Consider the following 115343-nt stretch of genomic DNA (forward strand, 5'->3'; position numbering starts at 1 on the left):
GCCGCAAGCATGGCCTCAGCCAGGGTACGTTCTACAAGTACAAATCGAAGTTTGGCGGCATGGAAGTATCTGACGTGGCGAAGCTGAGGGCGATGGAAGACGAGAATGCCAGGCTTAAGCGCCTGCTGGCTGACACCATGTTGGACAATGCTGTTCTGAAGGATCTCTTGGGAAAGAGCTGACGACGCCGAATGAGCGGCGAGAGGTAGCGCTGATGGCGATGCTGGAACGCAAGGGGATGATCATGAACCACAAGAAGCTGTATCGGCTGTACACCGAGGAGAAGCTGGGCGTCAGGCGACGACGGGGCTGGAAACGGGCGCGAGGCTCACGAACACCAATGCCAGGGGCTCTGAGGCCGGGCGAGCGCTGGTCCTTGGACTTCCTGTCCGACACATTCGGGGCATCACGCAGGTTCCGCATCTTGGCGGTGAACGACGACTGTTGCCGCGAGAACCTGTGCCTGATGGCCGATACCAGCATCTCAGGTGCACGGGTGGCGCGGGAGCTTGATGCGCTCGTCCGGCTCTATGGCAAACCGGCCAGCATTGTCAGTGACAACGGGACAGAGTTTACCAGCCAGGCGATCCTGAAATGGGCGAACGACAACGGCGTGGATTGGCACTACATCGATCCGGGCAAACCGCAGCAGAATGCCTTCATCGGGTCATTCAACGGCAGCCTGCGCGACGAGCTCTTGAACGAGGAGATGTTTGACAGTCTGGACGATGCACGCCGAAAGCTGGCGCTCTGGCGATACGACTACAACAACATCAGGCCGCACTCATCGCTAGGAAACCAGACACCCACACAAGCGCGTCGGACGCTTGAGCAATTTGAGGGCTCCGCGCCCGACGCGCTTGCCCAAACCAACGACGACGAATATGAAAACCAGACCCGCAGACTCTCGTTATGAATGAGGGAGCCTCGGGGGGCAGGTCAGATGCACAATATCACAGGATTGCTGCAATGCATTCGAGGTCGGCTTAGAGCCCACTCCGGACATGCGATGAGCCTCAACAAGATCGCCTAGCGCGACCCGACTCCGCGCCATTTATGTGGCGCCACGAGTCGTTGTTCCACACTGGCAACCGCCCCCAACATTGATGCCATGCACGCCTCGCGCCTGGTCAAAGCTCCCTTGGCCTCCACCCTCACGGCGCCGCAAGCGCAGGAGCCTGAAGGGATCGTGAGATGCCCCATTTATTTCGCTGGAGCCATGGTCGGCTTTAAACTGTTTAGGCCGTTTAGGAACGTTTAAGCGCGATTTAGGACCGGCTTCAGGACGCTTAAGCGCGACTCGGGCAGGTTGGGGTCAACGAAACGAACCCAACCCGGAGACACTGCCATGACCACCTTCACCACCAACACTGACCTGAACGCCCGCGGCCTCCGCATTCTCGAGACCCGCAGGGAGGCGGAGACCCGTGCCTGGCGCCTGATCGACCCTCTGCTCTCGCTTTTCATGCGCCGTCCGGCCGATCCCGCCGAGGCCGTGGCCCGGGCCGAGCGCCGCGAAACCGCCCGTCGCGCTGTCGACAACCTCTTGCGCTAATCGGGCAGCCCAACGCCGCGGTAGGCGTCGATCATCAGTTGCCGCTGATCTGGTTGGCGATAGGGAGAGCTTTCGAGGGCCGCGGACAGTGTCACGTCCGGAACGATGTGGCGGAGTTCCCCGGCCATGCGCTGCGCGTCTTCGGTTCGACCCGCCGCCCAATAGGCGAAAAGCAGGAACAACACACCCGTGCCGTAGGACGGAAGCTCGCCGACCACCTGCTCCATGATTGCAACGCCGGTATCGACCCGCCCCGCCATGACATGGCAAAAGCCCGCCCCCATCCGGCAATAGATGGCCATGTCGCCCAACGGATCGAGCCGGACGCCCGCATCGAATGCCTCGATCGCCTCGTCATAGGCGCCGATATAGCTGAGCGGCCATCCCGCCGAGAGGTTCACCAGCGCCGAATTGGGGCACAAGCGCCGCGCCCGCCGCACGGCCTCGGCCCCTTCCTGCTGGCCCCATCCGGAAAAGGCGTGAAACTGTCCCGAGAACACCAGAACGAGAGGATCGTCGCCCGCCTCGGCCAGCAGGGCCTGCGCCATGGGCGCAACTTCGAGGTTTTCCTCCCACGAGATCATCCGCGCACCGCGTGCGATCAGGTAGGCGCGTATCTTCCACGCCCTGGCCATCTTGTAGCCCGGGTCGCGTGCGATGGCCTGGTCGAGAAGGGCCACGCCCTTGCGGAAATCCTCCAGCGTCCGGACCCCGTAGACATGCGGCAGGGCGCGGAGCACGAGGTCGTAGGCGCCGAGGTCCTCGGTCGGCTTGGCTTGCGCGATCCCGGCCTCAGCAAACATCAGCTTGGGCTCTACCGCGCCGGCAACCCGCGCAGCGATCTCGTCCTGCAGTTCGAAGACGTCGCCGGTCGCGCCGGTAAAGCGCTCTGACCAGATGGTGCGCCCGGTCTCCGCCTCGAGCAGTTGAACCGTGACGCGCAGCATCTCGCCCGCTTGCTGCACAGAGCCTTCGACGGCGTAGCGCACCCCGAGCTGATGCCCGAGATCGGACAGGTCTACTGGCTGGCCCTTGAAGCGGAAACTCGTCGAGGCCGCGACCACGAACAGCGCCGACAGCCGCGACAGGCTTGCGATGATGTCGGTGACGAGGCCATCGACGAGATACGCGTTCTCCGCAGTGCCGGAGATGTTGGCAAAGGGCAGCACCACGAGCGAGGGCTTGTCGAGCAGGGCGGGCCCGGTCGGCAGCGGCCGGGCGGTGCCGATCGCCAGCTTGTAGCCTACGCCCGGCACCGTCGCGATGGCCTTGGCCCCCAAGACCTTGCGCAGGGCGCTGATCTGAACGGTGAGGTTGCCCTCTTCCACGGCCAGCCCGCCCCAGACCTGTTCGAGCAGCTCGGCCTTGGAGACCACACGCTCGCCATGAGCCTCGAGATACGCCAGCACGTCGAAGGCGCGCGCCCCGAGCGCCGCGGGCTTGCCATCGACCACCACCTGCCGCGCGGCGGCGTCAAGTTTGAAACCCTTCACCGTTCAGCCCTCCGGAATGCCGCTCGCGCGCTGCGCATCTTCGAAGAGCTTCAGGAACGGCGGGTGTTTGAAGGGCGACGACGCAGTATTCCCGCGGACCGTAATCTTCGGGTTGATGCGCATAAGTTCCGCCGCCATCCGATTTGCATCCTCCGTCCGCCCCAGAAGCCAATAGCCGTGAAGAAGAATATACAGCGTCGATCCATAGGTCGGCGCCTCATGGTAGGACCGCTCCACCATCTCCACGGCCTCCTCGACCCGCCCCAATCCCAGCAGGATCGGCCCCATGGCGCTGCGGACGAAGCCGGTGTTGGCATCGAGCGGATTCAGCCGCAGCGCGCGTTCGATGTCCGCAAGGGCCGCCTCGAATTTTCCGAGGTAGGCATGAATCCATCCCGAAGAGCACAGAACGGGAACCGAGTTCGGGTTCAAGGTCTTAGCCTTGCGAATGGCGCTCAGGGCCTGCTCGGCCCCGTGATCGAGATAGGCGATGCTGTCCGCCGCGTAGGCCAGGACGAGCGCATCGTTCGTGCCGCTGTCGAGGATTGCGTAGGCGTCGGGCAGCACGGGCGCGGCGTCCGATATCGGGATGAAGCGTCCCCCGGCGGCCATCGCATAGGCCCTGACCCGCATGGCGCGGGCCATGTCATAGTCCGGGTCCCGCGCGACCGCCTCGTTCAGGATTGCGATGGCGCGGCTGAGATCTTCGGGTTTGGAGGTGAAGCGCATCAGCGGCTCGGCCTGCAAGCAAAGGTCGTAGGCGCGCAAGTCGTTTTGCGGCTTGTCGCGGCTGCGGATCGCTTCAGCCGCGCGCAGGGTCGGTTCGATGGCCGCAGCGACGCTTTCGGTGAGACGGTTCTGAAGATCGAAGATTTCGTCGAGCGTGCCGCTGAAGCGCTCCGACCAGATCGACCGACCCGTCGCGGCCTCCACCAGTTGCACCGAGATCCGCAGCATCGCGCCGGCCTGTTGAATCGAGCCTTCAAGCACGTAACGGACCCCGAGCTCCTGCCCTACTTCGGAAAGGAGCACGGTGCGACCCTTGTAGGCGAAGCTCGAGGTGGCGGCGATAGTGAACAGGCCGGAGATCTTGGTCAGCGCTCCGATCAATTCGGTCACAATGCCATCGACCAGATAGTCCTGCGTCGGCTGACCGGTGAGGTTGGTGAAGGGAAGAACGGCAAGCGAAGGAATGTCGGGAAGGTCAGGCCCCGCCTGCGCCCGCGCCGGCTCCGGCCCGGTCGCAAGCTTGTATCCGACTCCCGGCACCGTCGCGATGGCGCGTGATCCGAGAACCTTGCGAAGGGTGCTGATCTGAACGGTGAGGTTGCCCTCTTCCACGGCCAGCCCGCCCCAGACGGTTTCCAGCAACTCCTTCTTCGAGACAATCCGATCCGAGTGGGCTTGAAGATGGACGAGAACATCGAACGCCCGCGCGCCAATTGTGACCGGCCTGCCATCGATCAGCACGTCGCGGCTGTCGTGGCGCAGAGTAAACGAAGGCTGCGCCACCAATCAGCCCTCCGGGACGCCCGCTGCCCGCAACCCGGCGGCCATACGCATGCGGAAATCCTCCTCCCTGAAAGGTGTCGTGCGGAGATAGTAAGCGATCGTATTGCTGGGGTTGGCCTTCACGTAGCGGGCGATCACGCGCTGTGCCTCAATCGGACGGCCTGCCAGTTCATAGGCGGCGCCAAGGGCCTGTTCTGTCGTTCCGAACCCCGGATCGTCGGCCAGCGCCTTCTCGAGCAGCGATACGGCGCCCTCGTAATCCTTCAGCCCGAACAGGCAGAAGCCATGCCCGCTACGGCAATGGCCGAGGTTCGGGTCCAGGGGATTGATCCGGTAGGCATGCTCAAAATCGGCAATCGCCTCGGGATACCGGCCAGTATAGGCATTGATCCAGCCCGAGGATACACGCACCAGGACCGAGTTCGGATTGAGCGACTTGGCCGTCTCGAGCGCATGGATCCCCATCGCGGGTTCATCGCCGAGATACGCCATCATGTGCCCGGCATAAGCGAGCACCAGCGGATCGCTCTGATGGGCATCCAGCAGTTGCCGGGCAAGCGGGATTGCCGCGGCCCCTTCCGCGTGGCTGATCGCCCGGCTGCCCGCCGCCATGACATGGGCGCGCACCTTGAGCGCCTTGGCCAGCGCATAGTCGGGATCAAGCGCAAGAGCTCGGTCGAGGATCTCGACGGCCTGCCGGAAATCCGCGAGGCTCGAAACCCGAAGCACCAGCGGTGCGGCCTGCAATGTCAGGTCGTAGGCCTGAAGGCTCTCAGTCGGCTTGGCGCGCGCACGGCGGCTTTCCTCAAACAAGAGGCTCGGCTCGATCGCCGCGACGGTTTTCTCCGAGATGATGTCCTGGAGGTCGAAGATGTCCGCAGTCGTTCCGGTGAAGCGATCCGACCAAATCGTTCGGCTGCTTTCCGCCTCCGAGAGTTGCACCGTTATGCGGAGCGTTTCCCCGGCCTGCTGGATCGAGCCTTCGAGGATGTAGCGGACGCCGAGGTTCACGCCGACATCCGAAAGCGAGACCACCCGGCCCTTGTAGGCGAAGCTCGAGGTCGTTGAGACCACGAAGATGCCCGAGACCCGGCTCAACGAGCTTGCAAGGTCCGCGACGATGCCATCGATCAGGTAGTCCCGGTCCGGTCGTCCCGTCAGGTTGGCGAAGGGTAGCACGGCGAGCGAGGGTTTTGCGGGAAGGGGAGGGCCTGCCTGTGTCGGCCGATGCTCCGGCTCTGACCCGATGGCAAGCTTGTAGCCGACCCCGGGCACGGTGGCGATGGCCTTGGCACCCAGCAGTTTTCTCAGGGTGCTGATCTGCACCGAAAGGTTGCCTTCTTCCACGGCCAGACCGCCCCAGACAGTGTCCAGCAATTCCTGCTTGGAGACAACCCGATCCGAATGGGCCTGAAGATGAACCAGAACGTCGAACGCACGCGCGCCAATCGCCACCAACGCACCGTTGACCCGCAATTCGCGGGAGACGGGGTCGATGTCCAGCAAGGGGATCTCAAGCAAATCTCACTCCTGTCCGCGCCCGCAAAGACAACTGACGATCGAGTCAGGCCACTGAGCAAACAGCATAATGCCGTGTGACGACCCTTCGCGAGCCATTATTAGCTTTTTCAGACCGACATGGAAGCCAGTAACGCCACTGGGTTCCGCCCGACCGGGTGGCTTTGGCAGCAGCGCCTTCCTTGAGCCGCCTTCTTTCCTTGAACCGCCTTCTAATGTCTGCAAAGTCCGCGATGTGTGCGTTCGTCGTCGGCTTGATTTCGCGCTTGCAGCGAACGGCTGGTTCGACGGGCCGCACCGCAGAAACAGGATCGCGGAGCCGGTGTCCGGTATGGGCCGGTCCCGACGCTACACCATGCATGTTGGCACTGACTTTGCAAAGGGCGCTTCCTGCGCATTGCTGTCGTCCGTACCAGGATCGGCATTCGACGCCCTGGGCTCCAGGCCGTCATCGAATGCTTGCTGGCAGACCATCCCTCTTGCGGCGTGGCGGGGGGGGGGACTGGACACCGAAAAACCCCGGCCGTTGGAGGCCGGGGTTTTCCAGATGGGCCTGACGAAGGGATCAGGCGGGAACGGCACCTTTCGGGGCGGGGGCGAAGTGCTTGCGGGCCAGCATCCACACCAGGACGATCATCGCGATCTGCAGCGCAACGGCGATGCCCGAGATGGCCCAGTAGGCAACCGAGTATTTCGCGACGATGCCAGCGGCGACCAGACCCTTGTTCAGCCAGAAGTGGGTCATGACCGAAAGGGCCACACCGGGGCAGACCAGCGCGTAGGACCCGGCGGAGGTCTCGGACCCGGTCACGAAGCGGGCGACGTAGCCGACGCGGGACAGGACGGCGAGACCGAAGAGGGCGAAGATCACCTCGACAGACAGAAGCCGGGTCAGCAGCATCAGCGTGTCGGCAGCGGTGCCGTGAGCCTCGAAGGTGGTGTGCAGCCCGTGGTTCTGGCGCAGCAGGGCGATGCCGATCACGGTCATCAGCGGGATCACCACCATCAGGGTGGGGGCTGCCTCGACATTGACGCCATGTTCCAGCATCGACCGCACGCTCATGACCAGCACGATCAGCGCAAGGAGGATGGCGGTGGTGATGAAGAAGGTGGACAGCACCAGGCTGACACCCACGGTCAGGGTGGCACCGGACATGGCGGCCGGGGCGGCAAGGCCCACGCCGATCATTGCCAGGGCAAAGGCGGGCAGCATCTGGGCAAAGCTGTTATTGGCGGAACAGTCGAAGCCGCCGGAATGCAGGCGTTCCTTGATGAAGTGACCCAGTTCCTTGAAGGCGATCCAGCCGATGGCCAGGAAGGCTGCCAGCGCGGCGGGGAAGAGGTATTCGACGATATTCCACAGGCCGGGCACGAAGGTCAGGCCCAGGATGAACATCGCGTTCACAGACATTGCCAGCGCCAGCGGCATCGCCAGAACCTGGCTGCCTGCATTGGACCGCGCAAAGGCTTCATAGGCGTCCGAGCGGCGGAATTCGGCGAAACGGCGCAGGTTGAAGGCCAGAAGCTTGAGGTTGAGGAAGCCGAACACGGCGATCCCGGCCCATGCCGCGAGAATCATCGCCTGTTGCAGCAGGGTGCCGCCGGTCAGCAAAGGCCAGGCATCTTCAAAGATCGGAACCGGGCGGCCGGTATGGGGAACCCAGAACATCAGGTACATGAAGAAGGTGACAGTAAGGCCGCCCGCGCCAAGCGAGGCGAGGAAATAAAGCGGCGAATAGCGGTTGGCGGCGACGGTCATCTCCGGCACTCCTTTAATTGACACTGGTAACTAAATACCCGGCCGGGAGGCGAGTCGCAACAGTAAAGTTGACATTGTTAACTACCAAGGTGTCGCACCCTGTTTACCCGATGTTAACCATCTTGGCCGAAACCTGAGCGCATGCGGATACCACCCTTTCTCCTGCTCGTCCTGCTAGCCGCCTGTGACAGCCCTGCCCCGGCGATGATGGGGACCGATGCCACCTGGATCACAATCGACGCCGTTCAGTTTTCCATCCGTATCAGGGGTGACCGGGCCGAGGCGATCCGCACCAACATGATGCCCAACCCCTCTATCGGGGCGGTCTATCCACGGGCGCTGCAAGCCATGGAAGCGGTGAGCGGTTGCCGCGTGATCGAGGACAGCCTGCGGGGGGACGTGGCCGTGATGCGCGCCGATCTGGACTGTGGTTAGGCGGTAAAACGCATATATCTTGTGGATAATGCGCCGAAACCCGCCATATCATGGGGCTCAACGTTGACTCACGCGCGCTGACTGCCGGACACTGCCCTTATACGGGAATCAACAAGAACAGGCAGGCACGTGCGGTTTTCGCGGCTCAGGCTCAACGGTTTCAAAAGCTTTGTCGATCCGACCGATCTGATCATCGCGGATGGGCTGACCGGCGTCGTGGGGCCCAATGGCTGCGGCAAATCCAACCTGTTGGAGGCGCTTCGTTGGGTGATGGGCGAAAACCGCCCCACGGCAATGCGCGGCTCTGGCATGGAAGATGTGATCTTCGCAGGCGCCTCCACCCGCCCCGCCCGGAATTTTGCCGAGGTGGCGCTGACCATCGACAACACCGAGCGGCTGGCGCCCGCCAGTTTCAACGACACCGACACTCTAGAGATCATCCGCCGGATCACCCGCGATGCCGGGTCCGCCTTCAAGACCAACGGCAAGGATGTACGCGCGCGGGACGTGCAGATGCTGTTTGCCGATGCCTCCACCGGGGCGCATTCGCCCGCGCTGGTGCGGCAGGGGCAGATCTCGGAACTGATCAATGCCAAGCCCAAGGCGCGGCGGCGTATTCTGGAAGAGGCGGCGGGGATTTCCGGGCTCTACCAGCGGCGGCATGAGGCCGAGTTGAAGCTGAGGGGCGCGGAAACCAATCTGGCGCGGGTCGAAGATGTGCTCGATCAGTTGAACGGCCAATTGGGGGCGCTGGCCCGTCAGGCCAAACAGGCCGCGCGCTACCGCGAGATTGGCGGGGAGTTGCGACAGGCCGAGGGGCTGTTGCTCTATCGCCGCTGGAAAGAGGCCGATGATGCGCGGGCCGAGGCCGAAGCCGCCCTGCGCGATGCGATCACCGCCGCCGCCCGCGCCGAAACCGCCGCGCGTGAGGCCGCCAAAGCCCGCGAAACGGCGGAGGAGGCCGTGCCGCCCCTGCGCGAGGAAGAGGCCATCGCCGCCGCGCTGCTGCAACGCGTCACTGTCGAGCGCAACGCGCTGAACGAGGAGGAGGCCCGCGCCCGTCGCGCGATTGAGACCCTGACCAACCGCATCGCGCAGCTGGCCAAGGACCTTGCGCGTGAGGGCAGCCTGAACGCCGATGCGGGCAACACCATCGAAACGCTGGAGCGCGAGGCCGAGGATCTGCGCACCGCGGGTGACGGTCACGAGGACGCCCTGAGCGCGGCTCTGGAAGCGGTCGACGCCGCGACCGCGGCGCTTGCCGAGCAGGAAACCGTCCATTCCAGCCTAACGGAAGAGGCCGCCCGCCTTGCCGCTCGCCACCAATCTGCGCAACGGCTGGTCGATGACAGCGCCCGAGCTGCCGACCGCCACGGGACCGAGGCCGAGAAAGCCCGCGCCGAAGCCGATCAGGCCGAGGCACGGCTGGCAACCCTGGCGCAGGAGCATGATGAGGCCGAGGCCGCCCTGGCCCGCGCCACCGATCTGTCCGCCCGGGCCGAAGAGACGCTGACCGAGGCCGAAGCCGCCCGGTCCGACGCACAAACGCACGAGGCTGAAGCGCGGTCGATTCTGGCGGAAGCAGAGGGCGAGTGGAACACGCTCGACGCCGAAGTGCGGGCGATGTCGAAACTGCTGGAACGCGAACGCGGCGGGCGCAATCAGCTGCTCGACCGGGTGCGCGTGGCGCCGGGATACGAGGCCGCCGTTGGCGCGGCGCTGGCCGATGACCTGAAAGCCCCCGAGGCCGAGGAGGGCACCGGCTGGACCGCCCTGCCGCAATACGATGCGCCGCAGCCTTTGCCTGCGGGTGTCGTGTCGCTCGCAGAATATGTGGATGCGCCGCCGGTTCTGGCGCGTCGTCTGCGCCAGGTTGGCGTGTTGCAGAACGGCGAGGGTCCGCGCCTGCAACCGCAGTTGTTGCCCGGTCAGCGGCTGGTCACACGCTCTGGCGATCTGTGGAGATGGGATGGCTTCGCGCTCGCCGCCGCGGACAGCTCTTCCTCCGCCGCGCGCAGGCTGGAACAGGTCAACAAGCTCAATGACATGTCGGCGGAACTGGAACGCGCCGCCATTGCCGTGGATCGCGCCCGGACCAGCCATCGGGCCAATGCCGACCGGCTCGCCGCGCTGACCGAGGCCGACAAGCAGGCCCGCGCCGCCCGCCGTGCGGCAGACCAGCAGATGGCCGATGCCAGCCGCGCCTTTTCGCGGACCGAAGCCGACCGCAATATCCTCGAAGGTCGCCTCGAAACCCTGCGTCAGGCCGCTGAACGCCACGGGGAAGAGGCCGCCGCCGCGCGTCAAACGCTTGCTGACGCCACCCGCGCCCGGTCCGAGCTGGACGATCTGGACACCGCCCGCGCCCGCGTCGAAGACGCCCGCGCCGAGGTGGACACCGCCCGCTCCGCCCTGCTGGCCGCCCGCACCGCCCATGGCGAACTGAAACGCGCGGGCGAGGCGCGCGACAGCCGCCTGACCCGGATTTCGGAAGAGGTCTCGACTTGGCAAAAGCGGCTCGACAATGCCGCGACCCGGATCAAGGAGCTGGAGAACCGCAAGGGCTTCGCCGAGGTGGAGCTTGAAGCGGCGCAGAAGGCCCCGGATCAGATCGTCGCCCGCAAGGAGCAACTGGCCGACACGATCGAAACCGCCGAGACCCGCCGCAAGGCCGCCGCCGATGCACTGGCGCTTGGCGAAACCCGGCTGAGAGAGGCGGTGCAGACGGAACGCGATGCCGAACGCGCAGCCTCTGACGCCCGCGAATCCCGCGCCCGCGCCGAAGCCCGCCGCGACAGCGCCACTGAGGTGCTGGAGGCCGCCGCCGACCGGATCGAGGAAGAGATGGAGGTGGGTCCTGCAAAACTGCTGGAGCAACTCGGCGCAGATCCCGAGCGGATGCCCACGGTCGACAGCATAGAGGCCGACGTGATGCGCCTGCGCCGTCAGCGCGACGCGCTTGGCGCGGTGAACCTGCGGGCCGAGGAAGATGCCCGCGAGGTCACCGAGGAACGCGACACGCTGGCCGCCGAGAAAGTGGATCTGGAAGAAGCCATCCGCAAGCTGCGCGGCGGTATCCAGAGCCTCAACCGCGAAGGGCGCGAACGGCTGCTGGCCGCGTTCGAAGAGGTGAACAGCAATTTCGCCATGCTCTTCACCCATCTTTTCGGCGGCGGTGAGGCCAAGCTGGTGCTGGTGGAAAGCGACGATCCGCTGGAGGCCGGGCTGGAGATCCTCTGCCAGCCGCCGGGCAAGAAACTGTCGACGCTGTCGCTTCTGTCGGGCGGCGAACAGACCCTGACCGCACTGGCTCTGATCTTCGCCGTCTTCCTCGCCAACCCCGCGCCCATCTGCGTGCTGGACGAGGTTGATGCGCCGCTCGATGATGCGAACGTCACCCGCTTCTGCGACCTTCTGGATGAGATGACCCGCCAGACCGACACCCGCTTCCTGATCATCACCCACCATGCGGTGACGATGAGCCGGATGGACCGCCTCTTTGGGGTGACCATGGCCGAGCAGGGCGTTAGTCAACTTGTGTCGGTGGACCTCAAGAAGGCCGAGCAGATGGTGGCCTGAGCCTCAGGGGCACCGCGCCAGAATGAACGGCGTCCCACCGACCGAATCGATCACGATGATATCTTCGCCCTGCATTCGCACCTGCGCATGACCGTGGTTCATTGGACTGGCAATGGCCGACATCCAGACGGACGGGCCCAGGGTGTCCAGGTCCAAGTTCGGGAACAGCTCTCTGAACAATCCTTCCAGATCGGTCGTTCTGCTGAAGGTAGAGCCACCAACGAAGGAATAGGTGGTGACGATGTCGGTCGGCTCGCCGCTGCGAAGTCGGGTCATAGTGAACCCGAACCGCCCCGTTGGGTCGATCCTCAGAGACACAGCCCGTTCACAGCTGTCGGCAAGTCGGTCTTCGGTGAAATTGCCCTCAGGAAACAGTAGATGAGCGGGGGCCCAGACCCCGGCAAGATGCGGCACAATCGCCAGGCCGGATGTAAGAACCTCCATCGAGTTGCCCGCGCCATCGGGAAAGTAGGTTTCAAAGGCGGTTCCGAACTCAGCCTCGATATCTGTCGCGTCTTGCGCAGCCACGGACAAGGGCAGGCAAGTGAGTATGAGTATTGTCAAAAACCGTTTCATGGCATTTTCCTGACACTGATTGATCTGACGGGTCTGATACTACCCTGAACATGTCGACAGATCCCCGACTGATCACACCCTTTCTCTTGGTCCAACAACGCCCCGGGGTTTGGGGCGGCGCCCTGTGTAGCCCTGTGAGGTCTCCCACGCGGTGGGGATCTCAAAAAGCTGCCCCGGATCGACTGCGAAGGCGGCAAAACCCCTGTCAAAGTCTGCGCAGTAGTTCCGCCGTGGGCCATGCATCCGCCGGCATCCCAAGACGCTGCTGTTCCGCCTGAACGGCGGCCCGGGTACGGGCGCCCAGAATGCCGTCGATCCCGCCCACGTCATGGCCCAAGGCCGTCAGGCGCTGCTGCAATTGCCGCATCTGATTCTGATCAAGGCCGGGATCGGGGTTGCCCGCGTTATAGACCGGAGCACCTTCCAGCCGCGTGGCGAAATAGGCGGCCGTGGTCACGTAGACAAAGCTCTGGTTCCACTCGAACAGCACGGAGTAATTCGGATAGGCCATGAAGAGCGGGCCGTTGCGCCCCTGCGGCGCCAGGATCGAGGCTTGAAGCCCCGTGTTCGTCAGTGCGCCGTTGCGCCCGCGAATGCCCATCTGCTGCCATTGCGACACGCGGCGCGTGGTCTCCAGCCCGGATTGCGACCAGTCGAAATTCGACGGCACCTCGATCTCCACCAGCCAGGGCTGGTTCGCCTGCCAGCCGAGGCTGCGCAGCATGTTCGCGCCAGACATCAGCGCATCGGGGGCAGAGTTCTGCAAATCCACATGCCCGTCGCCATCGCCGTCGATGCCCCGGTCGCGGATATCCTCGGGCAGCATCTGCACCATGCCGATCTCACCGGCCCAGGCCCCCGTGGTGCGGCGTGGGTCCAGATCGCCGGATTCGAACAGGTCGAGCGCCGCAAAGACCTGCGGGCGGAACAGCTCTGGCCTGCGGCAGTCATGGGCCAGCGTGACCAGCGAATTCACCGTGTTGTAATCGCCCTGGAAGGCGCCGAAATCGGTCTCGAAGGCCCAGAAGGCCAGCAGCACGCCACGGCTTACGCCCAGTTCCCGCTCCATCCGATCAAAGACGCTGCGATAGCGTTCGGCATTGGTACGACCATTGTTGATCCGGTTCTGGCTGATCAGACGGCGCGAGAATTCCACGAAGGGGGTCGAAAAGATGCCCTGTCGTCGATCGGCATTCAGGGTCGCCTGATCCTGGCTAACGCCATTGAAGAACGCATTGACGCTTTGCGCGGAGTGGCCGTTCCGCAGGGCCTCCTGCCGCAGCCCGTCGACGAAGGCGGAAAAACTGCCCCCGCATTGCTGCGCATGGGCGGCGGTGGTCAGGGCGAGGGTAAGAAGGGTCGCTGAAATCAGTCGCATGGGAAAATCCTGTGGCTGTTGTTGCCCAGAGACTAGCAGGCGCTCAGAACAGGGCAAGCACGAGTGTTAACGCAGCGAACGCCGCCCAGACCCGCCAGAGCACCAAGATGGCGGCCTCGACCTCCGCCACGCCGATGTCGCGATTGCCGCTGCCATTCACCCAAGGGTAATCTCGCGTTTCCCCGTGGTAGCTGCGCGGGCCGGACAGGGCCACGTCCAGCACCCCCGCCATAGCCGCCTCAGGCCAGCCTGCATTCGGCGACCGGTGCAGCCGCGCATCCTGCCGGATCACATCCACCGAGCGCGACGACCAGAAGGCCAGCGCGATCAGCCCCGTCGTGATTCGCGCGGGGATCCAGTTCAGCACATCATCGAGCCGCGCCGCCGCCCATCCGAAGTCTTCATGCCGCGGCGTGCGATAGCCGATCATGGAATCCGCCGTGTTCACCACCTTGTAGATCAGGATGCCCGGCAGCCCGCCGACCAGATACCAGAAGGCGGGCGCGATGATTCCATCCGAGAAATTCTCGGCGGCACTTTCAATCGCGGCCCGCGCCACGGCGGGCTCATCCATGCCACTGGTGTCCCGGCCCACGATCATGGCAACCGCCCGCCGCCCCTCACCCACGCCATAGCGCAACCCGTCGGCCACGGCCTGCACGTGCTGAACGAGGCTCTTCTGTGCCAGCAGGATCGCCGCCCCGATCAGGGACCAAAGCCACCCCAAGGGCAGCGCCTCGATCACCGCGCCCAAAAGGCCTGCCCCGGCGACAAGCGCCATCACCACCAGGACGCCATTGTGCCATTGGGGAAAGACATTGAACCGGGCGTCACACCAGCCGATCACCCGCCCCATCAGCACGGCGGGATGCGGCACCCGCGACCAGAGCCAGCGCGGCTCTCCCATCACGGCATCTAGCGCCATGGCCCCAAGCAGCAGCCAGGCGGTCATGACAGGGCCTCTTCAAGTCGTTCCCAATGGGCGTCCGGTCCCGGCAGGCCGAGCCGTAGCCAGCGGTCGGAATAGGGGAAAATCCGGCTCCAGATTTGGTGCTGCGCCAGCCGGTCCTGCCAGGCCGCCGCGTCACCAACATCGTAAAGGCGGAAGAGCGTTGTGCCGCCCACAACCGTAGACCCCGCGCCTGTCATCATCCCGTCCAGCCGGTCCGCGTCGCGCACCAGCCGCGCGCGGGTCGCCTCCGCCCAGTCCTGATCGCGCAGCGCCGCTGCCCCCGTCACCAGCCCAGGACCTGACACCGCCCATGGCCCGATCATCTCGGCCAGCCGGTCAATCGTCTCGGGCCGCGCAATGGCAAAGCCGAGCCGCAGCCCCGCCAGCCCCCAGAACTTGCCGAAGCTCTTCAGAACGATCACGCCGGGCTTTTCCGCCAGGTGGACAAGGCTTGCCTCAGGCATGACGTCGCCAAAGCTTTCGTCGATCACCCTCAGGGGGCGGTCCCCCTCCAATTCCGCCGCGCTCCAGACCCGGCCATCGGGGTTATTGGGATGCACCACGACAATCGCGCCGCCGTCACCGGCCTGCCAACCATGGGCGCGGAAGGCGGCCCAGTGCTCGTTATAGGTGGGTGCGGGGATGTGAACGCGGCCTGCAGCTGCAAGCGCCGGAATGCGGGCGATCAGCGCCGACGCGCCGGGCGCGGCGAGGATGCCAGCGCCGCCAGGAACGTCCCAGAACGCCCGCGCCGCCGCATAAAGCGCATCGAATGCCCCCCGGTCGGGCAGCGCCGTCCAGGCATCGGCAGGAAAGTCAGGCACTGGGTAGGGCAGGGGGTTGATCCCTGTCGACAGGTCGATCCAGTCCGCCCGCGCGCCGCCATAGCGGGCAACCGCGCCGTCCACCCCGCCGCCATGATCGCGTTTGCTTTCGATCCCGGTCATCGCCGTCCCCTGTTCGCCGGGGACGGTTCAACCCGATTTTCAGGCTGCCCGCAATGCCTCTCGCCCATGCGGGGTGTCCCAGTCGATCTGGGGACCGATGGGAATGATCCGATGCGGATTGATGCTGTCGTGGCTGTAATGGTAGTGGCGGATGAAATGGTCGAACCGCACCACGTCCCGGATACCGGGCCATTGGTAAAGCTCCCGCGCCCATCCCCACAGATTCGGATAGTCGATGATCCGCGCCCGGTTGCATTTGAAATGCAGGTGATAGACCGCGTCGAACCGGGCAATCGTGGGGAACAGCCGCCAATCGGCCTCGGTGATCCGGTCGCCCGTCAGATAGCGGTTCCGCGACAGGATATCCTCGATCCAGTCCAGCGCGTCAAAGAGCGTGTGAACGGCCGTGTCATAAGCCTGCTGCGACGTGGCGAAGCCCGACTTGTAGACCCCGTTATTCACCGCGTCATAGATGCGCGCGTTCAGGGCGTCGATCTGATCTTGCAGAGCGTCCGGGTAGAAATCCTGCGTATCCCCGGTGATGCCGTTGAAGGCCGTGTTGAACATGCGGATGATCTCAGCGCTTTCGTTCGACACGATGGTATCGCGGTCCTTGTCCCACAGGATCGGCACGGTCACGCGACCCGTCATGTCAGGCTTGGCGCGCAGGTAGATGTCGCGGGCGAAATCCGAGCCGAACAGCCGGTCACCCGTCGCACCGGGAAAGTCATCGGAAAAGGTCCAGCCGTCAGACAGCATGTCGGGATGCACGACAGATACATCTATATGATCGGTCAGCCCCTTCAGACTGCGGAAAATCATCGTGCGATTGGCCCAGGGGCAGGCATGGCTGACATAGAGATGGTAGCGCCCGCTTTCGGCCTTGAAGCCACCCTCGCCCGAGGGTCCGGGCGCACCATCGGCGGTTATCCAGTTGCGAAACTGCGCCTCGCTGCGCTTGAACGCGCCGCCCGTGGATTTGGTGTCGTACCACTTGTCCACCCAGTGTCCGTCGACCAGCATACCCATTCGTGCGCTCCTTTCGATTGCTTGTCTGCAACCTAGTCGCCACGGCAGCGCAGGCCACCTTCAACAGCGCAGAGCTTCCCTGCCCCAGTGCACAGATCCCGCCTTCTCCTTGTGAAAATACTCCGGGGAGCGCGAGGGGCAGCGCCCCTCGCACGGGTCGACGCCGAAGGCGGCGAAATCAGTTGGATCAGGCCGCGTGCCGTTGCCGCGCGCGGAAGCTTTCAGCCTTGGCGCGGTTGCCGCAGCGCGACATCGAACACCAGCGCCGCCCGACGCCACGGCCCTTGTCTATGAACAGATGGGTGCAGCGGCGGCATTCGCGCAGCCGCCCGAACTGGTCGGATCGCAGCAGGTCGTCCATCGACAGCACCAGCTGTTCATAGACGCGGCCAAGCGGGCTTGCGGCAACTGTCAGGCCGTGGCCACCAATGCCAATTTCAGCCTCCTGATAGACGGCCTTCAACGCCTCGGTCAGATACAGCCCGTCTTCCCGCCCCGGCGCGCGCCCTGCCGCGATGGCGGAAAAGGCGGCGTAGGCTGTTTCCCGCAAGGTCAGGATATTGCGAAGCTGCATCGGCGTGACCGGCTCGGACGGGGCGGCAAAGCCCTCTTCCTCCAGCAATCGCACCAGCACAGTTGCGTTCTGAAAGCTGTTGATCTGCCGTGTTTTGCCATCATCGGCCACGGTATTCAGAAAGGACAGGAACGGATGGCCCGCGCCCGGTTCAGAGCGTGAAGTCGCATTGGTCATTGGGTCTGCACTGCCTCGGCATATTCTTGTCTTTTTGATTGCATTATGGTGCCGCAGGATGGGGGGCAAGTAAAGCGTTCCCCCGAAATGATGGCGACAAGCCGCCAATCGCACCTACCAGGGTGCCAACAACTGGGCTTCCCATTTTTTCAGCAGCGGACGTGCGGCGCACAGGCCTGCGGCAGGCATCTCTGCCAGTTCCGGAAACAGGTTGAACAGTTCATGCCGGCTGTCGTCAGACAGGCTCGCGAGTGTCTGGGGCCCCGGCCGGAAGCTCTCGGCTTCCAGACCGTCCGCAAAGACGATTTCGTGCCGCTCAAACATGAAGTGAAAATAGGTAATGCCGCTGGGGGGCATGATTGCCGAAACGGCCTCGTTATCAACAAGGTCCTTGGCCGCGACCAATACTTCGGTTTCCGCGAAGAGCAGGGTGATCTGCGAGCCTGACAGCAGCAGCCGGTGTTGAGGGGACAGCAGCATGGTACGCGAAGGTTGGCCTGGGCCAAACGCCCCGGCGCGAATACGGATGGGGCGCAGGGACGGGTCAGCCGCGAGCTGGCTCCGGCTCAGCGAAACGCTGCCAATCCAGCGAACTGGCTGATAACCGTTGTCCCGCGTGCGGACGAGATCGTCCACAGAAAGACATTCAACCGGCAAAAGACCGTTGTGGGTTTCAATCTTTGTACCCTTGGTAAAACACGGGATGACCAGGTCGCCTGCATCAATGGGCGCCTGTCCTGAACTGCCGGGACCCTCGCTTGCACTGATAACTGTTAGAGCCTCACCAATCGGTGGCCATCCCTGAGGCGGACCCACGAAGGTGATACCTTCATTTGTTGCATAGGCCGGACTGGAGTTGCGAATGTTGACGGCGATGATTTCGTAGGTATTGCCTTGGGAGTCCTCGACGATGATGCTGTATTCAGCTTCAATCTGCGTACCGCTGGAATAGGTCGTCCCGTCGATTGTTTGGGTGCCGTCGAGCCGTTGATTGCCGTCGTTATCGTCAAATCTGGAATCGGACCCGGCATCGGTGATGTCGACCTGAAGCCAACTGTTGGAGGTGAGCGTGATGGTTTCGCCCAATAGGTGGCTGCCATCACCCTGCGTTATCCCGTCAAGAGATTGCCCGCCGCTGATCGCAACGTTGGATTCCTCCAGTATCCAGATGGAGTAGTTGGACATTGCCCTGCTCGTCGTCCCTCAAACCCGCGTCGCGTCTTGTGCACGATCTGCGTCATCGAGTCAGAGTACAGGATAATCGGGAATGAAGGAAGTTTTGCCTGAGTTGAGTGCGAAATGGGCATTGCCAGGGAGCCACGGAATTCGCGTGATTGAGGGCTGCTGCGTCCTGCCGTGAGCGATGCCCGGCGGCCGATCAGAAATCAATCTTCTGAAACTGTGGCCCGAATGCGACGTGCTGCGATGCGGCGGGGCTCCGGCCTTGTCCGAATCTGTCTGCGGCCCAATTTGTCTCAGGGAAGCTCCAAGGATCCGTGCGATGTCAGATTTTCTGCCCAAGGAAGTGATGGACGGCCTGCGCGCCGCTCAGAAGAAGGCCGAGCGCAAGCGCAGCCGCCGGTCCGTGCATGTGGGTGATGACGTCTATCCGATCCTGCAATTCGCGGAAGAGGGCTTTGCGCTGGATGCCGAATACGCCCCGCATTTGCGGGGATTGGTCGATATCTACGAGGGGCCGAAGCACCTGTATCAGGCCCTGATCGTGGCCTCGGAAATCAAGGGCGACCTGATGCGCTATGAATTCAAGCGCAACACGGTTGCTTCCGATCATGCACCGCGCGACTTCTATCAGGAACAGGACGCACCTATCGCGCTGCTGGACTGGTCGAAACCCTGAATTTGGCCTTTGCATCGGATAGCTGTCCCGCTGTAAGCGATCTGAAACGCACCGTGATACGCTCTCCAATTCTGCTTGCCGAGGTTCCCGATGATCCAGACTCCTTACCTGTTGTTCCTGGGCGACGCGCCCGATCAGCTTGCCGCCAAGGTGGCGCAAGGCATTCGGGACTGGCGGCCTGACAATGCCGTGGGCCAGTTCCGGATGGAGGGCTGTGGCGCCGATGTGAAACTGCCCGACATGGACCTTGCCGCCGCGAAAGAGGCCGGTGCCAAGACGCTGGTCGTCGGTGTCGCCAACCGGGGCGGCGTGATCAGTCAGGAATGGAAGAAGGTGCTGGTGATGGCGCTGGAGGAAGGGTTCGACCTCGCCTCTGGCCTGCACAACCTGCTGCGGGACGAAGCCGACCTTGTCGCCGTCGCAGAGGCCACGGGCCGCAAGCTGCATGACGTGCGGGTGCCCGACGTCAAATACCCGATCGCCAATGGCATCAAACGGTCCGGCAAGCGCTGCCTTGCCGTGGGCACCGACTGTTCCGTCGGCAAGATGTACACCTCTCTGGCCATGGACCTTGAGATGAAGAAGCGCGGGCTGAAATCGAGCTTCCGCGCCACCGGCCAGACCGGCATTCTGGTCACCGGCAACGGCGTGCCGCTTGATGCCGTCATCGCCGATTTCATGGCAGGCTCCGTCGAATGGCTGACCCCCGACAACGATGACGATCACTGGGATCACATTGAAGGACAAGGCAGCCTGTTCCACGTGTCCTATTCCGGCGTGACCATGGCGCTGATCCATGGCGGCCAGCCCGACGCGCTGATCCTCAGCCACGAACCCACCCGCGCCCATATGCGTGGCCTGCCGGGTTATGACCTGCCCTCGCTGGAGGCCCTGCGCGACATGGCGCTGCCGCTGGCGCGCATCGCCAACCCTGCCTGTCAGGTGGTGGGCATTTCGGTCAACACCTCGAACATGGGCGAGGACGAGGCGCTGTCCTATCTCGAAGCGACCGAGAAGCGGATGGGCCTGCCCGCCGTCGACCCGTTCCGCCAGGGCGCGGGCCGTCTGGTGGATGCGCTCGACGCGATCTGATGCTGTCCGTTACCGCCGATACCTTCCGGCTGGCGCAGGTCTTCACCATCGCCCGCGGCAGCCGGACCGAAGCTCATGTCCTGACCGTGCGCGCCTTCGCCGATGGTGTTGTGGGGCAGGGCGAATGCGTGCCCTATGCCCGCTACGGCGAAACGCTGGAGAGTGTGACTGAGCAGATCGAGGGGCTGCCGGAGGGCGTTTCCCGACAGGACCTGCAGGACGCCCTGCCCGCTGGGGCCGCCCGCAATGCCGTGGATTGCGCCCTGTGGGATCTGGCGGCCAAGCAGACCGGCGCGCCGGTGTGGCAACTGGCGGGCCTGTCCGCGCCGAAGCCGCTGATCACCGCCTATACGCTGTCGCTGGATACGCCCGAGAACATGCGGGCAGAGGCCGCGAAACACGCGCATCGGCCGCTGCTGAAGATCAAACTCGGCACCCCCGACGACATGGCGCGGCTGGAGGCGGTTCGCGAAGGCGCGCCCAAATCGCCCATCATCGTCGACGCGAACGAGGGCTGGACGGCAGAGGTCTATGCCGACCTCGCCCCCCACCTCCTGCGCCTTGGCGTGCAGATGGTGGAACAGCCCCTGCCCGCCGGTCAGGACGACATGCTGGCGGAAATCGAGCGGCCCCTTCCCGTCTGCGCCGATGAAAGCTGCCACGACCGCGCCAGCCTGCCGGGGCTGAAGGGCAAATACGACATGGTCAACATCAAGCTGGACAAGACCGGCGGTCTGACCGAAGCACTCGCCCTGCGCGACGCCGCCCGCGCCGAGGGCTATCAGGTCATGGTCGGCTGCATGGTGGGATCATCGCTCGCCATGGCCCCCGCCGTTCTGGTGGCGCAGGGGGCAGAGGTGGTGGACCTCGACGGGCCGCTCCTGCTGGCCGAGGACCGCGACGCACCGCTGGTCTACGACGCGGCAGGGGTGCATCCGGCGAGTGCGGAGTTGTGGGGGTGAGGGGTTTGGCGGTGGGCAAACTGCCCACCCTACAATCGTTGCGCCTGACGATTGATTGCGCAGGACGCCGTCGATGCGGGTTAGACGCTTCCTACAGGATTCCAGCAAACATAAGAGCAGAACTAACGACGTAGTGGGTGGCAAAAAACACTACCGAAAACAGGAACATAAGTAGCATCGACATCGGTCCATGATCCAGATATCCGCGGAAACTGAACGCCAGTGGCATCAAGAATAGCAGTTTTGCGAACGATCCAGGATCTTCATGTAGATATTTTGCTGAGTATCTCGTCGTGAAAGGATAGCAAGCGGCAAGGCCGGTGCACACGCATACTAAGAAAACCAGTTTGTCCATACTTGGCGCTCCTCGGGTCTACATTGGTGCAGAGAACACTGTCTTAAAAGCCTAAACAGGGCATCTGTAGTGAAGCAGGTTATCCCGGAAAGACTGTCTAACTTGGGCAGTGCATAGGCTACGGTCCGAAGAGAATTCGTAGGATTTGCAGTTTTGCCAACCATCCCACGCGAATAGCGCCGGAGGCGCAGCGCGATCGCCAGACCGCCATACCGGGCTCGTGATTGGCAGACTCCGCTTGGCAATGATGGGCTAGCGTGCACTTGGTATGTGCGGAGTAGCAGGTGGTGAGTGAACGAGTCACATTCTGGCCCACCCGTCCAGTGGTACTTTTCGTGCGGGCGCGAAGCGAAGTTTCGTGATGCGCACTTGTCATGTGCTGAGAGCCGTGAAAACTCTTTGGTCAATGGTGATACGCTGAAGGGTTGGATTTGGCGCCCGTGTGCCAAGAGAAACCAAACAAGATAAAAGGCTGGAAAATGGCAGAAACTAGCACGCAAGAAAAGTACAACGGCCTAATTGAAGATCGGGTCAAAGGTAAAACCTTTGCCGATGTGGGTGGGTTATGGGGCACGAAGAACGAGCGCATATCGACAGCCGTAAAAGCGGGCGCAACTTCTGCAACCATGATTGATGCAATGCCGGAGGACTCCGACTGGTGGACACTCTTCCACAAAAGAATGGATTCTTTCGGGTTGACCGGCACCTATAACAGCATGCGCGGAAACTTGGATGACACGAGTCTCCCTGAACGTTCGGGCGTGTTTGATTTCGTCCACTGTTCAGGAATTATTTACCACGTACCAAGCCCGTTCCACACACTTGTGCGACTTCGCAGTTTGACCCGAGAGTTCTTGTTGCTTGGATCAATGACGGTACCTGAACGAATCGAAACAGATCTCGGTGAGATAGATATGCGCGATGGAAACTCGTACTTCATTCCAGCCTTGCGTGGTGAAAAGAAAAGGATCTTTAAGAGCCACTTTGATGCCACGGGCGTTACTGTCCACAATATCAACTCGGAAGAGCATCACCCTTGGAACTTTGGAGTCGGCTTGCCAAACTATGGACCGTGGTGGTGGCTATGGACTGCGGAAACTCTCGCCCTGATCGCTGAAACGGCTGGATTCAAGCTGCTGCACACAATGGAGACGTGGCCCGGAAAAGCGCATATCCTTCTGCTAGAAGCGAAATAACGTGTCTTGAATGGGAAGGGCTGTCCGCTCGCACCTGCAGCAGCTTCTTCCTGCCGTTGATCCACCCAATTTCCCCTTTCCCCATATGGCCCTCCCCTTATCTTTGCGCTAAGCAATCCCCGCTCGACAGGAGGACCGACATGCCCAGATACCGTTCCCGCACGACCACCCATGGCCGCAACATGGCCGGCGCCCGTGGCCTTTGGCGCGCCACCGGCATGACCGATGGCGATTGGGACAAGCCCATCATCGCCATCGTCAACAGCTTTACCCAGTTCGTGCCGGGGCATGTGCATCTGAAAGACCTCGGCCAGATGGTCGCGCGCGAGGTCGAGGCGGCGGGCGGGGTCGCCAAGGAATTCAACACCATCGCGGTCGATGACGGCATCGCCATGGGCCATGACGGGATGCTGTATAGCCTGCCGAGCCGCGAAGTGATTGCCGACAGCGTCGAATACATGGTCAACGCCCATTGCGCCGATGCGATGGTCTGCATCTCGAACTGCGACAAGATCACGCCCGGCATGCTGATGGCGGCGATGCGGCTGAATATCCCGGCGATTTTCGTCTCTGGCGGGCCGATGGAGGCGGGCAAGATCGACATCGAAGATCTGGAGATGACCAAAATCGACCTTGTCGATGCGATGGTTGCTGCCGCGAACGATGCCTTCACCGACGAACAAGTGCAGCATATCGAGGAAAACGCCTGCCCGACCTGCGGGTCGTGCTCCGGCATGTTCACCGCGAATTCCATGAACTGTCTGGCAGAGGCACTTGGTCTGGCGCTGCCCGGCAACGGCTCCACGCTGGCCACGCATTCTGACCGCAAGGGCCTGTTCCTTGAGGCGGGCCGCAAGATCGTCGAGATCGCCAAGCGTCACTATGAGGGCGAGGAAAAGGGCCTGCTGCCACGCGAGATCGCGACGTTTGAGGCGTTCGAGAACGCGATGAGCCTCGATATCGCCATGGGCGGGTCCACCAACACCGTTCTGCACCTGCTGGCGATTGCCCATGAGGGCGAGGTGGATTTCACCATGACCGACATGGACCGGCTCAGCCGCAAGGTGCCGTGCCTGTGCAAGGTCGCGCCCAATACGGCGAATGTTCATATGGAGGACGTCCACCGCGCCGGGGGCATCTTCTCGATCCTGGGTGAACTGAGCCGCGCGGGCCTGCTGCATAACGAGTGTCACACCGTACATTCCAGCACCATGGGTGAGGCGATTGCCAAGTGGGATATCGCGGTGGCGAACAACCCCGAGGCGGAGAGCCTGTTCAAGGCGGCCCCCGGCGGTGTGCGCACGACGCAGGCCTTCAGCCAGTCGAACCGCTACAAGGAACTGGACACCGACCGCACGAACGGGGTGATCCGCGACAAGGAAAACGCCTTCAGCCAGGATGGGGGCCTTGCGGTCCTGTTCGGCAATATCGCCGAGGATGGCTGCATCGTGAAAACCGCGGGCGTCGATACCTCGATCCTGCAATTCACCGGCACCGCCCATGTCTGCGAAAGCCAGGATGAGGCCGTCAGCAACATTCTGACCGGCAAGGTCAAGGAAGGCGACGTGGTTGTCATCCGCTACGAGGGGCCGCGCGGCGGGCCGGGGATGCAGGAAATGCTCTACCCCACCTCCTACCTCAAGTCGAAAGGGCTTGGGAAAGCCTGCGCACTGCTGACCGACGGGCGGTTCTCTGGCGGCACTTCGGGGCTGTCCATCGGGCACGTGTCGCCCGAGGCGGCGGAAGGCGGGGCGATTGGCCTTGTGCAGAATGGCGACCGGATCGAGATCGACATTCCGAACCGCACCATCAACCTTGCCGTGTCGGACGAGGAACTGGCCACGCGCCGTGCCGCGCAGGAGGCTGCCGGCTGGAAACCTGCCAAGCCGCGCGCCCGCAAGGTGACGACCGCGCTCAAGGCCTATGCGGCCCTCACCACCAGCGCCGCCAAGGGCGCCGTTCGCCAAGTCTGAGAAGGAAACAAGAATGACCCGCACCGTCTATGTGAACGGCGAGTATCTGCCAGAGAATGAAGCGAAGGTCTCGATCTTCGACCGGGGGTTTCTTTTTGCCGATGGTGTCTATGAGGTGACCTCCGTGCTCGGCGGCAAGCTCATCGACTTCGCCGGTCACGCCAAGCGGCTGGAACGCTCGCTGAATGAGCTGGAGATGGCAAACCCGATCAGCACCGACGATTTGCTGGAGGTGCATCGCCAGTTGGTCGAGCGGAACGGGATCACTGACGGGTTGATCTACCTGCAGATCACCCGTGGCGCGCCTGATGACCGCGACTTCGCCTTCCCGCCCGCAGACACCGCGCCGACCATCGTTCTGTTCACCCAGAACAAGCCGGGGTTGGCAGATGCGCCGCAGGCCAAGACCGGCATGAAGGTGATCTCGGTCGAAGACCTCCGGTGGGGCCGCCGCGACATCAAGACGGTGCAACTGCTCTATCCCTCGCTCGGCAAGATGGCGGCGAAGAAGGCGGGCTGCGACGATGCCTGGATGGTTGAAGATGGTTTCGTGACCGAGGGCACCTCGAACAACGCCTATATCGTGACCAAGGACGGCACCATCGTCACCCGGCAGCTGTCGAACGACATCCTGCACGGGATCACCCGCGCCGCCGTGCTGCGTTTTGCCCGCGAGGCGCAGATGAAGGTGGAGGAGCGCCCCTTCACCATCGAAGAGGCGCAGAATGCGGCAGAGGCTTTCGTGACCTCCGCCTCCGCCTTCGTGATGCCTGTGGTCGAAATCGACGGCGCGCCCGTGGGCACCGGCAAGGTCGGCGACATCGCCCCGCGCATCCGCGAGATCTATCTTGAGGAAATGCGCAAGGCGGCGATCTGATCTGACGCCATTGCAAAGACAGAAAAGGGGCCGCGCGATGCGGCCCCTTTTTTATTGATTAGGCGGCAGGTGAGCGGCGTTGTTTGTTGCGGCGGGCCTGACGGGGCTTGGCCGGGGCCTGAGCCTGTCCACCGCCGCCCCCTTGCGGACGACGACGACGCTGGCCACCACCGCCACCACCGCCACCGCGCTTGGGCTTGTCGACCTTGACCTCTTCGGGTTTGCGGCCGCTGCCAACGGGAATACTGACCTTCATGACTTTCTCGATCTGGTTCAGCAGCCCGACCTCTTCGGCGCAACAAAAGGCAATCGCCTCGCCATCACGGCCCGCCCGCGCGGTACGGCCGATGCGGTGAACGTAGTTGTCGGGCACTTCCGGCAGGTCATAGTTATACACGGTGCGCACGTCGGGAATGTCGATGCCCCGCGCGGCCACATCCGTGGCGACGAGGATCTTCACCTGACCGTCCTTGAAGGCCTTGATGGCGCGGTCGCGCTGGCCCTGGCTCTTGTTGCCATGAATGGATGCGGCGTCGAACCCGTCGGCCACCAGCCCTTTCATCAGCTTTTCCGCGCCATGTTTGGTGCGCGAAAACACAAGGCTCAGCGTGTCGGGATGACGGCGCAGCAGTTCGCGCAGCTTGAGGGGCTTTTCACCCTTGGGCATGAAATGCACGCTCTGCGTGACCTTGTCGGCGGCCTTGCCCGGCGGCGAGACCTGCACCTTGCGCGGATTGGTCAGATAGGTGCGCGACAGCTCCTCCATCTGCTTGGGCATGGTGGCCGAAAACAGCATGGTCTGACGGGGGGTGCCCAGTTCCGGTGCGATCCGGCGCAGTGCGTGGATAAAGCCGAGGTCCAGCATCTGGTCGGCCTCGTCCAGCACCAGGAACTGCGCAAGGTCCAGCCGCACGGCGCGGCGGTCCATAAGATCCATCAAGCGACCGGGGGTGGCGACCAGAATATCGGTGCCACGTTCCAGAAAGCGAATCTGCACATTGATGGACTGACCGCCCACAACAGTGCCAACCCGCAGGTGAGAGCCCTTGGTGTACACGCGCAGATGCTCTGCAATCTGGTTGGTCAGCTCGCGCGTCGGCGCAAGGATCAGCGCCTTGACGGATTTGGGTTCGCGCTTGCCTTGATGGGTCAGCAGATGCTCCACCAGCGGCAGGCCGAAGGCCGCCGTCTTGCCGGTGCCGGTCTGGGCCAGGCCCATGATGTCGTGACCGGCCAGCGCCAGCGGGATCGCCTGGTTCTGGATCGGGGTGGGGGTGTCGTAGCCAGCGGATTTGACCGCAGCCAGCAGTGTCGGCGAGAGGCCGAGCATATCGAAATCGAACACGTTTTTCCTTTCCGGCGCGATGTCGCGCTCGGGTGAATACAGATCATCGTTCCCGAGACTCGGGAACAGCGAGGGTGCGGTCAGGCGCTCTGCGAAACGGGCGGATCCCATTGAACCGGCCGGACCGTCAGACCCTGCGTGATGGGGACTGGGAAGATAGGGTTGCCCTGAGCCTTTGGCGCATCTGCGCAGGCTTCACTGCTCACGCGGCAGAAAGGCATGGGTGTCACATGTTCGCAATTGCAGCATAAGTCAAGCCTGATGCCCCTTTTGATTCCCGTGCCCATGCGATATGTGCGCCGCTGTTCCCAACCAAGAGGACAAGATCATGGGCTATAGAGTTGCCGTTGTCGGCGCCACGGGTAACGTGGGCCGCGAAATGCTGAACATCCTGGCCGAGCGCCAGTTCCCGGTGGATGAGCTTGCCGCGCTGGCGTCGCGTCGTTCCCTTGGGACCGAGTGCAGCTTTGGCGACAAGACAGTCAAAACCCAGGATCTGGACACGTTCGATTTCACCGGATGGGATATCGCGCTGTTCGCCATCGGGTCGGACGCGACCAAGATCTATGCGCCCAAAGCCGCCAAGGCCGGATGCGTGGTGATCGATAACAGCTCGCTCTACCGCTACGACCCGGACATTCCGCTGGTCGTGCCAGAGGTGAATCCCGAGGCGGTCGATCGCTACGCCAAGAAGATGATCATCGCGAATCCGAACTGTTCCACCGCACAGATGGTCGTGGCGCTGAAGCCGCTGCATGACCGCGCCAAGATCAAGCGGGTTGTGGTCAGCACCTATCAATCCGTGTCCGGCACCGGCAAGGATGCGATTGACGAGCTGTGGAACCAGACCAAGGGCATGTATGTGCCGGGTCAGGAAGTGCCCCCGTCGGTCTACCCCAAGCAGATCGCCTTCAACGTGATTCCGCATATCGACGTCTTCATGGAAGACGGCTCGACCAAGGAAGAATGGAAGATGGTGGCCGAAACCAAGAAGATCGTGGACCCCTCGATCAAGGTCACCGCAACCTGCGTGCGGGTGCCGGTCTTCGTCGGCCATTCCGAAGCGATCAACATCGAGTTCGAAGAGTTCATCGACGAGGATGAAGTTCGCGACATCCTGCGCGAGGCACCGGGCATTCTGGTGGTCGACAAGCGCGAGGCCGGTGGCTACGTGACCCCGGTGGAATGCGTTGGCGATTACGCCACCTTCATCAGCCGCATCCGCCAGGACAGCACCATCGAGAACGGCATCAACTTGTGGTGCGTGTCCGACAACCTGCGCAAGGGCGCGGCGCTGAACGCGGTCCAGATCGCCGAAACGCTCGGCAGACGGGTGCTGAAAAAGGGCTGAGCCGAAAGGCTGCTTGACGATTCGACGAAGAAGATGAACCCTCCTTGCACAACCTGCTTGGAGGGTTTTTCAATGAGATTTCATACATTTGCCATTGGCGTATTCGCGGCGGGCATGGCCCATGCCGACAACATTCCCGTGCGCGCCGACGTAACCCACGCCACGATCTATGGCGGCGCGGCCGAGGTGACACGGCAAGCGACGGTGACAGTGCCCGCGGGCGCGCACCGGTTGCTGGTGCCGGTGCCGCCCTACATGCAGGATGCCGGTGTCGTCAGCGCCGCGCTGTCCGATGGCACCCCATTGGGGCCGGTGCGGATCGAGCTGTCGCCGGGTTTTGAAGACGGCCAGTTCGACACCCAAGCCCAAGCCAGCCAGCGCGCGCGGATCGAGACACTGGAGGCCGAAATCGAAGCGGCGGAAGATGAGCTTGCCCGTCTCGAAGCGGGGCTCGGCACGCTGGCCCTTCAACGGCGCTATCTTGAAAGCTATGCCGCCAGCGGGTCCGGCGAGGTGACATCCCCGGACGACATCGGCGCCGTGATGGCCATGCTTGGCCAGCAGATGCAGGGGCTGGTGTCGGACTTGCTCGCAGCAGAGCATGCACGGGATGAACAGCTTGCGACGATAGCCGATTTGCAGATGGACCTGAGCGAGGCAGAAGCAGCGTTGCGGGCGCTCTATCCGCTTGGCGCAAACAGCATCGCGTTGGCGATCCCGATTGAGGTGACCGAGGACTCCGATCTACCGCTTGTCCTGACCCATACGCTCGGCAGTTTTGGCTGGACCATGGCCTACACCGCGCGCCTGTCTACCATGGATGGTACGCTGACGCTGGACCGCACCGCGCGGGTAGAAAGCTATCTGCCCGACAGGTGGGACGCGGTTGCCCTGACCCTGTCTGGCGAGGAATGGGGCCAGGATCTGGATATGAGCGGTGTCTGGCCTTCTCTCGCGAGGATCGAGGAAGAGCGCCCGCAGGAAATCTTCGATGGACGCCTCGCCGGGGCAGGCTTCGTGGAACCGGCGATGGAGCCAGTGATCGTCATGGAGGACAGGGCCTCGTTCGAAAGCTTCGGCCTGTCTTTCAATGCCTCCGTTGCCGATCCTCAAACACTGAGCCAGGGCGCGGAGACACTGGTTCCCTTCGACGCGCTTACCCTTGATCCCGAGATCACCATCGAGGCCAACCCACGCCACGACGACACCGCCTTCCTGATTGCGCGGGCAGAGAACACCACGGGCCAGCCGCTAATCCCCGGCGACATGGCCGTCTACCGCGATGCGGCGTTCCTGGCGGATGAGTACATGGACACGATCCCGCCCGGCGGTGAGATTGAACTGCCCTTCGGGTCCGTCGATCACCTGCAACTCTTTTGGCGGGATCTGTCGCGGAATGAAGGCGACGAGGGGTTCTTCAACCGGTCCAACGTGCAGCGGCAGGTGGTGGAATTTGGCGTCACCAATGTCTCGGACCAGCCAGAGGATGTGCGCATCCTCTACGCGGTGCCATACACGGAACAGGACGATCTGGAGCTTGATCTGACCCTTTCCATCGCGCCAAGCGTTGAAAATCTTGACGGCCAGCGGGGCATCCATGCCTGGGATCTGACTGTCGGTCCGGGGGAAACCCGCACGATCCGGATGGAGGCTGATATGTCCTGGCCCGAGGGCTACGACCTTTTCTGGCGCCCCTAAGCGACAGGGCCGGGCGTCAGAACCGCTCGGCCCGCAGCACCTCGCAATCGGTGACGCTGACCACGCCGATATGACGTTCTACAACCGCGAAGGCGGCGTCCAGCAACGCATCCAGCCGATCGGGTTTGATGATGCAGACCACAGCCAGCATCCCGCCCGCCCGGCTGACTTGGCCCGCGCGGCTCCATTCCCCGGACCGGCCCGAGCCGCCCTTGACGGGCAGGATGGTGTAACCCGTCACATCGGCCTTGCGCAGCGCCTCGGTCAGGCGGCGTTCCATCATCGATTCGATGATGATCTCGACACGTTTTGCCTTGTGGGTCTGCATGGGTCAGCCTCCGGTCACGGTGCGGGCAATGGCAAGGTAGATCGGAATGCCCAGGGTCAGGTTGAAGGGGAAGGTGACGCCGAGTGAGAGCGTCAGGTAGATGGACGGATTCGCCTCTGGCAGGGCCACGCGCATGGCCGCCGGCACCGCGATATAGGAGGCCGAGGCCGACAGGACCATAAAGAGCGCCACGCCCCCCGCCGACAGGCCAATCAGCATCCCGGCGGCAAGGCCAAAGAGACTGCCCACCAGCGGCATGACGATCCCGAAGGCCAGCAGGCCGGGCCGCAGAACCCCCGCTGCGCTGCGCAGGCCACGGCCCGCAACCAGCCCCATATCCAGCAGGAACAGGCAGAGCACGCCTTGGAAGGGCGCGACGATGAAGCTCTCGATCCGGGCCAGCCCGTCCGCTCCGGTGATCGCGCCGATCAGGAACGACCCGATCAGCAGCACGATGGAGCCATTGAGAAGGATTTCCCGCAACAGCTCGCCATCCATCTCTTCGCTGTTCGATTTGTCGCCGTAGCGCGCAATCAGCCACAGCGCGGCGAGTATGGCGGGCGCCTCCATCGCGGCGGCGACGGCGACCATGAAGCCCTCGCCCGCCAGCCCCGCAGAATCGAGCACCGAGGTGCCCGCCACGAAGGTCACGATAGAGATTGACCCGTAATGCGCGGCGACGGCGGCGGCGTTGGTGACGTCCAGCCCCGACATGACGCGCAGCAAGGCGAAGGCGACCAACGGCAGAACGAAGGACAACGCCACGCCCGCCACCAGAGACAGGATCAGCGTCGTGTCCACCCCGTGCGACGCCACGCTGGCCCCGCCTTTGAACCCGATGGCAAACAGCAGATAGAGCGACATGGCCTTGGCCACGGCCTCTGGCACCGTCAGGTCGGATTTCGCATAGGCGGCAGCGAATCCAAGCACGAAAAAGAGGATGATGGGCGACAGCAGGTTCTCTGCTGCCAGCGAAAGTATCTGGTCCATGTCGTCCCCACATTCCGACGGGCTGTTCAGAGGCCGCAGAACGGTTCCGAAATTCCCTACACTTTTACAAAGGATTTAGACTCTGGTTCATACATTTCCAAGGCCCCGGACGCGATTTCGTTCCAGAGGCCGTGCAGGCTGAGCCGACCGGCTTCGACCGACTCGGACACGAAGGGGAAGGTCATCAGGTTGGCCAGCGACACAAGAACCGACTGCTTTTCCAACGCTTGCTGGCGTTCATCTTGATCGTTGATGCTGGCGGTTTCCTCGCAGGCGGGGCGCAGGATATCCATCCAGCGGCCTACGAAGCTTGTGGGTTTCTCCAGTTCCGGTGCGTTGCCCGACACCATCTGGATGCAGCCATTGACGCCACCGCAATTGGAATGGCCAAGCACCATGATGTTGGCGACCTTCAGCGCCGTGACGGCATATTCGACCGCTGCCGATGTGCCGTGGTGATCGCCATCGGGCGCATAGGGGGGCACCAGATTGGCGATGTTGCGGTGAATGAAGAACTCGCCCGATTCAGCCCCGAAGATCGACGTGACATGCACCCGGCTGTCGCAGCAGGAAATCACCATGGCGCGCGGGCGCTGCCCCTCTTCCGCCAGGCGACGGAACCAGGCCTGGTTCTCGGCGTACTCCGTCGCCTTCCAGCTATGGTAGCGCCGTGTCAGGTAGGTCGGCAGGGGGGAGACGTAGTCCATGGATGTTCCTCAGTCTTCGCGTCGCCCCTGATAGGCTGCATTCCCCGAAAGTTCGAGCTTTTTTTGGTCGCGGGCCTAACGGTTTCTTCAGCAAGCCGGGGCAGAGTCCCCCTATCCGTGGGGGCGGAAGTGGAGTGAGTGATGGAGCAGGACGTAAGCAGGCTGCGGCCGGAAGAGCCCGCGCGGTTCAATCCCGAACGGCTGGAACACCTTTGTGACGAAATCGGAGAAATCCGCGCAGAGCATGAGGTTGCCAGCGCGTTGCAGGCGATCAATCTGCATCTTCAGACGATCCGGCGCCTGCATCCGGTCGGGGCCGACTTGCTGCGCCCGGTCCGCAATCTGGCCGCAGCCTCGGACCGGATCGGCATGGCAACACTGGCGCGGGTGGCCCGCGATGTGCTGGCCTGTATCGGCAGCGGCGATCAGGTGGCCCTGGCCGCCACCCATGCCCGATTGCTGCGGGTCGGCGAAAGATCCATCCATGCAATCTGGGATCTGGAGGATGTAACCGGCTGATCAACCTTGCAGACACAGCCCGTCACGTTAGGTTGTCGCCAGCCCTTTTTGTGACGGATGACCATGGACAGACGTTTTTCCCCCGCCGATCCCGGCGCGATCCCGGTAACCTGTATCGACCCCGATGCGCTGGATGACTCGCTTGCGGCACTGCCCGCCGCACACTCCGCCTGGGCGCAGTCGACCGGCTTTACCGCCGGGCTTGGCGAAACCTGTCTGCTGCCGGATGCGGATGGCGGTATCGCTTGTGTGCTGCTTGGACGCGGCACCGCCGACGCACGGGCCCGCAAGCGCTTTGCACTCGGGGCGGCGCTGGCCACCTTGCCTGAGGGAACCTACCAGATGCCAGAGGGGTTGCCCGAGGCGGAACAGGAAGAGGCCGCGCTTGGCTGGCTTCTGTCCGGCTACCGCTTTGGCAGGTACAAGAACGCCCCCGCGCCAAAGGCCGCGCTGGTCGCGCCGGAGGGGCTGGACGCCTCGGCACTGGAAAACATCGCGGCGGGAGAGGCGCTGACCCGCGACCTCATCAACACCCCCGCAAACGACATGGGCCCGGATCAGCTGGAGACTGCGGTGCGGGCGCTGGCAGACGGGTTCGGCGCGTCGATCTCTGTCACCAAGGGCGACGACCTGCTGACCGCCAATTTCCCGATGATCCACGCTGTCGGCCGCGCCGCCGCACAGGAACCGCGTCTGATCGAGATGACCTGGGGCAGCACCGGCCCGCTTGTCACGCTGGTCGGCAAGGGCGTCTGTTTCGACACCGGCGGGCTGAACCTGAAGCCCGGTGCCTCCATGGGCCTGATGAAGAAGGACATGGGCGGATCGGCCACCGTCCTTGGCCTCGCGCGGATGATCATGGGGGCGGGGATGGAACTGCGCCTGCGCGTCCTGATCCCGGCGGTGGAAAACGCGGTGGCGGGCAATGCCTTCCGCCCCGGTGACATCCTGACCGCGCGCAACGGCCTGACCGTCGAGATCAACAACACCGATGCCGAGGGGCGCCTCGTGCTGGCCGATGCGCTGACTCTGGCCAGTGAAACACCCCCCGATCTGCTGATCTGCATGGCCACCCTGACCGGGGCGGCACGGATCGCGGTCGGGCCGGATATCGCACCGTTCTACACCGATGACGATGGCCTTGCGGGGGCGCTGTCCACGGCCGCTGCCCGCGTCGCGGATCCGGTCTGGCGGATGCCGTTTCACGCCCCCTACGAGGCGATGATCGAACCCGGCATTGCCGATCTGGACAATGCCCCGAAGGGGGGCTTTGCAGGGTCAATCACCGCCGCGCTGTTCCTGCGGCGCTTCGCCGGGGACGTGCCGCGCTTCTGTCATTTCGATATCTACGGCTGGCAGCCCTCTGACGCGCCCGCCCGGCCCAAGGGCGGCGTCGGCCAGGCTGCGCGGGCGATCCTTGCCGCCCTGCCCGAGGTTCTCAGCAATGACTGATCCGCGCATCACCCCGACCAATGGCCGCGTGGCGCATGTCAGCCTTGAAGGGCAGGTCGAGGCCGAGAAATTCGTGCAAGGCAGACGCATGATGGTGATGCAGCCCATGGCCAACATCACCGACGAACCGCGCGGCAAGCGGGTCAGCCAGTTGCTGTTCGGCGAGGTCTTTCACGTTCTCGAAACCGATGACGGCTTCGCCTTCGGGCAGGCCGAACGGGACGGGCAGGTGGGCTACATGCTGTCCGGCGCGCTGGCCTCGCCCGAGCAGCCGACCCACTGGATCACCGCCCCCGCCACGCATCTCTACCCCAAGCCCGATCTCAAGGCCCCGCCCGAGGTTGCCATTTTCTTCGGCTCTCAGGTCAAGGTGGTAGGGGAACGCGACGACTACGTCCGCATCCACACCGGCCATTTCATCCCGCGCCCGCATCTGCAACCGATCCGCGCCCGGTTCGGCGATCCGGTCGGCGTGGCGGACCTGTTCCTTGGGTCGCCCTACCTGTGGGGCGGGTCCAGCCGGTGGGGCATCGACTGCTCCGGTCTGGTGCAGATGGCCCTGCTGGCCTGCGGCGTCGATTGCCCGCGCGATTCCGATCAGCAGATGGTGTTGGGGCGCGAATTGCATCAGGGCGAGCCCTTCGTGCGGGGCGATCTGGTGTTCTGGCAAGGGCATGTGGGCTTCATGGCGAATGAGCGGATGCTGCTGCACGCCAATGCCACCCATATGGCGGTGGCCTATGAGCCGTTGAAAGACGCCGCCGCTAGAATCGAAGACAAGGGCGAGGGTCCGATCGCGGCGCGGCGCAGGTTTCTGAAACCCGGCGGTTGAGGCCTTATTCGACCACCCGGATCAGCTTGCGTTCCAGCACCCGCAGCACAATCTTCAGATCATGCCCGCGTTTCAGAATGCGCCCGTCCATGCCGATGACGGCATACTGCCCCTGCCGGTCGCGCAGCTTCGGGCGTTTTTCGATCCGGTAGATGGGATGTTCCGCTGTGCGGCGGAAGACGGAAAAGACCGCCACCTCTCTCAGGCAGGATATCCCGTAGTCGCGCCATTCACCGGCAGCGACCATGCGCCCGTAAAGGCCCAGGATAGCGCCAAGCTCCGTCCGGTGAAACGCCACCTGCTCCGGCTGTGGGGGGACCGGGCCCCTGGGCTGAATTTGCATGTCCATGATGCAAGCTTGGCCCTCATGTCGCGACTTATCAAGACCTGCCCTGCAATTGCCATGAAAGAGCCGCCGGAATTTCCCGCGCCCTCCCTCAATTCGCCCTGCCTCGACGCCAAACCTGTCCTTGTAGTGACGAGCATTGTCTCGCCCCCGGCGGATCGGTTTTCTTGCCCCCACCCAGTCCGGTCCGCCGGGGGACTACACCAAACAGAAAAGGCCCCGCGCGAGAATGCCGGGGCCTTTTTGCGTGATGCCAGTCTCAAAAACTCACCGACAAGACTTCATTCAGATGATCCTTTGGTAGAGAGGGCTCTATGCACGTCGATCAAGGTCCACTGGTCAGAGCACGGTGGAGCTACGCAGGTGATCACACCCTCTCAATCAGGGCAATTTCAAAGCTGTTTCGGGTCGGAACAGACGGTTTGTGCCGAAGGGTGGAGTGACATCGGGGCTCAGGCCCGCCGTTCACATCAATTTCTGGTTCATATCGACTTCTTAACCGCCCCCTCTGCGTCTGCACGCCCGGTGTACAGGGGGTGTACAGGGGGTGTACGGGGGGCACCCCCCTCTTTCGGGGCGGGTTCCGAAGCCGCCCGGTAGGGATTGCGTGTGCCTCCCGGCGGGCCTAGAACGCGGGGGAGCGTTGTGAAAAAGGGGTCTCTCATGGCCGTGCCCAAACCTGTCGTCCTGTGCATTCTCGATGGTTGGGGTCTGGCACCAGATGGGCCGGGAAATGCCCCCTCCCTCGCTGCAACCCCTTGTTTTGACAGGCTTATGGCGACCTGCCCGAACGCCACGCTGATCACCTACGGGCCTGATGTGGGCCTGCCCACGGGGCAGATGGGCAACTCCGAAGTGGGCCACACCAATATCGGTGCGGGGCGTGTCGTGGCGATGGATCTGGGGCAGATTGACCTTGCGATCGAGGATGGCAGCTACAGAGAGCGCCCCGCTTTGTTGCAATTCATTGAAAAGATGAAGAAAACCGGCGGTGTTGCGCATGTCTCCGGCCTCACCAGCCCCGGCGGTGTGCACAGCCACGAGAGCCACATCCTGGAAACCGTCCGCGCCCTGACAGATGCCGGAATTCCCGTTCAAATTCATGCGATTACAGATGGTCGCGACGTCGCCCCACGGTCCGCAATCGAGACCGTCGCAGCCTTTGACGCCGCTTTGCCCGATGGCGCCCTTATCGGCAGTCTGATCGGTCGCTACTACGCCATGGACCGCGACAACCGGTGGGAGCGGGTGCAGCAGGGCTATGACCTTGTTATTGAAGGGAAAGGCCACGAAGCCGCCAGTGCCGAGGCCGCCATTCAGGCCGCCTATGAACGGGGCGAGAACGACGAATTCATCACCGCGACGCGGATTGCTGGCTACCAGCAGCCCAAGAACGGCGACGGCCTTCTGTTCCTCAACTTCCGCGCCGATCGCGCGCGGGAAATCCTTGCCGCGCTGGCCGATCCGACATTCGTTGAATTCGACATTTCCACCCGCCCCAACTGGGCTGCGACCTGCGGGATGGTGGAATATTCCGATCGGCACAACGCCTATCTCGACGTGATCTTTCCCAAGCAGGATATCGTCAACACTCTGGCTGAATGGGTCGCCAGCCATGGCCGCACCCAGTTCCATATCGCGGAAACCGAGAAATATCCGCATGTCACCTTCTTCCTCAATGGCGGCAAGGAAGACCCGGTCGAAGGCGAAGACCGCTACATGCCGAAATCGCCAAAGGTCGCGACCTATGATCTGCAGCCGGAGATGTCGGCGGGCGAGGTGACAGCGCATCTCGTGGACGCAATCGAGAAGCAATACGATCTGATCGTCGTGAATTTCGCCAATCCCGACATGGTGGGGCATACCGGCATCATCCCCGCTGCCGTGAAGGCTTGTGAAGCGGTTGACCAGGGGCTCAGTGCGGCGGTTGCGGCGCTGGAGAAGGTGGGTGGCGCGATGATCGTCACGGCGGATCATGGCAATTGCGACATGATGATCGACCCGGAAACCGGCGGGCCGCACACCGCGCATACGCTGAACCCGGTGCCGGTGATCCTGTTTGGCGGGCCGGAGGGCGTGACCATGCAGGACGGGCGGCTGGCCGATCTGGCACCCACTGTGCTGAAGCTGATGCAGCTCGACCCCCCTGCCGAAATGACTGGAAAGTGCCTGTTTGCATGAGGCTGATGGCGCTGATCACGGCGCTTTGTGCCTATGGTTCTGCAGCATTCGCGCAGACGAACGACCCTGCCTTGACCGCGCAACGTGCGGCGCAGATGCTGGAACGCGCGGCCCTGACCATGGCCGAGGCCGACGACGCCCGCGACCGGGTCGATGCGCTGACGGAAACGATCCGTGCCTATGAGGAAGGCCTGTCGGCCCTGCGCGAAGGCATGCGGCGGGCGGCGATCCGGGAACAGTCGATCACGGTCGTGTTCGAGGCAGAACAGGAACGGTTGGGCCGACTTCTGGGGGTTCTGCAATCCATGCAGGCCGCGCCCGCGCCGCTTTTGCTGATCCATCCGGGTGGCCCCGTGGGCACCGCGCGGTCCGGCATGATCGTGTCAGAGGTCACCCCGGCCGTTGCCGCCGAAGCCATGGAACTACGCCGCCAGTTGGAGGAACTGGCCCTGCTGCGCGCGGTTCAGGAAACCGCCGAAGACCAACTGTCCGCCGGGCTGACTGGCGTGCAGGAAGCCCGTGTTGCGCTCAGCCAGGCGATGGCCGAACGGCGTACTTTGCCGCCGCGGTTTACCTCTGACACGGATGCGCTGCTGGAACTGACCCAAAGCGCCGAAACTCTGGATAGTTTCGCAACGGCCATTCGCGCGCTTGACGTGATGGCCGACGCCAGCACCCGGCTGCCCTCTTTCAACGATCAGCGCGGCCAGCTTCCTCTGCCCCTTCAAGGGCGAATTCTGCGCGGCTTCAACCAGTCAGATGCGGCGGGTGTGACCCGGCCCGGTCTGATCCTTGCAGCCGAATCCCGGGCGCTTGTTTCGGCCCCGTGGCACGCGACGGTGCGCTATGCGGGGCCGCTTCTGGACTATGGCAATGTCATCATCCTTGAACCGCAAGGGGACCATCTGCTGATTCTCGCAGGGCTGGGAGAGCTGTTCGTAAGGGCCGGGGACCTGCTGGCATCGGGTGATCCCGTCGGTTTGATGGGCGGTGAAGCGCCAAACCGCGAAGAATTGATCGTTTCTGACCCGCTTGCGTCTGGTGGAGAGCTGTCGGAAACGCTTTATATGGAACTGAGAGAGGCCGGAGAGCCCGTGGACCCGACCGCGTGGTTTGCGACACAAGACCAGTGAGGATTTGAGAAAATGAGAAAGTTCATGATGGCGGCCCTCGGCGGCACCGCGGCGGGTATTCTGCTGACCACCCAAGTCGCCGGCCCCCTGATCGCCCAGGAGAACATTCGCAACTCGACCGTTTACGAACAGCTCGACCTGTTCGGCGATGTGTTCGAGCGGATCCGCACCTACTATGTCGAAGACGTGGACGAGGCGGAACTGATCGAGGCCGCGATCAACGGCATGCTGATGTCGCTTGACCCGCACAGCTCTTACCTGCCGCCGAGCGACTATGAATCCATGCAGACCCATACGCGGGGCGAATTCGGCGGCCTTGGCATCGAGGTGACGCAGGAAGAGGGCTTCGTCAGGGTCATCACCCCGATGGATGACACCCCCGCCATGGAAGCGGGCGTCGAGGCCGGTGATTTCATCACCCATGTGGACGGGGTCACGCTGCTTGGCCTGACCCTGGAAGATGCCGTCGACATGATGCGCGGTGAAATCGGATCTGAAATCGTGCTGACCATCGTGCGTGAAGGCGAGGATGAACCCTTCGACATCACCATCGTGCGCGACCGAATCCGCCTGACCGCCGTGCGTCACCGTCTGGAAGGCAACACCGCCATTCTTCGGATCGCCAGCTTTACCGAACAGACCTATCCGAACCTGCGCGACGGGCTGGAAGAGATGATCGCAGAGGTCGGCGGGATCGAGAACCTGGAAGGCGTGGTTCTGGACCTGCGCAACAACCCCGGCGGGCTGCTGACCCAGGCCATTCGCGTCTCGGACGCGTTCCTTGACCAGGGCGAGATCGTGTCGACCCGAGGCCGCAATCCCGAAGACGGCGAGCGCTATAACGCAACGCCGGGCGACCTCATTGACGGCCTGCCGATGGTGGTGCTGATCAATGGCGGCTCTGCCTCGGCCTCCGAGATCGTGGCCGGTGCACTTCAGGATCACCGCCGGGCGGTTGTCGTGGGCACCAACAGCTTCGGCAAGGGCTCGGTCCAGTCGGTGATGCCGGTGCAGGGCGATGGCGCGATGCGTCTGACCACGTCGCTCTATTTCACCCCATCGGGCCGGTCGATCCAGGCGCTTGGCGTGGCCCCCGATATCCTCGTGGAACAGCGCGAAGTGGGTGAGGTCGAGGATAATGGCCGTCCGCAGCGTACCGAGGCCGGACTGCGCGGGGCCCTGTCCAACGCGACCCTGACCGAGGATGAAATCCGCCAGTTGGAGGAAGAACAGGAACAGGCCCGCGCCACCGCCGAACTGCGCGCGCAGGACTATCAGCTGGCCTATGCCATCGACATCCTGCACGGCCTGAACGCCCTGCGTCCCCGCTAAGGGGGCGCGGGTCCAATGACTCCCGAAAACCTGGCAAAGCTGCCCTATCGGCCCTGCGTCGGCGTGGTTCTGATCAACCGCGCCGGGCAGGTTTTTGCCGGACAGCGCGCCGATATGGATGTGCCCGCGTGGCAGATGCCTCAAGGCGGCGTCGACAAGGGCGAGGAGCCAGAGGCCGCCGCCCGGCGCGAGTTGCTGGAGGAGACCGGCGTTTCGTCTGACCATGTGACGCTGGTGGCGCGGACCGCCGACTGGCTGCCCTATGATTTCCCGTCCGAGATTGCCGGGAAGAGGTGGGGCGGCAAGTTTCGCGGCCAGAAACAGATGTGGTTTCTGATGCGGCTGGATGCGCCCGATGAGGTGATCGACCTGTCCTACAAGGATATCGAGTTCTCCGACTGGCGCTGGATGGACCCCACTGCGCTGCTGGAAACCATCGTGGAATTCAAGCGCCCGATCTATCAGGCGGTCCTGTCGGAGTTCGGGCTGGTGTGAACACGGCCCCGCTCGTGCTATCCTGACCGCCCCTTGCCGGAGGCCGCCATGATCCACCGCCTGCTTCTGACCCTTGCCATCCTCGCTGCAACAACCGGCCCCGCGCTGTCCCTGTCCTGCGCCTATCTCGACGCCGCCGCGATGTACCAGCAGGCCGCCGAGGCCAGCACGCGCTATGTGATCGTGCACGGGGCCTTCCTGCGCAATGGGCCGGATGTGCCTTTGCCGCCCGATACCGACGACCCGGACACACCGCCGCCCTACAGCGTCGAGATGCTGTTCTACGGCGATCTCGGCAGCCGTGTCGGCTTTCGCACGCCGGTGGAACTGGAGGTGACAGTGCGGGTGAACTGCGTGCTCAGCTGGTGTGGTTCCCCGCCCGAAGAGGGGCGCGAGGTGCTGGCCTTCCTGAGGGTGGATGAGGACCGTCAGTACCACCTCGGCATCGGCCCCTGTCCGGGTTGGGTGATTTACAACCCGTCACAGCAGGACCTCGACCAGATCACCGCCTGCATGCGGGGCGAGACCTGCGAGGCCGGGCGGTAGGAAGGCCTTTCGAAAGGCCTTTGCCGCGCGCCGGTGATGTTGGCCCGATCCTCATATGGAACGGCACATGAAGAGCCCGTCGTTGCAGGTACTCCAAATGAGAACAAAAGGTGAATATACTACCCAACACCATGGGATTCGCAGAGCTCTCCATCACCTCCAACTTCACCTTCCTGACGGGAGGATCGCACCCCGAGGAGTATGCGCGCCGCGCGGCCCTGCTGGGGCTGGAGGCCATTGCGATTGCCGATGAAAACTCGGTCGCCGGGATCGTGCGCGCCTGGTCCGAGCTGAAGGAGATCAAACGCCAGATCGCCGAGCGGCAAGCGGCGGACAAAGATCCGATCGGTCCCCCGAAACCGGCCCATCTGCCCGATCCGCCCCGCGCGCCGATCTTCCATCTGCCCCGCCTTCTGCCTGCTGCAAGGCTGGTTCTGCGAGAGGGGCTGACGCTCACCGCCCTGCCCCGGGACCGGCGCGGATGGGCGAACCTCTGCCGGATGCTGTCGGCGGGCCGGTTGCGGACCGGGAAAGGCTCTTGCGATCTGGGCCTTCCCGACCTCTGGCAATTCGCCGACGGGTTGGAACTGCTCCTCCACGGCCCGGCCCACATCCTGACCCATCCGCGCGGCGCGGGCGATTGGTGGGCGCAGGCGAAACAGGTCACGCGCCGCCTTGGCCCCGCCTGTCACCTGCTGATGGCCCCCGCCTATGACGGGCATGACCGGCTGCGCTTTGAGCGGCTGACCCGGCTGGCGGGGCAGTTGCGCATCCCCACCGTCGCCTCTGCCGCACCGATCATGCATCACGGGGCGCGGCGCAGGCTGACCGATGTGCTGACCTGTATTCGCCTCGGCATCCGGGTGGAGGATCTGGGCACGAAAGCGCAGGCCAATGCCGAGCAGCGCCTGCGCGGCGAGGGAGAGACACGCCGGATTTTCGCAGGGTTCGAGGATGCCGTGGACCGGACCACCGAGATCGCCGCGCGCTGCCGTTTCGACATCGGGTCGCTGCGCTATGAATACCCGTCCGAGATCAGCGGCGGGGAAACCGCGTCGGAACGGCTGGAACGGCTGGCGCGGGCCGGGCTGAAATGGCGCTACCCCTCCGGCGCGCCGGATCGCGCGGTGAAGATGCTGGAGCATGAGCTGCGGCTGATCGCCAAGCTTGGGTATGAGCCCTATTTCCTGACCGTCCACGATATCGTCGCCTTCGCCCGGTCGCGCGGCATCCTGTGCCAGGGGCGCGGGTCTGCGGCCAATTCCATCACCTGTTATTGCCTCGGCGTGACTTCGGTTTCCCCTGAGGTGGGCACCATGGTCTTCGAACGTTTCGTTTCCGAAGCCCGCGACGAACCCCCCGATATCGACGTGGATTTCGAACATGAACGGCGCGAGGAGGTGATCCAGCATATCTACGAACGCTACGGCCGCCACCGCGCCGGGCTCTGCGCGACGGTGATCCATTATCGCGGCAAGCGGGCGGTGCGCGAGGTGGGCCGCGCCATGGGGCTGAGCGAAGACATCCTCGGCGCGCTGTCGTCGCAAATCTGGGGCTGGGGCAGCAGCCGCGACATGGCCGATCAACGGATGCGCGAACTTGGCCTCGACCCCACCGAACCGCGCCTGCGCCAGACCATGGCCTTGGTGCGCGAAATTCAGGGGTTTCCCCGGCATCTCAGCCAACATGTTGGCGGTTTCATCGTGACCGAGGGGCGGCTTGATGAACTGGTGCCCATTGAAAACGCCACGATGGAGGATCGCACCGTCATCTGCTGGGACAAGGACGATATCGACGCTTTGGGCATCCTCAAGGTCGATGTGCTGGCGCTTGGCATGCTGACCTGCATCCGCAAGGCCTTTGATCTGATCGAGCGTCACCACCAGACCGACTATACCCTCGCCACCCTGCCGCCCGAGGATCCGGCGGTCTATGACATGCTGTGCAAGGCGGACTCGCTTGGCGTCTTCCAGGTCGAATCCCGCGCGCAGATGAATTTCCTGCCCCGGATGCGGCCGCGCTGTTTCTATGACCTCGTCATTCAGGTCGCCATCATCCGCCCCGGCCCCATTCAGGGCGATATGGTGCACCCGTTCATCCGGCGCCGGAACGGGGAAGAGCAGGTCAGTTTCCCCTCGGACGAGTTGGGCGCGGTTCTGGGCAAGACGCTTGGCGTGCCGCTTTTCCAGGAACAGGCGATGCAGATCGCCATCATCGGCGCAGGCTTCACCCCCGATCAGGCGGACCGGCTGCGGCGGTCTCTGGCCACGTTCAAGAAGCATGGCAATGTCAGCGATTTCCGCACGCTCTTCATGAAAGGTATGCGCGAACGCGGCTATGACGAGGATTTCGCCGCGCGCTGCTTTTCGCAGATCGAGGGGTTCGGCAGTTACGGCTTCCCCGAAAGCCACGCCGCCAGCTTCGCCCTGCTGGTCTATGCCTCCAGCTGGATCAAGCGCCACCATCCCGGCATCTTCGCCTGCGCGCTGCTGAACTCGCAGCCCATGGGGTTTTACGCGCCCGCGCAGATCGTCCGCGATGCCCGCGAACATGGGGTGCAGATCCGCCCCGTCGATATCAACAAAAGCTACTGGGACAATGTGATGGAACCCGACGGGCGCGGCGGGTTGGCGCTCAGGCTCGGGTTCAGGCAGATCCGCTCGATGCGAGAGGAGGACGCCCGCTGGCTCGCTGCAGCGCGCGGCAATGGTTACCCGGCGGTCGAGGATGTCTGGCGCCGCGCCGGTCTGTCCGCCCGCGCCTTGGCAGTGCTGGCCGAGGCCGATGCCTTCGCCGGGATTGGCCTTTCGCGGCGAGAGGCGCTTTGGGCCGCCAAGGCGCTGCTGCCCGCCGAGCCGCTACCGCTTTTCACCGGTGACATGGATGGCGAGGCGATCGAGGAACCGGAGGTCATGCTGCCCGAGATGACCGAGGGCGAACAGGTGGTGGAGGATTACGTATCCATGCGCCTGACCCTGCGGTCCCATCCGGTGGCGCTGATCCGGCATCTGCTGAGCCCGGGGCTAAGCCCGGACGCGCTGCGGAAAAGTTCGCAACCTGAAAGGGAAATGATCTAGAGTTCCCACACGCATTTGGTGCGAAAGGGGGAACCATGTCCATTCATCTCATTGCTCTGTCACTTCTGATGGGGGCGATCATCTCGATCTACCTGCCGATGATCACCCAAACGGCGCGCATTCTTGGGTCTGGCCCGATGGCCAACGTACCGTTCTTCGCCATCGCCCTGATCTCCTCGGTCATCATCGCCATCGCCAATGGCAGCCGCATGGAGCAGTTTCGCAGTATCGGCACCCTGCCGCTGTGGCTGCTCACTGCGGGCGTGATGAGCGCGGGCATGATCATCGGGTCCAGCTTCCTGATCCCGCGCATCGGCATCGGGGCGTTCTTCGTGCTGCTGGTGTCGGGGCAGGTCCTGGCCGGGCTGGTTTTCGGCTATTTCGGGCTGTTCGGAGTGCCCGCAAGCGACCTGACACTTGGTAAGGTTCTTGGGGCAGCGCTGGTCATTGGCGGCGTCTACCTCGTGACATTCCGCTGATTGGGAAGGACAGGATGCACTATCATCACCTTTACGCATCAGACGATGGTGAAAGCCATTGGCGCACGGTAGACGTGCCGCTGCAGGAACGGAGCTTCGCCCCGCCCGCGCAGGCCATTTTCGTCTCGGAGGCAGAGCCTGCGGTCGCCACCGTCTTCCTTCGGCTCGATCCGGGCTGGGACGAGCCCATTCACCCCACACCCAAGCGGCAGACGCTGTTCTGCCTTGGCGGCGCCGTCCGGGTCACTGCAAGTGACGGCGAAGCGCGGGTGATCGGCAAGGGCGATGTCTGGCGGATGGAGGATACCCACGGCAAAGGGCACCATACCGAGGTGATCAGCAAAGACGCGTTTGAGGCGGCGGTGGTGCAGTTCGACTGATCAGACCCTAAAGCCCGTATTTCCCACGGTTCTGACCGACCTGTTTCATCACGCGCACCAGTTCGAAACTGATGCCGGGTTCCGACAGGGCATGGCCCGCCGCGCGGACCATGTGCAGCCGACCCGACCGCCATCCCTGAGCCAGATCATGGGCGGATCGGGGCGGGCAGATCATGTCATAGCGGCCCTGCACGATGACGCCGGGGATATGGACGATCTTGTGCAGGTCGCGCAGGATCTGGCCGTCTTCCTGCAAAAAGCCCTTGTTGACGAAATAGTGGTTTTCCAGCCGGGCGAAGGCGCGGGCGTAGTCCGCAGGGGCCTCGCCTGGATTGCCATCGCTTTCCACCGAGGCCAGCGCGTTTTCCCAGGCCGACCAGGCGCGGGCGTGGCGGGTTTCGATCATCAGATCGCCGGAGAAGAGCCGCCGGTTATAGGCCGCGATCATGTCGCCGCGTTCCTCTTCCGGGATCAGCGCCGAAAACCGCGCCCATTGTTCCGGCCAGAACTGCCCCGCGCCGCCGCCATAGAACCAGTCGAGCTCGCGCTGCGTAGACAGGAAGATGCCGCGCAGGGCCAGAAAGGCCGCCGCTTCCGGGTGGGTTTCGGCATATACCAAGGCAAGGGTGGCACCCCAGCTTCCGCCAAAGACGGCCCATCTGTCGATGCCGAGCGTTGCCCGGATGCGCTCGATATCCGCCACCAGATGCCAGGTCGTGTTGTCCCTCGTCGAGGCGTGGGGCCGCGACCGGCCACAGCCGCGCTGATCAAACAGGATCACCCGGAACACCTCGGGGTCGAAATAGCGCCGCATCGCCGGGCTGCACCCGCCACCGGGCCCGCCATGAAGCACCACAACCGGCGCGCCATCGGGATTGCCGCATTGTTCCACATAGATCTGATGCCCGTCGCCCACATCCAGCATCCGCTGATCGAACGGGTCGATCGGCGGGTAGAGATAGGCGCCTGCGCGCTTTTGGCCGGAGAATTTGTCCATGTTTCCCCTATATAGACCGATGGGGTGGGTCTGCTATGCCTGCCACGATGACAAGATCGGAAGGGGATGTCCATGAACAGCGCCACGAATACTGTTGATGACGCTGAAATCGCCAAGTTCGAGGCCATGGCGGCGGAATGGTGGGATCCCAAGGGCAAGTTCGCACCCCTGCACATGATGAACCCGATCCGGCTGGACTACATCACCGCCCAGATCGCCGCCGAATTTGGGCGCGATTTGCGGGATGAAAAGCCGTTCTACGGGTTGCGCCTGCTGGATATCGGCTGCGGTGGCGGGCTGTTGTCGGAACCCATGGCGCGGCTTGGGGCCACCGTGGTGGGGGCCGATGCGGCAGAGCGAAACATCCCCGTCGCGCAGGTGCATGCCGAACAGTCGGGGCTGGAGATCGACTATCGCCACACGACAGCCGAGGCGCTGGCAGAGGCGGGCGAACAGTTCGACGTGGTCCTTAACATGGAAGTGGTCGAACACGTCGCCGACCCGCAGGCCTACCTGACCGCCTGCCGGCAACTGCTGAAACCGGGCGGGCTGATGATCTGTTCTACGATCAACCGGAACCCGAAAAGCTTTGCGCTCGCCATTGTCGGCGCGGAATACGTGATGCGCTGGCTGCCCAAGGGCACGCATGAATGGCACAAGTTCATCACGCCCGAGGAGCTGTTTGCCCTGATCGAAACGGCAGGGTTGGACCCGGTGGACCGCAAGGGCTTCGTCTTCAACCCCATCAGCTGGCGCTGGTCGATCTCGGACCGCGACCTGAGCGTGAACTATGTGACGGCGAGCGTGAAGCGGTAGGTTGTCGTGCTTAATTTGAGATTTAGCGCTTGGACTTCAGGAGTGGGCCAACGTTTAACACAGCTAGACCGCGTCTGCCGTGCTTTACTGATGCTGCCATGTTGCCTAATTTATCAAATACGCTAGGGTGGCTGAATGGAATCTAACTATCTGGTGCAACATGTGGGGATTTTTGCGTTCATTTTGGCGTAGCCACAAATCCAAGATTGCGCTCACCGTTTTTTGCATAGCTGTTGCGCTGTTTGATACGTTCTGGACAACGCTCTCACCAATTGCTGCAGGGGCATTAGCTATTGCTATTGTTCCGTGGGTGGTAGGTATTATCGAGAGAATCAATGCTCCCGGTGGTTTTGAGATTGTTTTTGCTAAGGTCGAAGGCCAACTGAATGCGTCAAAATCTACGCCGGACCAGGATGATATAGACGCCTTTAGTTACTTCGAAGATAGCGACCCAAATTTAGCCATAGCTTTGCTACGTGTGCAGATTGAACGTCGCTTGCGCCAGATAGCAGAGGAGGTACAGCTGAAACCTAATTTACGAGGAAGACCTAGGTCCCTGAGGTCGCTTGCAGAAGACCTTGAAAAGGAAGGAGCCATTCCGAATGAGGCTGTGACTCTTTTGATGGATCTCAATCCTGTTCTTAATGAAGCTGTTCATGGCTTGGAACTTCAGGCAAACGCTTCAGAATTTGCGCGCAACTACGGACCGAAGATACTCTCCCTTTTGAAATCAAAGACGAGATAGATCATTCTTTTAATTTGATGTGAACCGTCTAGTGGGCAGTTTTGAGATGCCCCCTCAATCCTTCTGCGCGACTTCCAGTTCGATCCGCATTTCGCGGATGACGGGCAGGGTGGCGCGCATGTGGGCGGCGGCGCGTTTCCCGGGTGTGCGGCTACGGCACCTTCCGGCCACCATGCCTCGCACTTAGCTCCCTTACGCGCACCTTGCCCCGTTGCTCAACCTGATGCAGACTTTCTACCGGAGGAGGGATGTCTCCACCATCACTGGATCCGTTGGCATGAGCTCATCCCGGCCCCTTGCTTTGGGAGGAGTGTGCCATGACATCCGAGACCACAGAGGCCCCGCCGCAGAACCATCAGACCCCACGCCAGCGGGCAACCCTCACCATCAATAGGGTGACGGCAGAGGACATCCGGGCGTCGCTCAAGGCTGGCTTTGCAGACTTTCTGGCGCGCCCGGTCATGAGCGGCTTTTTCGGCCTGTTCTACGCCTTGTTCGGTATTCTTTTCATCTGGGCGCTCGTCTGGCTCGGCAAGATCTGGATGGTCATCCCTGCCGCCGTGGGCTTTCCGCTGGTCGCACCCTTCGCGGCGGCGGGGCTTTATGAGATGTCCCGCCGGATGCAGAGGGGCGAACGCTTCGGCTGGTCGGACATCCTCACGGTCATGGCCAATCAGCGCAATCGGGAACTGGGCTGGATGGCCTTCACCACCCTGTTCATCTTCTGGGTGTGGGTCTACCAGATCCGGCTCTGGCTCGCGATCATCCTGCAAGATGCGTCCTTCTCGGATGTCGACGGGTTCCTGAGCATCGTGTTCTTCACGCCAGAGGGCTGGACCTTCCTCGCCATCGGAACGGTCGTCGGTGCGGGCCTGTCGGCGGTCCTGTTTTCCGTGACCGTCATTGCCATGCCCATGCTGCTGGACCGGGAGCTTGATTTCGTGACCGCCATGCTCACCTCCATCCGCGTCGTGGTTGAAAACAAGGGCGTCATGCTGACCTGGGCCGCGATCATCGCGGTCACCATAGTGCTGTCGCTGGTTCCCGCGTTCCTGGGCCTGATCTTCACCCTGCCGATCCTCGGCCACACCACATGGCATCTCTATCAGCGGGCCGTGGCACCGGTGGAGGCGTGATCGGCACCGGCCACGCATGAATTGCGATGAACAGCCCCTCGCAGGAGCTGTCTTCGCTGATCGTAGGGCGAGGCTCGATCCGGTGGACCGCAAGGTTTTCGTCTTCAACCCCATCAGCTGGCGCTGGTCGATCTCGGACCGCGACCTGAGCGTGAATGACGTGACGGCGAACGTGAAGCGGTAGGTTTTTCAAGGTCGTCTGAGAAGCCATTCGGCTGCAAACGGGCGTCTGGTATGCGGGACAATTCTTGCGTTTTTGGGATTGCGCCTCGACGGTGCGTTAGGCCCATACCGAACCTCCGTCCAGTGTGGATTGAACGCGGGGGACCAGCAAGGATCGTCTATCCAACCCTTCCGCAGTGAAAGATCTGAACAGAGTTTTCTTCCTCGTCTTCACCGTCCATCCAGACAGATGAGTAGATGCGCGTCGCAAGACCTTCGCCCCACATCTCAAAATGCGCGTGGACGTTCAAACCGTCGGCGTCCTGCCCAGAATATCTATAGGTGTAGAAGTCTTCAGCCTCTATGACAGTGTTCGAATACTGTTCCCGTACGCCATCGATGTATTCAATGGTCATCGCCGCGGTCTCACTGTCAAAATCCAGTCGAAACGCCTCGTCGCAGGCCTCCTCGGAATCCCACCAGTAGTTGGCCAACCGTTCTGGCAATGGCGTGTTCCAACGGTTGTCAAAAAGATCAGTGGTGCTCTGAAGCACCGCGCCCGCGATGAACAATCCGACAACGATCAGTATGCCGATCGTTGATTTGCTTTGGTTAAGATTCACAAGAGGACCCGCTCCGAGAGTTGTTATCGTAGGTCTGATGTCTAGCCTTAGAGAGCCATAGTTCAACAAGCAAAGGACCTTGATCGAAGCGGCTCGCGTTGCGGCCCATGATTTGTCCTAGACCCTCCCGAATCCGGGATGGGACAATTCTATACGAGGACGGAACGATTCTATCCCTGTTGGTGGACCACTTATCAGCCCCACCTGAGTGGTCCGATTTGACTGATAGTACATCATCGGCCTTTGGTCCATCTGGGCGACGGTTCCCGCTCATCGCAACGAATGATGCGCCGGACACCAAGGTCCGGGTAGGGCTCAAAGCAGCCAATAGGGGCGCGAGACGAGCCCAACCCCTCAATCCTTCTGCGCCACTTCCAGTTCGATTCGCATTTCGCGGATGACGGGCAGGGCGGCTCTCACGCGGTCGGCTCCGACCTCCTGAACGGTGCGGCTGAGGATGGGGGCGATGGTCTGCAGGGCGGCGTCGCGGGCGGCGCGGCCTGAGGGGCTGATCGCTACGAATTTGCGGCGGGCGTCGTCCCAGTCGGGGCGGATATGCACGTGGCCCGCGATCTCCAGCCGGTTGAGCGTATTGGTCATCGCCCCGCGCGTGACGTGGAAGAGCCGCGCCAGTTGCGCCGGGCTGCGTTCCTCGTTCGACCGGGCCAGGTGGTTCAGAACCGAAAAGTGGCTCAGCTCCATCCCCTTGGGCAGCGCCTTGCTCAGCAGGGACCGCGCCAGTTGATCGGCCATGAACAGTTCAGAGAACAGGGCAATGGCGAGGGGATCGTCGTTTGTCTTCATGTCACCAGGGTATAGGGCCGGTCATGTCGGATCGAGGGCACACGCCCCCGAGCCTTGTCCACCTCTTTGACGTCCACGTCAATGATATGCAGCCCCGGTTCGGTGCCCGCATCCAGCAGAACCTCACCCCACGGCGCCACGACAAGGCTGTGGCCGTGGGTCTGGCGGGGTTTGCCGGTGCTCACCTTGTGATCGCCCGTTTGCGCGGGCGCGATGACGAAACAGCCCGTTTCGATGGCCCGCGCGCGCAGCAGGGTTTCCCAATGGGCCTTGCCGGTGACGGGGGAGAAGGCGGCAGGCACGGTCAGCACCTGCGCGCCTGCTTTGGCGAGGTCGCGGTAGAGATAGGCGAAGCGCATGTCGTAACAGATCGACAGGCCGAAAGTGGCCAGCGGCGTCTGCACCACCACCGCGCGGTCGCCGGGGCGGTAGCCGTCGGATTCGCGGAAGGTTTCCGTCTCCGTCACGTTCACGTCGAACATGTGGATCTTGTCGTACCAGCCGGCGATCGCGCCCTTGTTCGAGATCATGAACGACCGGTTTGCAAAACGTCCATCCGGGTCACCCGACTGCACCCCGAGCGAGCCGAGCAGCACCCAGAGGCCAGCATCGCGCGCGGCGTCACGCACCGCGGCAAGGGTCGGGTCCGTGTCCTGCGCATGCAGCACTGCCGCCTGATGGCTGCGGCTTTGCGAGACACAATTGGTGACCTCGGGCGTCAGCAGAATATCTGCCCCCGCGGCCTTCGCCTCTGCCAGCGCGGTCAGAACCGTTTCGGTATTCTCCTCCGGATCGTCCGAGGAGCACATCTGCAAAATCGCGGCGCGCATTCAGCCCTGCAACAATGGGTCCAGCTTCCCCGCCCGATCGAGCGCGGCCATGTCATCGTAACCGCCCACATGGGTCTCGCCCACGAAAATCTGCGGCACGGTGTGGCGGCCATTGGCACGGGACAGCATTTCCTGCCGCTTGTCCGGCGCACGGGCCACGTCGTATTCGGAAAAGCTGATGCCCTTGTCGGTCAGCAGCCGCTTGGCCGCATGACAATAGCCACAGAAGGGTGAGGTGTAGATTTCGACAGTCTGCATAGGTCTGGTCCCGAAAATTCGTCCTGTTCGGCCCCCTAGTTAGGCATCCTTGGCCACGCGCGCCAGTGCCATCACGCGAACGTTCTCTGCGCCAGCCTCATGGCAGGCTTGCGCGGCGGCGGCAAAGGTGGCGCCAGAGGTCATCACGTCGTCGACCAGCAGGATATCGCGGCCCACCAGAATATGGCCCCGCTTGGGATGCGGATGGATCGAATCGCGCAGGTTCTCGAACCGCTCTTCCCGGCCCTTGCCGTCCTGGCTGGCGGTCTTGCGAATGCGCTTCAACGCGTCCGGGGCAAAGAAGGCCTGTGTTTCATTGGCCAGCGCCTGCGCCAGCAACGCCGACTGGTTCACCTTGCGCCGGAACAGACGCCACCAGTGCAGGGGGATGGGCACAATCACGGTATTGTCGGTCATCAATGGCCCAACCTTCGCCGCCATCCATTTGCCCGCCGCGCGCGCAATCGCGGGCTGGTCGCCATGTTTCAGGCGCAGAACCATCTTTCGCCCGTTGCCGGAATATGTGAAGACAGTGCGCCCCTTGTCCCAGGGCCGCGCGATGGTCAGGCAATCGTCGCAGCGCAGGCCTGGTTCCGGGTCAGATCCGGGCAGGGGCGTGCCGCATTGGTCGCAGGAAGGGCCGGTAATGAAGGGCGTATCGCTCCAGCAATTTGCGCAGAGTCCGAACTCCGTCTCGACCGGCGCACCGCAACAGACGCAATCGGGCGGAAACACCGCATTCACAGCCGTTTGCAATTTCATCCCGGCCCCCTAGGTTGCTGCGACATGACCGCCAAGACTGACATGACCCGGCCCGAGCTGATTGATCAAGAGGCCTTGACCCGCCACCGCGCCCGCGCGCGGCTGGATCGGGCGGGTTTTCTGCATGACGAGGCGCGGTTCGAGCTGCAGGAAAGACTGCTCGACGTTAACAGGACGTTTACATCGCCTGCGATCGTGACATCTTTTCCAGACCAGTGGGCCGATTTCCTGCCCGATGCTGTCATTGTGCCCGATGAAGATGTTCTGGCGCTCGACCCCGGCGCGCATGATCTGGTGATCCATGTGATGGGCCTGCACTGGGCAGAAGACCCGGTGGGGCAACTTGTGCAATGCCGCCGCGCCCTGCGGCCCGACGGGCTGCTGATGGTGGCGATGCTGGGGGGCGAGACCCTGAACGAGCTGCGTACCGCGCTGGCACAGGCCGAAAGCGAAGTCATGGGCGGCTTGTCCCCCCGCGTGGCCCCCATGGGCGAGATCCGCGACCTTGGCGGGCTTCTGGGCCGGGCTGGCCTGTCGTTGCCCGTTGCCGACCGCCTGCCGCAGCGGGTGACCTATCAGACACTGTTCCACCTGCTGCGCGACCTGCGCGATATGGGGGAAACCAACGCGCTCGCCGCGCGACACAAGGCCACCCCGCCCCGCGCGCTCTTCGCCCGCGCCGCACAGATCTACGCGGAACGCTATCCGGCGGAAGATGGCCGCATCACCGCGACATTTGAACTGGTGTTCCTGACGGGCTGGAGCCCGCATGACAGCCAGCAGAAACCGCTTCGCCCCGGATCCGCCGCCGCAAGGCTGGCCGAGGCGCTGGACACAACCGAGTTCGACGAATCCGCCCGGCCCGTGCCGGCACCCAACACAAGAGGCCAGGAATGACCCAAGCTCTGCCGCACGCCCCCGCCGATCATCCCCCCGTCAAGTTCGGGAAAATCGGCGTTCTGCTCGCCAATCTCGGCACGCCTGACGATTACAGCTACTGGCCCATGCGCCGCTATCTGAACGAGTTCCTGTCGGACAAGCGCGTGATCGACTACCCGGCCTGGAAATGGCAGCCGATCCTGCAGGCGATCATCCTGACGAAGCGGCCCTTCAGTTCCGGCGCGGCCTACAAGTCGATCTGGAACCACGACAAGGGCGAAAGCCCGCTGATGACGATCACCAAGGATCAGACCGCCAAGATGGTCGCCGAGATGCAGGCGCGCCACGGCGACACCGTGATGGTTGATTTCTGCATGCGCTACGGCAATCCCTCGACCAAGTCCAAGGTGAGGGCGATGGTCGAGGCGGGCTGCGACAAGATCCTGTTTGTGCCGCTCTACCCGCAATATGCCGGTGCGACCTCGGCCACCGCGAATGACCAGTTCTTCCGCGCATTGATGGAGGAAGCGTGGCAGCCCTCCGTCCGCACCCTGCCCGCCTATTTCAACCACCCGTCCTATGTGGATGCGCTGGCCGGATCGGTGGAGCGCGCCTATGCGGCCATGGACAGCAAGCCAGACATTTTGGTTGCCTCCTATCACGGGATGCCGGAACGCTATCTGATGCAGGGCGATCCCTACCATTGCCAGTGTCAGAAGACGACGCGCCTGCTGCGCGAGCGGTTAGGCTGGGACAAGAGCCAGATCGTCACCACCTTCCAGTCGAAATTCGGCCCCGAGGAGTGGCTGAAACCCTATACGGTGGAAGAGGTCGCACGGCTGGCAGAGGCGGGAAAGAAGCGCATCGCCGTCATCGCACCTGCCTTCTCAGCCGATTGCATCGAGACGCTGGAAGAGATCAACGAAGAGATCAAGGAAAGCTTCGAAGAGGCGGGCGGGGAAGAGTTTACCTATATCCCATGTCTGAACGACGAAGCGGCCCACATCTCTGCCTTGGCGGATGTGATCGACGTCAATCTGTCTGGCTGGATCTAAGCGGCAACCACCGGGCGGCCGGCAAATTCGGTCTGGCCGACCCGCACGACTATGAACCCGTTGGCGAGCGTCTTAACGAAAGTGCCTTGCACGGAAACGCAGGAACCGAGAACGATAGTCTTGATCATGTTTCTCTTCCGAAGCTGAACAAGCTTGGTAGTTTAGGCATCCTTGACGGCATGTCACCACTGGAAAGGCTATCCTTGCGGATACTTCGCAGGCGCAAACAGCCACTCAGAGCCAATCGCGCAGGATCGGGATCAGGGGAATGTCTGCTGGAGGCATCGGGTAGTCGCGCAATTGATTCGCCCGAACCCAAGCCAATTGCTGCCCTTCCTGCGCGGTCACGATGCCCTGCCATTTGCGGCAGGCGAAGAGCGGCATCAGCAGGTGGAAGTCGTCATATGTGTGGCTGGCGAAGGTCAGCGGGGCCAGGCAGCTTTCCCATGTGTCGATGCCCAGTTCCTCGTGCAGCTCGCGGATCAGCGCCGCCTCGGGTGTTTCTCCGGGCTCGACCTTGCCGCCCGGAAACTCCCACAGGCCCGCCATCGACTTGCCCTCGGGGCGCTGTGCCAGAAGCACGCGCCCGTCAGGGTCGATCAGCGCAACGGCGGACACCAGAACGGTTTTCACGACCGGTAATCCGCGTTGATGGTGATGTATTGATGGGTCAGGTCGCATGTCCAGACCGTCGCCTCGCTGCTGCCAAGGCCCATATCCACAGCGATCACCAGTTCGTCCCGCTTCATGTAATCCGCGCCCGCCTCTTCCGTGTAGCTTTCCGCGACCCAGCCTTTTTCGGCCACGAGGATATCGCCAAAGCGGATGTTCAGCAGGTCCCGATCCGCCGCCGCCCCTGATTTACCCACGGCCATGACGATCCGGCCCCAGTTGGGGTCTTCGCCCGCAATCGCCGTTTTCACCAACGGCGAATTGGCAATTGCCCGCGCGACCTTGTCGGCATCGCGGGCGGATTTCGCGCCGGTCACGCGGACCTCGACCAGTTTCGTCGCGCCCTCGCCATCGCGCACAATCTGCAGCGCGAGATCCTGCAAAACCTCGGTCAGACCGGCGGCAAAGGCACGACCTGCCTCGGTCCGGGCGGATGTGATCGGGCTATTGCCAGCCATGCCGGTGGCAGCAACCAGAACCGTGTCAGATGTCGAGGTGTCGCTATCGACCGTAACCGCGTTGAAGCTGACATTGGTGCCGGATTTCAGCATCGCCTGAAGCGCGGGCTGGGTCACGGCGGCATCGGTAAAGACATATCCCAGCATCGTCGCCATATCCGGCGCGATCATGCCTGATCCCTTGGCGAATCCCGCGATCGTCACGGTCTGGCCGTCCAGCTCCACCTGACGCACCGCACCCTTTGGGAAAGTGTCGGTCGTCATGATGGCGCGCGCGGCGTCTTCCCAGTTGCCCTCGGCAAGCCCGTCGCGCAGGTCGGTCAGCGCATGGGTGATCTTCTCGGGCGGCAGAGGTTGCCCAATCACGCCGGTAGAGGATGAAAACACGTGCCCCTTGGGCAGGTTCATCAGCTGCGCCAGCGATCCGGTCACCTCGTCCACGGTCTGCTGCCCGGCATGGCCGGTGAAGGCGTTGGAATTGCCCGCGTTGACGATAAAGGCAAAGCCTTTGGCCGCGCCGGGTTTCAGCGCCGCAAGCTTGGCCTCGCAATCCAGCACCGGCGCGGACCGGGTGGACGACTTGGTAAACACGCCTGCAATGGTGGTGCCGGGGGTCAGTTCCGCCAGCATCACATCCTTTCGGCCCTTGTATTTCACGCCAGCGGCAACAGCCGACAGGCGCAGGCCCTCGATGGGGGGGATCGACGGAAACCCGTCTTTCGGCGCCAGCGGGGATACCGCGGGCGCCGGTGTTGTCGCGGGCTGGCTGGCCTCTGCGCCCTCTCGCTCGGCCTTGAGCTTCTTGCGCAGTTTGTTCAGCTTGCGTTTCAGCTCGGCCACCTCTCCGGTTGCCTTGCCGTGTTTCGCCTTCTTGTCTTTTTTGGCCATGCCCGCCCCTTGTGGCAAATCAGTTGTCCAGCAGATCGAGATTGCGGATCAGAGCCGGGTCAATGTCAAGCTCCGGACGGTCGATTTCGGCCGCTGCGGTCAGGGATTCGATATGCGCATCGACGCGGGCCTGGCGCAGACCCTCTTCCAGCTGTTCCCGTACCTCTTCCAGAGCCGGGGCGGCTTGGTCGCGGCTGTCATTCAGGATGACGACATGCCAGCCGAAGCGGGTCTCGACGGGGGGCGAGACCTCGCCAACTTCCAGCGCAAAGACCGCTTCCTCGAAAGACGGCACCATCATGCCGGCGGTGAACCAGCCAAGCTGCCCGCCATTGGGGCCGGAGGGGCCGGTGGAATGCTCACGCGCCAGTTCCGCGAAGTCCGCGCCGCCTTCAAGTTCCTCGACCAGAGCCTGTGCCTCTTCCGCGGTCGCCACGAGGATATGCGAGGCGTTGTACTCGGTGACCGCTTCCATTTCGCCGAACTCGGCGTCATAGGCGGCCTGCAATTCTTCTGCCGGAATCTCGGCCAAAGCGATCTCGTCCAGCGTCAGGGCTGCGACATAGGCGCGTTCTTCGTTTTCCAGTCCAAGGCGCATGGCGGCGGACAGGTCGTCCCGCGCGGCGGTGGCCACGATTTCCTGCTGAATCAGCTGTTCCAGAATACCGGTCAGCAATACGTCATCGGGCAGCGCCTGATACTGCTCGGGCAGTTGCGAATGCGCCACGATGATATGGCCAAGCGTGATGTTCTGACCGTTGATCGTTGCAAGCACCGTTTCTGCGTCCTGAGCAAATGCAGGCGTGATCATAAGCGCGGACAGGGCCGCACCGGCAAGAATTCGTTTCGTCATTCAAGATATTCCCATGTTGGATGGCCGGGAAGGACTCCCGGCCGCGTTGACACATTTCCAGCAGCCCCTTATGTCCCTTTCTGGTTTGGCATCGGGGCCTAGCCTGACTTGGGGTCGTTTTAGACGCCTGCAACCAGCCGAACAACCCGATGACCTCAGGTTTGACAGATTGTGGCTGCAAATCGCGGCACAATGGTGCGGAAGGCGGAAAACATATGCTTGGTCTTGGAACACTCGCGAAGAAGGTCTTCGGGTCCCCGAATGATCGCAAGGTCAAGGCCTCTCGCCCCATTGTGGAGAAGATCAACGCGCTGGAGCCGGAATTCGAGAAACTGACCGATACCGGCATCGTCGAGAAAACCGCCGAACTGCGCAACCGCGCCCAGAACGGCGAAAGCCTGGATGACCTGCTGCCCGAAGCTTTCGCGAACTGTCGTGAAGCCGCGCGCCGTGCTCTTGGTCTGCGCGCCTTCGATGTGCAGTTGATGGGCGGGCTTTTCCTGCACCAGGGCAACATTTCCGAGATGAAGACCGGTGAAGGCAAGACGCTGGTCGCCACCTTCCCGGCCTATCTGAACGCGCTGACCGGCAAGGGCGTGCATATCGTCACCGTCAACGACTACCTCGCCAAGCGCGACGCAGAATGGATGAGCAAGGTCTACACCGCGCTCGGCATGACCACCGGCGTTGTCTACCCGCGCCAGCCCGATGCCGAAAAGCGCGAGGCCTACAAGGCCGACATCACCTATGCCACCAACAACGAGCTCGGCTTCGACTACCTGCGCGACAACATGCGCGCCAACCTGTCCGACATGGCGCAGCGCGGTCACAATTTCGCGATTGTCGACGAGGTGGACTCGATCCTGATCGACGAGGCGCGGACACCGTTGATCATTTCTGGCCCGTCCGATGACCGGTCCGACCTCTACACCCGGATGAACGAGGTCATGCCGTTCATTCAGGATGAGCATTACACCCATGACGAAAAGACCCGTCAGGTGACCTATACCGACGAGGGCAACGATTTTCTGGAACAAAAACTGCTGGAGGTCGGCATCCTGCCCGAGGGGCAGAGCCTCTATGACCCTGAGTCCACCACAATCGTGCACCACGCCACGAACGCCCTGCGCGCGCACAAGACTTTTGCCAAGGACAAGGAATATATCGTCCGTGGTGGCGAGGTCGTGCTGATCGACGAATTCACCGGTCGCATGATGGCGGGTCGCCGCCTGTCCGACGGCCTGCACCAGGCGATCGAGGCCAAGGAAGGCGTCAGCATTCAGCCCGAAAACGTGACGCTCGCCAGCGTGACCTTCCAGAACTACTTCCGCCTCTATGACAAGCTCGGCGGCATGACCGGCACCGCCGCGACCGAGGCTGAGGAATTCATGTCGATCTACGGGCTTGGCGTGGTCGAAGTGCCCACCAACCGCCCCGTCGCCCGGATCGACGAGGACGACAAGGTCTACCGCACCGGACGCGAGAAATACGAAGCCATCGTCGAAGAAATCCGCGCCGCCCATGAAAAGGGCCAGCCGGTTCTGGTCGGCACCACGTCCATCGAGAAATCGGAAATGCTGGGCCAGATGCTGACCCAGGCCAAGCTGCCCCACAACATCCTGAACGCGCGCCAGCACGAACAGGAAGCGCAGATCGTCGCCGACGCGGGCAAACTGGGGGCCGTCACCATCGCCACCAACATGGCGGGGCGCGGGACCGACATCAAACTGGGCGGCAATGTCGAGTTCAAGATCATGGAGGCCATCGCCGCCGATCCCGACAGCCACCCCGATGAGATCCGCGCGCGGATCGAAGCGGAACACACTGCCGATGAACAGGCTGTCAAGGACGCGGGCGGGCTGTATGTTCTGGCCACCGAACGCCACGAAAGCCGCCGCATCGACAACCAGCTGCGCGGCCGGTCAGGCCGTCAGGGCGACCCGGGCCGGTCCAGCTTCTTCCTGTCGCTGGAAGATGACCTGATGCGCATCTTCGGGTCCGAACGGCTCGACAAGATGCTGTCCACGCTCGGGCTTCAGGAGGGCGAGGCCATCGTTCACCCCTGGGTAAACAAGTCGCTGGAACGCGCTCAGGCCAAGGTCGAGGGCCGCAACTTCGACATTCGGAAACAGTTGCTGAAATTCGACGACGTGATGAACGACCAGCGGAAGGCCATCTTCGGCCAGCGTCTGGAGATCATGGCCGCCGAGGACATCAACGAAATCACTCGCGACATGCGCCATCAGGTGATCGACGATATCATCGAAACCTACATGCCGCCGCGATCCTATGCAGATCAGTGGGACACGGACGGGCTGCATGAGGCCATCAAGAAAGCCATGGCGCTGGATCTGCCGGTGCAGGCCTGGGCAGACGAAGAAGGCGTTGATGATGACGTGATGCGCGAACGCATCGCACAGGCCTCGGACGAGCAAATGGCGAAGAAGGCCGTCGATTTCGGCCCGGAAAACATGCGTCAGATCGAGAAGCAGCTGTTGTTGCAGACCATCGACACCAAATGGCGCGAGCACCTGCTGACGCTGGAACATCTGCGCTCGGTCGTGGGCTTCCGGGGCTATGCGCAGCGCGATCCGCTGAACGAATACAAGACAGAGGGCTTCCAGCTGTTCGAGATGATGCTCGATGGCCTGCGCGCCGACGTGACCGAGAAGCTGAGCCGCATTCAGCCTCTATCGCCGGAGCAACAGCAGGAGATCATGCGCCAGATGCAGGAACGCCAGGCCGCGACCCAGGCTGCCGCTCTGGGTGCTGCCGACGCTGCCTCTGCCGCCGCTGCGGGGCCCGACCCGGACTCGAACGCCGCGCCCGGATTCGACGAGAACAATCCCGATACCTGGGGCAATCCCGGCCGCAACGATGCCTGCCCCTGTGGGTCGGGCAAGAAGTTCAAGCACTGTCACGGCCGCCTGTGACAGGGGCAAGACAGGCAGGCTGACATGGCGGAGCTGTTCGAGCGGACCCGTGGCAGCCTGACTTTCCTGGCGGTCCATCCGGTTCTGGACCAGATGGCGCGCGATATCCTGAACGGGTTACCGGATGCGGCCTGTGACGGGCCGCCCACCACGGTCTATTGCGGTGTTCATCAGGAGTTCGGCGATGCCTGGTCCCGCCCCGGCTTTCGCATCGCCATCCAGACCGAACAGCTCTATGACGCGGGCGGCACCGCGCTGTGGCCGTCCCGTAAACGGTCCAACCTGCAACGCATCCTCAAGGCGGTGCGCCGGTCGCATCGGGTTTTGGACCTGTCAGCCTATAATGCCACCTTCTATGACGCAGAGCTTGGGCTGCCGAAGAACCGCCGCAAGCTGAGCTTTGGCCCGCATATCTTCCCCGCCACCCCTCAACCCTACACGCCGCCCACTCGGGACGAGATCCTGTTCTTCGGATGGACCGGCGGCAAGCGGCGCAAGGGCATGTTGCAGGGCATCGACCGGTTCAAGGTGACGATTGTCGATGATGGCACCTTCTTTGACGATCTGGATCAGATGATCCGTGCCCATAGCGCCGTTCTCAATATCCATTTCGAGGACGGCATCTATACCGAAGCCCCCCGCCTTCTCAGCGCTTATGTCTGTGGCAAGCCGGTGATCTCGGAACCGCTCGATCCGGGGTTCGAGGCCGGGCAGCACTATCATCTGCTTGGCTCTGACACGCCCTTCGATCCGCAGGCAGTGTTCGAGGCGTTCTCGACCCATGTCACCGGTCAGTTCAGTTTTGCCGCCTATCTGGACAGCCTGGGCGACCGCAGCACCTGATTCCCCTGCATTTCCCCCGCATCTCCGCAATATCGCCCCAATTGAGCGGGATTGTTTCCGGGTAGTGAGCCCGGAGACCGTCATGCATATCTCGCCCCGTATTATTGCCATTGCGACCATCGGATTGGGTGCCCTCACCTTCGGTGCCCTGATGAGCGAGGCGCGCTCGTCCAACATTCGTCCCCTGAGCTTGTCCGCCATGCGGGATCTGATCCAGAGCGATGTGGATGTGGAGCCGGTCGAAACGGTCTTCATGTCTTCCAGCACCGGATCGTCGGGGCAGGCCGTCCCGATTGAGGTTTCCGCAACGGAGGTTGTCCTGCCGGTGGAGGCGCCACAGGCGCCCGCCCTGCCGCAGCCCGAGCGACTGGCTCAGGCTACGGAAGCGACGACCACCATGACAGACCAGCCGCTCAGCCCCTTTGGCCTGCCCTGCGGCCTGTCCGTCAGCACGATGGCCAGCGAAGGCGCAATGGTGGCACTGGATATCATGGACCCCTGCCAGCCCCATTCGCGGGTGATCATCGAGCATTCCGGGCTGAACCTGACGGGCCGGACCGATGTGATGGGTCTGCTGACCATGGATGTGCCGGTCTTTGAAAGCCCGGCCTTCTTCACCGTGCGCATGCCCGATGGTGCCAGCGACTCCTCCCTCGCGATGGTGCCGGATCTGGACAGCTACTATCGCGTTGGCCTGCAATGGAACGAAAACCGGTCGTTGGAACTGCACGCGATGGAATTCGGGGCCACCTATGGCGATCCCGGCCATATCTGGCTGGACCATGCCGGCAGCGTGGACCGTGCCGTAGCCGGAGAAGGCGGGTTTGTCATGCAGGTAGGCAATGCCGACGTCGAAAACCCGATGCTGGCGCAGATCTATTCCTTCCCGCGCGACACGCTGGACGGGAACGGCAATGTGCGCCTGTCCATCGAGGCCCCGGTGACCGAAGCAAATTGCGGGCAGGATACGCTGGCCCGGACCCTGGAACTGGAAGAAGACGGGCGCGTTGCCGTCATCGAGCTGACCTTCACCCTGCCCGATTGTGACGCTGTGGGCGACTATCTGGTGTTGCAAAATCTGCTGCATGACCTGAGAGTTGCCTCAAACTGATCTTCACCGGCACCACGCTTCATGATTGTTCATGTCAGGGCGGCCGTTTTGGCCGCTCTTTCCATTTTGATGACGACCTACTTCGCCTCCGCCCAGGATGTGGAGCTTCGTTCGCTCGACGGATCGGTGGAATTGTCGGGCACTCTCATAGGCTTCGACGGCGAATATTACCGGATCGACTCGATCTTCGGCCCGTTGACCGTCGATGCGCAGGGCGTCACCTGCCGTGGGCCCGGTTGCCCTGATCTGGAAAACTACGTTGCCGAGTTGCGCTTCATGGGCGCCCCGGTGATTGCCGAGCAATTGTTCCCTGCACTGATCGAACGCTTCGCTGCTGCGCGCGATCTGACCGTCCGGCGGCAGATCCTTGCCGAGAACCGCTCTCTCTTCGCCCTTGTGCGTGGCGAGGATGAAACCCTCGCCGCCCGCTTCTACGTGACGTCCACCACCACCGATGCCGGATTTCAGGCACTGTTGGATCGCGACACCGACGTCGCGCTGGCGCTGCGTGAACCGGACCAGACCGAAACAGACGCCGCAGAGGCCGCCGATCAGGGCGATCTGTCGATGGTGGCCCGCAGCCGGGTTCTGGCGCTTGATGCTTTGGTGCCTCTGGTGGCGGTGACCAATCCCGTCGATGCGCTGTCGATGGAAGAGCTGGCCCGGATCATGGCAGGCGAGATCAGCAACTGGCAGGCCCTTGGCGGGCCGGACGCCCCCATTGCGCTGCATCTGATGAACCCGGAAACTGGCCATGCGCAGGACGTGGCGGCGCGGATCATGGGGCCTTTCGATCTGGAGCTCGGCAGTGTTGCCACCTTCCATACCGATACCACCGATCTGGCGGATGCCGTCGCCCGCGACCCCTATGCTATTGGAGTCGGTCGTTATTCCCGATCTGGAAACGCCCGTCAGGTCCCCTTGCGCGGGGCCTGCGGCTTCGTGCAGCACGCCACGGCCAGCAGTCTGAAATCCGAGGACTACCCCCTGACCGCGCCCTTGCTGATGTATCTGCCCGCTCGGCGGATGCCGCAACTGGTGCGCGACTTCATGCGGTTTTTTGAAAGCCAGGACGCTGACCGGGTGATCCGCCGCCTCGGCTTCGTCAATCAGGGGATCACCCTGCAACCGCTTGCGACGCAGGGCGAACGGTTGGCGAATGCCGTGACCGCAGCGGGTGAGGAGATTTCGCTGGAGGATCTACAGGGCCTCGTCACCGCCATGGCCGGGGCAGAACGCCTGTCGACGACGCTGCGTTTCGAGGAGGGAACGACAGAGCTTGATCCGCAGTCTCTGTCTGCAGTGTCGCGGCTGGCGCGCGCGATTGAACGGGGGGCCTTTGACGGGCGCGAGCTGGTTTTCGTGGGCTTTTCCGACGGGCAGGGCAGTGCCGGGGCCAATCTGCGCCTGTCGCGCGGGCGGGCCGAAGCGGTGCGGCTGGCGGTTATCGCAGCAGCGGAAGAGGGCGACCTGAACCGCGTCACCTTGCGGGTCGCGGGGTTTGGCGAAGCGCTGCCCATGGCCTGCGACGACAGCGAGGCGGGGCGCGCGGTGAACCGGCGCGTCGAGGTCTGGCTGCGCTGATCGCTATTCTGCGGCAGACAGCGGTTGCTTCAGCACCTGCTGCGGGGGCCGTCCAAACCGGCGCGAAAATTCACGGCTGAACTGAGCGGGGCTTTCATAGCCTACGGCGAAGCCCACCTGCGTGACCGATTGCGTGCCCTCTTCCAACAGGCGGAGCGCCTCTGACAGGCGCACATCCTTCTGGAACTGCAAGGGTGTGGTTCCCGTCAGCGCCTTGAAATGCTGATGGAAGGCCGATTGTCCCATCCCCGCCTCACGCGCCAGATCAGGCAGGCGCTGGGGGTGTGCATAGTTGCGCCGGATCAGGGACGCGACACGCGCAATCCGGCTTTCCTGACTGGTGGGCGACAGCAGCCGGCGCAGCATCCCCCCGGCGGGCGACATGAGCAGGCGATAGTGCAGTTCGGTCAACAGCAGGGGTGTCAGGACCTTGTCATCGGCAGATCCCGGTTCCAGTGCAAGCAGCCGTTCAAGCGTCTGCAACAGGGCCTTGTCTGCAACGGCAGATCGCATGACCCCGGTTCCGGTGGGATCCGGCGAAGGAAGTTCCGGCAGGCTGTCCGCAAGCGACCGGATCCGCGTCAGGTCAATGGGCATGATCAGTGCCAGATACGGCACCTGTATGATCCGGGCCGTTACCGGCGTATCATGGGACACGACCAGCATGTCCCCTTCCGCAAGATGTACGGTGCCCCTGTGGCTTGTCGTTTCTTTCGACCCTTGAAGGATCAGGCAAATGACTGGGTTGTAGACACTAGCCTCGATGAGCCGTGGTTGCGACTCTTTCACGGGGAAAACACCCCCCGGGAACGCCCGTTTGTCTGCGCCTTTTAGCCTCTGAATAAGGGAATCGATCCCTGTCTCTCGCATTGTGCAACCTCCTCGTCTCATAATGACAGACAATCCGGCGCCTTGGTGGAAAATCTACGACCTTCGCAGGATTTGACAAATCGTTTGGATTATCAGGCAAGCACGGTTTTCAACGGGCCCATAAGGTCAGCTCAACAAAGAGGAGACCTGATATGACACCCCTCCAGTCACGCTTTGCACTTGGTGACATCCACATACCCGCCGTCGGCTTTGGCACATACCTGATTGCCGACGATGACGCGGCGGGCGTTGTTGCCGATGCGATATCTGTCGGCTTCCGCCATATCGACACGGCAGCCGGTTATCACAACGAGGCCGGAGTCGGGGCCGGGATTGCGGACGGGATCGCCCGCGCCGGTCTGTCTCGCGACGACCTGTTCGTGACAACCAAACTGTGGCCCGGGAATGCCGCCTGGGGAGATCCGCCAAAGGGATATGACGAGACGCGCGCGGCCTTCGAGGCCAGCCGCACGGCGCTCGGCCTGGATGTGATCGACCTCTACCTGATCCACGCGCCCTCTGGTGCGGACAAGCGGGTGGAACAATGGCAGGCACTGTGCGACCTGAAGACCGAGGGGATGGTGCGGGCCATTGGTGTCAGCAACTATACCGAGGCACATATCGAAGAAATCCGCGCCGCCGGTCTGCCAATGCCCGAGGCGAACCAGATCGAACTGCACCCGTGGTCGCAGAAGCCCGATCTTGTTGCCTTCCTGCGGGCCGAGGGCATCTTGCCGATCGCCTATAGCTCTCTGGTGCCGCTGTCGACCTGGCGGGCAGAGCCGGGGCAAAGCTCTGCCAAGACGGAAGAGATGAAGGCCGACAGCCAAAGCGCAGAGTCGCCCTTCAAGACGATGGCTGCCCGCTACGGCGTCTCTGAAGCGCAATTGTTGCTGCGATGGGGCGTGCAAAGCGGGTTCCCCGTTTTGCCAAAAAGCACGAACGCGGATCGCATGAAACAGAACCTCGATCTGTTCAGCTTCGAGATTTCGCGGCAAGACATGGACATGATGGCCGCGATGGACCGGGGTGACGGGGTGGCTTGGGCGACGGGCGATCCGCGCGACATGGGGTAGGCGCGGGGGCTCTGCCCCCCGCTGTGATGCAGCCGGGCCATTCAGGTCCGGCAGAAAGACCTCAGATGAAATAGACCGCGTTGTTGCGGATCAGGATTTCTGCGGCAAAAAGGCCGAGGATCACGATCAGCGGTGCAAGGTCGAGCCCACCCATGGCGGGCAGCATCCGGCGGATCGGGCCGTAGATTGGTTCCAGCAACTGGTTCAACCCGCGCCAGATCTGCGCCACCAGCGGCTGGTGCATGTTCAGGACGCCGAAATTGATCAGCCAGCTCATGATGATATGGGCGATGATGATGAACTTGGCGACGCTGATCAACATCAGCAGGATCTGGATGATCGACAGCATGGCGGGCGCTTTCCTTTGCTCGAAACCAGCCCACAGGTAAGGGGGCAGGTCGGCATTGGCAAGGGCATGACGCAACGGCGCATGTTGACGCCGGCGACGCAGGGGGGTCTGTGGCGCTGGCTCGTCTGATTGCAAGGTTTCGCCGATGTACCCCGTTGCCCGCATGTTTTATCAGCTGGCGGTGATCCGTACCGCACCGCCCCTGCCGATTACCGGCACCCATGTCAGCCATCACCGATGCTGGCCATGGGATATCGACCTGTGGATGGAACTGAACAACGGGCGCACGCTGACCTTCTATGACCTTGGCCGGATCCCTCTGGCCCGCCGCACCGGGTTGATCGACGTGCTGCGGAAACAGCGCTGGGGGATGACGATGGCGGGGGCCTCGGTGCGTTATCGTGCGCGGATCAGAACGTTTGAGCGGGTCGAGATGCAAAGTCGCGTGGTCGGCTGGGATGACCGCTTCCTCTATCTGGAACAGAGCATGTGGAAGGGGCAGACCTGCTGCAACCAGATCGTCTATCGCTCTGCCGTGACCGACGGGAACGGGATCGTCCCAATGCACCGGGTGACAGAGGCGCTGGGGATCGATCCGAGATCGCCCCCCATGCCGGCTTGGGTGCAGGCCTGGATCGACGCGGATGCGGTTCGGCCTTGGCCGCCTTCAAGGTAATCTGCCTTTTTCATTGCCAAACTCCCCCAATGTCTGAATTCTGCCTGCACGGGACATGAGGGGCGGGACATGGCGGACGTTACACTGAAAAAACGCATCTGGGGCTGGTACTTCTTCGACTGGGCCAGCCAGCCGTATAACACGCTGATGCTGACCTTCATCTTTGGCCCCTATTTCGGCCAGACCGCCGCCGAGGCCTTCATGGCCAATGGCATGGGCGAGCAGGCGGCCGAGGCGCAGGCGCAGGCATTGTGGGGCTACGGTCTGACCATTGCCGGATTGATGATCGCGCTGCTGGCCCCGATCCTGGGCAGCGTCGCGGACACGTCGGGGCGGCGGATGCCGTGGATCTGGATTTTCTCGGCGCTTTATGTCGTCGGGGCCTGGGGCTGTTGGTATACCGCGCCTGAGGATTTCTCGGCCACTTGGGCGCTGGTGTTCTTCGGCATGGGCCTGATCGGGATGGAATTCGCCACGATCTTCACCAATGCCTATCTGCCGACCATGGGCCCGAAAGAGGAACTGGGCCGGATTTCCGGGTCGGGCTGGGGCTTCGGCTATGTCGGCGGCGTGGTGGCTCTGGCGATCATGCTGGTGTTCTTTCAGGCGGGCGACGAAGGCCGCACGATGCTGGGGTTGGAGCCTCTGTTGGGCCTCGATCCCGCGACCGGGGCCGATACCCGCGTCGTGGGGCCGCTGACGGCGCTGTGGTATGCGGTGTTCATGATCCCCTTCTTCCTGTGGGTGAAGGAAGCCCCCCCGCATGAGGGCGCCCATTACCGGATCGGTGAGGGGTTGCGCGACCTGTGGCAGACCATCAAGGGGCTGCCTCGCCATCCCAGCCTGTTGGCCTATCTCGGCAGCTCGATGTTCTACCGCGATGCGCTCAACGGGATGTATACGTTCGGCGGCATCTATGCGCTTGGCGTGCTGGACTGGTCGATCATGGAGGTTGGCATCTTCGGTATCCTCGCCGCCATCTCGGGTGCGGTCTTTGCGTGGATCGGCGGGCTGGCCGACCGCAGGTTCGGACCGATGCCGGTGATCGTGGTCTGCTGCGTGGTACTGATCTTCACCGCCTGCCTGATCGTGGGCCTGTCGCCCGAGGCGGTGTTCGGCATGCCCGTCGCGGAAGGGTCTTCGCTGCCCGACGTGCTGTTCTATGTGGCCGGTCTGCTGATCGGTGCTGCGGGCGGGGCTGTGCAGTCGGCCAGCCGCAACATGCTGACCAAGCAGGCCAATCCGGAACGCATGACCGAGGCATTCGGGCTGTATGCCCTGTCGGGGAAGGCCACGACCTTCCTCGCACCGTGGATGATTGCAGTGACCACGGATATCACCAATAATCAAAGGCTTGGGATCACCCCGCTGATTGCGCTATTCTGCATTGGATTGATCATGCTGATTTGGGTGAAACCCAACGGAGAAAGCGCCTGATGCTACGACGCGCCCTGTTTGCCGGATTTTGTGCGATTGCCTTGTCCTCCTGTGCCGGGGACAGCCCGGACCCGCCGCTGAACCAGGAACAGCGGGTGACGCTCAGCACCATGAGCGCGACCCCGGCGCGGCGACTGTTCGGTCACCTGCTGGATTCATCCGATGGGCAGGCGCGAGTCTATGGCGGCTATGCGCGGGGCTGTATCCAGGGGGCGGAGGAACTGCCCGAAACCGGCCCGACATGGCAGGCCATGCGGCTCAGCCGCAACCGCAACTGGGCGCATCCCGAAATGCTCGACTTCGTGCAGGACCTGTCCCGCTTCGCGGCGACCCTGCCGGGGTGGGAGGGGCTTTATGTGGGCGACATGGCGCAGCCGCGTGGCGGGCCGATGCTGACCGGGCACGCCAGCCACCAGTCCGGGCTGGACGCCGATATCTGGATGCTGCCGCCCGCCCGGCTGGACCTGACCGAGGCAGAGCGAGAAAGCCTGTCGTCGATTTCCACCCGCCGCGCGCGCGGGGCCTATGTGGGCGAGAACTGGACCGCGCAGCACTGGCACCTGCTGCGAGAGGCAGCGAGCGATCCGCGCGTGGCGCGTATTTTCGTCTTTCCCGGCGCCAAGGTCTGGATGTGTGACAACGAAACCGGCGACCGCTCTTATCTGCGCCAGATCCGGCCCCTGCACGGGCATCACTATCATTTCCATGTGCGCCTACACTGCCCCGACGGATCGCCCGATTGCGTCGAACAGGTTGCGCCGCCGCCGGGCGACGGCTGTGACGAGGCGCGGGCCTGGCAGCGCAATATCCTCAATCCGCCGCCCCCGCAGCCCGATCCGAACCGTCCACCCCCAGTGCGCGGGGAAATCATGCTGAGCGATTTGCCGAACCAATGCAGCCGCGTTCTGGTCAGCTCGCCCTGACGGCGGCCCTGGCCGCGGGGATCACCCTTACCGCCTTTGCGCAGGAACCGGGTCTGCTCGGGGCCTTCTCGATCCGATCGGCACACCCGATGGTCGGCGGGCTGTCAGCGGTGGAAATCACCGATGGTGGTGCCGGACTCGTTGCGCTGTCGGATCGCGGCGCGCTGATCCGGGGGCAGATCACCCGCAACGGGGCCGGGCGCGTGGTGGCGCTGGCCCTGGCCGAGCCGGAACTGTTGAATGCGAGGGACGGCTATCGCGGGGGTCGGGCGGCACGGGACAGCGAGGGGCTGGCGATTGCGGAAGATGGCCGGATGTTCCTGTCGTTTGAAGGCGATCACCGCGTAACGCTGCATCACGCCCATGGCGACACGATTCTGCCCGCCGCAGAGGGGTTTGCCGCGTTGCAGCCCAATGCCTCGCTGGAGGCACTGGCGGTAGATGCCGAAGGGATGCTCTATACCCTGCCGGAACGGTCGGGCGATTGGGATGCGGATTTCCCGCTGTTTCGCTACGCCAACGGGGCGTGGGACGAGAGCTGGACCATCCCGCGCGTGGGGCGGTTCCTGCCCGTCGGGGCGGATTTCGATGACCGGAGCCGGTTCTACCTGCTGGAGCGGGATTTCAGCCTGCTCTTTGGATTCGCCAATCACATCCGCCGCTTCGAGGTGACGGCGGAGGGCATGGCCGGGGGCGAGGTGATCTGGCAATCACCCCATGGCGGGTTCTCTAATCTCGAAGGGCTGAGCGTCTGGCGCGACGGGCAGGGCAGGCTGGTGGCCAGCATGGTGTCGGACGACAATTTCAGCCCGATCCTGCCAACGGAACTGGTTGAAATCATTCTGGAGTGACGCCGCCGGTGGCCAGAAGGCTTGCCAACGCCGGGTGCGGGAACTGGCGCGGCACGGTGACAGCGTAGAAGGGCTCTGCAATGCCGAGGTCGAAGGGGGCCGTGGCGATGCGGCCACTGGCGATCTCATCGGCAAGAACCACTGCGGGGGCGACGGCCAGCCCCACACCCTCGCGCGCCAGCAGGCGGACCATGGCCATGTCATCCACCGTGGCAGCGATGCGCGGGTTGACCTGAAGCCGGGCCAGAAGGTTATCCATGCCCGCGCGAATGGTGTTCTCCGTGGGCAAGATCAGCGGTTCGGTTTCAAGCAGCGCGCGGAGCGATCCGTGACGCAGCCGCTCGGGCTGGCCATGAAGCTGCACAGGCTGTTCCGCAAGGCGCTGCGCGGCGAAGTCGGTGCCCTGATCGCTGGCCGGAACCTCGGTTGTCAGCACCACGTCAAGCGCCAGCGCCGCGAGATCGGCCAGCAGGGTGCGCGTGTTGCCCGACCTTAGCGACACGTCGCAGTTGTCGGCCAGCGCGGGGCGCAGGAATTGAAGCTGGAAGTTGCGCGACAGGGTGGAGAGCGCACCGACACGGAGTGGCGGATTGGTCGTGTTGGTGCGGTTCAGCGTGGCCACGAGGTCTTCGCCCGCGGTGAAAATCCGCTCCGCATGATCGAGCGCGATGCGCCCCGCCTCCGTCAGGTCGAGCCGCCGCCCGACCCGATCAAACAGCTTGTGGCCGAGCCGATCCTCCAACTGCCTGATCTGAATCGACATGGCGGATTGCGAGAGGTTCAGCCGCTCGGCCGCGCGACCGAGATGGCCTTGGCGGGCGACCTCGCGGAAATAGCGCAGATGATGATAGTTGAGCGGGCCCATGTTCTAGAAAATAGAACGATATCAGAAAAAAGATATATTTTTTATTTCTATCTGACAGCGGTAGCCAAGCCCAGATCCAAACGGAGGGATATGCCATGGACCTGATCGCAACCATCGCCGCAACGATCCTCGAACAGTTGCGCAACCCCACGCTCGCCTTCCTGCTGGGCGGGCTTCTGATCGCCGCGCTTGGCAGCCGCCTGACGGTGCCCGACGCGGTCTACAAGTTCATCGTGCTGGTGCTGCTGCTGAAGGTTGGTCTCAGCGCCGGAATATCGGTGCGCGAGGCGGATTTCTGGGCGCTGATCGTGCCCGGGGTGCTGGCCATGCTGATCGGCATCGCCATCGTGCTGATCGGCAGCCGGACACTGGCTCGGCTGAACGGCGTGTCGAAAGTGGACGGGCTGGCGACGGCGGGGCTGTTCGGGGCGGTCTCTGCCTCCACCCTCGCCGCCGGGATGGTGATGCTGGATGAACAGCAGATCCCCTACGAAGGCTTCATCGGCGCGCTTTACCCGTTCATGGACATCGCCGCACTTGTCACGGCCATCGTGCTGGCGCGGGTCAGCGTGGCGCGCAAGGCGGTGGCCACCGGTGGCGGGACCGTCGCGCTTGGCGGGGGTGGCGCGCAAATCGACGGGCTGGACAAGGGCATGTTGGGCGACATCCTGACCGACACGTTCCGGAGCCCGGCGATTTCCGCGCTGCTGCTGGGGCTGATGATCGGGTTGCTGGCCAACGCCGACTCGGTCTTCCACGGCTTCTATGAACCGCTCTTCCGGGGCTTCCTGTCGATCCTGATGCTCGTCATGGGGATGGAGGCCTGGGCCCGGCTGGCGGAACTCAAGCGGGTGGCGCATGCCTATATCCTCTACGGGATCGCCGGGCCGCTGCTGCATGGGGCCATCGGCTTTGGCGCGGGGATGATCGCGCATGAGCTGACCGGGTTCTCTGCCGGGGGCGTGGTGCTGCTGGCGGTCATGGCCTCCTCAAGCTCTGACATTTCCGGCCCGCCGACCCTGCGCGGCGCGCTGCCAGAGGCCAACCCCTCGGCCTATGTGGGCACGTCCACGGGGTTGGGCACGCCGGTCGCCATTCTCAGCATCCCGGCGTGGATCGCGCTGGCCGAACTTGTGATCGGCTGGTGATGCCGGGGCGGCCTAGCGCCCCGGAATATCGCCCCGGCGCGCGGTGTCGCCCCAGCTATCTATGATCTCCACGGCCTCTTCCGCGGTTTCGACAAAGCGGAAGAGGTCAAGGTCTTCAGGGCTGATCGTGCCCGCGTCGGCCAGAGCCTCCCAGTTGATGATCTTTTCCCAGAAGGCACGGCCGAACAGCAGGAACGGCACCCGTTCCATCCGGCCGGTCTGGATCAGGGTCAGGCTTTCGAACATCTCGTCGAGCGTGCCGAACCCGCCGGGGAAGATGGTGATCGCCTTGGCCCGCATCAGGAAATGCATCTTGCGGATGGCGAAGTAGTGGAAGTTGAAGCACAGGTCGGGCGTCACGTATTCATTGGGCGCCTGTTCATGCGGCAGCACGATGTTGAGCCCGATGGAAATGCCCCCCGCCTCGGCCGCGCCACGGCTGCCCGCCTCCATCACGCCGGGGCCGCCGCCGGTGACGATGATGTTGTCGTGCTGGCCGTTGTTGAGGCTGCGTTCGGTGACAATCTGGGCGAATTTGCGGGCCTCGTCATAGTATTTCGACAGGTCTTTGAGGGTCTGGGTGCGCGCGCTTTCGGCCTTGGACGGTTCGGGGATGCGGGCGCCGCCGAACATCACGATGGTCGATTCAACGCCGTATTCATCCATGATCATCTGCGGCTTCAGCAATTCCAGCTGCAACCGCACCGGGCGCAGTTCGTCCCGGCACATGAAATCGTCATCGGTAAAGGCCAGCTGATAGGCCGGGGCGCGGGTCTGGGGCGTATCCGGCACATGGCGGGCGGTTTCGATATCGGTATGGGCGTCGCGGAACAGCCCGTCGCGGGCGTCGTCGTTCATTGGATGGTTTCCTTTCGGTCCTGGGCCAGGGTCCGACGCTACCTTGAGCAGTAGGGGGAGGAAACCCGTCATCGCAGGGATGTGAGAGGTGTTATTGCTGATTGAGCCGACGCCCCCCGTCCGATATAGCGCCCGGGACCAAGACATTTCGGAGGGACCAATGTCCAACGCTCAGCTGGAAGCAGCCATCGAAGCCGCCTGGGACGCACGCGACCAGATCACCCCCGCCACCACCGGCGAAACCCGCGACGCGATCGAGGATACGCTGAACGCTCTCGACAGCGGCAGCCTGCGCGTCGCTGAACGGCAGGACAGCGGCGACTGGCATGTGAACCAGTGGGCCAAGAAGGCGGTTCTTCTGGGCTTCCGCCTTAAGGATATGGAAATGCAGTCCGGCAGCGCCCAGGGCGGCAGCTGGTGGGACAAGGTCGACAGCAAATGGGCCACCTGGGGTGAGAATGAATGGGGCGCGGCGGGCTTCCGTGCGGTGCCCAACTGCGTGGTGCGCAAATCGGCCTATATCGCGCCCGGTGTGGTTCTGATGCCCTCCTTCGTGAATCTGGGCGCCTATGTGGACAGCGGCACCATGGTCGACACTTGGGCCACCGTGGGCAGCTGCGCGCAGATCGGCAAGAACGTGCATCTGTCCGGTGGCGTCGGGATCGGCGGCGTGCTGGAACCGATGCAGGCAGGCCCCACCATCATCGAGGACAATTGCTTCATCGGCGCGCGCTCCGAGGTGGTGGAAGGCTGCATCGTGCGCAAAGGCTCCGTCCTCGGCATGGGGGTCTTCATCGGCAAGTCCACCAAGATCGTGGACCGTGAAACCGGCAGCGTGACCTATGGCGAGGTGCCGCCCTATTCGGTGGTCGTGGCCGGGTCCATGCCGTCGAAGAACGGGATCAACCTTTATTGCGCCGTGATCGTGAAGCGGGTGGACGAGCAGACCCGGTCCAAGACCGGCATCAACGAGCTGCTTCGGGACTGATCCGACGGTTTGGCCGGGCGGTGGAAGGCGCTTCAAAGCGCCTTTCAAACGCGTTTTCGAAAACGCGTCCCCCGCCCGAGATTTTCCGTGCAGCCCGATCGCACCCTTGTGCTAATCTTCCCGCATCGAAACGATTTGGAGCGTCTGGAATGCAAGGATTGGGATGGATCGCGGCGATTGTCGTGGGCGGTTTGGCAGGCTGGATCGCCAGCACGTTCATGCGGGCCAATACCGGGTTGGTCGCCAATGTGATCCTCGGGATCGTCGGGGCCATCGTGGCAAATTTCCTGCTGCGGCTGGTCGGGATCAACGCCTCGCCCACCTGGATCTCGCAAGGGCTTGTCGGCTTTGCCGGGGCCTGCCTGATCATCTGGGGCGCGCGGCAATTGCGCGGGCGCTAAGCGTCCTCAGTCCAAAAAATTTCGACGGAAGGGCGCAACCTTCGCGTGTTACCCGGCATGAACAGCCGAGGAGGACGCGCGATGTGGAAAGCCCTGTTACTGACCCTGGCCCTCGGGCTTGGCCTGTGGGTGCAGGCCGGTGAGGCCCATGAGAACGAAGTGGATATCCGACTGGAGGGCGACCGGCTTTGCGTCACCTCCAATTCCAGCCCGAACCACGACATTGGACGCTTTCCGAACCCGGGCAATCCCAACAGTTTCTCTGAACAGACCACCCGTGTCTGTGTCGATGCGGAACCCGAAGACACGGGTCGGATCACCGGAAATGTCCAAAGCTCAGGCGTGTCGGTCACCGGTATTCTGTTCCGCCCCGGCACGGCCGATTTCTACGATGCCAGCAGCCCGCGCGGCTTTTCGCGCGATCCCTCATCGGGATGGCGGCTGGAGGGGATGGGGGCTGCGGACATGCTGGGGATGGATGCCGAGAACGCCCATGTGGATCACCGGGGCCTCTACCACTATCACGGCGTGTCAGAGAGCCTTGTTGGGTCGCAATCCGGCAGCCTGATCGGCTGGGCCGCGGATGGGTTCGAGATCCATTATATCGGCGACGGTGCGCAATCCGGCTGGCAGCTGCGTGACGGCACGCGGGATACCGCGCCATACGGGGCCTATGACGGCACCTATGAGGAAGACTGGGTCTATATCGCGGGCAGTGGCAATCTGGATGAATGCAACGCCGCCGTGGTTAATGGCACGCTGACCTATTTCGCCACCGACACCTATCCGTTTTTCCCCCGCTGCTTTCATGGCTCCGTCAGCAGCGATTTCATGGGCCGGCGCTGAGCCCCACTGTCCCTGAACAGCACGGTCCATGATGATCCCCCGCCTTCCATGCTCCGAAGGCGGGGGATTTCTGTTCAGCCCTGACGCTGTGACAGCGGGCAGGTGTTCAGGCCGAGGATGCGATAGAGCGGGCAGAAGCCCACAAGGCCGGTGGCCAGCGGCACGATGCCGATCCAGCCCCAGTTGGTCTGCGGCCCGACAAAGACCAGGGCGATAAGAACGATGCCCGCGATGATGCGCAGGGCGCGGTCGAGATTACCTTCGTTGCGAGGCATGGCGCGTCTCCTTTCAAGAGGCTTGCGATATGGGGGGAGTGTAGCGCCACTGCCGGGCAGACGGCGGTGACAGAGTCACCGTTCCTCTGCGGCAATCCGTTCCAGCCCTGTGCGGTCCAGCACCCTGACCCCGCCGCGATGCTGTTCCACCAGCCCCGCGCGCGCCATCTCCGCCATGCGGCGGCTGACGAAGGCCCGGCCAGAGGCAGTCTCAACCGCCAGCGCGTTGTGAGAGGCATGGACCTCGCCCGCACCATCCGCCAGCCGCAGCAGCACCCGCGCCAGCCGCGCGTCAAAGCCGGTCAGGGCCACCTCCTCGATCAGCCGTTCATATTCCCCGAAGCGGTTGGCGACAGCCGAAAACACCAGGTCACGGAAGGCCGGGTCGGTTTCCAGCCGGGTTCGGAACCGGTCGGGCGGCACCAGCTCGCCCTCCAGATCGGTTTCGGCCACACCCTCGGCGGAATAGGTTCGGCCCTCGACCAGACAGGAGAAGGTTTGCAGGCACATGTCGCCGGGGCTGACGCGATACAGAACCACTTCGCGCCCGTTGGCGGCGGTCAGCGTGACCTTGATCGTCCCCTTGTCCAGCAGCACCAGACCGGGGCAGGCCTGACCGGGCTGGAACAGGACAGTGCCCTTGGGAAAGGCGATGCGGCGGCGCAGGTCAGTCATGCCTTCAGGGATGAAACGAAGCGCGGCCCGCGTCAATGCCGATGGCGCGGCTTGACCGGGCGCGTCCAGGGGGCTAGGCGCAGGGCATGGCAAAGGAAAAGAAACAGCAACAGGTCTATACGCTTGTGGTCGAGGTTGGCCGCAAGACCGGTGACGGCTTGCCCAAGGGCGCGACCGGCGCGGGGCTGATGGTCTATGCCTCGGGCGTGGATGAGGCCGAGGCGGTGCGCGAAACCGTGGCGATCCTGAAACAGGCGGATCTGGCGCCGCTGGATGTTCAGGGCTACGGCACGCTGGACGAACGACGTGACCTGGGCCACGAGATCCCCGACGAGGAGATTGCCCTGATGCAACGCGCGGCGGATGAAAACTCTGTCATCGTGGCGCAGATGACCCCGTATTTCGGCGACGGGGACGACTAGGGTCAGCCGATGTTGCAGGCCATTCATCACGCTGCGATCATCTGCTCGGACTACACGCGGTCCAGGGCGTTCTACGTGGATATACTTGGGTTGCAGGTTGTGGCCGAGACGTTCCGGGCCGAGCGGCAATCGTGGAAGCTGGACCTCGCGCTCCCCGATGGATCGCAGATTGAGCTGTTCAGCTTTCCTGGCGCCCCCGCCCGGCCCTCCTATCCCGAGGCGCAGGGCTTGCGGCATCTGGCGTTTCGGGTTGCGGATGTGGCGGCTGCCATTGACTGGCTGGAGGCGCAGGGTATCGCGGTCGAGCCGATCCGTGTCGACGATCTGACGGGCCGCGCGTTTGCCTTTTTCAGCGACCCGGATGGGCTACCGTTGGAGCTGTACGAAGACGGATAAAATGCGTCAGGCTGCGAAGGACCGGTTCTGGGCCAGCATCCCCAGATAGGCCTGCGCCCCGGCGCGGTCGATCACGGTCCAGGCCGGAATGCGATCCGGCTCCGCCAGACGGGCGGAGGATCTTCCAGTCGCTTCCAGCACATCCGCCAACAGGGCCGTATCCAGCGCGCAGCGGCCAGCCAGCAGGCAATCGTGATCGTCCAGCAGCACGTGATAGGTGGTGACCATTGGCCGTTCGAGGCAGATCTGCGCGGCGCTGGCGCGGCGGATATCCTCGACGCGGGCCAGCACCTGCTCTTCTCCGAACAGGTATTCCACTTCGCTGCCGGCCAGCAGAAGCCTCTGGTTGCGGGAAACGGTGATGTCTTCGCTCAGCCCGAAATAGGGTGCGCGTAGGCGGATCGGGGCAGAGGGGCCGCGGGCCAGCAGATCGGTCTGGCCGATCCAGCGGACAGTCTGTTCCTCGTCTTTTTGCGACAGGATGCACATGCCCGGTTGCAGGTCCGCGACGCGCATCGGACCAGTCGGGGTTTGAACGCGGGTATCGCCTGCGATGCCGGGCAGCGGCTGGTTCGGCAGCGGGTGATTGGCGACGCCCGCATAAGCAACCGAAACCATCGGGCCGGGGGTTTCCGGCACGATCTCGGCCAGGCTGTTGGGGGCAATGCTGCCAGGATTCGCGGTGATGCTGTTGCCGGTCTGGCCATTGCTTAGGACGAGCTGGCCGGTCTTTCCCAACCGGTCCCAGGAATAGTGCAGCAGCAAGGGTTCGCGGGAAAACAGAAAGCCCGCGTCGGTCTCAAACAGGAACGCGCCCTGTTCCACGCAGACCGTGCCATTCGGGCGGCAGATGATACGCAGATCACGGGCGGTTCCGGTGCGGCCCTGCCAGAGGATGACGGGAACCTGAAGCTCCCCGCGAAGGCTCATCTCGAACCGGACCGTGCCATGGGACAGGTCCGCCATGCGCGCCCGCGCATCGAAATGCGTCAGTTTCCGTCCATCCCAGATCGCCAGCCAGCTCATGCCGAAACAATGCCCCTTATTCCACTGGATTGGACAATATCCGTGGAGTTGGGGCCGAAGTCGTTCGGAAATGTGAAAAGAATGTGGCTCAGCCGAAAAGGGCCGCGGCCTCAAAGCTGCGCAGGCTGGGTCTGGCCGATGCGCTGTAGCCGTGGCCTGTCGTCAGGTCCAGATCCGGGAAAAGTGAGATGATCTCCTCCCGCACGGCATCGTCAAAGCCCGACAGGGTCACAGGTCCGGGATGAAAGCTTTCGGTCTGCAACCCCTCGGACCAGATGATCTGATGCTCGTCAAAGAGCAGGTGGAAATAGTCCACCGTGCCGCCTTCGCGGACCCAGATCGAGCATTGGTTGACCAGATCCTTTGCCGCAATCAGAACCTCATCCTCGCCAAACAGCAGTTCCGCCATGTGGTGACTGACCAGAACCCGGTGCTGCGGCGACAGAACAAGGGTGTCGTGGAACCCCATGGTGCCGCGTTCGATGACGATGGGGGCGAACTTGCCGGTGGCCTCAACCGTGCGATTGCCGATCCAGCGGATGGGCTGCAACCCGTTATCGCGGGTTTCCACAAGGTCGCCGACGCGCAGCGCCTCGACCGGGATATCGCCCCGGTCCGTGCGAATCCGGGTGCCCGCCACGAAACAGGGGATCGTGGTGATGGTGACGAAAGCAGTGTCGGAGATGCCGTTCCCGCCGCCTGCCGCGGCCGTGTAGGAGAAGGTGAAATCCTCGGGCGTCGTCGGGGGCGTGTAGCCGGTGGGCGCCTCGACCAGCAGGGTCCCGTCAGCCTGAAGCGTTACGTCAAACCCGTTGCTGAGCGTCACCGTGTCGCCGACATTGACGGCCTGCCCGTTGATATGCGTGACCACCATCGTGTTCGCGGCCTGATCGTTGGCGATCACATCGACAGAGATATCCCCGTAGCCGGAAAACGTGGCAGTATCGTCATTGGCGAAGACACGCCCCTGCACCGAGTCCGCCGCAATCAGAATGGCGGAATCGTAGCTGCTGTCCCCAACATCCGCGATGCCAAGCCGGATGGTGTTCAACTGGTTCGGGTCAACCGTCATCGTGACCGACAGGGTCACGGTGTAGCCGTCCATCTCGGTATTGGCGCTGTCATCGGTGTTGCTGACATAGAGCGTTTCGTTGGACGTGTTGTTGACGTTGTTGATCTGGGCGATCTGGAAGACGGGGGAGGCGACCTCGACCCCGTTGATCCAGATCCCGACCGCATCGTTGAAGATCGACCCGACATATTCGGGGTACTCCTCGGATGCGAAGATGAACTGCATCGTCAGAGTATCACCCTCGGGGATGAAATCCGCCTCCAGGATGGCAGCGTCATAGGTGCTGCGCCCGGCCAGTGCGTTGAAACCGGAATCGTTGTTGACGCCACGCGTGTCTGTCGAGGTGCTGGTGCTGACGTTCGGATCGCCCGAGGAATTGGTGAAGTCGCGGACCCGCCCGGTGGATAGGATCACACCGGAATCGGACGGCGTGGCATTGGGGGAGGTCGTATCGCCATCGGACCAGATGCCAGAGGAATTGCGGTCGCCCGAATAGGACGCGCTGACAACGGTGACACCGTCGCCAAAGATGGTTTCGGCCATTTCAGTGGCCGTCGCCCGATGGTCGATCGTTAGTTCACTTGCCGTGACTGGCATGCGCTCCGCCCCAATTCATCGGCATGATCGTCGCGGAATACGTGGGAAAGCACCTGCCTGCTGGTGCGTTCTCTGCGTCGATAATGCCCATCTTTCTTTGTTTTGTCGCAGAATAGCCCTGTTCTTGTCACAAGTTAAGCCCTTGCGCATTCCGCCCTGCACTTGAGTCCCGCGGGCCACAAGTCTATCGCTGTGACACCCGGAATGAGGAGAGCCAGGCCATGACCGACCCGCAGAAACTGACCGCCGATCTGGTGCGCTGCGCCTCGGTCACGCCGGAAGAAGGCGGCGCATTGGTGTTGCTGAACCGGGTTCTGTCCGAGGCGGGGTTTACCTGCATTCGCGTCGATCGAGGCGAGGTGTCGAACCTGTATGCCCGGTGGGGCGACAAGGGCCATGCCCGGACCTTCGGCTTCAATGGCCACACAGATGTGGTGCCCGTGGGCGATGCGGCCGCCTGGACCCACCCGCCCTTCGGCGCGGAGGAGGAGGATGGCTGGCTCTACGGGCGCGGGGCGACGGATATGAAATCGGGTGTCGCGGCCTTTGCGGCGGCGGCGATTGATTTCGTGCGCGACACCCCGCCGGATGGGGCCATCGTGCTGACAATCACCGGCGATGAGGAAGGCCCCTCGACCGACGGCACCATTGCCCTGCTCGACTGGATGGAGGCCGAGGGCGAGAAGATGAGCGCCTGCATCGTCGGCGAACCGACCTGCCCGGAAACCATCGGCGACATGATCAAGATCGGGCGCAGGGGCTCCATGTCCGCGTGGTTTACCGTGAAGGGCAAGCAGGGGCATTCGGCCTATCTGCACAAGGTGCTGAACCCGATGCCCGCCGTGGCCCTACTGGCGCACCGGCTGTCCGCCCATGTGCTGGATGAGGGGACGGATCATTTCGACCCCTCCACCTGTTCCGTGACAACCATCGACACGGGCAATGCCGCGACCAATGTGATCCCGGCGGAAACGCGGATGGCTGTGAACCTGCGGTTCAACGATCTCCATACGGGCGCAAGCCTGACGGAGTGGCTGCAAGCCGAGGCCGACAAGGTGGCAGATGAAACCGGGGTGAAGATCGGGATGGAGGTGAAGATCTCGGGCGAGGCCTTCCTGACCCCGCCGGGGGAGCTGTCCGAGTTGGTCAGCAAGGCCGTGACGACCGAGACCGGCCTGATCCCGGTCCTGTCCACAACCGGCGGCACCTCCGACGCGCGCTTCGTCAAATCGCACTGTCCGGTGGTGGAGTTTGGCCTTGTCGGCCACCGCATGCATCAGGTGGATGAACGGGTCTGGATCGAGGATATCCACGCGCTGAAACGCATCTATGCCCGCATCCTGAGCGATTATTTCGCCACATGATCTGCCCCACCGTCGTCGTGATGGTGAAGGAACCGCGCCCGGGTCGGGTCAAGACACGATTGGCAAAGGGGATCGGCCGGGTTCCGGCGGCGTGGTGGTATCGCCATCAGTCCGCGCGCCTGCTGCGCCGGCTGCGCGACCCGCGCTGGCATCTGGCTCTGGCGGTGTCCCCGGATGCGGAAGGGCTGGCCAGTCGCATCTGGCCGGATGATCTGCCGCGCATCCCGCAGGGTGGCGGCGACCTCGGCGCACGCATGGCGCGACTTCTGGCGCTGCCCGGCCCGGTTCTGGTCATTGGCAGCGATATTCCGGGGGTTACCCGCGCTCATCTGGCGCGTGCGTTTCGGACCTTGGCCACCCATGACGCCGTATTCGGACCCGCCCCCGATGGCGGCTATTGGCTGATCGGTCTGGGCCCGCGCCCCGCCCCGCCGGGGTTCCTGAAAGGGGTGCGCTGGTCCGGGCCGCATGCGCTGGCCGACAGCAGGGCAACCCTTGGCGACCGGCGGATTGCACAGGTGGACATGTTGGCGGATGTCGACTGCGCAGAGGACCTGTTGCGCGGAAAGATTGCTGTGAACGATCCGATTCGCTAGGATTCCGCCAGAGCAGTCACGGGGCCAAAGACCCCGGCAACCGATAAGAGGCAGCTATGATCGACAGGGACGATCTTCTTTCACGGATTCAGGACGGCGATATCTCGGTCTTCCAGATCAAGAGCCAGACAACCCAGAAGGACAAGCGCACGCTTCTGGCGGTGCAGAACTTCCTGCGTGAACAGGTGGGCGACTACAGCTATATCGAGATCGGCTCGCATCTGGGGGGCAGCCTTGTGCCACATCTGGCGGACCCGGCTTGCGCCCGCATTTCCTCGGTCGATCTGCGCCCCGAAGTGCTGCGCGACGAACGGGGCCGCGACGCGGTCTACAACGGCAATTCCACGGAGCGGATGATTGACGGGCTGGCGGGGGTTCTGCCGATCGACTGCCTGACCAAGATGCGCACCTATGATTGCGATGCGGGCGATCTGAAGGATTTCGACGTGCCCACGGACCATGTGCTTGGCATGATCGACGGCGAACAAACCAATACCGCAGTCTTCCGCGATTTCCTCAATCTTCGCAAATACATGGCCAAGGATTGCGTGGTTCTGTTCCACGATTCCAACCTCGTCTTCGACGCGTTGCTGAATATCGAGACGCTGCTGCGCGACGAAGGCACCCGATTTGCCAGTTTCTTCCTGCCCGGGATCCTCTACGGCATCGCATTCGGCAAGCTGCGCAAGCCTGCGAAGAAGGCGCTTGGCCCGTTGGCCCATGACCCGGAGGAGTTTGTGGCGCGGGTGCGACGTGACCTTCAGGAACGCATCGCCAAGCACCTGCAGGCCGCCTGAGCCCCCAGTTTTCCGCATGACGCGCCCCTTGGCCCGTGCTAGGCCAATTGCATGAGCCAGATCCCCACCAAAGACCAGATCCTCGCCTGGATTTCCGATAATCCCGGCCATGCCTCGAAACGCGATATCGCCCGAGCCTTCGGCATCAAGGGGGCGGCGCGGATCGACCTCAAGCGCATCCTGAAGGAGCTGGAGGCCGAGGGCCATCTGGAAAAGCGCAAGAAGACCTATCGCGATCCGGACCGGCTGCCGCCTGTCGCGGTGTTGCAGGTGCTGGCGCCCGATGATCTGGGCGATGTGTTCTGCCGCCCGCTGGAATGGCTGGGCGAGGGGCCGGAACCGCGTATCCTGTTCAGCGCCAAGGCAACCGACCCTGCGCTTGGGGAAGGCGACCGCATTCTGGCGCGGATGCAGGAGGTCGAGGGCGAAGATCACCAATATGTCGCCCGGCTGATCCGGCGGATCGGCACCAACCCGCGCAAGATCCTCGGTATCTTCCGCAAGGGGGCCGAGGGCGGGCGGATCGTGCCGATCGACAAGGGGTCGGACAAGGAATGGATGGTGCCCGCCGCTGCAACCGAGGGCGCCAAGGATGGCGAACTGGTCGAGGCCGAGCAATCCGGCCCCAAGGGGCGCATGGGTCTGCAAAAGGCGCGCATTGTCCAGCGGCTTGGCGATCCGAGCCAGCCCAAGGCGGTGTCGCTGATTGCGATCCACCAGCATGGCATTCCTGACGATTTCCCCGATGACGTGATCGCCGAGGCCGATGCGGCAAAGCCTGCCGGTTTGTCTGGCCGCGAAGACCTGCGCGACATGCCGCTGCTGACCATCGACCCGGTCGACGCCCGCGACCGCGACGATGCTTGCCTTGCCCATGAAGATGACGACCCGAAGAACCCCGGCGGGTTCGTGATCTGGGTCGCCATCGCCGATGTGGCCCATTATGTGCGCCCCGGCTCTGCTCTGGACCGTGAGGCGCGCAAGCGTGGCAATTCCAGCTATTTTCCTGACCGGGTGGTGCCGATGCTGCCCGACCGGCTGTCGGGGGATCTCTGTTCCCTGCATGAAGGTGTTCCGCGTGCCTGCATGGCGGTGCGCATGGTGATCAACGCGCAAGGTGAGAAGATCGGGCACCGCTTCGTGCGCGGGCTGATGCGGTCTGTTGCCTCGCTGAATTATCAGGAGGTTCAGGACGGCATCGACGGGCACCCAAATGACAAGGTTGCGCCACTGGTCGATCCGGTCCTGAAACCCCTCTTCGCCGCCTATGGCGCGCTGAAACTGGCACGGGCGAAACGCCAGCCGCTGGAACTGGATCTGCCGGAACGCCAGATCATCCTCAGCGATGAGGGGCAGGTGACCTCGGTCGCCTTCAAGGATCGGCTGGATGCCCACAAGCTGATCGAAGAGTTCATGGTGCTGGCCAATGTCGCCGCCGCCGAGGAACTGATCCGCCTGAAAACGCCGCTTCTGTTCCGGGTGCACGAAGAACCGAACCCCGACAAGATCTCCGCGCTTCGTGAAACGGCGCAGGCCAGCGGCTTCAATCTGGCGAAGGGGCAGGTGCTGCAGACCCGGCATCTGAACAGCCTTCTCGCCGCCGCAGAAGGCACCGAGTTCGACGAGCTGATCAACATGTCGACCCTGAGGTCGATGACGCAGGCCTATTACAGCCCGCAGAATTTCAGCCATTTCGGGCTGGCGCTGAAGGCGTATGCCCATTTCACCTCGCCCATCCGGCGTTATTCCGACCTGATCGTGCATCGTGCGCTGGTCTCTGCCCATGGATGGGGGCGCGACGGGTTGTCGGCCGAGGAAATCGAGCGGCTCGACGACATCGCCAAGCACATCTCGGATACCGAGCGCCGGTCCATGATGGCCGAACGCGACACCACCGACCGTTATCTGGCAGCCTATCTGTCGGAACGGGTGGGCGAGGCCTTCACTGGCCGGATCAGCGGCATTGCCCGGTTCGGGGCCTTCGTGAAGCTCGATGACACGGGCGCGGACGGGTTGCTGCCGATGCGGGCGCTCGGTCGGGAGTATTTCCACCACGACGCCGAGGCGCAGACGCTGGTGGGGGCCGATACCGGCCTGACCATCGGCATCGGCCAGAGGGTCATGGTGAAACTGGCCGAGGCGGTGCCGGTCACCGGCGGCATGACGCTGGAACTGGTGGAGATCGACGGGAAATCCGTACCGCGCGGGGCACGCCACGGGCGCGGGGCGGGGCCACGGCGAAAGGCGGGCAAGGCGCGGGCCAAGGCCGCCAAGGTCAAGAAGAAGGTGCTGCGCAAGCGCCGCTAGCGGAAGGTGATCCGCTCCATCACGTTCAGATCCTCGGCAACGTGGCGCTCCATCTCGCTGCGCTGTGCATCGCTGTCCAATTCGTCCAGAAGCGCCTGCCAGCGGCTGCGGGAGCGATCCAGCGGGCCGGGATTGGCGTGTTTGGTCACGATATCCGGTCGTGTCCCGAAACTCGCTTCGATATCATCCTCGATCTTCTCGAACTCCCCGAACCGGTAGATCGCGGTTAACTTGCGGCTGTTTTCCTCAGCCAGCGACAGAAGGTCGGCCACAGGGGCATTTGCGAGGGTTCCGCGCCGGATGAGACTGCGCAGGGCCAGATAGGTCAGGGTCAGATTGGACCACCTTTCCCGCACGGCCAGCTGAATTTGCGGGTCCTTGGAAAAGAAAAGCGCCGAAGCACCGTTTAGCAGGACGCGCTGTGCTGGTGGCAGGGAGTCCACCCCATTGGCATCGCGGGACCTGCGCGCTTCTTCCCGCATGAAGAAGAAGAAGGACCCAAGCCGTTCACGAGGGTCTCGCAGAACCATGAAGGAAAACGGATCGCCGGGCACGTTTTCCAGCTCGCGCCAGTGCAGATGGCCCGAATGCATGCGGTATTCCGGCGGAAAGGTCGCCCCATCCCGAACATGGGATTGCAGACGGTAGGGCGAGATGTTCCGTGCCCCCACAAGCGCGCCGACGCTGTGGTGAATGGTCTGACCACCTGTTTTGGGCAGATGAAGAAAAACGATCGGGCGTTCTGAATCAGGATTAATCGACATCCCCCTGAGATATCCGGCCATGAGGCGGGCGCAAGTGCTTTTGTGCTGTTCAGCTTTTGGTAACGGTGTTGGCAGAGACTTGCCGGCGAGGCTCCGCCGAAGGGGTGGGGCCGGTGCTTCTTTCGAAACCGGCAAGCGCGTATAGTGCGGGACAAGCAATCAAACAGGCACGAGCATGCTGACGCCGAAACTATTCCTGACCGCAATCCTGGTTCTGGCGGCAAGTGCTGCCGGGGCGACGCCCACGGCCACCATGCGGCCATTGCCCCGCCCGGCGGAAGACAGCTTGTCCAGCGTGACGCCAAGCAGGCTGGCGGTAGACGTGTCCTTGCGTCCGGCCATGCGCATGGTGACATTGGCCAGCCGCCCCGAAACGCCACTGGCCGAGCCGGTCAGTTCCTCGGGCTTCCGGGCATGGGTTTCCGAGTTTTCACGCCGTGCCCGCGCGGAAGGCATAAGCCAGCAGACGCTCGACAGGGCCTTCGCCGGCGTGACGCTGAATGAAAGGGTGATCGAGCGTGACCGCAACCAGTCGGAATTCTCGCGGACCTTGTGGGATTATCTGGACAGCGCCGCGTCGGATACGCGCATTGCCAACGGGCGCACGGCCCTGCGGGAGCATCGCGACACGCTGGACGCGATCGAACGGCGCTATGGGGTCGAGGCCGAGATCGTGGCGGCGGTCTGGGGGCTGGAAAGCGCCTATGGCAGCTTCCGCGGATCGGTGCCGATCATCGAGGCGATGGCGACGCTTGCCTATGAAGGCCGCCGGGCGGAGTTCTTCGAGACCGAGCTGTTGGCGGCGCTGCGCATCTTGCAGGCGGGCGATATCGACCCCGGCCATATGCAGGGATCATGGGCCGGCGCGATGGGGCACACACAGTTCATGCCCACCAGTTTCCTGGCCCATGCGGTGGATTTTACCGGCGACGGGCGGCGCGATATCTGGGGGGATGATCCTGCTGACGCGCTGGCCTCGACCGCGCGCTATCTGTCGGAAAACGGCTGGACCCACGGACAACCCTGGGCGCTGGAAGTGGAGCTGCCGGAAGACTTCGATTTCACTCAAAGCGGCGAGCTGATCGAGCGCGATGCCACCCATTGGAATGCCCTTGGCGTGCGGTTGGCGCGGGGCGGCGGCAGGGTGCCGGAACACGGGCCCTCCTCGATCCTGCTGCCGGCGGGCCATACCGGCGTGGCGCTGGTGATCTACGGAAATTTCCACGTGATCGAGACCTATAACCCGGCCGATGCCTATGTGATCGGGGTGGGCCACCTGGCCGACCGGATCGGCGGTGGGCCGGCCTTTCGCGGCGGCTGGCCCCGGCAGGACCGGGCGCTGACAAACGAGGAACGGTTCGAGCTGCAGCGTCGGCTGACGGCAGCGGGGTTTTCGACCGAGCGGATTGACGGCATCGTCGGGCCGCTGACCATTCAGGCGGTGCGGGAGTATCAGGCGGCTGAGGGTCTGGTGCCGGACGGATATGCGTCGGAGGCCCTTCTGCGTCGGTTGCGACGCGGTTGAGGGATTGCGCCCTGCGCGGCAGGTCGCGGCGGGGGCGGCCCTCGTCAAGCCCCTTCGGGGCCCTCCTCGGGCCGCGTTGCTACGGGAGTTTTGAAAGGGACGGTGGTCAAGGTCCGCTGTTGCGCGGGGTGTTGGGTCGGGATGCCTCCGGCGGAGGTATTTGGACCAAGATGAATGCTCAGATTTGGACCCCGACCGCATCACCGACGGCAACGGGGCCCGGTCCGGCACCTGCATGTCGCCATGGCGTGCGGTGAGGCTGGAGAGCATTTCCATGGGGCAAGGATGACATGGGGGTGGACTCGACTCCGGCCCTGCTGCGCGCTACATATGGAACATAACATGAACATCATGCTGCCACATGACCCCGACTGCACCCAACCACCCCGATCCGCGCCGCCGGATCCTGTCGCTGTGGTTCCCACGGCTGGCCGCCGAGTATCTGCAGCGGCTGGACCGGGGGCTGTGCGACCGGCCTTTGGCCGTGGTCGAGGAGGTGGGCAATGCGCGGGTGTTGTCCTCGCTGTCGCTTGAGGCCTCTGCGGCGGGGTTGACACCTGGCCTGCCATTGGCCGAGGCGCGCGCGCTGTGCCCCGAGTTGCAGACGCGGCCTGCGGACCGGCTGCGCGAGGCTGCTTTCCTGACATTGCTGCGCCGCTGGGCGGGCAAGTTTTCCCCCTGGGTGTCGGAGGAGGGGCGCGAGGGGCTGATGATCGACCTGTCGGGCTGCGCGCATCTGTTCGGCGGCGAGGCGGGGCTGATCGCACAGGTGGAGGCCGATTGCGCGGCGCTGCGGCTGACGGTGCGGGCGGGGCTGGCGGATACGGGCGGCGCGGCCTGGGCTTTGGCGCGCTATGCCGGTCAGGGCGCGGTGAGTGCGCGCAATGGGGATGCCATCGACCAGGAAGCGCGGGCGACCCGGTCGCGCGCGGGCAAGCGGCGGCACTGGACCAAGGGGGGCGCGGCCCCCCCGCGTCCCGTCACCGGCTGCGCGCTGCCCATTGCCCCGCCGGGACAGACGCGGGCCGCCATCGGGGGGCTGCCCATTGCGGCGCTACGGTTGGACCCCGCGACGGTGGCGGGGCTGACCCGGCTGGGGCTGCACCGGATTAGCGATCTGCTGGGGCCGCCGCGGGCGACCCTGGCCCGCCGTTTCGGGCAGGGGGTGGTGCGGCGGCTGGATCAGGCTCTGGGGTTGGAGCCGGAACCGATTGGGCCCGCCCGGCCCGAGACCCATTTTGCGCTGCGCCTCAGCCTGCCGGACCCGATCGGGCTGGAGGAGGATATTCTGGCCGGGATCGACCGGCTGCTGCCGCCGCTCTGTGACAAGCTGCGCGCCAAGGGGCGCGGTGCGCGGCGGGTGCGGCTGGAACTGATGCTGGCCGAAGGGCGGACCGAGGCCGTCGAGGTGGGGCTGGCGCGTCCGGGGGCGGAGCCCGACCGCATCCGCCCGCTCTTGGCGATGAAGCTGGGGGATATCGACCCCGGTTTCGGCATCGACACGCTGCGGCTGGTGGCCTCGGTCACGGAGCCTGTTCATGCCCGGCAGCTGAAGGGCGGGCTGGCCGCCACCGAGGAGGCCGCCGCGCGGCAGGGACGCGATACGGGGCTGGAGGATCTGATGGGCCGGATCGGTGCCCGCGTGGGGCTGGAGGCGATCACCCGCCAGCACCCGGCCGAAAGCCATATCCCGGAAAAGACCTCCAGCACGCTGGCCGCCGCATGGTCAGAGCCTGCAACAGACTGGCCGCGTTGCCCCCGGCCCCGGCCCCTGACGCTGTTCCGCCCCGAGCCTGTGCAGGCCAAGGACCGGCCCGACCTGCCCGCACAGTTCCGCTGGCGGGGGCGGAATTTCGCGACGCTTGGTGGCATGGGGCCGGAGCGGATCGCGCCGGAATGGTGGCTGGACGATCCCAACTGGCGCAGCGGCGTGCGCGACTACTGGCGGGTGGAAACCGAAACCGGGGAACGGCTGTGGCTCTTCTACGCCCATGGGGGCGCGGTGTCGGGCGGCTGGTTCTGCCAGGGGGATTTCGGCTGATCTGTTAGCCCTGCCAGCCCACATCCTGCCCCGCGCCAGCCTCGACCGCGCGCAAGTACGCCAGCCGGGAAATGGCGAAATCGCCGATGGCGATGCCCCGGAAGACGAAGGCGCGGCGGGCGTCATCGGCAAACTCCCCCGGGCCAGAGGTCAGCAGGGTCTTGAGATCGCCCTTGACCAGCGAGGGATCGACCAGCTTTTTCGGGCTCGCCTCCTCCTGCACCAGATCATCGACGAAGAGCGGCCCGAAGGCCCCCATGCTGTCCTGCCGCCAGGGCAGGGCGAGGTCGGTGATGGTGGCGAAGGCGCCGGGCTTGATCCAGTCGGCGTTCAGGAAGGGCTCGATCTCGTAATTCAGGGTGACGGAGGTCACGATCAGATCGGCCCCCTCGATGGCGGCGCGGGGGTCGTCGAACACCTCGGCAGACAGACCCAGGCCCTTCGCCATATCGCAAAGCTTGTCGATATTGGCCTGCCCGCGCCCATAAGCCCGGATCGAAGACAGCGGGAAAAGATCGTTGAAAATCGCCAGATGACTACGCGCCTGCACCCCGCAGCCGATGAAGGCGATGCTTTGCGAGGCCGGGTTGGCCAGCCTGCGGGCGGCGACGGCAGACAGGCCTGCGGTGCGCACCCCGGTGATCCAGCCCGCCTCTGCCAGGGCCCGCATCTGCCCGGTTTCGCTGTCCTGAAGCAGGATCGCGCCGTCGATGCCGGGGCGGCCCCGGTCGGGGTTGCGAGGGCTGACCATGACCGATTTCACGATGGTCAGGTCGGGCGCGTCAGAGGTAGAGAGCGTCGTCATCATGTAGCGCCCGCCCTCGGGCACCACGGCGGATTTCGGCGCGGTCAGGATCTGGCCCGCCGCGTCCTGAAGGATGGCGGCTTCGATCGCATCGACAATCTCGTTTCCCGAAATGCCGAGCCCCTGCAGCACGCTGTCCGACAGCAGCAGAAACCTGTCCGAATTGCCTGTCATCGACCCTCTCCCCTCGTCGTCTGTTCTCTGGACGATAGGGGGAATCGGGCGAGGGCGAAAGGGCGTTACCGGAACAGCAGCACCGGCACCTTGCAGGCGCGGATCATCTCGGTCGTGGTCGATCCGATGAAAAGGTTGCGGATACGGCTATGGCCATAGGCGCCCATGATCAGCAGATCGAAATCATGGGCCTCGGCGCGTTCCGCGATTTGGGTTTCGGGCTGGCCTTGAACAATCTCCTGCGTCACCTCGTAGCCCGCGCCTTTCAGTAGCGCCGCCGCGCCTTCGATGGCGCGTTTGGCCTCTGTGGTCTCGGACCCGACCGTCAGCAGATGAATGGAAAGGCCTGCAAACAGCTCTGACCGCGCGATATGGTCCACCGCTTTCAGCGCGGATTGGCCGCCGTCGAAGGCCACCAGCAGCTTCTTGACCGGCTGGAACGCGCGAGAGGCGACCAGAACGGGTTTGGTCGAAGACCGCACCGCGCGTTCCAGGTTGCTGCCCAGATGCATCGACGCGAAATCGGCGGCCTCGCCGCGTTTGCCGACGATAACCAGATCGGCGTCGGCCTCGGCTTCGCGCAGGGTTTCGACCAGATCGCCGATCCGCAACCGGCCCGTGACCTCGACGCCCTCGGCGCTGATCCGTTCGGACGCGTCCTCGATAATCGCCTGCCCGCGCTTGCGCGCCAGTTTGGACCGTTGCGCATCCAGATCCGCCAGTTCATTCAGCAGTGCTGTGCGCGCGCCAAGGCCGATATTGCCAGACAGATTGCGGGGATCGGCGCTTTCATCCCGGCGGCCCAGGATATGGATGACCTCCACCGGCCAGCCCTTGCCCTTGGCCACCCAAGCGGCGTGATCGCAGACGCTTTCGGAATAGATGGAGCCATCCACCAATGCGATGATCTTGCTCATGCGGGGCCTCCTCAGTGGCTCATCAGGCGGTCCATCGCGCCCGGTTTGTCATGTTCCGCCAGCCGGTCCACGATGGTGGAAGACGCCTCGTTCATGCCCCTCAACTCGACCTCGGCCCCATCCCGGCGGAATTTGAGCACGGCCATGTCCAGCGCCGCAACCGAAGAAATGTCCCAGATATGCGCGCGGGTGACGTCAATGATGACATTTTCCAGAACCTCGCCATAGTCGAAGGCGGCGGCGAACTGGTCTGCCGAGGCGAAGAACAGCTGCCCGTGGATGTGGTAGGTGCGGGTCTTGCCATCCTCCGACAGCTCGGACGTGACGGCGAAAAGCTGCGCGATCTTACCGGCAAAGAAGATGCCCGACAGCAGCACGCCGGTCAGAACGCCGATGGCGAGGTTGTGGGTGTAGATGGTCACGATAACGGTCGCCAGCATCACGATGGAGGAGGAGCGCGGATGGGTGCGCAGATCCTTGATCGAGGACCAGCTGAACGTCCCGATCGAGACCATGATCATGATCGCTACAAGCGCGGCCATCGGAATGACCGAGACGATGAAGTCGAACGGCACCACCAGCAGCAACAGCACGACCCCAGCCACGAAGCACGACAGCCGCCCGCGCCCGCCGGATTTCACGTTGATCATCGACTGACCGATCATCGCGCAACCGGCCATGCCACCAATGAACCCGGTGCAGAAATTGGCCACACCCTGGCCGATACATTCCTGGTTCTTGTCCGACGTGGTGTCGGTCAGATCATCGACGATCTGCGCAGTCATCAGCGATTCCAGCAGGCCCACGGCAGCGACAGCCGCCGAATAGGGCAGGATGATCATCAGCGTCTCAAGATTCAGCGGAATATCGGGCAGCAGGAAGACCGGGAAGGTATCCGGCAGCTCGCCCATATCGCCCACGGTGCGCAGGTCCATCCCGAAGGTCAGCGCCACGGCGGTCAGCGCGATGATGCAGACCAGCGGCGAGGGGATCGCTGTGGTGACATAGGGGAAGAGGTAGATGATGGCGAGCCCGGCGGCGACCATCACATAGGTCATCCACGGCACGCCCATCAGTTCCGGCAGCTGCGCCATGAAGATGAGGATCGCCAGCGCGTTGACGAAACCCGTCATGACGGACCGCGACACGAAGCGCATGACCGCGCCCAGTTTCAGCATCCCGGCCCCCACCTGCAACACGCCTGCCAGGATCGTCGCGGCCAGCAGGTATTCCAGCCCGTGATCGCGCACCAGCGTCACCATCAGAACGGCGGTCGCGGCGGTGGCGGCAGAGATCATGCCGGGCCGCCCGCCTGCGATGGCGGTGATCACGGCGATGGAGAACGAGGCATAGAGCCCGATCTTGGGGTCAACGCCCGCGATGATCGAAAAGGCAATGGCCTCGGGGATCAGCGCCAGCGCCACGACAAGACCGGAAAGCAGGTCGGCACGGATGTTGCCAAGCCATTCGGCCCGCATCCGGGGAAGGAAGTCCGGGGACATGTGGGGGGTCTCCGTCAGGGATTGTTCGCGTTTGAACGCGGCCATACCTGTCATGGCCCCTGAAAGCCACCCGTTTCCCGCCGCAATGCGGCGAAAACCGGTTATGCGCTGCGGAAAAGGGCTATCCGGTGCGGTCGGTGCTGAACAGGTAGACCACGCAGCCAAGCAGGATCATCAGGCCAAACAGGCCGAAAAGCTGGCTATAGGCCTCTGCCGGGGTCGCCCCGACGGACAGGCGCGCAAAGACCGGGCCACTGGCAAACTGCATGATCCCCACCCCGCCGATGCCGAAGAGGTTCAGCAACGTCACCCCCCGGCCCACCAGATGCGGCGGCACGAAGCTGCGGCCATGGGCAATGATGACGGGGAAGGTCGCTCCGAAGAACCCCACAGCGGCCATCACCGCGATGGACCGGATCTCGGACCCATCCGGCCAGGCCCATAGCGCCAGACAGGCCAGGCCAGACACGAGGTTACCGGCAAGGATCACCCATTTGCGCGTGCCGAACACGCGGTCGAGCGGCCCGAAACAGAAGTTGCCCGCGATCATCGCCAGCCCCATGACCAGTGACGCAGTGCCGATCCGTCCGATCTCGGCCTGATAGACATCGCCCAGATAGGGGGCGATCCACAGGCCCCGGATGCCCGCCGCCGGGGCATAGTTCACGAACATGATCGCCAGGATGAACCACAGGGCCGGGATTTTCAGCAGGTCGAGCAGCGATCCTTTCTGGCTTTGATCGGCCTTGGCCGGGTTGCGCACGAAGACAGCCAGTGCCGCCGCAATCAGCAGCGTGACGGCGGCCATGCCCCACATGGTCGCGCGCCAGCCGAGGGATTCCACCGCCCATGCCAGCGGCAGGGCCGCGCCGATATTGCCAAGCGACCCGGTGCCCAGGATGACGCCCGCGAAGGTGGCGAAGACGGCAGCCGGGTAGTCGCGCGCAAGTATGTAGTAGCTCGCCATCAGAACCGGCGAACAGCCCACCCCGATCAGCATCATCGCCACAGCAACCCAACCCGGCCCCTGCGCCATCGCCATGATCGCCGCGCCACCCGCGCCCCCCACAGCCAGCAGGACCGAGGAGGTCAGCCGGGGCCCGATATGGTCCAATGCCCACCCAACCGGGATCTGCATCGCGGCGAAGACCACGAACCACAGGCCGGAGGCCATGGCGAGGTCTTCAGCGCCCGCGCCGATCTCGACCCCCAGAACCGGGGACAGCACCGCCAGAAAGGCGCGGTAGAACTGGCTGAGCACATAGGCCAGCACCAGGAAGATCATGCCGGGGGTCACGCTTTCCTCCCTCTTGAAAGCAGGGATACAGTGCACCGAAGCTTAACACGTGCACAAGCGGGAACGTATTCCGAGTAATTTGATAGGGAATAGCTTGACTCGCCGAACGAGCGTGATATGCCGCGCTTATCCGAGTGAAATACTCGGTTTATCGAACAAGGACGGACAAGGACTGACAGAATGACCCGACCGATTTCCACCCTTCTCGCCGCCAGCATCCTTGCCAGCACCGCAACCATGGCCACCGCGCAGGAGCTGAACATCTATTCGTCTCGCCACTATGACACCGACGAGGCGCTGTATTCCGGCTTCGAAGACGCGACCGGCATCACCATCAACCGCATCGAGGGCGACGCGGATGAACTGATGGCGCGCATGCAGGCCGAGGGCCGCAACTCTCCCGCCGATATCTTCATCACGGTCGACGTGTCCCGCCTGAACCGCGCCGTCGACGCCGGGTTGCTGCAGCCGGTCGACAGCGACATTCTGGAAGCGCGTGTTCCCGCCAACCTTCAGGATGCAGAGAACCGCTGGTTCGGCTTCTCTCAGCGCTCGCGGATCCTCTTCTACAACACCGATCTGGTGGACACGCCCCCCGCCACCTATGCCGATCTGGCCGATCCCGCCTATGAGGGTCTGGTCTGCATCCGATCCTCGACCAACACCTACAACCAGACACTGCTGGCCTCGATCATCGCCCATGAGGGCGAAGAGGCCGCCCGTGACTGGGCCGAGGGCGTGGTGCGCAATTTCGCCCGCTCGCCGCAGGGGGGCGACACCGACCAGATCCGCGGCGTCGCCTCGGGCGAATGCGGTGTGGCGGTGTCGAACACCTACTACTATGTCCGGTCCCTGCGCGATCAGGTCGATGGCGTGACCGAGCATCTGGATGTGATCGGCTATGTCTTCCCCGATCAGGACGGCAATGGCGCGCATATGAACGTGTCCGGGGCCGGCGTGGCCGTGCATTCCCCGAACCGGGATGCGGCCGTCGCCTTCCTCGAATATCTCGCCTCGGATGCGGCGCAGGTCTATTTCTCGTCCGGGAACAACGAATATCCGGCGGTCGAAGGGGTCGAGATGGTCGAGGAGCTGGCCGGTCTGGGTGCGTTCGTGGCCGATGATATCGACTTGTCGGACGTGGCGGCGAATCTTGCCACCGCACAGCGCATCTTCAATCAGGTCGGCTGGCCGTAAAGCCCGACGCCGCGCACAGAATGGAAGGGCGTCCATCCCGGGCGCCCTTTTTTCACGTCGCGACAAGAAGAATTTTCTGGAAAATTCTTCCTGTCACTCCGCAATCTGCGGATCAGGGATGAACTCGGCTTCCGTCCGGTCCTCGCGCCCCAGACCCCAACAGAGGATCATCACCGGCAACAGCCCCACCAGGCCGATCACCAGGCTCGGCACCGCCGCCTCCGCCAGCCGCTCATCCGCCGCCAGCCGATGCGCCTGCACCGCCAGCGTGTCATAGTTGAAGGGCCGCATGATCAGGGTCGCGGGCAGTTCCTTCATCACATCGACGAAGACGATCAGCAGCGCGGTCAGCAGGCTCGGACGCAGGATCGGCAGATGCACGCCCCTCAGCATGGTCGAGGGCGATCGTCCAAGTGTCCGCGCAACAGCGTCGATATTGGGATTGATGGTGGACAAACCCGCGTCATAGGCCGACAGGGCGGCGGCCATGAAGCGTACCATATAGGCCATCACCAGCAGCCAGATCGACCCGGTGATCAAGAGCCCGGTCGAGATATCGAAGGTCTCGCGCATCCAGGCATCGAGCGCGTTGTCAAAGCCCGCAAAGGGCACGATCAGGCCAACGGCGATCACGCCGCCCGGCACCGCATAGCCAAGCCCCGCGATGCCTATGGCGGTCTTGTTGGCCCGGTTGGGATGCAGCCGCGCGTTGAAGCCCAGGAACACTGCCGCCGTGACGGTAAACAGCGCCGCGACCGACGCCAGCGTCAGCGAGTTCTGCAGAAAGCCCAGGTAGCGGTCGCCCAGAATGATACCGAAACTGTCATGCCCCATCCAGACCAACAGCCCGGCCGGCAACAGGAACCCCAGAACCACGGGCAGGGCGCAGAAGATCACCGCCAGCGCCGCGCGCCCGCCGCGCAGCACGGGCGGGTCCAGCACCTCGAAGCGACGCCCGGCCCCGTGATGACGCTGTCCTGCGCGTTGCCGCCGTTCCAGTGCGGCCAGAACCAAGGCCGCCATCAGCAGGCACAAGGCCAGTTGCGCGGCAGCCCCCCGGTCGGCGAAGGAAAACCAGCTTTGATAGATGCCGGTCGCGAAGGTCTGCACGTTGAAATAGCTGACGGTGCCGAAATCTGCGATGGTCTCCATGATCGCCAGCAACACGCCGCCCGCGATGGCAGGCCGCGCAATCGGCAGGCTCACGCGGAAAAACGCGCTCCACGGGCCTCGGCCCAGGGTGCGGGCGGCCAGATAGGCGGTGGCGCTTTGCTGCAGGAACGCCGCGCGGGCCAGCAGGTAGACGTAAGGATACAGCACCAGAGTCAGCATCATCGCCGCACCGGGCAGCGACCGGATTTCCGGGAACCAGTAATCGCGTGGCCCCCATCCCGTCAGGTCCCGCAGGGTGGCCTGCACCCATCCCGGATGGTCGAGGAAATCCGTATAGGCATACGCCAGCACATAGGCCGGGAAGGCCAGCGGCAGGGCCAGCGCGATCTCCAGCACCCGGCGGCCGGGAAAGCGCGTCATGGTCACCAGCCACGCGGTCCCGGTCCCGATCACGGCGGTTCCGGTGGCCACGATCAGCACCATGGTCAACGTCGCGCGGGTGTAGCGGGGCAGCACGGTCTGCGCGAGATCGGTGACCGTTTCCAGCCCGCCCGTCAGCGCCGCCAATGTCACCGCGCCAATCGGCAGCAGGCACAGCCCGGCAGCAAGCCAGGCCAGGACAGCCATCCAGTGACCGGAGTTATGGCGGCGAAGTTTCATACTGCTGCATCTAGGCCAAGGGGTAGGAAAGGCACAAGCACGCCTTAGCGTTTCGCCCCGTGGCGGGCGAAGAATTCGGCGATTTCCGACTCGCTCGGGGCCTCGCCCGTGAAAACCTCTACATAGGGCGGCATCCGGTCCAGCCGGTCCGGCACCGATTCCCCCAACCGCATGGTATAATAGCCCACCTGCGTGAAGATCATCGTATTGGCCCGTGTCGCGGCCATGGCAGGGCTTTGCCCGTGGCGTTCCAGCATCGCGCGCATGGCGGCCAGCCGCGCAGTGTCAGCGGCCTTCACCCGCGCCATCAGCGCCTCGTCATTCTGGGCCCAATTGCGGATCGCCAGGTCGAAACGGGAATTGAACAGGTCCTCGTCGATCCAGCAGTCGAACAGGTTGAAGATCGCGGCGCAGATCGACCCGGCGGGGGCATTGCAGCGGGCCACCAGATTGCCGGTGTTCTTCGCCTCCCACCGGTCGATGATCGCCTCCAGCAGCGCGTCCCGGTCCGGGAAGTGCCAGTAGAAACTGGTTCGCGACAGGCCAAGCGCCTTGGCCAGCGGCATCACCTTCACCGCCTCGACCCCGCCGTCGATCAGCAGCTGGTATCCTGCGTCGATCCACAGATCGGCAGAGCCGCGCCAGCCATGGGACTTGTCGGGTTTCTGGATCGTCATGCGCCAGCGGTAGCATGCTGCCCCGGCCCCCGGCAATCAACTTGACAGGTATGTCGATTCCCCCGAACCATCATCCTGATCACCCGCGAGAGGCCGGACATGAGCAACGATCCCCTGCTGCAACCCTACCAGCTGAAACACCTGACGCTTCGCAACCGGATCATGACCACCGCGCATGAACCGGCCTACCCAGAGGACGGCATGCCCAAAGACCGCTACCGCGCCTATCATGTGGAACGCGCCAAGGGCGGTGTGGCACTGGCGCTGACGGCGGGATCGGCCGTGGTGTCCCGCGACTCTCCGCCGGCCTTCAACAATGTTCTGGCCTATCGCGATGAGGTCGTGCCGTGGATCAAACGGCTGACCGACGGGCTGCACGAGCATGGCTGCGCGGCGATGATCCAGCTGACCCATCTGGGCCGCCGGACGGGGTGGAGCAAGGGCGACTGGCTGCCCTCCATCGGGCCGACCGACGACCGCGAACCGGCGCATCGCTTCTTCCCCAAGATGATGGAGGATTGGGACATTGCCCGCGTGATCCGCGACTATGGCGACGCGGCGGAACGGATGCAGGCGGGCGGCATGGATGGGATCGAGCTGATCGCGCACGGCCATTTGCAGGATCAGTTCTGGTCGCCGCTGACCAACCGGTTGGAGGGGCCATATGGCGCCGACAGCCTGCGCTCGCGTCTTCAGATCACGCTGGATATTCTGTCAGAGGTCCGCGCGCGGGTAGGGGAGGATTTCATCGTCGGCATCCGTCTCGGCGCGGATGAGGCGGAGCCGGGTGGCATCACCCCTGAGGAAGGGTTGGAGATCGCCAAATTACTGCGCGACACGGGCCAGGTCGATTTCTTCAACGTGAACCGGGGCCGCATCCACACCGATCCGGCAATGACCGACATGATCCCCATTCAGGGCATGCGCTCCGCCCCGCATCTGGACCTTGCCTGGTCGATCCGTGCGGAAACCGGAATGCCGACCTTCCACGCCGCGCGTATCCCCGATGTGGCCACCGCCCGCCATGCGGTTTCTGCGGGCCTGCTCGACATGGTCGGCATGACCCGCGCGCATATGGCCGACCCGCATATCGTGCGGAAGATCATCGAGGGGCGCGAGGATGACATCCGCCCCTGCGTCGGGGCCACCTATTGCCTCGACCGCATCTATGGCGGGGGCGAGGCGCTGTGCATCCACAACCCGGCCACGGGCCGCGAACTGACCATGCCGCAGGTGATTTCCGCTACTGACGACCGCAAGAACGTGGTCATCGCGGGCGCTGGCCCTGCCGGGCTGGAAGCCGCCCGGGTCGCCGCCGAACGTGGCCACCGCGTGACGGTGTTCGAGGCCGCCGACCGCCCCGGCGGGCAGGTGCTGCTGACCACGCAGAACCCCCGCAAGCGGGAAATGATCGGCATTATCGACTGGCGCATGGCCCAATGCGCCGCCCGCGACGTCGAATTCCGCTTCAACACATGGGCTGAGGCCGAGGATATCCGCGCCGAAGAGCCCGATATCGTCATCGTCGCCACAGGCGGTCTGCCCTCCACCGCGCTACACGAACAGCGGGGTGAAAGCGATCTGGTGGTCAGCGCGTGGGATCTGATCTCGGGCGATGTGCGCCCGGCGGACAATGTGCTGATCTATGATGAGGCGGGCGACCACCCGGCCCTGATGGCGGCAGAGGTCGCCGCCAGCGCCGGATCGACCGTCGAAATCATGACCCCCGACCGCAGCTTCGCGCCAGAGATCATGGGGATGAACCTCGTCCCCTACATGCGCGCGTTGCAGGACAAAAAGACCACCTTCACCGTCACCCGCCGCCTGTTGGGCGTGCGCCGGGATGGCAATGCGCTGGTCGCCACCATCGGCACCGACTACAGCCGCCACACCGATGAGCGGCGTTACGATCAGATCGTGGTGAACTACGGCACCCGGCCTCTGGCCGATCTCTATTTCGACCTCAAGGAAGACTCGGTGAACCGGGGCGAGTTGGATCAGGATGCCTTCCTCAATGGCCGCCCGCAGGCGATCCGCACGAACCCCGAGGGCACCTTCCAGCTTTTCCGCATCGGCGATGCGGTTTCCTCCCGCAATACCCACGCGGCGATCTATGATGCGTTGCGACTGATGAAGGATCTTTGACATGAAACTCGGCTTCATCGGAACTGGCACCATCGCCAGCGCGGTCGTCGAAGGGATCGCAGGCGACGGCCACCAGATCACCGTCTCGGAACGCAGCCGCGCACGGTCCGCCGATCTGGCCGCACGCTTTGGCGTTTCGGTTGCGGACAATCAGGGCGTGGTCGATGCCAGCGACATTCTGTTCCTTGGGCTGCTGCCGGATCAGGCCGCCACCGTGCTGCCGACGCTGCACTTTCACGCCGGTCAAAGGGTGATTTCTTTCATCGCGGGCGTTTCGCTGGAAACGCTCGAGCCAATGCTTGCCCCCGCCACGCCGGTTGCTCTGATGCTGCCCTTTCCCGGCATCGCCAAGGGGGGCTCTCCCATCATTGCCTTGGGACAGACCGATCTGATCGACACGCTCTTCACGCCCGAAAACAGTGTCTATTCCGTCGAAAACGACGCGGAAATGATGGCCTACCTGGCGGCGCAGGCGGTGCTGTCGCCCGCCGTCAAACTGGTTGCCGATGCCGCACAGTGGATCGCGCCAAAGGTCAGCGACCCCGCACAGGCTGAGGATTTCCTGCGCGTGCTGGTCGGGTCAAACCTGATGTCAAACGACCTTGCGCCGCTGTTGCAGGCACTGAGCTCCCCCGGTGGCTACAACGCGCGCCTGCGCGAGCACATGGATGCCGAAGGTATGCAAGCGGCACTGGCGCGCGGCCTCGAAGCGCTCGCGGCGCGCGGGGACTGACGTTGCACCCCCCGGCCCCAACCGTCGTATTTTCGGGAAAATCAGTCGCAAATCCTCCCCGCGCCCGGTCCGCGCCGGGGCAACCTGCGGGGCAGGGGATGCCCGGACCTGACGTCAGGCGGGCACAGTGACAGGGACAATGCACATGACGACGGCGAAGCAGGCCGATTTCGTGATCATCGGATCGGGCTCCGCCGGATCGGCCATGGCCTATCGCCTGTCCGAGGACGGCAAGCATACGGTGCTGGTGCTGGAATATGGCGGGTCGGACAAGGGCCCCTTCATCCAGATGCCTGCCGCGCTCAGCTATCCGATGAACATGGCCATGTATGACTGGGGCTTCAAAACCCAGCCAGAGCCGCATCTGGGGGGTCGCAGCCTCGTCTGCCCGCGCGGCAAGGTCATCGGCGGATCGTCCTCGATCAACGGCATGGTCTATGTGCGCGGTCATGCCCGCGACTACGACTACTGGAACGACAGCGGCGCCACCGGATGGGCCTATGCCGACGTGCTGCCCTATTTCCTGCGCATGGAAAACTGGCACGATGGCGGCCATGGCGGCGACCCGTCCTGGCGCGGCACCAGTGGCCCCCTGCATGTCACGCGCGGCCCCCGCACCAATCCGCTCTTCCAGGCCTTTGTCGAGGCCGGGCGGCAGGCGGGATACGAGCTGACTGATGACTATAACGGCGAGAAGCAGGAAGGCTTCGGCCCGATGGAACAGACCGTCTGGCAGGGCCAGCGCTGGTCGGCGGCCAATGCCTATCTGAAGCCCGCGCTGAAACGGCCCAACTGCAACCTCATGCGCTGCTATGTGCGCCGGGTCATCATCGAAGAGGGCCGTGCAACCGGGGTCGAGATCGACCGCAATGGCCGGATCGAGGTGGTAAAGGCCAACCGAGAGGTCATTGTCGCGGCCTCGGCCATCAACTCGCCCAAGATCCTGATGCTGTCCGGGATCGGCCCCGCCGCCCATCTGGCAGACCACGGGATAGAGGTGATCGCTGACCGCCCCGGCGTCGGCCAGAACCTGCAGGATCATCTGGAGCTTTACATCCAGCAGGCCTGCACCCAGCCCATCACGCTCTACAAATACTGGAACCTCATCAGCAAGGGCGTCATCGGCACCCAGTGGCTGGCCACCCATACCGGCCTCGGGGCGTCCAACCAGTTTGAAAGCGCCGCCTTCCTGCGGTCGCGGCCCGGCGTGGACTACCCCGACATCCAGTATCACTTTCTGCCCATGGCCGTGCGCTACGATGGCACCGCCCCCGCCGAGGGCCACGGGTTCCAGGCCCATGTCGGCCCGATGCGATCCAAGTCGCGCGGCGCGATCACGCTCTCATCGAGCGATCCGAACGACGCACCCAATATCTTCTTCAACTACATGTCGCATCCCGATGACTGGTCCGATTTCCGCCACTGCATTCGGCTCACGCGCGAGATCTTCGCCCAACCCGCGTTCGACCCCTATCGCGGCAAGGAAATTCAGCCAGGGTCAAATGTTCAGAGTGATGACGAATTGGACGAGTTCATCCGAGAAGAAGCCGAAAGCGCTTACCACCCCTGCGGCACCTGCAAGATGGGGGCCACGGACGACCCGACGTCCGTGGTCGATCCGCAGGCCCGCGTGATCGGCGTGGATGGCTTGCGCGTCGCTGACAGCTCGATCTTCCCGCGCATCACCAATGGCAACCTCAATGCGCCCTCGATCATGACGGGTGAAAAGGCGGCCGACCACATCCTCGGCAAGGGCATGCTGCCCCGCTCCAACCGCGCGCCATGGATCCACCCCGACTGGCAGACAACCGTCAAGGCCGCAGCCCGGCGACCCTGAGCCTGTTTCAGCTTGGCAAAAATACCTCCGCCGGAGGCGTCCCGACCTCGCCACCCTCGGCTCCGCCGGGCCTTTCGCATGACCCTCTCAAAATGCCCGTGGCAACGCGGCCTGACGAGGCCTCCCGCGCAAGCGGGGGGTTGAGGAGGGCCGCTCCCCGGTCGACGCCGGCAGGCGGCGAAACCGCCCTCCTGTCTGCACGGGGGGTGTACAGGGGGTGTACGGGGGGTGTACGGGCGGTGACGGGCATTTTGCCTGATAGATTTCCCCTGACCTTCGCCCCGCAGATAGGCTAATCCTCTCCCCATGACCCGCCCCGATCCCGATCTGATCCGCCAAACCGCCGCCCGTGTCCTGCGCATAGAGGGCGAGGCCGTGGCTCGCCTGGCCGATGCATTGCCCGTTGATTTCGAGGCCGCGGTAGAGGCGATCCTCGACGTCAAGGGCCGCGTGATCCTGTCGGGCATGGGCAAATCCGGCCATATCGCCCGCAAGATCAGCGCCACCCTCGCCTCAACCGGCACACCCTCCTATTTCGTGCATCCGGCCGAGGCGAGCCATGGCGACCTGGGCATGATCACGCCAGAGGATCTCTGCATCCTGATCTCGAATTCCGGTGAAACCTCGGAACTGGGCGACATCGTCGCCCATGTGGCCCGCTTCTCGATCCCGATGATCGGAATTTCGAAAAACCCCGACAGCACGCTGATGAAAGCTGCCGATTTGCGGCTGATTTTACCAAATGAACCAGAGGCTTGCATCATCGGCATGGCGCCTACCACCTCGACCACGCTGACGCTCGCGCTTGGCGATGCACTGGCCGTGGCGGTGATGGAACGGCGCGGGTTCGTGGCGGAAAACTTCCGCACCTTCCACCCCGGCGGCAAGCTTGGCGCGCAGCTGGCGACGGCGGCGCAGCTGATGCATTCGGGCACGGCCCTGCCGCTGGTGCCCTCGGATATGGCCATGCCGGATGTGCTGCTGGTGATGACCGAAAAGGGCTTCGGCATCGCGGGCGTGACCGAGGGCGGCAGGCTGACCGGGGTCGTCACCGACGGAGACTTGCGGCGCAACATGGAGGGGCTGATGGGCAAGACCGCCGGTCAGGTCGCCACGCAGAATCCCCGCGTCATCGCCCCCGATACGCTGGCAGCCGAGGCCGTGGGCCTCATGTCCGGCCGCATCACCGCGCTGTTCGTGCTGGATGAAACCGGCACACCCCTCGGCCTTCTGCACATCCACGACTGCCTGCGCGCCGGAGTTCTCTGACGTCAGATCGTATAGCCGATCAGGAACCGCCCAAGCAGCGGCTGGCTGGCCGCGCCGAGCGACCGCGCATCGGCGCCGACGGTGCCTGTTTCGACAACGGGCCGTTCCAACCCGGTGAAATCGAGCCTGTCAAAGCTTGCCCGCACTTCGGAAACAAGCGCGTTTCTCAGGTTTTCCGGCATCCATCCGTCGATCTTGACCGCCTCGAAATCAATCACCGACATGGCGGAATGGGCTGCTCGTGCGATGGCATGCGCAGCTTCTGCCGTCCATTCGTGCAGCAAGGTTTCGGGCATGTCCCACCCCTCGGGGCTGTCCCACAGCATTCCGCTATCCAGCCCTGCCTCGGTCAGTCGGCGTTCCAGCACCACCAGTGACGCGAGGTCCATCAGCTGCCGTTGCTGCCCGCCAAGGTCCACCACCGGCATCGGGCCGATGGCCCCGGCATTGCCCGTCGGACCGGTAAACAGCGTGCCATTGAGAACCACCCCGCCACCGATGAAGAAGCCTATGAAGATATGCAGGAAATTCGCGGGTTGTTCGCCGGTGCCGAAGACCAGTTCTGCACTACAGGCGGATGTGGCGTCGTTCTGAAGATAGACCTGCATGTCCAGCGCGCCCGACAGTTCCACCAGCAGATCACGGCTCTGCCAGGCGGCCATCTTGCCCGGCTCCACGCCGATCATGCGGGCCCAGTCCCACAACTGGAACGGAATAGCGATGCCGAGCCCGGCAATGCGCGGGCGCTGATCGGCGGGCAGGGAAAGTCGAAGCTCGTCCACTGCGTCCAGAGAGAACGCCAGAACGTCACTGAAATCAGGATAGGCATAAATCTGTTTTCGCCGCGCGATGATCTGGCCCAGAAAATCCGTCAGGATCATCTCTGCCGACCTGCGACCGACCTTTAGGCCAAGGAAATAGGCCCCTTCAGGGTTCAGCCGCATCGGCACCGAGGGCTGACCGACCTTGCCGCGCATCGGTTCCCCTTTCAGCAGCAGCCCCTCGTCTTCGAGGCTGCGCATGATCACCGATACGGTCTGCGCCGACAGCCCGGTCAACCGGGCAATCTCGGCCTTTGCCAACGCGCCATGGCGGCGAATCAGGGTCAGCACAAGGCGTTCGTTCTGCGCCCGCATGCCGGTCTGATTCGTGCCGCGCGTTTCCTTGCTGGCAACAGCCTGCGCCGGTTTTTCAGTGGTGTCGGTCATGGTTATCTCCCCACTGGGATATTGTGAGGCGCAAGGCAAGACGTCAATAATTAAATAAGAGTGATTTATTTATTGACAGCGGACCGGGAGTCGAGGCATTCAAGAGGCCATGGGGCGATGAGGCGCCCTTCTTTGATACTTTCTGGGAGGAAGACATGACCAAGACCTTCAAGGCCCTTATGATGGGTGGTGCGGCCGCTCTGGCGATGACCGGGGCAGCGCATGCAGATGCGCATGGTGACGCGATCACCGCCTGCCTGATCACCAAGACCGACACCAACCCGTTCTTCGTGAAGATGCGTGAAGGTGCGACCGAGGCCGCCGAGGCCGCGGGCATCAACCTGCAAACCTACGCTGGCGCTATCGACGGCGACGTTGAAAGCCAGGTGGCAGCGGTTGAAACCTGCATTGCCGCCGGTGCATCCGGCATCCTGATCACGCCGTCCGACTCCCGCGCTCTTGCGCCGGTTATCGGTCAGGCGCGTGAAGCTGGCCTTCTGGTCATCGCGCTCGACACCCCGTTCGAGCCTGCGGACACCGCAGACGCAACCTTCGCGACCGACAACTTCGAAGCCGGCCGCCTGATCGGTGCCTGGGCCGCTGCCACGCTTGGCGACGCTGCCGCAGATGCCCGCATCGGCCTGCTGGATCTGAACCCCTCGGAAGTGTCGGTCGACTACCTGCGCGATCAGGGCTTCCTGACCGGTTTCGGCATCGACGTGATGGACCCGACCGACATCGGCGACGAAACCGATGAACGGATCGTCGGCAACGACGTCACCAACGGCAACGAAGAAGGCGGCCGGACCGCGATGGAGAACCTTCTCCAGATCGATCCGTCGATCAACGTGGTCTACACCATCAACGAACCCGCTGCTGCCGGTGCCTATGCCGCGCTTCAGGCCTTCGGTCTTCAGGACCAGGCGCTGATCGTTTCGGTTGACGGTGGCTGTGCCGGTGTCCGCGACGTGGCCGCCGGTGTCATCGGCGCGACCTCCATGCAGTTCCCGCTGCGCATGGCGTCGCTCGGGATCGAGGCGATTGCCCAGTATGCCGAAGACGGCAGCCTGCCCGAGAACTCCGAAGGGCTCGACTTCTTCAACACCGGCGTGATGCTGGTGACGGACAGCCCGGTCGAGGGCATCGAGTCGATCACCTCGGAAGAAGCACTGGAACTTTGCTGGGGCTGATCCCTGCAACTCTCCCGGGGCGGCCGCTTGTGCCGCCCCACCCCCTACACCCCAAAATCATTGCCGCATCCCCGCCTGACCTGCATGGTATGGGCTGGTGCGGATATGGTCGGAGAGGATGACATGGCGGATCAAAACTCTACGCCGGACCGGGATTTCGAGAGCGTCCTGACCTCCAGCGATACATCCGTTGCAGAATTCGAAGACAGCAATCGCGGCGTGGTTGGCACGCTACAGCATGTTCTGCACGGAAATCCCACATTGGTGCCTGTAATCGTTCTGGTCGTGGCCGTTCTGGCCTTTGGCCTGATCGCGGGCGACCGGTTCTTCACACCCTTCAACCTGACGCTGATCATGCAGCAGGTCTCGATCATCGGGATCCTTGCCGCGGCGCAAAGCCTGGTGATCATCACCGCAGGCATCGACCTGTCGGTCGCGGCCATCATGGTGCTGATGAGCGTCATTTCCGGCAAGCTGGCCGTGGAGCTTGGTGTTCCCGCGCCGCTGGCGCTGTTGATCGGCTTTGCAGGCGGCATCGGGGCGGGCTACATGAACGGCTTGCTGATCACCAAGGTCAAACTGCCGCCCTTCATCACCACGCTTGGCACCTGGAACATCTTCTTTGCGCTGAACCTGTGGTTGTCCGGTGCTCAGTCCATTCGTGGTCAGGACATCGACGCCACCGCGCCGCTGCTCAAGTTCTTCGGTCTCAGCTTCACCATCGGGTCGGCGCGCGTCACCTATGGCGTGCTGTTGATGATCGTGATCTTCATGGCGCTCTGGTATCTTCTGAACAAGACCGCATGGGGCCGCCACGTCTACATGATCGGGGACGACAAGGAAGCCGCCGAACTGGCCGGTATCCGCACCGACCGCACCCTGCGGCAGGTCTACATGCTGGCGGGCTTCATCTGCGCGCTGGCGGCCTGGGCGTCCATCGGGCGTGTGGGGTCGATTTCGCCGCAGAGTTTCTACGAGGGCAACCTTGAAAGCATCACCGCCGTGGTGATCGGAGGCATCTCGCTGTTCGGCGGGCGCGGCTCGATCATGGGGGCGCTTTTCGGCGCGCTCATTGTGGGCGTGTTCCAGTCGGGGCTGCGTCTGGCTGGTGTGGACGTGCTGTGGCAGGTCTTCGCCATCGGCTGGCTTATCATCATCGCGGTCGCGGTCGACCAATGGATCAGAAAGGTTTCGGCATGACGAACCCAATCTTGCAAGCCCGCGGACTGGTCAAACGCTATGGCCGCGTCACCGCGCTGGACAACGCCGATTTCGATCTGATGCCGGGGGAAATCCTCGCGGTCATCGGCGATAACGGGGCCGGAAAATCCTCGCTCATCAAGGCCATTTCCGGCGCGGTCATCCCTGATGAGGGGCGGATCACGCTGGAGGGGCAGGAGGTCAGCTACAGCTCGCCCCTGCATGCCCGCGAGGCCGGGATCGAATGCGTCTACCAGACGCTGGCCCTGTCGCCCGCCCTGTCGATCACCGACAACATGTTCGTGGGCCGCGAGCTGAAAAAGCCCGGCTTCATGGGCAAATACATGGGGATGCTCGACCGCAAGGCGATGGAGGATTTTGCCCGCGCGAAACTGTCGGAACTGGGCCTGATGACGATCCAGAACATCAACCAGGCGGTGGAAACCCTCTCGGGTGGCCAGCGTCAGGGGGTTGCCGTTGCCCGCGCGGCGGCCTTCGGATCGAAGGTCATCATCCTCGACGAACCCACGGCGGCGCTTGGCGTCAAGGAAAGCCGCAAGGTGCTGGAACTGATCCAGGATGTGCGGTCGCGCGGCACGCCGGTGGTGCTGATCAGCCATAACATGCCGCACGTGTTCGAGGTGGCCGACCGCATTCACATCCACCGCTTGGGCAAGCGCCTGACGGTTGTGGATCCGAAAGAGGTCAGCATGTCGGACGCAGTGGCCCTGATGACAGGAGCAATGCAGCCCGATGCCGTCGCGGCCTGAAGACACTGCCCAAACGACCCTGCCGCATCTGCTTGCACTCAAGGGCTCACGCAAGTTGATCGCGGTCGCGGGGCCGCCGGGATCGGGGAAATCCTCGGTCTCGGCGGCTCTGTGTTCGGAATTGCGGCAGGCCGGGCGATCCGCTGCAGTGGTTCCCATGGATGGGTTTCATCTCGATAATGCCATCCTGATGCAGCGCGGATTGCTGGACCGGAAGGGATCGCCTGCCACGTTCGACGCGGCGGGTTTCGTGCATCTGGTGCGCCGGATCGCGGCGGGTCAGGACGTGATCTATCCCGTCTTCGACCGGGACCGCGACATTGCCATCGCGGGCGCGGCGCATCTTCCATCCGATACGGAGTTCGTGCTGTTTGAGGGCAACTACCTGCTCCTGAACGACGCGCCATGGTCCGAGCTTCGGCCGCTATGGACACAGGCCATTGCCATCGACACCCGGCGCGAGGTGCTGGCGCACCGTCTTTTGCAGCGTTGGCTGGATCACGGGTTGCCCGAGGCGCAGGCTGCGGCTCGCCGCGATGCCAACGACATGCCCAATGCGGATCTGGTATTGGCCAACAGCGTGCCTGCCGATCTGACGATTTCCAACTGACCGAAGGACCGAAAACCCATGATCCTCTGCTGTGGTGAAGCCCTGATCGACATGATCCCAAGCCCGACACTTGAAAGCGGACGGGATGGATTCGTGCCGCATTCCGGCGGTGCTGTCTTCAACACCGCGATCGCCTTGGGGCGGCTCGGGGTGCAGACCGGGATGATCACCGGATTGTCGACCGACATGTTCGGACAGCAACTGGCCGATGCACTGCACGCCAGCCATGTGGATACGACCCGCGTCATCCGGTCTGACCGGCCCACGACGCTGGCCTTCGTCAAGCTGACCGATGGACATGCGAGCTATTCTTTCTTCGACGAAAGCTCTGCCGGTCGGATGATCCGGCCCGAGGATCTGCCAAACCTGTCGGACGAGGTCAGCGCGCTGTTCTTTGGCGGCATCAGCCTCGCCGTGGAACCCTGCGCCGACACCTATGCTGCGCTCGCGGAACGCGAAGCTGCGGGACGCGCGGTCATGATGGATCCGAATATCCGTCCCGGTTTCATCAAGGATGTGGACCGCTACCGCGACCGTCTGGCCCGGATGCTGCGGTTGACTGACATCGTCAAGGTGTCCGACGAGGATCTGAACTGGATATATCCTGGCCCGGATTCACTGTCCGCCAAGCTGGATATGCTGCGGGCGACCGGACCCCGGATCGTTGTCATGACCCGAGGAGGCGAGGGGGCAACCGCCTATTTGTCGGACGGGACCGAAGTGACCGTCGCGGCCGAACGTGTGACCGCCGTGGACACGGTAGGCGCCGGAGACACCTTCAATGCCGGGGTCATGGCCAGCCTGTCGGAACAGGGGCTGCTGACCAAGGCGGGCGTGGCCGGGGTGACGGCAACCCAGATGGATACCGCCCTGACGCTGGCCGCGAAAGCCGCTGCCATTACCGTCAGCCGGGCCGGGGCCAACCCTCCGTGGCGCGAAGAGCTGTAGCATCTCAGGCTTGCCGATTGCGTACAAAGCCGAAAACACGTCATAAATGACGTGTCTGGCGCGAGGTGATCATGGCAAGGCGTTCTACCGTAAAGGATGTGGCCCGCGAGGCCGGTGTCAGCGTATCGACCGTGGACCGGGCGTTGAACGGTCGGATGAAGGTGCGCGAGGAAACGCTGCGCAAGATCGCCGAAGCCGCGCATAAGCTTGGCTACCACGCTCGCGGATTGATCGACCATCGCATGCGGCCCGACCGGCCCAAGATGCGGTTTGGCTTCGTGCTGCTGAAACCGTCACAGGCGTTCTACCAGCAATTCGCCAAGGAGATCGAAAAGGCGGTCTCGGCCCGCAAGGATATCGATGGTCAGGCGGTGATCCGCTATGCCAAATCACAGGCGCCGGAGGAATTTGCCAGCCTGATGGAAAGCCTTGGCCGCCGGGTTGACTCTCTGGCCTGCGTTGCCGTGAACCACCAAAGCCTGAACCCCGTGGTGCGCGATTTGCAGGAAAAGGGCGTGCCGGTCTTTTCGCTGCTCAACGATTTCGCACAAGGCATCCGGCGCAACTATGTCGGGTCCAACAACGTCAAGATCGGGCGTATGGCGGCCTGGATGATCTCGAAAACCGTCAAGCAACCGGGAAAGCTGGCCCTTTTCGTTGGGGGCAACCGCTGGCATGGACATGACCTGAGAGAGGTCGGGTTCCGGTCATGCATCCGGGAAAACGCGCCCGCCCTGCCGGTGCTAGATACGCTGGTCAACCTGGAGACGCGTGAACTGACCTATGAGGCAACGCTGGACCTGCTGTCCCGCCACCCAGACCTTCGGGGGCTCTATGTCGCGGGCGGAGGCATGGAAGGTGCGATTGCCGCCTTGCGGGAAATGCGCCAGCCGCATGAGGTTTCCCTCGTGGTCAACGAACTGACCGATGACAGCCGCGCCGCTCTTGCTGACGGCTATGCGGTCATGGCGATTGCAACGCCGCTCGACACGCTCTGTACAGAGCTGATCGAGCTGATGATCAACGCCGTTCATGCCGGGGATGACGGGGTTGTCGGGCAGTATTTCCTGCAACCGCGCATCTATTTGCCCGACATGATTTGATGACGTAAAAACGTCATTTTTGCAGGCGCAGAAAACGTCATTAATGACCAGAAATCGGAGTGCGCGATTGACGGAATCGCCGTTCTCCAACAATTTTCCGCCCGTCAGTCGCCATGCAGAAGCCGGCGCTGACGGGAGGGTTGATGTATTTTTCGTTGAACCAGATCACTGCCCCGCGCACCGGGTTTGTCGAGTTTCTCGAACTCGCCAAGCGCGTTGGCTGCACGGGCGTGGAACTGCGCAACGATCTGGGCCGACCGCTCTTTGACGGCATGGACCCGGCGGAGGCAGGCGGCATTGCCCGCGATCTGGGGTTGCGCATCGTTGCGCTGAACCATCTCTATGCCTTCAACTCCTGGCCGCCGGAGCAGTCGCCCAATGCCGAAAGCCTGCTGGACGCAGCGGTCGCCTGCGGGGCCGAGGCTGTGTCCTTCACCCCGCGCAATGACGGTATCGGATGCGCAAATGGTGAGAGGCAGGCCAATCTGCGGATCGCGATCAAGGCCATTCTGCCGCTTCTGAAACAGGTCGGAATCACCGGACTGATCGAACCGCTCGGTTTCATGACATCGTCGCTGCGCAGCAAGGCCGAAGCGGTGGCGATCATCGACACGCTGGATGCCAAGGACCACCTGAAACTGGCCCACAACACGTTCCACCACTTCCTGGACGGCGACGCAAACCTGTTCCCGGACCATACTGCTCTGGTCCAGATATCGGGCGTTGTGGACGAGACGCTGACGCGGTCCGACATGCGTGATGAGCACAGGGTATTGGTGGATGACCGGGACCAGCTTGGAACGGTCGACCAGATCGCGGCCCTCGTCGCCGGAGGATATCGGGGCCCCGTGTCATTCGAATGCTTCGCGCCCGAGGTGCAGGACAGTGCCACGATCGAGGCAGACCTGAAACGTTCAATCGAATTCATAGCATCGCGACTGAGGTCCATGGCGGCCTGAGGGGATGCGTGAAATCGCCCCTCACGGGGCATCCGGCAAGAGGAAACGGTGCGCCGGACACCAAACTTGGGAGGAAACCTGATGAAGAAGACACTGATTGCAGCAACTGTTGCCGCAAGCGCAGCCTTGACCGGCATGGCAGCCCCGGCACTGGCCGATGGCGAGCGCTATGTTCTGGTCAGCCACGCGCCCGACAGCGACAGCTGGTGGAACACGATCCGCAACGGCATCGCGCTGGCGGGCGACCAGATGGGCGTCGAGGTGGAATACCGCAACCCCCCCACCGGTGACCTTGCCGACATGGCGCGGATCATCGAACAGGCGGCCGCGTCCGGCCCCGATGGCATCATCACCACGCTGGCCGATTTTGACGTGCTGTCCGGCCCTATCCGCAACGCGGTGGACTCTGGCGTTGACGTGATCATCATCAACTCCGGCACCCCGGATCAGGCCCGCGAAGTCGGGGCCCTTATGTATGTGGGTCAGCCCGAATATGATGCGGGCTATGCGGCGGGTCTGCGCGCAGCCGGTGACGGTGTGGAAAGCTTCCTTTGCGTGAACCACTACATCTCGTCGCCGTCCTCCAGCGAACGCTGCCAGGGCTTTGCCGACGCGCTTGGCGTCGAGCTTGGCAGCCAGATGATCGACTCCGGTCAGGACCCGGCCGAGATCCAGAACCGTGTTCTGGCCTATCTGAACGCCAACCCCGACACGGATGCGATCCTGACCCTCGGGCCGACCTCTGCCGATCCGACCATCATGGCGCTGGAACAGAACGGCATGGCTGGCGAAATCTACTTCGGCACCTTCGACCTGGGTGAAAACATCGTTCAGGGCCTGCGTGACGGCGTGATCCAGTGGGGCATCGACCAGCAGCCCTTCCTGCAGGCCTACCTGCCGGTGATCGTTCTGACGAACTACCACCGCTATGGCGTGCTGCCGGGCAACAACATCAACTCCGGCCCCGGTTTCGTGACCGCAGACGGGCTTGAGATGGTGGAACGCTTCGCAGGCGAATACCGCTGATCCAGCGATAAACTCTCTCCCTGGCGAAGGGTGGCAGCGCGCTGCCCTTCGCCTTTTCAAAGATTGGGACACGTCATGAAACCCTTCAACACGCGGAGCGTTTACAAATGACAGACACCGCTCAGACCCCCGAACAGGACGAACGCGTCAAGGAGATCTCCTCCTTCCGAAAAGCCCTGATCCGCCCCGAGCTTGGCGGTATCTGCGGCACCGTGCTTGTCTTTCTGTTCTTCGCCATTTTCGCTGGCAACAGCGGCATGTTCAATTCGCAAGGTGTTCTGAACTGGAGCACCGTCTCGGCGCAATTCATGATCATCGCCGTCGGTGCCTGCCTGCTGATGATCGCGGGCGAGTTTGACCTGTCGGTCGGTTCCATGATCGGCTTTGCGGGCATGATGATCGCCATCTTTTCGGTCTCGCTCGGCTGGCCCGTCTGGATTGCCATCATCCTCGCCTTCCTGATCTGCATGAGCATCGGGGCGCTGAACGGCTATATCGTGATCAAGACAGGACTGCCGTCCTTCATCGTGACACTGGCCTTCCTGTTCATCCTGCGAGGCTTCACCATCTTCATTCCCCAGCAACTTGAGAACCGCACCATCATCGGCGGCATATCCGACGCAGCCGAGGGCGACTGGCTGGCCCCGCTGTTCGGTGGTCAGGTCGGTGGCTGGTTCTTCGAGTTCCTGGGTGAACGCGGCCTGATCGAGGTGTTCGAACGCGGCACCCGTGCAGGCGAACCCGTGGTCGACGGCATTCCGATGCTGATCGTCTGGGCCCTGGTGCTGGTTGCCTTCGGTCACTTCCTGCTGACCCGCACCCAGTTCGGCAACTGGATTTTCGCCGCTGGCGGCGATGCGGAAGCGGCCCGGAATTCCGGTGTTCCCGTCAATGCCGTCAAGATCAAGATGTTCATCATGACCGCCTTTTGCGCCACCGTGTTCGCAACCTGTCAGGTGATGGAATTCGGCTCTGCCGCCGCAGATCGCGGTATCCTGAAAGAGTTCGAGGCCATCATCGCGGTGGTGATCGGTGGGGCATTGCTGACCGGCGGATACGGCTCGGTCATCGGGGCCGCCCTTGGGGCGCTGATCTTCGGGGTTGTCCAGCAGGGTCTGTTCTTCACGGGTGTGGAAAGCTCGCTCTTCCGGGTGTTCCTTGGCGTCATCCTGCTGCTTGCGGTGATCCTGAACACCTATATTCGCCGTCTGATCACGGGGGAACGCTAAGATGACAAGTGAACACGCACCCATCATCGAAATGCGCAACATCGAAAAGCATTTCGGCTCGGTCATCGCGCTGGCCGGTGTGTCGGTCGATGTCTTTCCCGGGGAATGCCACTGCCTTCTGGGCGACAACGGCGCGGGCAAGTCGACCTTCATCAAGACCATGTCCGGCGTGCACAAGCCGACGGCGGGCGAGATCATGTTCGAAGGCAAGCCGATGCATTTCGCCGATCCGCGCGATGCGATTTCGGCGGGGATTGCGACGGTGCACCAGCATCTGGCCATGATCCCGCTGATGTCGGTCAGCCGCAACTTCTTCATGGGCAATGAGCCGGTGAAGAAAGTGGGTCCGCTGAAACTGTTCGACCATGATTACGCCAATAACGTGACCATGGAAGAGATGCGCAAAATGGGCATCAACCTGCGCGGTCCCGATCAGGCCGTGGGCACTCTGTCAGGCGGGGAACGTCAGACCGTGGCCATCGCCCGTGCAGTGCATTTTGGCGCCAAGGTGCTGATCCTCGATGAACCGACCTCGGCCCTGGGCGTGCGGCAGACGGCGAACGTGCTGGCCACCATCGACAAGGTGCGCAAACAGGGCATTGCCGTTGTGTTCATCACCCACAACGTGCGCCACGCGCTGGCCGTGGGAGATCGGTTCACCGTGCTCAACCGGGGCAAGACGCTTGGCACGGCGCAGCGTGGCCAGATCACGCCTGAGGAGCTTCAGGACATGATGGCCGGTGGTCAGGAAATGGTCGCTCTGGAGGGGTCGCTCGGCGGAACGGTCTGAGCATATAACAACCGGCGGCGCGGTTGCGCGCCGCCTCCACAAGAAGAAAATCACGTTCAGGAGAACAAGATGACCGTTCGTTTCGGGGTACTTGGCGCAGGCCGCATCGGGCAGGTTCACGCCCGCGCCATCGCGTCTGTCGATGGGGCCGTTCTGGTGGCGATTGCCGAACCGATGGAAGCGGCGGCCAAGCCTGCTGAGGCGGCATTCGGCTGCGAGTTGCGGACCATCGACGAGATTGCGGCATCGGACGATATCGACGCAGTGGTCATCTGCACGCCGACCGATACCCATGCCGATCTGATCGAGCAGTTCGCCCGTGCGGGCAAGGCCGTGTTCTGCGAGAAACCCGTTGATCTGGATGTCGGCCGGGTCAAGCAAGCGCTTGCCACTGTCGAGGAAACGGGCGCCACCCTGATGGTCGGGTTCAACCGCCGCTTCGACCCCGATTTCATGGCCGTCAAAGCCGCCATCGACGCGGGCCGCATCGGCGATGTGGAAATGGTCACGATCACCAGCCGCGATCCGGGCGCGCCGCCCTATGAGTACATCAAGGTCTCTGGCGGCATCTTCCGGGACATGATGATCCACGATTTCGACATTGCCCGCTGGCTGCTTGGTGAAGAGGTGGAAACCGTGATGGCGCAGGGGTCTGTTCTGACCGACCCAGAGATCGGCAAACTGGGCGATTTCGACAGCGCCAGCGTGATCCTGCGCACCGCCAGCGGCAAGCAGGCGGTCATCACCAATTCACGCCGCGCCACCTATGGCTATGATCAGCGGATCGAGGTGCTTGGATCGACAGGCGCGGTCAGCGCACGGAACCAGCATGAGGCGAATATCGAACTAGCAACGGCTGAGGGCTATTCCCGTCCGCCACTGCTGAACTTCTTCATGACACGCTATATCGCAGCTTACGCCAATGAGATCGCGGCCTTTGTCGCGGCCGTGGCCGATGGGGCCCCGACGCCCACCACCGGGCTGGATGGGCTGAAATCCCTGGAATTGGCCGAAGCGGCGGTGGAATCCGCACGAACCGGGCAAGCCGTGCGCCTGACCTGACAGATCGGGGCCAGCGGCCCCTGAACCGAAAATCGAGGGAGCGCTTTGATGAAGCCGCTTGATGTGATCACCATCGGCCGTTCTTCGGTTGATCTCTATGGCCAGCAGGTTGGTGGCCGGCTGGAGGATATGGGGTCGTTCCAGAAATACATTGGCGGCTCGCCCACCAATATGGCGGCTGGCACGGCGCGCTTGGGCCTTCGGTCGGCGTTGATCACCCGTGTGGGTGACGAACATATGGGTCGCTTCATCCGCGAGGAACTGGCACGCGAGGGCGTGGATGTGCGGGGGGTGAAGACCGACCCGGAACGTCTGACGGCGCTGGTCCTTCTCGGCATCCGTGATCAGGTGCAGTTTCCGCTGATCTTCTACCGCTCGGA

107 protein-coding genes and 2 pseudogenes (1 of these 109 running past the window's edge) are annotated in these 115343 nt (G+C 63.3%); 67 read left to right on the plus strand and 42 right to left on the minus strand.

Annotated features, from left to right (window positions below):
* A pseudogene (locus tag EP237_RS15825) lies at positions 1-916 on the plus strand (IS3 family transposase); the annotation flags it as partial.
* Positions 917-1348: 432 nt separating this feature from the next.
* Complete coding sequence (locus tag EP237_RS15830; RefSeq protein WP_127561881.1) at positions 1349-1555, plus strand: hypothetical protein; 207 nt, start codon at positions 1349-1351, stop codon at positions 1553-1555.
* Here EP237_RS15830 and EP237_RS15835 read toward each other — a convergent pair.
* The 4 genes from EP237_RS15835 to EP237_RS15850 form a co-directional block, all read right to left on the minus strand.
* Positions 1552-3048, minus strand: a complete 1497-nt coding sequence (locus EP237_RS15835) for a winged helix-turn-helix domain-containing protein (protein WP_127561882.1) — start codon at positions 3046-3048, stop codon at positions 1552-1554. The two genes, EP237_RS15830 and EP237_RS15835, sit on opposite strands and share 4 nt — an antisense overlap.
* 3 nt (positions 3049-3051) lie before the next feature.
* Positions 3052-4560, minus strand: coding sequence for a winged helix-turn-helix domain-containing protein (locus EP237_RS15840; RefSeq protein ID WP_164744733.1), 1509 nt, complete (start codon positions 4558-4560; stop codon positions 3052-3054).
* 3 nt (positions 4561-4563) lie between these two features.
* Positions 4564-6081, minus strand: coding sequence for a winged helix-turn-helix domain-containing protein (locus EP237_RS15845; protein ID WP_127561884.1), 1518 nt, complete (start codon positions 6079-6081; stop codon positions 4564-4566).
* Between the two features lie 562 nt (positions 6082-6643).
* The gene (locus tag EP237_RS15850; RefSeq protein ID WP_127561885.1) at positions 6644-7837 is read right to left on the minus strand and encodes a TsoY family (seleno)protein; all 1194 of its coding nucleotides are present in this window, start codon (positions 7835-7837) and stop codon (positions 6644-6646) included.
* A gap of 141 nt (positions 7838-7978) precedes the next feature.
* On the opposite strand from EP237_RS15850, the gene EP237_RS15855 reads away from it, so the two are divergent.
* On the plus strand, positions 7979-8272 hold the full coding sequence (locus EP237_RS15855) for a hypothetical protein (protein ID WP_127561886.1): 294 nt from the start codon (positions 7979-7981) through the stop codon (positions 8270-8272).
* A 129-nt stretch (positions 8273-8401) separates the two neighbouring features.
* Positions 8402-11851 carry a chromosome segregation protein SMC gene (gene smc / locus EP237_RS15860; RefSeq protein WP_127561887.1) on the plus strand — a complete coding sequence of 1150 codons (3450 nt, stop codon included), beginning with the start codon at positions 8402-8404 and terminating at the stop codon, positions 11849-11851.
* A 3-nt stretch (positions 11852-11854) separates the two neighbouring features.
* Here the strand turns inward: smc and EP237_RS15865 are convergent, their stop codons facing one another.
* From EP237_RS15865 to EP237_RS15895, 7 genes are all read right to left on the minus strand, one after another.
* Positions 11855-12379, minus strand: coding sequence for a hypothetical protein (locus EP237_RS15865; RefSeq protein ID WP_127561888.1), 525 nt, complete (start codon positions 12377-12379; stop codon positions 11855-11857).
* A gap of 253 nt (positions 12380-12632) precedes the next feature.
* Positions 12633-13805, minus strand: a complete 1173-nt coding sequence (locus EP237_RS15870) for a lytic murein transglycosylase (RefSeq protein WP_127561889.1) — start codon at positions 13803-13805, stop codon at positions 12633-12635.
* A gap of 43 nt (positions 13806-13848) precedes the next feature.
* Positions 13849-14757 (minus strand): adenosylcobinamide-phosphate synthase CbiB, encoded by a 909-nt coding sequence (gene cbiB / locus EP237_RS15875; RefSeq protein ID WP_127561890.1) that lies wholly within the window; start codon positions 14755-14757, stop codon positions 13849-13851.
* The gene (gene cobD / locus EP237_RS15880) at positions 14754-15704 is read right to left on the minus strand and encodes a threonine-phosphate decarboxylase CobD (RefSeq protein WP_206052313.1); all 951 of its coding nucleotides are present in this window, start codon (positions 15702-15704) and stop codon (positions 14754-14756) included. The genes cbiB and cobD overlap by 4 nt, the downstream gene beginning before the upstream one ends.
* 39 nt (positions 15705-15743) lie before the next feature.
* Complete coding sequence (locus EP237_RS15885) at positions 15744-16733, minus strand: glutathione S-transferase family protein (RefSeq protein WP_127561891.1); 990 nt, start codon at positions 16731-16733, stop codon at positions 15744-15746.
* Positions 16734-16920: 187 nt separating this feature from the next.
* A complete protein-coding gene (locus EP237_RS15890) occupies positions 16921-17484 on the minus strand; it encodes a CGNR zinc finger domain-containing protein (protein WP_127561892.1) in 564 nt (187 codons plus the stop codon).
* A 114-nt stretch (positions 17485-17598) separates the two neighbouring features.
* A complete protein-coding gene (locus EP237_RS15895; RefSeq protein ID WP_127561893.1) occupies positions 17599-18669 on the minus strand; it encodes a Hint domain-containing protein in 1071 nt (356 codons plus the stop codon).
* A 316-nt stretch (positions 18670-18985) separates the two neighbouring features.
* On the opposite strand from EP237_RS15895, the gene EP237_RS15900 reads away from it, so the two are divergent.
* From EP237_RS15900 to EP237_RS15925, 6 genes are all read left to right on the plus strand, one after another.
* Positions 18986-19342, plus strand: a complete 357-nt coding sequence (locus EP237_RS15900) for a hypothetical protein (RefSeq protein ID WP_071691146.1) — start codon at positions 18986-18988, stop codon at positions 19340-19342.
* Positions 19343-19432: 90 nt separating this feature from the next.
* Positions 19433-20434: an N-acetyltransferase DgcN gene (gene dgcN, locus EP237_RS15905; RefSeq protein WP_127561894.1), complete on the plus strand. Its 1002-nt coding sequence runs from the start codon at positions 19433-19435 to the stop codon at positions 20432-20434.
* Positions 20434-21396: an N-acetyl-D-Glu racemase DgcA gene (gene dgcA / locus EP237_RS15910; RefSeq protein WP_127561895.1), complete on the plus strand. Its 963-nt coding sequence runs from the start codon at positions 20434-20436 to the stop codon at positions 21394-21396. The genes dgcN and dgcA overlap by 1 nt, the downstream gene beginning before the upstream one ends.
* Positions 21397-22230: 834 nt before the next feature.
* Entirely contained in the window at positions 22231-22947 is a 717-nt protein-coding gene (locus EP237_RS15915; protein WP_127561896.1) for a class I SAM-dependent methyltransferase, read from the plus strand.
* 140 nt (positions 22948-23087) lie between these two features.
* Entirely contained in the window at positions 23088-24920 is a 1833-nt protein-coding gene (gene ilvD / locus EP237_RS15920) for a dihydroxy-acid dehydratase (protein ID WP_127561897.1), read from the plus strand.
* 13 nt (positions 24921-24933) lie between these two features.
* Entirely contained in the window at positions 24934-25797 is an 864-nt protein-coding gene (locus tag EP237_RS15925; protein WP_127561898.1) for a D-amino-acid transaminase, read from the plus strand.
* 58 nt (positions 25798-25855) lie between these two features.
* Here EP237_RS15925 and EP237_RS15930 read toward each other — a convergent pair whose 3' ends face one another.
* Positions 25856-27142: a DEAD/DEAH box helicase gene (locus tag EP237_RS15930; protein WP_127561982.1), complete on the minus strand. Its 1287-nt coding sequence runs from the start codon at positions 27140-27142 to the stop codon at positions 25856-25858.
* A 328-nt stretch (positions 27143-27470) separates the two neighbouring features.
* On the opposite strand from EP237_RS15930, the gene EP237_RS15935 reads away from it, so the two are divergent.
* Both EP237_RS15935 and EP237_RS15940 read left to right on the plus strand, forming a co-directional pair.
* On the plus strand, positions 27471-28493 hold the full coding sequence (locus tag EP237_RS15935) for an aspartate-semialdehyde dehydrogenase (RefSeq protein WP_127561899.1): 1023 nt from the start codon (positions 27471-27473) through the stop codon (positions 28491-28493).
* A gap of 72 nt (positions 28494-28565) precedes the next feature.
* A complete protein-coding gene (locus EP237_RS15940) occupies positions 28566-30191 on the plus strand; it encodes a mucoidy inhibitor MuiA family protein (protein WP_164744734.1) in 1626 nt (541 codons plus the stop codon).
* Positions 30192-30207: 16 nt separating this feature from the next.
* On the opposite strand, the gene EP237_RS15945 is transcribed toward EP237_RS15940, so the two are convergent.
* The 3 genes from EP237_RS15945 to EP237_RS15955 are packed head-to-tail and all read right to left on the minus strand — an operon-like array spanning position 30208 to position 32216.
* A complete protein-coding gene (locus tag EP237_RS15945) occupies positions 30208-30519 on the minus strand; it encodes a P-II family nitrogen regulator (RefSeq protein ID WP_127561901.1) in 312 nt (103 codons plus the stop codon).
* Between the two features lie 3 nt (positions 30520-30522).
* Positions 30523-31509 (minus strand): sodium-dependent bicarbonate transport family permease, encoded by a 987-nt coding sequence (locus EP237_RS15950; protein WP_127561902.1) that lies wholly within the window; start codon positions 31507-31509, stop codon positions 30523-30525.
* 56 nt (positions 31510-31565) lie between these two features.
* Positions 31566-32216, minus strand: a complete 651-nt coding sequence (locus EP237_RS15955) for a carbonic anhydrase (RefSeq protein ID WP_127561903.1) — start codon at positions 32214-32216, stop codon at positions 31566-31568.
* Positions 32217-32357: 141 nt separating this feature from the next.
* Between EP237_RS15955 and EP237_RS15960 the strand changes: the two genes are divergently transcribed.
* The 3 genes from EP237_RS15960 (at position 32358) to EP237_RS15970 (ending at position 35019) form a co-directional block, all read left to right on the plus strand.
* Complete coding sequence (locus tag EP237_RS15960; protein ID WP_127561904.1) at positions 32358-32735, plus strand: hypothetical protein; 378 nt, start codon at positions 32358-32360, stop codon at positions 32733-32735.
* Positions 32736-32798: 63 nt separating this feature from the next.
* Positions 32799-34187 (plus strand): leucyl aminopeptidase family protein, encoded by a 1389-nt coding sequence (locus EP237_RS15965; protein WP_127561905.1) that lies wholly within the window; start codon positions 32799-32801, stop codon positions 34185-34187.
* Positions 34180-35019: a C40 family peptidase gene (locus tag EP237_RS15970; protein ID WP_127561906.1), complete on the plus strand. Its 840-nt coding sequence runs from the start codon at positions 34180-34182 to the stop codon at positions 35017-35019. Before EP237_RS15965 ends, EP237_RS15970 begins: the two co-directional genes overlap by 8 nt.
* 4 nt (positions 35020-35023) lie before the next feature.
* On the opposite strand, the gene EP237_RS15975 is transcribed toward EP237_RS15970, so the two are convergent.
* Positions 35024-35362: a DUF2794 domain-containing protein gene (locus EP237_RS15975; protein WP_127561983.1), complete on the minus strand. Its 339-nt coding sequence runs from the start codon at positions 35360-35362 to the stop codon at positions 35024-35026.
* A 666-nt stretch (positions 35363-36028) separates the two neighbouring features.
* Here EP237_RS15975 and gpmI point away from each other — a divergent pair.
* The 8 genes from gpmI to EP237_RS16015 all read left to right on the plus strand — a co-directional run bounded on the left by gpmI (position 36029) and on the right by EP237_RS16015 (position 44988).
* The gene (gene gpmI / locus EP237_RS15980; RefSeq protein ID WP_127561907.1) at positions 36029-37546 is read left to right on the plus strand and encodes a 2,3-bisphosphoglycerate-independent phosphoglycerate mutase; all 1518 of its coding nucleotides are present in this window, start codon (positions 36029-36031) and stop codon (positions 37544-37546) included.
* Positions 37543-38679 carry a murein hydrolase activator EnvC family protein gene (locus EP237_RS15985; RefSeq protein WP_127561908.1) on the plus strand — a complete coding sequence of 379 codons (1137 nt, stop codon included), beginning with the start codon at positions 37543-37545 and terminating at the stop codon, positions 38677-38679. The genes gpmI and EP237_RS15985 overlap by 4 nt, the downstream gene beginning before the upstream one ends.
* 12 nt (positions 38680-38691) lie before the next feature.
* Entirely contained in the window at positions 38692-40011 is a 1320-nt protein-coding gene (locus tag EP237_RS15990) for a S41 family peptidase (RefSeq protein ID WP_127561909.1), read from the plus strand.
* 15 nt (positions 40012-40026) lie between these two features.
* Positions 40027-40506 (plus strand): RNA pyrophosphohydrolase, encoded by a 480-nt coding sequence (locus EP237_RS15995; RefSeq protein ID WP_127561910.1) that lies wholly within the window; start codon positions 40027-40029, stop codon positions 40504-40506.
* A 48-nt stretch (positions 40507-40554) separates the two neighbouring features.
* Positions 40555-41052 (plus strand): hypothetical protein, encoded by a 498-nt coding sequence (locus tag EP237_RS16000; protein WP_127561911.1) that lies wholly within the window; start codon positions 40555-40557, stop codon positions 41050-41052.
* Positions 41053-41183: 131 nt separating this feature from the next.
* Positions 41184-44129, plus strand: coding sequence for an error-prone DNA polymerase (locus EP237_RS16005; protein WP_127561912.1), 2946 nt, complete (start codon positions 41184-41186; stop codon positions 44127-44129).
* A gap of 35 nt (positions 44130-44164) precedes the next feature.
* Positions 44165-44608 (plus strand): DMT family transporter, encoded by a 444-nt coding sequence (locus tag EP237_RS16010; protein WP_127561913.1) that lies wholly within the window; start codon positions 44165-44167, stop codon positions 44606-44608.
* A 14-nt stretch (positions 44609-44622) separates the two neighbouring features.
* Positions 44623-44988 carry a cupin domain-containing protein gene (locus EP237_RS16015; RefSeq protein WP_127561914.1) on the plus strand — a complete coding sequence of 122 codons (366 nt, stop codon included), beginning with the start codon at positions 44623-44625 and terminating at the stop codon, positions 44986-44988.
* A gap of 7 nt (positions 44989-44995) precedes the next feature.
* On the opposite strand, the gene pip is transcribed toward EP237_RS16015, so the two are convergent.
* Positions 44996-45985, minus strand: a complete 990-nt coding sequence (pip, locus tag EP237_RS16020) for a prolyl aminopeptidase (protein WP_127561915.1) — start codon at positions 45983-45985, stop codon at positions 44996-44998.
* Between the two features lie 72 nt (positions 45986-46057).
* On the opposite strand from pip, the gene ubiG reads away from it, so the two are divergent.
* The 4 genes and pseudogenes from ubiG to EP237_RS16040 form a co-directional block, all read left to right on the plus strand.
* Positions 46058-46801, plus strand: a complete 744-nt coding sequence (gene ubiG, locus EP237_RS16025) for a bifunctional 2-polyprenyl-6-hydroxyphenol methylase/3-demethylubiquinol 3-O-methyltransferase UbiG (protein WP_127561916.1) — start codon at positions 46058-46060, stop codon at positions 46799-46801.
* A 127-nt stretch (positions 46802-46928) separates the two neighbouring features.
* Positions 46929-47546, plus strand: a complete 618-nt coding sequence (locus tag EP237_RS16030) for a hypothetical protein (RefSeq protein ID WP_127561917.1) — start codon at positions 46929-46931, stop codon at positions 47544-47546.
* A gap of 317 nt (positions 47547-47863) precedes the next feature.
* Positions 47864-48682, plus strand: coding sequence for a DUF2189 domain-containing protein (locus EP237_RS16035; RefSeq protein WP_127561918.1), 819 nt, complete (start codon positions 47864-47866; stop codon positions 48680-48682).
* 61 nt (positions 48683-48743) lie between these two features.
* Positions 48744-48866: pseudogene (locus EP237_RS16040) on the plus strand (bifunctional 2-polyprenyl-6-hydroxyphenol methylase/3-demethylubiquinol 3-O-methyltransferase UbiG); the annotation flags it as partial.
* A gap of 157 nt (positions 48867-49023) precedes the next feature.
* Here EP237_RS16040 and EP237_RS16045 read toward each other — a convergent pair.
* The 5 genes from EP237_RS16045 to EP237_RS16065 form a co-directional block, all read right to left on the minus strand.
* Complete coding sequence (locus EP237_RS16045; RefSeq protein WP_127561919.1) at positions 49024-49467, minus strand: hypothetical protein; 444 nt, start codon at positions 49465-49467, stop codon at positions 49024-49026.
* 354 nt (positions 49468-49821) lie between these two features.
* Positions 49822-50271, minus strand: coding sequence for a MarR family winged helix-turn-helix transcriptional regulator (locus tag EP237_RS16050; protein WP_127561920.1), 450 nt, complete (start codon positions 50269-50271; stop codon positions 49822-49824).
* Entirely contained in the window at positions 50268-51101 is an 834-nt protein-coding gene (locus tag EP237_RS16055; RefSeq protein ID WP_127561921.1) for a carbon-nitrogen hydrolase family protein, read from the minus strand. Before EP237_RS16055 ends, EP237_RS16050 begins: the two co-directional genes overlap by 4 nt.
* On the minus strand, positions 51102-51359 hold the full coding sequence (gene grxC / locus EP237_RS16060; protein WP_127561922.1) for a glutaredoxin 3: 258 nt from the start codon (positions 51357-51359) through the stop codon (positions 51102-51104).
* 39 nt (positions 51360-51398) lie between these two features.
* Entirely contained in the window at positions 51399-52121 is a 723-nt protein-coding gene (locus EP237_RS16065) for a ComF family protein (protein ID WP_127561923.1), read from the minus strand.
* A 24-nt stretch (positions 52122-52145) separates the two neighbouring features.
* Between EP237_RS16065 and EP237_RS16070 the strand changes: the two genes are divergently transcribed.
* Positions 52146-53018 carry a methyltransferase domain-containing protein gene (locus EP237_RS16070; RefSeq protein ID WP_240661670.1) on the plus strand — a complete coding sequence of 291 codons (873 nt, stop codon included), beginning with the start codon at positions 52146-52148 and terminating at the stop codon, positions 53016-53018.
* Positions 53015-54055, plus strand: coding sequence for a ferrochelatase (hemH, locus tag EP237_RS16075; RefSeq protein WP_127561924.1), 1041 nt, complete (start codon positions 53015-53017; stop codon positions 54053-54055). The genes EP237_RS16070 and hemH overlap by 4 nt, the downstream gene beginning before the upstream one ends.
* On the opposite strand, the gene EP237_RS23710 is transcribed toward hemH, so the two are convergent.
* The 4 genes from EP237_RS23710 to EP237_RS16090 all read right to left on the minus strand — a co-directional run bounded on the left by EP237_RS23710 (position 54052) and on the right by EP237_RS16090 (position 56926).
* The gene (locus EP237_RS23710) at positions 54052-54183 is read right to left on the minus strand and encodes a hypothetical protein (RefSeq protein WP_276317006.1); all 132 of its coding nucleotides are present in this window, start codon (positions 54181-54183) and stop codon (positions 54052-54054) included. The two genes, hemH and EP237_RS23710, sit on opposite strands and share 4 nt — an antisense overlap.
* Before the next feature lie 106 nt (positions 54184-54289).
* Positions 54290-54688, minus strand: coding sequence for a (deoxy)nucleoside triphosphate pyrophosphohydrolase (locus tag EP237_RS16080; RefSeq protein ID WP_127561925.1), 399 nt, complete (start codon positions 54686-54688; stop codon positions 54290-54292).
* Entirely contained in the window at positions 54685-56073 is a 1389-nt protein-coding gene (gene argJ / locus EP237_RS16085) for a bifunctional glutamate N-acetyltransferase/amino-acid acetyltransferase ArgJ (protein ID WP_127561926.1), read from the minus strand. The genes EP237_RS16080 and argJ overlap by 4 nt, the downstream gene beginning before the upstream one ends.
* A gap of 19 nt (positions 56074-56092) precedes the next feature.
* Positions 56093-56926 (minus strand): peptidylprolyl isomerase, encoded by an 834-nt coding sequence (locus EP237_RS16090; protein WP_127561927.1) that lies wholly within the window; start codon positions 56924-56926, stop codon positions 56093-56095.
* Positions 56927-57141: 215 nt separating this feature from the next.
* Here EP237_RS16090 and secA point away from each other — a divergent pair, with 215 nt between their 5' ends.
* From secA to EP237_RS16110, 4 genes are all read left to right on the plus strand, one after another.
* Complete coding sequence (gene secA, locus EP237_RS16095) at positions 57142-59859, plus strand: preprotein translocase subunit SecA (RefSeq protein ID WP_127561928.1); 2718 nt, start codon at positions 57142-57144, stop codon at positions 59857-59859.
* 24 nt (positions 59860-59883) lie between these two features.
* The gene (locus EP237_RS16100; RefSeq protein ID WP_127561929.1) at positions 59884-60702 is read left to right on the plus strand and encodes a hypothetical protein; all 819 of its coding nucleotides are present in this window, start codon (positions 59884-59886) and stop codon (positions 60700-60702) included.
* Between the two features lie 82 nt (positions 60703-60784).
* The gene (locus tag EP237_RS16105) at positions 60785-61813 is read left to right on the plus strand and encodes a hypothetical protein (protein WP_127561930.1); all 1029 of its coding nucleotides are present in this window, start codon (positions 60785-60787) and stop codon (positions 61811-61813) included.
* Between the two features lie 69 nt (positions 61814-61882).
* Positions 61883-63397 carry a phosphate ABC transporter substrate-binding/OmpA family protein gene (locus tag EP237_RS16110; protein ID WP_240661671.1) on the plus strand — a complete coding sequence of 505 codons (1515 nt, stop codon included), beginning with the start codon at positions 61883-61885 and terminating at the stop codon, positions 63395-63397.
* Positions 63398-63400: 3 nt separating this feature from the next.
* Here EP237_RS16110 and EP237_RS16115 read toward each other — a convergent pair whose 3' ends face one another.
* Complete coding sequence (locus EP237_RS16115) at positions 63401-64288, minus strand: AraC family transcriptional regulator N-terminal domain-containing protein (RefSeq protein ID WP_127561931.1); 888 nt, start codon at positions 64286-64288, stop codon at positions 63401-63403.
* Between the two features lie 131 nt (positions 64289-64419).
* Between EP237_RS16115 and EP237_RS16120 the strand changes: the two genes are divergently transcribed.
* Positions 64420-65343 carry an aldo/keto reductase gene (locus EP237_RS16120; protein WP_127561932.1) on the plus strand — a complete coding sequence of 308 codons (924 nt, stop codon included), beginning with the start codon at positions 64420-64422 and terminating at the stop codon, positions 65341-65343.
* Positions 65344-65404: 61 nt separating this feature from the next.
* On the opposite strand, the gene EP237_RS16125 is transcribed toward EP237_RS16120, so the two are convergent.
* Positions 65405-65692 (minus strand): YggT family protein, encoded by a 288-nt coding sequence (locus EP237_RS16125; RefSeq protein WP_127561933.1) that lies wholly within the window; start codon positions 65690-65692, stop codon positions 65405-65407.
* A 145-nt stretch (positions 65693-65837) separates the two neighbouring features.
* On the opposite strand from EP237_RS16125, the gene EP237_RS16130 reads away from it, so the two are divergent.
* From EP237_RS16130 to EP237_RS16145, 4 genes are all read left to right on the plus strand, one after another.
* Complete coding sequence (locus EP237_RS16130) at positions 65838-66368, plus strand: acyl-CoA thioesterase (protein ID WP_127561934.1); 531 nt, start codon at positions 65838-65840, stop codon at positions 66366-66368.
* Between the two features lie 69 nt (positions 66369-66437).
* The gene (locus EP237_RS16135) at positions 66438-67805 is read left to right on the plus strand and encodes an MFS transporter (protein WP_127561935.1); all 1368 of its coding nucleotides are present in this window, start codon (positions 66438-66440) and stop codon (positions 67803-67805) included.
* Positions 67805-68728, plus strand: a complete 924-nt coding sequence (mepA, locus tag EP237_RS16140; protein WP_127561936.1) for a penicillin-insensitive murein endopeptidase — start codon at positions 67805-67807, stop codon at positions 68726-68728. Before EP237_RS16135 ends, mepA begins: the two co-directional genes overlap by 1 nt.
* Positions 68698-69579 carry an esterase-like activity of phytase family protein gene (locus tag EP237_RS16145; RefSeq protein WP_127561937.1) on the plus strand — a complete coding sequence of 294 codons (882 nt, stop codon included), beginning with the start codon at positions 68698-68700 and terminating at the stop codon, positions 69577-69579. Before mepA ends, EP237_RS16145 begins: the two co-directional genes overlap by 31 nt.
* Here the strand turns inward: EP237_RS16145 and EP237_RS16150 are convergent.
* Positions 69566-70444, minus strand: coding sequence for a LysR family transcriptional regulator (locus EP237_RS16150; protein WP_127561938.1), 879 nt, complete (start codon positions 70442-70444; stop codon positions 69566-69568). The two genes, EP237_RS16145 and EP237_RS16150, sit on opposite strands and share 14 nt — an antisense overlap.
* A 95-nt stretch (positions 70445-70539) precedes the next feature.
* On the opposite strand from EP237_RS16150, the gene EP237_RS16155 reads away from it, so the two are divergent.
* Positions 70540-71592 (plus strand): sodium-dependent bicarbonate transport family permease, encoded by a 1053-nt coding sequence (locus EP237_RS16155; RefSeq protein WP_127561939.1) that lies wholly within the window; start codon positions 70540-70542, stop codon positions 71590-71592.
* A 12-nt stretch (positions 71593-71604) separates the two neighbouring features.
* On the opposite strand, the gene EP237_RS16160 is transcribed toward EP237_RS16155, so the two are convergent.
* Positions 71605-72450 carry an LOG family protein gene (locus EP237_RS16160; RefSeq protein WP_127561940.1) on the minus strand — a complete coding sequence of 282 codons (846 nt, stop codon included), beginning with the start codon at positions 72448-72450 and terminating at the stop codon, positions 71605-71607.
* A 160-nt stretch (positions 72451-72610) separates the two neighbouring features.
* Between EP237_RS16160 and dapD the strand changes: the two genes are divergently transcribed.
* From dapD to EP237_RS16175, 3 genes are all read left to right on the plus strand, one after another.
* Positions 72611-73438: a 2,3,4,5-tetrahydropyridine-2,6-dicarboxylate N-succinyltransferase gene (gene dapD / locus EP237_RS16165; RefSeq protein ID WP_127561941.1), complete on the plus strand. Its 828-nt coding sequence runs from the start codon at positions 72611-72613 to the stop codon at positions 73436-73438.
* Positions 73439-73587: 149 nt separating this feature from the next.
* Positions 73588-73839: a GlsB/YeaQ/YmgE family stress response membrane protein gene (locus EP237_RS16170; RefSeq protein ID WP_127561942.1), complete on the plus strand. Its 252-nt coding sequence runs from the start codon at positions 73588-73590 to the stop codon at positions 73837-73839.
* An 81-nt stretch (positions 73840-73920) separates the two neighbouring features.
* Positions 73921-74685, plus strand: a complete 765-nt coding sequence (locus tag EP237_RS16175) for a YHYH protein (RefSeq protein WP_164744736.1) — start codon at positions 73921-73923, stop codon at positions 74683-74685.
* A 74-nt stretch (positions 74686-74759) separates the two neighbouring features.
* Here the strand turns inward: EP237_RS16175 and EP237_RS16180 are convergent, their stop codons facing one another.
* Positions 74760-74960, minus strand: a complete 201-nt coding sequence (locus EP237_RS16180; RefSeq protein ID WP_127561944.1) for a YgaP family membrane protein — start codon at positions 74958-74960, stop codon at positions 74760-74762.
* A gap of 75 nt (positions 74961-75035) precedes the next feature.
* Positions 75036-75635 (minus strand): Crp/Fnr family transcriptional regulator, encoded by a 600-nt coding sequence (locus EP237_RS16185; RefSeq protein WP_127561945.1) that lies wholly within the window; start codon positions 75633-75635, stop codon positions 75036-75038.
* A gap of 86 nt (positions 75636-75721) precedes the next feature.
* On the opposite strand from EP237_RS16185, the gene EP237_RS16190 reads away from it, so the two are divergent.
* A complete protein-coding gene (locus EP237_RS16190; RefSeq protein WP_127561946.1) occupies positions 75722-76057 on the plus strand; it encodes a hypothetical protein in 336 nt (111 codons plus the stop codon).
* Positions 76058-76066: 9 nt separating this feature from the next.
* Positions 76067-76453: an SMU1112c/YaeR family gloxylase I-like metalloprotein gene (gene gloA2 / locus EP237_RS16195; protein ID WP_127561947.1), complete on the plus strand. Its 387-nt coding sequence runs from the start codon at positions 76067-76069 to the stop codon at positions 76451-76453.
* A 6-nt stretch (positions 76454-76459) separates the two neighbouring features.
* Here gloA2 and EP237_RS16200 read toward each other — a convergent pair whose 3' ends face one another.
* Together EP237_RS16200 and EP237_RS16205 are read right to left on the minus strand one after the other, a co-directional pair.
* On the minus strand, positions 76460-77479 hold the full coding sequence (locus tag EP237_RS16200) for a Hint domain-containing protein (protein WP_127561948.1): 1020 nt from the start codon (positions 77477-77479) through the stop codon (positions 76460-76462).
* Between the two features lie 88 nt (positions 77480-77567).
* Entirely contained in the window at positions 77568-79148 is a 1581-nt protein-coding gene (locus EP237_RS16205; protein WP_127561949.1) for a choice-of-anchor L domain-containing protein, read from the minus strand.
* Positions 79149-79369: 221 nt separating this feature from the next.
* Here EP237_RS16205 and dapE point away from each other — a divergent pair, with 221 nt between their 5' ends.
* The 4 genes from dapE to rnr are packed head-to-tail and all read left to right on the plus strand — an operon-like array spanning position 79370 to position 84212.
* On the plus strand, positions 79370-80512 hold the full coding sequence (gene dapE, locus EP237_RS16210; RefSeq protein WP_127561950.1) for a succinyl-diaminopimelate desuccinylase: 1143 nt from the start codon (positions 79370-79372) through the stop codon (positions 80510-80512).
* Positions 80509-81108, plus strand: coding sequence for a TIGR04282 family arsenosugar biosynthesis glycosyltransferase (locus EP237_RS16215; protein ID WP_420812529.1), 600 nt, complete (start codon positions 80509-80511; stop codon positions 81106-81108). Before dapE ends, EP237_RS16215 begins: the two co-directional genes overlap by 4 nt.
* Before the next feature lie 56 nt (positions 81109-81164).
* Positions 81165-81905 carry a class I SAM-dependent methyltransferase gene (locus EP237_RS16220; RefSeq protein WP_127561951.1) on the plus strand — a complete coding sequence of 247 codons (741 nt, stop codon included), beginning with the start codon at positions 81165-81167 and terminating at the stop codon, positions 81903-81905.
* A gap of 51 nt (positions 81906-81956) precedes the next feature.
* The gene (gene rnr / locus EP237_RS16225) at positions 81957-84212 is read left to right on the plus strand and encodes a ribonuclease R (protein WP_127561952.1); all 2256 of its coding nucleotides are present in this window, start codon (positions 81957-81959) and stop codon (positions 84210-84212) included.
* Here rnr and EP237_RS16230 read toward each other — a convergent pair.
* The gene (locus tag EP237_RS16230; RefSeq protein ID WP_127561953.1) at positions 84209-84997 is read right to left on the minus strand and encodes a sulfotransferase family protein; all 789 of its coding nucleotides are present in this window, start codon (positions 84995-84997) and stop codon (positions 84209-84211) included. The genes rnr and EP237_RS16230 overlap by 4 nt on opposite strands.
* Before the next feature lie 154 nt (positions 84998-85151).
* Between EP237_RS16230 and EP237_RS16235 the strand changes: the two genes are divergently transcribed.
* Both EP237_RS16235 and EP237_RS16240 read left to right on the plus strand, forming a co-directional pair.
* On the plus strand, positions 85152-86501 hold the full coding sequence (locus tag EP237_RS16235; protein ID WP_127561954.1) for a lytic murein transglycosylase: 1350 nt from the start codon (positions 85152-85154) through the stop codon (positions 86499-86501).
* 361 nt (positions 86502-86862) lie between these two features.
* On the plus strand, positions 86863-88542 hold the full coding sequence (locus EP237_RS16240) for a DUF6504 family protein (protein ID WP_127561955.1): 1680 nt from the start codon (positions 86863-86865) through the stop codon (positions 88540-88542).
* A 4-nt stretch (positions 88543-88546) separates the two neighbouring features.
* Here the strand turns inward: EP237_RS16240 and EP237_RS16245 are convergent, their stop codons facing one another.
* The 4 genes from EP237_RS16245 to EP237_RS16260 form a co-directional block, all read right to left on the minus strand.
* Positions 88547-89521 carry an ornithine cyclodeaminase family protein gene (locus EP237_RS16245; protein WP_127561956.1) on the minus strand — a complete coding sequence of 325 codons (975 nt, stop codon included), beginning with the start codon at positions 89519-89521 and terminating at the stop codon, positions 88547-88549.
* Positions 89522-89586: 65 nt separating this feature from the next.
* Complete coding sequence (locus EP237_RS16250) at positions 89587-90438, minus strand: universal stress protein (protein WP_127561957.1); 852 nt, start codon at positions 90436-90438, stop codon at positions 89587-89589.
* 11 nt (positions 90439-90449) lie between these two features.
* Positions 90450-91940 (minus strand): SulP family inorganic anion transporter, encoded by a 1491-nt coding sequence (locus EP237_RS16255; RefSeq protein ID WP_420812530.1) that lies wholly within the window; start codon positions 91938-91940, stop codon positions 90450-90452.
* Between the two features lie 121 nt (positions 91941-92061).
* On the minus strand, positions 92062-93237 hold the full coding sequence (locus tag EP237_RS16260; RefSeq protein ID WP_127561958.1) for an MFS transporter: 1176 nt from the start codon (positions 93235-93237) through the stop codon (positions 92062-92064).
* A gap of 180 nt (positions 93238-93417) precedes the next feature.
* Here EP237_RS16260 and EP237_RS16265 point away from each other — a divergent pair, with 180 nt between their 5' ends.
* The gene (locus EP237_RS16265; protein ID WP_127561959.1) at positions 93418-94434 is read left to right on the plus strand and encodes an extracellular solute-binding protein; all 1017 of its coding nucleotides are present in this window, start codon (positions 93418-93420) and stop codon (positions 94432-94434) included.
* Positions 94435-94527: 93 nt separating this feature from the next.
* Here the strand turns inward: EP237_RS16265 and EP237_RS16270 are convergent, their stop codons facing one another.
* Positions 94528-96207 (minus strand): ABC transporter permease, encoded by a 1680-nt coding sequence (locus EP237_RS16270; RefSeq protein WP_127561960.1) that lies wholly within the window; start codon positions 96205-96207, stop codon positions 94528-94530.
* A 44-nt stretch (positions 96208-96251) separates the two neighbouring features.
* Entirely contained in the window at positions 96252-96884 is a 633-nt protein-coding gene (locus EP237_RS16275; RefSeq protein ID WP_127561961.1) for a TetR/AcrR family transcriptional regulator, read from the minus strand.
* Positions 96885-96983: 99 nt separating this feature from the next.
* Between EP237_RS16275 and EP237_RS16280 the strand changes: the two genes are divergently transcribed.
* The 4 genes from EP237_RS16280 to EP237_RS16295 all read left to right on the plus strand — a co-directional run bounded on the left by EP237_RS16280 (position 96984) and on the right by EP237_RS16295 (position 102868).
* Entirely contained in the window at positions 96984-99029 is a 2046-nt protein-coding gene (locus tag EP237_RS16280) for an NADH:flavin oxidoreductase (RefSeq protein ID WP_127561962.1), read from the plus strand.
* 1 nt (position 99030) lies between these two features.
* Entirely contained in the window at positions 99031-99762 is a 732-nt protein-coding gene (locus EP237_RS16285) for an NAD(P)-binding domain-containing protein (RefSeq protein WP_127561963.1), read from the plus strand.
* A gap of 145 nt (positions 99763-99907) precedes the next feature.
* The gene (betA, locus tag EP237_RS16290; RefSeq protein ID WP_127561964.1) at positions 99908-101599 is read left to right on the plus strand and encodes a choline dehydrogenase; all 1692 of its coding nucleotides are present in this window, start codon (positions 99908-99910) and stop codon (positions 101597-101599) included.
* A gap of 306 nt (positions 101600-101905) precedes the next feature.
* The gene (locus EP237_RS16295) at positions 101906-102868 is read left to right on the plus strand and encodes a KpsF/GutQ family sugar-phosphate isomerase (protein ID WP_127561965.1); all 963 of its coding nucleotides are present in this window, start codon (positions 101906-101908) and stop codon (positions 102866-102868) included.
* 2 nt (positions 102869-102870) lie between these two features.
* Here EP237_RS16295 and EP237_RS16300 read toward each other — a convergent pair whose 3' ends face one another.
* Entirely contained in the window at positions 102871-104076 is a 1206-nt protein-coding gene (locus EP237_RS16300) for an ROK family transcriptional regulator (protein ID WP_127561966.1), read from the minus strand.
* Between the two features lie 155 nt (positions 104077-104231).
* Between EP237_RS16300 and EP237_RS16305 the strand changes: the two genes are divergently transcribed.
* The 12 genes from EP237_RS16305 to EP237_RS16360 all read left to right on the plus strand — a co-directional run.
* The gene (locus EP237_RS16305; RefSeq protein WP_071691154.1) at positions 104232-105266 is read left to right on the plus strand and encodes a substrate-binding domain-containing protein; all 1035 of its coding nucleotides are present in this window, start codon (positions 104232-104234) and stop codon (positions 105264-105266) included.
* Positions 105267-105389: 123 nt separating this feature from the next.
* Positions 105390-106466: an ABC transporter permease gene (locus EP237_RS16310; RefSeq protein WP_127561967.1), complete on the plus strand. Its 1077-nt coding sequence runs from the start codon at positions 105390-105392 to the stop codon at positions 106464-106466.
* Positions 106463-107236, plus strand: a complete 774-nt coding sequence (locus EP237_RS16315; protein ID WP_206052315.1) for an ATP-binding cassette domain-containing protein — start codon at positions 106463-106465, stop codon at positions 107234-107236. The genes EP237_RS16310 and EP237_RS16315 overlap by 4 nt, the downstream gene beginning before the upstream one ends.
* Complete coding sequence (locus EP237_RS16320; RefSeq protein WP_127561969.1) at positions 107220-107846, plus strand: nucleoside/nucleotide kinase family protein; 627 nt, start codon at positions 107220-107222, stop codon at positions 107844-107846. Before EP237_RS16315 ends, EP237_RS16320 begins: the two co-directional genes overlap by 17 nt.
* Positions 107847-107864: 18 nt before the next feature.
* Positions 107865-108794 (plus strand): carbohydrate kinase family protein, encoded by a 930-nt coding sequence (locus EP237_RS16325; RefSeq protein ID WP_127561970.1) that lies wholly within the window; start codon positions 107865-107867, stop codon positions 108792-108794.
* Positions 108795-108865: 71 nt separating this feature from the next.
* Positions 108866-109897, plus strand: a complete 1032-nt coding sequence (locus tag EP237_RS16330) for a LacI family DNA-binding transcriptional regulator (RefSeq protein WP_127561971.1) — start codon at positions 108866-108868, stop codon at positions 109895-109897.
* Positions 109898-110040: 143 nt separating this feature from the next.
* Positions 110041-110856 (plus strand): TIM barrel protein, encoded by an 816-nt coding sequence (locus EP237_RS16335; RefSeq protein ID WP_127561972.1) that lies wholly within the window; start codon positions 110041-110043, stop codon positions 110854-110856.
* 81 nt (positions 110857-110937) lie between these two features.
* The gene (locus EP237_RS16340) at positions 110938-111882 is read left to right on the plus strand and encodes a sugar ABC transporter substrate-binding protein (RefSeq protein ID WP_127561973.1); all 945 of its coding nucleotides are present in this window, start codon (positions 110938-110940) and stop codon (positions 111880-111882) included.
* A gap of 107 nt (positions 111883-111989) precedes the next feature.
* Positions 111990-113111 carry an ABC transporter permease gene (locus EP237_RS16345; RefSeq protein ID WP_127561974.1) on the plus strand — a complete coding sequence of 374 codons (1122 nt, stop codon included), beginning with the start codon at positions 111990-111992 and terminating at the stop codon, positions 113109-113111.
* A 1-nt stretch (position 113112) separates the two neighbouring features.
* Positions 113113-113901, plus strand: a complete 789-nt coding sequence (locus tag EP237_RS16350) for an ATP-binding cassette domain-containing protein (RefSeq protein ID WP_071691066.1) — start codon at positions 113113-113115, stop codon at positions 113899-113901.
* Positions 113902-113970: 69 nt separating this feature from the next.
* On the plus strand, positions 113971-114963 hold the full coding sequence (gene iolG, locus EP237_RS16355; RefSeq protein ID WP_127561975.1) for an inositol 2-dehydrogenase: 993 nt from the start codon (positions 113971-113973) through the stop codon (positions 114961-114963).
* 48 nt (positions 114964-115011) lie between these two features.
* Positions 115012-115343 carry the 5' portion of a bifunctional 5-dehydro-2-deoxygluconokinase/5-dehydro-2-deoxyphosphogluconate aldolase gene (locus EP237_RS16360; protein WP_127561976.1) on the plus strand. It continues 1576 nt past the right edge of the window, so only the first 332 of its 1908 coding nucleotides appear in the window; the start codon lies at positions 115012-115014; its stop codon lies beyond the right edge, outside the window.

It is taken from the genome of Nioella ostreopsis (assembly GCF_004000255.1).
Lineage (GTDB): Bacteria > Pseudomonadota > Alphaproteobacteria > Rhodobacterales > Rhodobacteraceae > Nioella > Nioella ostreopsis.

Coding starts and splice junctions, on each gene's coding strand:
- EP237_RS15830 (WP_127561881.1), top strand. CDS start 1,349: ATGACCACCTTCACCACCAACACTGACCTGAACGCCCGCGGCCTCCGC.
- EP237_RS15850 (WP_127561885.1), bottom strand. CDS start 7,837: ATGACCGTCGCCGCCAACCGCTATTCGCCGCTTTATTTCCTCGCCTCG.
- EP237_RS15855 (WP_127561886.1), top strand. CDS start 7,979: ATGCGGATACCACCCTTTCTCCTGCTCGTCCTGCTAGCCGCCTGTGAC.
- EP237_RS15870 (WP_127561889.1), bottom strand. CDS start 13,805: ATGCGACTGATTTCAGCGACCCTTCTTACCCTCGCCCTGACCACCGCC.
- cbiB (WP_127561890.1), bottom strand. CDS start 14,757: ATGACCGCCTGGCTGCTGCTTGGGGCCATGGCGCTAGATGCCGTGATG.
- cobD (WP_206052313.1), bottom strand. CDS start 15,704: ATGACCGGGATCGAAAGCAAACGCGATCATGGCGGCGGGGTGGACGGC.
- EP237_RS15885 (WP_127561891.1), bottom strand. CDS start 16,733: ATGGGTATGCTGGTCGACGGACACTGGGTGGACAAGTGGTACGACACC.
- EP237_RS15890 (WP_127561892.1), bottom strand. CDS start 17,484: ATGACCAATGCGACTTCACGCTCTGAACCGGGCGCGGGCCATCCGTTC.
- EP237_RS15895 (WP_127561893.1), bottom strand. CDS start 18,669: ATGTCCAACTACTCCATCTGGATACTGGAGGAATCCAACGTTGCGATC.
- EP237_RS15900 (WP_071691146.1), top strand. CDS start 18,986: ATGTCAGATTTTCTGCCCAAGGAAGTGATGGACGGCCTGCGCGCCGCT.
- dgcN (WP_127561894.1), top strand. CDS start 19,433: ATGATCCAGACTCCTTACCTGTTGTTCCTGGGCGACGCGCCCGATCAG.
- dgcA (WP_127561895.1), top strand. CDS start 20,434: ATGCTGTCCGTTACCGCCGATACCTTCCGGCTGGCGCAGGTCTTCACC.
- EP237_RS15915 (WP_127561896.1), top strand. CDS start 22,231: ATGGCAGAAACTAGCACGCAAGAAAAGTACAACGGCCTAATTGAAGAT.
- ilvD (WP_127561897.1), top strand. CDS start 23,088: ATGCCCAGATACCGTTCCCGCACGACCACCCATGGCCGCAACATGGCC.
- EP237_RS15925 (WP_127561898.1), top strand. CDS start 24,934: ATGACCCGCACCGTCTATGTGAACGGCGAGTATCTGCCAGAGAATGAA.
- EP237_RS15935 (WP_127561899.1), top strand. CDS start 27,471: ATGGGCTATAGAGTTGCCGTTGTCGGCGCCACGGGTAACGTGGGCCGC.
- EP237_RS15940 (WP_164744734.1), top strand. CDS start 28,566: ATGAGATTTCATACATTTGCCATTGGCGTATTCGCGGCGGGCATGGCC.
- EP237_RS15945 (WP_127561901.1), bottom strand. CDS start 30,519: ATGCAGACCCACAAGGCAAAACGTGTCGAGATCATCATCGAATCGATG.
- EP237_RS15950 (WP_127561902.1), bottom strand. CDS start 31,509: ATGGACCAGATACTTTCGCTGGCAGCAGAGAACCTGCTGTCGCCCATC.
- EP237_RS15955 (WP_127561903.1), bottom strand. CDS start 32,216: ATGGACTACGTCTCCCCCCTGCCGACCTACCTGACACGGCGCTACCAT.
- EP237_RS15960 (WP_127561904.1), top strand. CDS start 32,358: ATGGAGCAGGACGTAAGCAGGCTGCGGCCGGAAGAGCCCGCGCGGTTC.
- EP237_RS15965 (WP_127561905.1), top strand. CDS start 32,799: ATGGACAGACGTTTTTCCCCCGCCGATCCCGGCGCGATCCCGGTAACC.
- EP237_RS15970 (WP_127561906.1), top strand. CDS start 34,180: ATGACTGATCCGCGCATCACCCCGACCAATGGCCGCGTGGCGCATGTC.
- EP237_RS15975 (WP_127561983.1), bottom strand. CDS start 35,362: ATGCAAATTCAGCCCAGGGGCCCGGTCCCCCCACAGCCGGAGCAGGTG.
- gpmI (WP_127561907.1), top strand. CDS start 36,029: ATGGCCGTGCCCAAACCTGTCGTCCTGTGCATTCTCGATGGTTGGGGT.
- EP237_RS15985 (WP_127561908.1), top strand. CDS start 37,543: ATGAGGCTGATGGCGCTGATCACGGCGCTTTGTGCCTATGGTTCTGCA.
- EP237_RS15990 (WP_127561909.1), top strand. CDS start 38,692: ATGAGAAAGTTCATGATGGCGGCCCTCGGCGGCACCGCGGCGGGTATT.
- EP237_RS15995 (WP_127561910.1), top strand. CDS start 40,027: ATGACTCCCGAAAACCTGGCAAAGCTGCCCTATCGGCCCTGCGTCGGC.
- EP237_RS16000 (WP_127561911.1), top strand. CDS start 40,555: ATGATCCACCGCCTGCTTCTGACCCTTGCCATCCTCGCTGCAACAACC.
- EP237_RS16005 (WP_127561912.1), top strand. CDS start 41,184: ATGGGATTCGCAGAGCTCTCCATCACCTCCAACTTCACCTTCCTGACG.
- EP237_RS16010 (WP_127561913.1), top strand. CDS start 44,165: ATGTCCATTCATCTCATTGCTCTGTCACTTCTGATGGGGGCGATCATC.
- EP237_RS16015 (WP_127561914.1), top strand. CDS start 44,623: ATGCACTATCATCACCTTTACGCATCAGACGATGGTGAAAGCCATTGG.
- pip (WP_127561915.1), bottom strand. CDS start 45,985: ATGGACAAATTCTCCGGCCAAAAGCGCGCAGGCGCCTATCTCTACCCG.
- ubiG (WP_127561916.1), top strand. CDS start 46,058: ATGAACAGCGCCACGAATACTGTTGATGACGCTGAAATCGCCAAGTTC.
- EP237_RS16035 (WP_127561918.1), top strand. CDS start 47,864: ATGACATCCGAGACCACAGAGGCCCCGCCGCAGAACCATCAGACCCCA.
- EP237_RS16050 (WP_127561920.1), bottom strand. CDS start 50,271: ATGAAGACAAACGACGATCCCCTCGCCATTGCCCTGTTCTCTGAACTG.
- EP237_RS16055 (WP_127561921.1), bottom strand. CDS start 51,101: ATGCGCGCCGCGATTTTGCAGATGTGCTCCTCGGACGATCCGGAGGAG.
- grxC (WP_127561922.1), bottom strand. CDS start 51,359: ATGCAGACTGTCGAAATCTACACCTCACCCTTCTGTGGCTATTGTCAT.
- EP237_RS16065 (WP_127561923.1), bottom strand. CDS start 52,121: ATGAAATTGCAAACGGCTGTGAATGCGGTGTTTCCGCCCGATTGCGTC.
- EP237_RS16070 (WP_240661670.1), top strand. CDS start 52,146: ATGACCGCCAAGACTGACATGACCCGGCCCGAGCTGATTGATCAAGAG.
- hemH (WP_127561924.1), top strand. CDS start 53,015: ATGACCCAAGCTCTGCCGCACGCCCCCGCCGATCATCCCCCCGTCAAG.
- EP237_RS23710 (WP_276317006.1), bottom strand. CDS start 54,183: ATGATCAAGACTATCGTTCTCGGTTCCTGCGTTTCCGTGCAAGGCACT.
- argJ (WP_127561926.1), bottom strand. CDS start 56,073: ATGGCCAAAAAAGACAAGAAGGCGAAACACGGCAAGGCAACCGGAGAG.
- EP237_RS16090 (WP_127561927.1), bottom strand. CDS start 56,926: ATGACGAAACGAATTCTTGCCGGTGCGGCCCTGTCCGCGCTTATGATC.
- secA (WP_127561928.1), top strand. CDS start 57,142: ATGCTTGGTCTTGGAACACTCGCGAAGAAGGTCTTCGGGTCCCCGAAT.
- EP237_RS16100 (WP_127561929.1), top strand. CDS start 59,884: ATGGCGGAGCTGTTCGAGCGGACCCGTGGCAGCCTGACTTTCCTGGCG.
- EP237_RS16105 (WP_127561930.1), top strand. CDS start 60,785: ATGCATATCTCGCCCCGTATTATTGCCATTGCGACCATCGGATTGGGT.
- EP237_RS16110 (WP_240661671.1), top strand. CDS start 61,883: ATGACGACCTACTTCGCCTCCGCCCAGGATGTGGAGCTTCGTTCGCTC.
- EP237_RS16115 (WP_127561931.1), bottom strand. CDS start 64,288: ATGAGACGAGGAGGTTGCACAATGCGAGAGACAGGGATCGATTCCCTT.
- EP237_RS16120 (WP_127561932.1), top strand. CDS start 64,420: ATGACACCCCTCCAGTCACGCTTTGCACTTGGTGACATCCACATACCC.
- EP237_RS16125 (WP_127561933.1), bottom strand. CDS start 65,692: ATGCTGTCGATCATCCAGATCCTGCTGATGTTGATCAGCGTCGCCAAG.
- EP237_RS16130 (WP_127561934.1), top strand. CDS start 65,838: ATGTACCCCGTTGCCCGCATGTTTTATCAGCTGGCGGTGATCCGTACC.
- EP237_RS16135 (WP_127561935.1), top strand. CDS start 66,438: ATGGCGGACGTTACACTGAAAAAACGCATCTGGGGCTGGTACTTCTTC.
- mepA (WP_127561936.1), top strand. CDS start 67,805: ATGCTACGACGCGCCCTGTTTGCCGGATTTTGTGCGATTGCCTTGTCC.
- EP237_RS16145 (WP_127561937.1), top strand. CDS start 68,698: ATGCAGCCGCGTTCTGGTCAGCTCGCCCTGACGGCGGCCCTGGCCGCG.
- EP237_RS16150 (WP_127561938.1), bottom strand. CDS start 70,444: ATGGGCCCGCTCAACTATCATCATCTGCGCTATTTCCGCGAGGTCGCC.
- EP237_RS16155 (WP_127561939.1), top strand. CDS start 70,540: ATGGACCTGATCGCAACCATCGCCGCAACGATCCTCGAACAGTTGCGC.
- EP237_RS16160 (WP_127561940.1), bottom strand. CDS start 72,450: ATGAACGACGACGCCCGCGACGGGCTGTTCCGCGACGCCCATACCGAT.
- dapD (WP_127561941.1), top strand. CDS start 72,611: ATGTCCAACGCTCAGCTGGAAGCAGCCATCGAAGCCGCCTGGGACGCA.
- EP237_RS16170 (WP_127561942.1), top strand. CDS start 73,588: ATGCAAGGATTGGGATGGATCGCGGCGATTGTCGTGGGCGGTTTGGCA.
- EP237_RS16175 (WP_164744736.1), top strand. CDS start 73,921: ATGTGGAAAGCCCTGTTACTGACCCTGGCCCTCGGGCTTGGCCTGTGG.
- EP237_RS16180 (WP_127561944.1), bottom strand. CDS start 74,960: ATGCCTCGCAACGAAGGTAATCTCGACCGCGCCCTGCGCATCATCGCG.
- EP237_RS16185 (WP_127561945.1), bottom strand. CDS start 75,635: ATGACTGACCTGCGCCGCCGCATCGCCTTTCCCAAGGGCACTGTCCTG.
- EP237_RS16190 (WP_127561946.1), top strand. CDS start 75,722: ATGGCAAAGGAAAAGAAACAGCAACAGGTCTATACGCTTGTGGTCGAG.
- gloA2 (WP_127561947.1), top strand. CDS start 76,067: ATGTTGCAGGCCATTCATCACGCTGCGATCATCTGCTCGGACTACACG.
- EP237_RS16200 (WP_127561948.1), bottom strand. CDS start 77,479: ATGAGCTGGCTGGCGATCTGGGATGGACGGAAACTGACGCATTTCGAT.
- EP237_RS16205 (WP_127561949.1), bottom strand. CDS start 79,148: ATGCCAGTCACGGCAAGTGAACTAACGATCGACCATCGGGCGACGGCC.
- dapE (WP_127561950.1), top strand. CDS start 79,370: ATGACCGACCCGCAGAAACTGACCGCCGATCTGGTGCGCTGCGCCTCG.
- EP237_RS16215 (WP_420812529.1), top strand. CDS start 80,509: ATGATCTGCCCCACCGTCGTCGTGATGGTGAAGGAACCGCGCCCGGGT.
- EP237_RS16220 (WP_127561951.1), top strand. CDS start 81,165: ATGATCGACAGGGACGATCTTCTTTCACGGATTCAGGACGGCGATATC.
- rnr (WP_127561952.1), top strand. CDS start 81,957: ATGAGCCAGATCCCCACCAAAGACCAGATCCTCGCCTGGATTTCCGAT.
- EP237_RS16230 (WP_127561953.1), bottom strand. CDS start 84,997: ATGGCCGGATATCTCAGGGGGATGTCGATTAATCCTGATTCAGAACGC.
- EP237_RS16235 (WP_127561954.1), top strand. CDS start 85,152: ATGCTGACGCCGAAACTATTCCTGACCGCAATCCTGGTTCTGGCGGCA.
- EP237_RS16240 (WP_127561955.1), top strand. CDS start 86,863: ATGACCCCGACTGCACCCAACCACCCCGATCCGCGCCGCCGGATCCTG.
- EP237_RS16245 (WP_127561956.1), bottom strand. CDS start 89,521: ATGACAGGCAATTCGGACAGGTTTCTGCTGCTGTCGGACAGCGTGCTG.
- EP237_RS16250 (WP_127561957.1), bottom strand. CDS start 90,438: ATGAGCAAGATCATCGCATTGGTGGATGGCTCCATCTATTCCGAAAGC.
- EP237_RS16255 (WP_420812530.1), bottom strand. CDS start 91,940: ATGTCCCCGGACTTCCTTCCCCGGATGCGGGCCGAATGGCTTGGCAAC.
- EP237_RS16265 (WP_127561959.1), top strand. CDS start 93,418: ATGACCCGACCGATTTCCACCCTTCTCGCCGCCAGCATCCTTGCCAGC.
- EP237_RS16270 (WP_127561960.1), bottom strand. CDS start 96,207: ATGAAACTTCGCCGCCATAACTCCGGTCACTGGATGGCTGTCCTGGCC.
- EP237_RS16275 (WP_127561961.1), bottom strand. CDS start 96,884: ATGACGATCCAGAAACCCGACAAGTCCCATGGCTGGCGCGGCTCTGCC.
- EP237_RS16280 (WP_127561962.1), top strand. CDS start 96,984: ATGAGCAACGATCCCCTGCTGCAACCCTACCAGCTGAAACACCTGACG.
- EP237_RS16285 (WP_127561963.1), top strand. CDS start 99,031: ATGAAACTCGGCTTCATCGGAACTGGCACCATCGCCAGCGCGGTCGTC.
- betA (WP_127561964.1), top strand. CDS start 99,908: ATGACGACGGCGAAGCAGGCCGATTTCGTGATCATCGGATCGGGCTCC.
- EP237_RS16295 (WP_127561965.1), top strand. CDS start 101,906: ATGACCCGCCCCGATCCCGATCTGATCCGCCAAACCGCCGCCCGTGTC.
- EP237_RS16300 (WP_127561966.1), bottom strand. CDS start 104,076: ATGACCGACACCACTGAAAAACCGGCGCAGGCTGTTGCCAGCAAGGAA.
- EP237_RS16305 (WP_071691154.1), top strand. CDS start 104,232: ATGACCAAGACCTTCAAGGCCCTTATGATGGGTGGTGCGGCCGCTCTG.
- EP237_RS16310 (WP_127561967.1), top strand. CDS start 105,390: ATGGCGGATCAAAACTCTACGCCGGACCGGGATTTCGAGAGCGTCCTG.
- EP237_RS16315 (WP_206052315.1), top strand. CDS start 106,463: ATGACGAACCCAATCTTGCAAGCCCGCGGACTGGTCAAACGCTATGGC.
- EP237_RS16320 (WP_127561969.1), top strand. CDS start 107,220: ATGCCGTCGCGGCCTGAAGACACTGCCCAAACGACCCTGCCGCATCTG.
- EP237_RS16325 (WP_127561970.1), top strand. CDS start 107,865: ATGATCCTCTGCTGTGGTGAAGCCCTGATCGACATGATCCCAAGCCCG.
- EP237_RS16330 (WP_127561971.1), top strand. CDS start 108,866: ATGGCAAGGCGTTCTACCGTAAAGGATGTGGCCCGCGAGGCCGGTGTC.
- EP237_RS16335 (WP_127561972.1), top strand. CDS start 110,041: ATGTATTTTTCGTTGAACCAGATCACTGCCCCGCGCACCGGGTTTGTC.
- EP237_RS16340 (WP_127561973.1), top strand. CDS start 110,938: ATGAAGAAGACACTGATTGCAGCAACTGTTGCCGCAAGCGCAGCCTTG.
- EP237_RS16345 (WP_127561974.1), top strand. CDS start 111,990: ATGACAGACACCGCTCAGACCCCCGAACAGGACGAACGCGTCAAGGAG.
- EP237_RS16350 (WP_071691066.1), top strand. CDS start 113,113: ATGACAAGTGAACACGCACCCATCATCGAAATGCGCAACATCGAAAAG.
- iolG (WP_127561975.1), top strand. CDS start 113,971: ATGACCGTTCGTTTCGGGGTACTTGGCGCAGGCCGCATCGGGCAGGTT.